Here is a 115,343-nt window from a genome sequence, read left to right as displayed (position 1 = left end):
CTGTTCGATTTGGGTGAGCAGGAGAAGGTGGTGGTCATCTCGGTGACCGAGGGGACCGACAAGCCACTGAAGTATCCGCATATGTTCCAGGCCGCCGGGCTGGTGCTGATCAACAAGATGGATCTGCTGCCCTACGTCGATTTCGATCTCGGCCGATGCCGGGAATATCTTGCCGCGATCCACCCCGGTATCGAGGTGCTCCCCCTGTCGGTGACCAGTGGCGATGGCCTGTCCCGCTGGTACGACTGGCTGGCCGCGCGGTGCGGGACCGGTGCTGCAGCAACTCTTGAGCAAGCTGATAAGCGAGCTTAAGGTGTAGTGACAAGGATCATAGTCTCGGATGCCCCCTTCTTCGCGGAAGGTGAGATCGGCTCCGGTGGTCCGCTGCGGAAGGTGGCGGGACATGCCCACACGAGAAGCAGTACAAGCCGAAGAAACGCTGATCCATGTGCTGTGGATCAATGCGGGACTCAGTTGTGACGGTGATTCGGTCGCCTTGACCGCGGCCACACAACCGAGTGTGGAAGAGATCGCTCTCGGCGCGCTGCCCGGTCTGCCGAGGGTCGCGGTGCACTGGCCGCTCATCGATTACGAATGCGGACCGACCGGTGGCGCCGATGATTTCCTGGCCTGGTTCTTCAAGGCCGACCGTGGCGAACTCGAGCCGTTCGTTCTGGTCGTGGAGGGGTCGATTCCGAACGAACAACTCCATGCGGAGGGGTACTGGTGCGGATTCGGTAACAATCCCGGTACCGATCAGCCCATGACGACCAGCGAATGGCTGGACCGTCTCACGCCCAAGGCGACCGCTGTGGTCGCGGTGGGCACCTGCGCGACCTACGGTGGTATCCACGCGATGGCGGGTAACCCGACCGGTGCGATGGGGGTGCCCGACTATCTGGGCTGGAACTGGAAGAGCAAGGCGGGTATTCCGATCGTCTGTGTGCCCGGCTGCCCCATCCACCCGGACAACTTGTCGGAGACGCTCACCTACCTGCTCTATCTGGCGACCGGGCAGGCGCCGATGATTCCGCTCGACGAAGCCCTGCGGCCTACGTGGCTGTTCGGCGCTACCGTGCACGAGGGGTGTGATCGTGCGGGTTATTACGAGCAGGGTGAATTCGCCACCGAGTACGGTTCGCCGAAATGCATTGTGAAACTGGGCTGCTGGGGCCCCGTGGTCAAGTGCAATGTCCCCAAACGCGGCTGGATCAATGGTGTCGGTGGTTGCCCGAATGTGGGCGGTATCTGCATCGGCTGCACCATGCCCGGCTTCCCTGACAAGTTCATGCCGTTCATGGACCAGCCGCCAGGCGGAAAGTTCTCCGCCGCCGCATCAGGACTTTATGGATCGGTGATCCGCAGCCTGCGTCAGCTCACCGAACGCACGGTCGACAAGGAGCCGCAGTGGCGGCATCGGGGGGAGAAGCTGGAGACCGGAGCGACTCGCACCTGGTAGGAGGATCGCTGATGACACAGATCATCCCGGAGCCCTCGCACCGCACGATCGAGCCGGACCATCTCGTCGAGATGGCCTGGGACCCGATTACTCGTATCGTCGGCAGCCTCGGCATCTATACCAAGATCGATTTCGAGAATCGGGAAGTGGCCGAGTGTCACAGCACCTCGTCCATCTTCCGTGGCTACTCGATTTTCCTGCGGGGCAAGGATCCCCGTGACGCGCACTTCATCACCAGTCGGATCTGCGGTATCTGTGGCGACAACCACGCGACCTGCTCCTGCTACTGCCAGAACATGGCTTATGGTGTGCGCCCGCCACCTCTGGGGGAGTGGGTGGTCAACCTGGGGGAGGCCGCCGAGTATATGTTCGACCACAACATCTTCCAGGAGAATCTGGTCGGGGTGGACTTCTGCGAGAAGATGGTCGCTGAGACCAATCCCGGGGTGCTGACCAGAGCCGAGCACACCCAGGCGCCGCACGCCGCCGAGCACGGCTACCGCACGATCGCCGACATCATGCGTGCGCTCAACCCGTTCAGTGGCGATTTCTACCGGGAGGCATTGCAGGTCAGCCGTTACACCCGGGAAATGTTCTGTCTGATGGAAGGCAGGCATGTCCACCCATCGACGCTGTATCCAGGGGGAACCGGCACGGTCGCGACCATTCAGCTGATGACCGATTACATGACCCGGTTGATGCGCTATGTGGAGTTCATGAAGAAGGTCGTGCCGATGCACGACGACCTGTTCGACTTCTTCTATGAGGCCCTGCCCGGTTACGAGAAGGTCGGTCTGCGGCGCACGCTGCTTGGTTGCTGGGGCTCGTTCCAGGATCCCGAGGTCTGTAACTTCGAGTACAAGGACATGGAGAACTGGGGCCGCAAGATGTTCGTGACCCCTGGCGTCGTGGTCGACGGCGCCTTGGTGACCACCTCTCTGCTCGATATCAATCTGGGACTGCGGATCCTGCTCGGCAGTTCGTACTACGAGGACTGGACCGAGCAGGACATGTTCGTCACGACCGATCCGCTCGGCAATCCGGTGGACCGGCGCCATCCGTGGAATCAGCACACCAACCCCAAGCCGCAGAAGCGCGATCTGGAGGACAAGTACAGCTGGGTGATGTCACCGCGGTGGTTCGACGGCACCGACCACCTCGCCCTCGATACCGGTGGCGGGCCACTGGCGCGGCTGTGGTCGACGGCGCTGGCCGGTCTGGTCGATATCGGCTACGTACAAGCGACCGGGCACAGTGTGCAGATCAATCTGCCCAAGACCGCGCTGCGGGGTCCGGTCACGCTGGAATGGAAGATCCCGGCGCACGGCAGCAACACTATCGAGCGCAACCGCGCGCGCACCTATTTCCAGGCCTACGCGGCGGCGTGCGCACTGCACTTCGCGGAGCAGGCGATGGCAGAGATCCGAGCGGGACGCACCAAGACCTGGGAGAAGTTCGAGGTCCCTGCCGAGGGCATCGGCTGCGGCTTCACCGAGGCGGTACGCGGGGTGTTATCGCACCATATGGTGATCCGGGACGGGAAGATCGCGAACTACCACCCGTATCCGCCGACCCCGTGGAATGCCAGCCCGCGCGACAGCTTCGGTACGCCGGGTCCCTACGAAGACGCGGTACAAGGCCAGCCGATCTTCGAGGAGAACAACCGCGAGAACTTCAAGGGCATCGACATCATGCGTACCGTGCGCAGTTTCGATCCGTGTCTGCCCTGTGGTGTGCACATGTACCTCGGCAAAGGACAGACACTGGCGACACTGCACTCACCGGCACAGACACTCGCTCCGGAGTGAGGGCCAGCGCCGGGCGGAGCAACTGGAGGTGATGGTGGCCGACCACTTGGCAGATCAAGCCGACCAAGCCGCCGCGACGCCAGGCGAATCCTGGTGGCGCGAAGCAGGCGATCGCATCGAGACCTTGCTGGAAGCCAGTTCGGCGGGTGGCCCGCTCGCTCGGGAACGGGCCGAACAACTCGTCCGCGAGGTGGTCGAGCTCTATGGGGCCGGACTGACCCGCATACTGCGGTTGCTCGACACCGAGACGATCGAGCGGCTGGCCGATGACGATCTGGTCGCGAGCCTGCTGCTCGTGCACGGGCTGCATCCGCACGACGTACGGGCCAGAGTGCGGTCGGCCCTGGAGCGGGTGCGCCCCTACCTCGGTTCACACGGTGGAGACGTGCACCTGGTCGACATCGCGGGCGGAGTGGTCCGCATGGAGTTGACGGGCAGTTGTCGTAGCTGCCCGTCTTCGTCGGTGACGCTGGAACTGGCTGTCGAGGATGCGGTGCGCGCGGCCGCACCGGAGATCGATTCCATCGAAGTCGTCACCGCGCCACCGTCCTCGTCCGGGGTGATCTCCGCCGATTCGCTGCTGGCCCGGGTACATTCGGCCGAGCGGAGGTCGAGCAGCTGGGTCGAGGTTCCCGCGCTGGCCGAGCTGGGGGCGGGTGAGGTGGGCGGGTTCGCCGTCGCCGGGCTTGCGGTGTTGGCCTGCCGGATCGGTGAACATGTGTACGTCTATCGGGACCACTGTCCTGGTTGCGATAACTCGCTCGCGGGCGCCGTGCTGGAGCATGACGCCGAATCCCCAGCGGGTGAGGTGGTGCTGCGGTGCCCGAGCTGCCGGGCTCGGTTCGATGTCGTTCACGGTGGCGCCCGCGTGGACGGGGCGGGCCATCTCGACCCGCTCCCGGTGTTGGAGCGTGCCGCCGCACCGACAGTGGCGGTGCCGGTGGGGGTGCCCGGGTGAACGCCTCGTTGCGGGTGTTGCGGCGGATCGTCACCGACCGAAGCGGTGGGCTCGGGGCAGGCGAACGGTGTGAGATGTGCGCCGTGCCGCTCGCCGAGCCGCACCAGCATGTGGTGAACACCGAACAACGGCAGCTGATGTGCGTATGTCGCAGCTGCTATCTGCTGTTCGCCGACCAGAATGCCGCGCTGCGCTATCGGGCGGTACCGGATCGGTACCTCGTATTCCCGGAGTTCACGATCAGCCAGGCGGAGTGGGACGCCATGGAGATTCCGGTGGGTCTGGCGTTCTTCTTCCGCAACTCGGCACTCGGCCGGACCGTGGCCTTCTATCCCGGTCCGGCGGGAGCTACCGAATCCGAATTGCCTATACCGCAGTGGAACTCGGTGCTACTGCGGCATCCCGAGCTGGATGTGCTCGTCCCCGATGTGGAGGCGCTGCTGATCCGGGTGCCCGAGCGTGGGACACCGCGGGCCACATGCCTGCTGCTGCCGATCGATGCCTGTTATGAGTTCGTCGGTCGAATGCGGCTGTTGTGGCGCGGCTTCGACGGTGGTCAGCAGGTGCGCCGCTATCTGGAGGAGTTCTTCGCCGCCGCCGCGGCGCGTGCGCAACCCGGTGGTGCGCCATGAGCCCGGTCTATTCCATGACGTTCGCTGTGCTCGGGATGAAGCCGGAGCCGTACGCCGCCACGCCGATCCTATCCGCCCGAGTCGGTATCGCCGCGCCGGCGGCCGAACCGGTGCACGCGATCGCCCTGCGCGCACAGGTCCGTATCGAGCCGTTCCGTCGGGATTATTCGGATGCGGAGAGTGCGGGGCTGGTCGACCTGTTCGGTCCGCGCGAGCGGTGGCGCGATACCCAGCGCTCTTTCCTCTGGATGCACTGCGTCACCATGGTGCCTGGGTTCGCGGGTGGCGCCGAGGTGGATCTGCCGATGCCGTGCACCTACGACTTCGAAGTGGCCGGATCGAAGTATCTGCACGCTTTGCGTGATGGTGTGGTTCCGCTGCTGTTCCTGTTCAGCGGGACGGTTTTCCTCGAGGGCGGCGGTGGATTCACCGTTCAGCAGATTCCCTGGGACCGGGAGGACTCGTTCGATATGCCGATTTCCGTCTGGCGCGATGTGATAGCCGCGCATTTCCCCGGCTCGGGGTGGTTGCGCTTGCCCGAAGACACCTTGGCGGCACTCGCCGCCTATAAATCCGCCCACGGTTTACTCGGTTTCGACGCCGCGGTGTCCAGGCTGCTGACGCATTCGGGGGAGCTGCCATGACCACTGCCGAATCCCGTGCCCGCGCCCGCGCGGTGGCCGACGCCGTACTCTACGAAGGGTATTTGCTCTACCCGTATCGGGCCGATGCGCAGAAGAACCGGTCGCGATGGCAATTCGGGGTATTGGGACCACCGGGAGCGGCGGAATCGGGGCTCGGCGAGGAGCAGTCGCTGTGGGCACAGTGCCTGATCGCTCCTGGCGAGCACCCGGAACTCACCCTCACAGTTCGTTTTCTCCAGCTGCAGCGCCGTCACATGGTGAACAGTGCTGGAGTGCCGGTCACCGGGCTGAGCACAGGTGAGCGATCGTTGTTGTCCTGGGACGAAGCTGTCGAGCAGGAAGTGGTCGACGGCCCAGCCGAGCCTGCGAGTCGCGTTCGGCCGCTGTGTGTCCCTGGTGGAACCGAAACCGAGGAGATCGGCGCGGCAGCCGATGGCGGTGTGCTCATGCGGACCCGGTTGCCGCTCGCGGCCGAACTGACACTCGTGGCCGACCGGGACGACGGCTACCTACGCCTGACCATCGTGCTGCGCAATGTGGGCCCACCCGCGACCGACCAGCACGACGCCATCGCGCGTTCGCTGATCGGCGCGCATCTCCTCGCGGAAATCACCGATGGTGAGTTCGTGTCGTTGTTGGAGCCACCGTCTGCGGCTATGGCCGCGGTAGGCCGCTGCGGACGGCATCGCTGTTTTCCCGTGCTCGCGGGCAGTCCAGGTGAGCACAGCATCCTGCTCATCTCACCGATCATCCTCTACGACTATCCGGAGATCGCCGAGCAGAGCCAGGGCGAGATGTTCGATTCCTGCGAGATCGACGAGATTCTCACGTTGCGCGTGCTGACGATGACCGATGCGGAGAAGGCGCGGGCCCGTGCTACCGATCCGCGCGCCGCCGAGCTCATCGATCGCTGTGCGGGTATGACGCCAGAGGCGATGCGGCAGTTGCACGGTGTTCTGCGCGATCCGCACTCGGAGAGTCCGAGGATGATTCCGGAGGTTCCCCCTGGAATCGAGTGGTGGGATCCGCTGGCCGATAGCGCCGTCCGCCCGGAGTCGGACGCGGTGCCGGTGGCGGGGGTATCGGTGCGCAAGGACAGCAGGGTCAGATTGCGTCCGTCCCGGCGAGCCGATGCGCAGGATCTGTTCTTCGACGGTCGGTCCGCCCGCGTCGTCTCGGTGCATCAGGACGTGGACGGGCAGACGCACATCGGGGTCGTCCTGGACGACGACCCGGCCGCCGACCTACACGAATGGTACGGGCGCTATCTGTATTTCGCGCCCGAAGAACTGGAGCCGCTGGAAGGTTCCGAACAGGGAAAGGAAGCCCGCTGTGGAAATCGTGGGAGTGATCGCGACAACCTTCGTGGTGGTGCTGGTGGCGATGGGACTGTACCTGGGCCTGCGGTCGGTACCGGATCTGCGGCGGTATCTGCGGATCCGGCGCATGTAGCTCTCGATCGGGAAGACCATATGACCGAATGTCCTGCGGTGTCGCCCGATCCCGCCGACGACGCGAGGACTGCCGGTTACCCAGGGCGCGGGCAACTCCCGGAGTGGGGGTGAGCCGACGGACACAGTGCTGGTCGCCGGAATCGGCAATATCTTTCTCGGCGACGACGGATTCGGGCCAGAGGTGGTGCGCAGGTTGCCACACCACCCCGATCCCGCTGTGCGCGTGGTGGATTACGGCATCCGCGGTATGCATCTCGCCTACGACCTGCTCGAACCGTGGACCGCACTGGTATTGATCGATGCGGTACCCGACCGCGGAGCGCCGGGTCGGCTGGAGATGTTCCGGGCAGTTCCGGAGGATATGGGCGCTGGGACGCTCGATGCGCACACGATGGACCCGGCCGCGGTCTTCGCCGGGGTGCGCGCATTGGGCGGCACCCCACCGAGGGCTTTTGTGGTCGGCTGCCAGGTGGCCTGTGTGGACCAGGGGATCGGCCTGTCCGAGCCGGTCGCTGCCGCGGTGGACCCGGCTGTCGCCGCCGTCGCCGGTGTACTCGCCGAACTGCTCACGCCGCACCGGCGGTGCGATAGGAGGGTCGACTGATGTGTCTCGGCATCCCGGGTCGAGTACTGGAGATTCTCGACGGTTACCACGACCAGATCGCACTGGTCGACGTGTCCGGTGCGCGGCGGAAGGTCAATGTCGGCCTGTTCGAGGAGGATCCGGTGCGGCCGGGGGACTGGGTGATCATCCATATGGGCTTCGCCGTGGAGAAGACCGATGAGAGTGCCGCCGCGGCGGCACTGGACGGATTGCGCCTCCTGCAACGTGGGGAGCGGTCGTGACCGCAACGCGGAAGCGGCGCCGCCTGCTCGTCCGCGGTGTGGTCCAGGGCGTCGGGTTTCGTCCCTTCGTCTACATCACCGCCGCGGAATTGGCCCTGTCCGGCAGCGTGCGCAATGACAGCGGCGGGGTTGTCATCGAAGTCGAGGGTGCGCAGGCAGAGCTGGAGGAGTTCATCGAGCGGCTGCGCCTTCGGCCCCCACCGCTGGCGGTGATCGAATCGGTCGAGCAGGCCGATATCCCGGCGTGTGGTGGCACCGGATTCCGCATCGCCGATACCGGTCGCGCCGCCCGCGCTCGCACATTGGTCTCGCCGGATATCGCGATCTGCGCCGACTGCGAATACGAATTGCGCGATCCTGCCGATCGTCGCTACCGCCACCCTTTCGTCAATTGCACCAACTGCGGTCCGCGGTTCACCATCATCGAGAGCTTGCCCTATGACCGGGTGCGGACCACGATGGCCGATTTCCCGCTCTGCGACCGATGCGCGCGGGAGTATGCCGACCCTGGTGATCGGCGCTTCCACGCCCAGCCGATCGCCTGTCATGACTGCGGTCCCACGCTGGCGTACTCCGGGCAGGAAGCAGGGGAACCACTGGCCGCCGCGCGGGAGCTGCTGCGCATGGGTGGCATTCTGGCGGTCAAGGGCATCGGCGGATATCACCTCGCCTGCGACGCGGGAAACGAATCCGCCGTCGCCGAGCTGCGCAGGCGTAAGCGCCGCGGCGACAAGCCCTTCGCCGTGATGGTTCCGGATCTCGACACCGCTCGTGCTCTCGTGATGGCCGATGATGCTGCCGCGGCGCTGCTGACCGGCCCGGCTCGGCCTATCGTGTTGCTCGCCCGCCGGTCGTCGCCCGCCGGATCCCGCATTCCGGTCTGCGCCCCCTCGGTGGCACCAGGTCTTCCTGACCTGGGGGTCATGCTCGCCTATACCCCGTTGCACGTGCTGTTGTTCGGTCTGCCCGGTGATCCGCCCGGCCCGCAGGTGCTGGTGATGACCTCGGGTAACCGGGGCGGTGAGCCGATCTGCTACACCGACGATGAGGCCCTTATCCGTCTTGCCGGGCTGGCCGACGGCCTGCTGTCGCATAACCGCCGGATCCTGATGCCCTGTGACGACTCGGTGATACGGATGGTCGGCGGTGACGAGTTACCCGTGCGGCGCTCTCGGGGTTTCGCGCCGCTGCCGCTGGTATTGCCGGTGCCGGTACCGCCGACTCTCGCGGTCGGCGGCGATCTGAAGAACACCTGCGCGGTGGCCGAGGGCCGCTATGCCTGGCTGAGCCAGCATATCGGCGATATGGACGATGTGGCGACGCTGCGCTCGTTCGACGACCTACAGCGGCACCTCGGCGAACTCACCGGGGTACGCCCGGTGCGGCTGGTCGCCGACGCGCATCCCGGCTACCGCTCCACTGCGTGGGCACGCGGGCATGCCTGCGAACGTGCCGTGTACACCGTGCAGCACCATCACGCGCATATCGCCGCCGTGCTGGGTGAGCATGGGATCGGTCCCGCTGAACAGATACTCGGTATTGCTTTCGACGGCACCGGGTTCGGTCCGGATGGTGCGATATGGGGCGGTGAAGTCCTGCTGGCGGGATACACAAGCTACCGGCGCCTGGCTCATCTGAAGTATGTGCCGCTCGCAGGCGCCGATCTCGCGGTGCGCAGGCCCTACCGGATGGCACTGACGCATCTGTGGGCGGCCGGGATCGCTTGGGCCGAGGAGATTCCCGCGGTGGCGGCCTGCCCGACCGATGAGCGATCGGTACTGGCTCACCAGCTCAGGACCGGGCTGGGCTGTGTACCCACGTCCAGTATGGGCCGGCTGTTCGACGCGGTGTCCGCGCTGTGTGGTGTGCGGTACGTGGTCGACTACGAGGCCCAGGCTGCGATCGAGCTGGAAGGGATGTCCCGTGGTGTGGAGGATGCTGTCGAATACCCGTTCCCGCTGGACGAGGGCGATCCCGCGGTGATCGACCCCGGGCAGGCCCTCGCGGCCGTCGTGGCCGATCTCCGCGCGGGCGTGCCTGCCGCTGTGGTCGGCGCGCGGTGGCACAACAGCCTCGCCCGGCTGGTACTGGCGTTGGCGACCCGCTACGCCACCGCAGTGCCGATCGTCGCACTGTCCGGTGGTGTCTTCCAGAACACGCTGCTGCACACGCGAGTACGCGCACTGTTGCGGGACCACGGATTCACCGTCCTCACCCACCACAGGGTGCCCCCCAATGATGGTGGTCTCGCGTTCGGGCAGCTCCTCGCGTGCGGCGAGGGATGAGCGAAGGAGAACAGCGATGTGTCTTGCGGTACCAGGCAGAGTGCTCAGCATGCACGAGCGGGACGGGACGCTGATGTCGATCGTCGACTTCGGCGGTGTGCGCAAAGATGTGTGTCTGCAATACACCCCGGACGTGGCGGTCGGCGACTACGTCGTAGTCCACGTCGGCTTCGCCATCCAGCGGCTGGACGAGGAGTCCGCGCTACGGACGCTGGCCGAGTTCGAGCATCTCGGGGTACTGAACGAGGAATTCGGCGACAGCTTCGCCAATGCCGCCGAACAGGCCGGTGTACGCAATCCCGCCACCGAACAGGCCGGCGAGGAACCGGAGGTGAGCTCATGAAATACCTGGACGAATTCAGCGATCCGGAGTTGGCGCAAGGCTTGCTCGAGCGGATCCGAGCTACGACCAGCCGCCGCTGGGCGATCATGGAAGTGTGCGGAGGGCAGACTCATTCGATCATCCGGCATGGTATCGACCAGTTGCTGCCCGACCAGATCGAGATGATCCACGGTCCTGGCTGCCCAGTTTGCGTCACCCCGCTCGAGGTGATCGACAAGGCGCTGGAGATCGCCGCGCAGCCGGAGGTGATCTTCTGTTCATTCGGTGACATGCTGCGCGTGCCAGGCAGTGCGAAGGACCTGTTCCGGATCAAAAGTGAGGGCGGCGATGTCCGGGTGGTCTATTCACCGCTGGACGCGCTCACTCTGGCTCGTGAGAATCCTGATCGCCAAGTCGTCTTCTTCGGTATCGGCTTCGAGACCACCGCCCCGGCGAACGCCATGACGGTGTACCAGGCCGAGCGGCTCGGGATCAAGAATTTCTCGTTGCTGGTGTCCCATGTGCTCGTTCCGCCTGCCATCGCCGCGATCATGGAGTCGCCGTCCTGCCGGGTACAGGGGTTCCTCGCGGCCGGGCACGTCTGCACGGTGATGGGCACCGAGGAATACCCACCGCTGGCCGAGAAGTACCGGGTTCCGATGGTGGTCACCGGATTCGAGCCGTTGGACATTCTGGAAGGCATTCGCCGCACCGTGCTGCAGCTGGAGTCGGGCAGGCACGAATTGGAGAATGCCTATCCACGCGCGGTGTCCGCCACGGGTAACCCAACGGCGAAAGCCATGCTGCGGGATGTCTTCGAGGTCACCGACCGGGCCTGGCGAGGGATCGGCGTCATCCCGCGCAGCGGCTGGCGGCTGGCGCGGCGCTACCGCGATTTCGACGCTGAGCACCGGTTCGCGGTGGGCGATATGCGGACCGCCGAATCGACGATCTGCCGCTCCGGTGAAGTGTTACAGGGGTTGATCAAACCTTATGAGTGCGCGGCATTCGGCAAACAGTGCACGCCGCGTAATCCTCTTGGCGCCACCATGGTTTCCGCCGAAGGCGCATGCGCCGCCTACTACTTGTACCGGCGCCTCGACCTGCCGGCGGAGGTGGCGCATGCCTGAGGAGGATACCGTCCCGGTGCCGATCGATATGGCGGGCTGGGTCTGCCCGATGCCGCTGCGGAACGCGCCGAATATCGTGATGGGGCACGGTGGTGGCGGTGCGATGTCCGGTGAGCTGATCGAGCATCTGTTCCTGCCCGCGTTCGGCCAGGCCGCGCATACCGACCTCGGCGATGCGGCGGTGGTCACCTTAGGTGGTGCGCGGCTGGCGTTCTCCACGGATTCGTTCGTGGTACAGCCGACCGTCTTTCCCGGTGGCACGATCGGTGAGCTCGCGGTCAACGGCACGGTGAACGATCTGGCCATGTCCGGGGCGCGGCCGATGGTGTTGTCGACTGCTTTCATCCTGGAGGAAGGCACCGCGCTGGCCGATATCGCGCATATCGCTCGAGCGCTCGGCACGGCTGCGCTGGCCGCGGAGGTCCAGCTGGTCACCGGCGATACCAAGGTGGTCGATGCCGGGCACGGCGACGGGATCTACCTCAATACCGCTGGAATCGGTGTGGTCGCCCCCGAGGTCGATATCCGGCCGCAGCGTGCGACCCCTGGTGATGTCGTGTTGATCAGTGGTGATATCGGCGTACACGGTATCGCGGTGCTCAGCTGCCGCGAAGGACTGGAATTCGGCACCACCGTACTCAGCGATACCGCGCCGCTGCACGGATTGGTCGCCACCATGCTCGACACCGGCGCCGATGTGCACGTACTGCGCGATCCCACCCGTGGCGGTGTCGCGGCATCGCTCAACGAGATCGCGCGCGCCGCGAAGGTCGGCGTGATGCTGGACGAGCGGTGCCTTCCGGTGCCCGCCGCGGTGCGCGACGCGTGTGGACTGCTCGGGCTGGATCCGTTGTATGTGGCCAATGAGGGCAAGTTGTTGGCGTTCGTCGCTGCAGAGGACGCCGAGCGGGTGCTCGCGGCGATGCGGGAACATCCGCTCGGCGGTCAGGCCGCGGCCATCGGCCGGTGTGTCGGTGAGCATCCCGGAATGGTGGTGGCCCGCACGGCTCTCGGCGGAACGCGGGTGGTCGACCTGCCCGCGGGGGAACAACTACCGCGGATCTGCTGATGTCTAGTGGGGCGGAGATGTTCGCGCGGTATGCCTATGCTCCCAATCAGCTCGGCTACTGCGGCCCAGCCGATGCGGCCGTATTGCGGGGCGGATCGGATGAGCAGGTGCGGGCGGTGGCACGCCGGTTCACCGGAGCATGGCCCTATCTGCGCGTAATGGCCGCGCTCACCGGCATCGCCGATCCGTTGGACCGCAGCCTCGTCGAGTCCTATTGGTTGGGCGGCGGGGTCGGCGCGGACCTGGACCCCGGTGAGTTCACCGCCGCGCTGCTGGCGCTGCTCGGTCCGCTCGCAGGCGGGTACTGGACGCATCTGACCCCGCGGTTGGCCGCGGAGGCCGCGGCCAACCATTGCTTCCATGTCTTCGGCGTGTACCCGTGGTCCCGGCTGCTTCGGTGCGGCAGCGGACACCCCGTGCGGGTGCTCGACAGCTGCCGGATCACCTGGGGGACAGTGCTCGAGCGCGCCGATACCGAGATCACGCTGCGGTGCAGTGGGCTCGACTGGGATGGCAGGCGGCTGTCGCTGTCCGCGGAAACGGTACGGTCCGTGCCGATCCGGGTGGCCGGCTACGCCGCGGTGCCCGATGTGGCGCCGGGGGAGCGGGTCGCGGTGCACTGGGGGCGGCTGTGCGGTCGCTTGGACGATCTCCAGGTGGATGCGCTGGAAGCGGGGACGATGCGCCAGTTGGAGGTCACCAACCGGCGGCTCGCCATACGTGGATGAGGCAGGCGTCGTCAGATCTTGCGGATGACCGTGACGACTTTGCCGAGGATCTGGGCGTCGTTGCCGGGGATCGGCTCGAAGACCGGATTGTGCGGCAGCAACCAGATGTCCTTGCCGGTGCGTTTGAAGGTCTTCACCGTGGCCTCGCCTTCGATCATCGCCGCGACGATATCGCCGTTGTCGGCGACGTTCTGTTGCCGCACGACTACCCAGTCGCCATCGCAGATCGCGGCGTCGACCATGGACTGGCCGACGACTTTCAGCAGGAACAGTGAACCGTCACCGACCAGTTCGCGCGGCAGCGGGAAGACGTCTTCGACGGCCTGTTCGGCCAGGATCGGGCCACCGGCGGCGATCCGTCCGAGGACCGGGACGAACGCGGGTATCGGCTGTTCGGCCTCGCCGGTGTCCTCGGCGCGAGCAGCCGTGACGACCGGCAGGTTGGTCACCGAACGCACCACCTCGTCCAAGCCTCGGACATCCACCGCGCGTGGCCGGTTCGGATCACGCCGCAGATAGCCCTTGCGCTCCAGGGCGCGCAGCTGATGGGCGACCGAGGAGGTGGAGGTGAGTCCCACGGCATCACCGATCTCGCGGATGCTCGGGGGATAACCGCGCTCGCTGACCGACGTGCGGATCACCTCCAGTACTTTGCGCTGGCGTACGGTGAGTTCCGCTCCGGTACCCGCCGAGTCGACGCCGTCGCCGGTCTCGTCGCTGGTATCGCCCGTGTGCCTCACCACAACCGCCTCTCCTGCTGTATCCGGCCGATCCGTGCCCGGCGCGTGTCCCATGACCTTCGTGTCCGGGTTCTTCGAATCTAGTCCGGCCGGGTCGATGTATCAAACATCTGTTCGACGTATGTCGGGCGTTTCTACTGACTTCGTCGGCCGGGCGTGGTAGAAATCGAACACCAGTTTTTCGAACATATGATCGAACATCTATGTGATCGAACATCGGCTGGATGCGAGTTCGAACGAACGGCATCGGCTCGAACGGCATCGGCTCGAACGGTAACGGAGCGCCTACCACGGAGGTTTGTCCGATGAGCACTGCGATCAGCAACATCACCCCGATCGGTGGTATCACCGTGCCGACCGGCGATACCACTCTGCCGACCGGCAGCGGTACCCCACCGACCGGTGACATCATCCCATCGGCAGGCACGGTGCGCGCGGAGTTCGCTCCTCGTGTCGCGGGCCGGTATCCGGGGGAGGAGGCGTCAAGAGGTGATACCGATCAGTGGATACCGCGTGCCGGGGTTCGTTCGCGGACAGTGGTCTCCGCGCATCGATCTGTTGTCGATCGGCGACCGCGCGATATGCGTCCGGGTAGTGGATTCGCGGTATACGACAGTGATGCGAAGACTTTCGTCGCCCGGCGTGCCTGCGTGGTGGATCCGATGCGTCGTGTCGAGCGCGCGCAGATCGGTTTCGCCGCGCTCGCCATCGCCGCGTTACTCACTGCCTTGGTGGTAGTGGGACTGATCGTGGTGGCACATATGCGGGCGGGGGATTGGGGTAGCGCTCCCGGCGGATCCACCCCAACGGTGGTTGACGGCACCGGAGGGGCTGGGGCTGTGCGGGTGGGCTGACCGGCGGTGTGGATATCGAATTCGGCCGGAATTGCCAAGCGCCGCATAGCAACCTGTTGTTACGGTACCGGCGATACGACCTGGGAGTCATCGTCCGAACGATGGCCGCCATCACGATGTCGAGGATCGGCAGCATATGACCTGCTTCGCCACCGGCCGCTCGGCCGGCATCTTCGTCCGAGCCGCCGTACTGTCGCTGTGTCTGGTATTCGGATCGGGCACCTTGCCTGCCGCGCAAGCACAACCCACGTACCTGGCCTATCTCGATCTGCCCGAGGTCAACGGGGACGGGACCGGTGCGGGCGGCCTCAATCCGCTGCTACCGCTGGAGGAATCGGCTCTCGCGCAGGCAGTGCGGCAGGCGCGGGCCGCAGGCGTTGCGCCGCGCCGATACGCGACACTGCTGCAGCAGTACTGGTTGGTGGTCGCCACCCGCAACGCTGATATCGACTTGGCCGCATGGGATCCGGGCCGCGGCGCACAGGCCAATGAACGCACCTTCGTTCAGGTGTACGTCAATTATCTGCGGTTGACCACTGAGCATCCGGGGTTCTACTGGGCAGGCCTGGCCGGGATCGCGGGCGGATCGTTCGCCTCCGGATTCTTCGATATGGACGATGTGGGCGCGGTGCTGGACGTACCTGGTATCCATCGGCTCGGTAACGCGGTGGCCGATGTGATCCGTGCGACCCCGCCGGATCCGGTGCGCGCCCTACCGGAGGACATCCGGCTACTGGCTACCGAGGGTGCGCGCCTGAGTGCTGAGGATATCGCTTGGTACCAGCACCGGTTGATGATCATGCAGAAGCACATCTTCACCGATCTGGTTCCGATGCACGAGGCGTACCTCGCGCTCGGTATGCCGGGGATCGAGGAGATGTACGAGGCGGGGGTGCTCGACGACGATCTGCGCACCGGTTGGCACTCCCTCGCCGCGGGTACTGAGGACGGCTATATCGATGCCCTGATCCGGATGACCGATCGGGAGCAGAACCGCGTTATCGCGGACCAATGGGACGAGACCGCGGCAGGCCGCGCACCCATCGGCCGGGTTCTCACCTATGTCAGCACTGTCGCAGGCAAACCCGCGGTCCCCGGCGTCCGCGCACCCGGTGTATTCGCGCCTACGGTGGTGCGTGCCGAGGTCGCGGGGCACAGTCTGCTCCTTCGTACCCCGCTGCCCGCCTTCAACTGGGCCGATCGCGTCGACCGATGGGATTACATCACCGCCGATCTGGTGCCGCGCCACATCGACATGGTGACCGATCCGGTCCTGGCGAGCGCAGTGCTCGGCGAGTCGTTCCAGAGCATGCTCGCCCGTGGCCGCCTCGCCGCACGGCTACCGGACCTGCTCGCAGATCTGACCGCGCAGTGGCAGATTGTCGGATGACCCCGTCTGCCGGACGGTAGCCGGGGTGAGTGAGATAATCCGGGTACTCGGACGGGTATCCTCGAAGTGTTATGCGGATATTCCGCGTGTCCTACACGGAATGTCCAGTGCCAGGGTATAGACCTCGATACATGTGCTCGCCGGACCGATCACCGCGATCGGTGGGAGGTCCGGACGCGAGTACGCGCATCGACGAAGGATTTTTCGGATGCATTGCCCGTACTGCCGACACCCGGACTCCCGGGTCGTGGACTCACGCGAGGCCGACGAAGGCGCGGCCATTCGCCGTCGTCGCGCGTGCCCGCAGTGTGGGCGACGGTTCACCACGGTGGAAACCGCGATCCTGTCCGTGGTCAAGCGGAGCGGGGTTACCGAGCCGTTCAGTCGCGAGAAGGTCATTCGTGGCGTGCGACGAGCGTGCCAAGGCCGGGAAGTCGACGATGACGCGCTGAACCTGCTGGCACAGCAGGTGGAAGACACCGTGCGTGCCACAGGTGCTCCTGAGGTGCCGAGCCATGAGGTGGGCCTGGCCATCCTCGGGCCGCTGCGTGATCTGGACGAGGTGGCTTACCTGCGGTTCGCCTCGGTTTATCGGTCGTTCACCTCCGCCGAGGATTTCGAACAGGAGATCCAACAGATGCGTCAGGCGCGTGCCGAGGCGTTGTCGGCCGCCGACTGACTCAGCGCCGCACTCCCGCGATCGCCTTCTCGATCCGCTTGGCCGATACGGGGAAGGACGTGCCGACCTGTTGTGCGAACAGACTGATGCGCAGTTCCTCGAGCATCCACCAGATATCGGTGATCGCTCGGGTGTGCCTTCGGTGCTCCGGTAGCGAATCGACCAGGCGGTTGTAGGAGGCCAGTGCCCGGTCGAGTTCGGTCATCCCCTGACGATCGCGCGCTGCCGAGCCGGGCAATGCCTGTAGGCGCAGCAGCGCCGCCCGCAGATAGCGGGGCAGCTCGCGCAACCTGATAGCACCCCATTCGGAGATGAAACCACGGAACACCAGGTTGTCGAGTTGATCACGCACATCCTCGGCGATATCGCGCTCGCGGACCTGTGCCAGTGTGGCCGAAACCTGGTTGGCGGTAGCGAGAACCGGAACCACCGAACGAAGAACACTGGTGACGGTGGCGGTGAAATCAGGGCGGATCCGGGCGAGGAGCGCGTCGAACTCCGCCGGGTCACGCACCGGACCACCCGCGGCGGCGAGGAGTTCGTCAGCGGCAGCCGCGCGGCAATCGTCCAGTAGTGCCTCCAAGGAACCATAAGGATTCTGGCTCAGTGCAAGCCGATCCGCGGGCGACAGGCCTGCGGTGACGGCACGGGCCGATACCGGCAAGGCGTGTAGCAACAGCGCTCTGGTGCCAGAACGCATCGCGGTGGCCTGCTCGGCGGGGGAGCTGAGCACCCGGACCGCCACCCCTTCGCCCTCGGCGACCAGCGCGGGATATCCGGTAACGGTCTGCCCGGCCACTGTCCGGCGCACCGTCGGCGCGACGGTGCCGAGTGATTCGGTGGTCCACACAGTGGCAGGCGGGCGTTCCACCCCGGCGGCAGCCTTGGCGACCGATGCGGATACTTGCTCGGCCAGACCGTTTTTGAGCGCGGCGAGGCTTTTGCCGCGAGCCAGCGTGGCACCGTCGTCGCCGATGACCGCGAAGGTCATCCGCAGGTGATCTGGTAGTAGGGCAGGATCGAAGTCGCTCGCAGCGATCGGAACCGAACCGAGGCGGGACAGCTCGCGCGCCAGTCCGGTGCGCAGCGGCTCCGCGCGCGGGGTCACCGCGGCCAACGCGGCGGCCGCGAAATCGGGCGCCGGAACGACGCTGCGGCGCAGTGTTTTCGGCAATGTCTTGATCAGCGCGGTGGCCAGCTCGGCGCGCATGCCCGGCACCAGCCAGTCGAAGCCGACGGCACGGACATGGGCGAGCTGCTCCACCGGGATCCGCACGGTGACGCCGTCATCGTCATTGCCCGGTTCGAACTGGTAGGTGAGCGGGAAGCTGAGCTCGCCTTGCCGCCAGGAGTCGGGAAAGTCCGATGGGTCGAGCGTGGCGGTGCCCTCGTTGATCACGGTGGCAGTCGAGAAGTCGAGCAGCGCGGGATCAGCACGGCGTGCGGTGCGCCACCAGCTGTCGAAATGCCGTACCGAGACGATATCGGCGGGCAGGCGTTTATCGTAGAACTCGTATAGTGCCTCGTCGTCGACCAGAATGTCCCTGCGACGGGCCCGGTGCTCCAGATCGGCGACATCGTCGAGTAGCGCGCGATTGCGGTGGAAGAATTGGTGTCGGGTTTGCCATTCGCCCTGTACCAGGGCATGTCTGATGAACAGTTCGCGAGAGAGCTCGGGATCGATCCGGCTGTAATCCACCGGTCTGCCGGTGACCAGCGGGATGCCGTAGAGAGTGACGCGCTCGTAGGCGCGCGCCGTGCCGCGCCGTGCCGACCAGTGCGGTTCGGCGTAGGTGCGTTTTACCAGGTCGCCTGCCAGTCGTTCGGCCCATTCTGGCTCGATCTTCGCGGCGATCCGGCCCCATAGGCGTGAGGTCTCGACCAGTTCGGCCGCCATGACCCAGCGCGGTGGTTTCTTCGCCAGCGAGGAACCAGGGAAGATCATGAACTTGGCGTTGCGCGCGCCGAGGAACTCCTTGGTTTCCGCCTCCCTGACCCCGATATGCGACAGCATGCCCGCCAATAGCGCCTGATGGATCGCGGTGGCGTCCCAGGCAACGCTGTCGTCCGTTACCGCGACGGTGCCGGGCGGGTCGCTTTTCCCGCTGCGCTGTCCGTTATCTCGGGGCTGTCTGTTATCTCTGGTGCGCGCAGGCTTGCCCCGGTGTTTTCTGCCCGCTGCCCCGCGCTCCGGTCCGGAGACATCGGACGGGTCCCGTGCGGTATCTGTTTCCCGCGGCCGCGTCGACCAGCCGAGCCCCTTGGTGATCGTGCGCAGTTGCCCGTGCAGATCCTGCCACTCCCGGATTCTCAGATAGTGCAGGAACTCCTCCCGGCACAGGCGCCGGAACTGATTGGACGATAACGTCGCGCGCTGACCGCCGAGGTAGTCCCACAGGCGCAGGTAGGTCAGGAAGTCCGAGCCCTCGACGGTGAACCGGGCGTGTGCGGTATCGGCGGCCTGCTGCTGTTCGGCGGGCCGCTCCCGGACATCTTGGATCGATAGCGCCGCGACGATGACAAGCAGGTCGGCCAGGCAGCCGTTGCGCTGTGCCTCCACCAGCATTCGAGCCATCCTCGGATCGACCGGCAGCTGGGCCATCTCCCGCCCGATCGGCGTCAGTGTCAGACCGGCTTCGTCGCCGGGATGCGACAGGGAAGCGGATTTACCGCTGCCGCGTGCCTGCGCGCTGTGTTCTCCGGGGTGTGCCAGCGCGCCGAGTTCTTCGAGCAAGGCGATGCCGTCGCGGATAGCGCGCCGTTCCGGCGGCTCGACGAAGGGAAATTTCTCGATGTCACCGAGTCCGAGCGCGGTCATCTGCAGAATGACCGCGGCAAGATTGGTGCGCAGAATCTCGGGTTCGGTGAAGGCGGGCCGGGATTCGAAGTCCTCCTCGGAGTACAACCGGATGCAGATACCGTCGGCGACCCGGCCGCAGCGGCCGGAGCGTTGCCGCGCCGAGGCCTGGGACACCGGTTCGATGGGCAGTCGCTGTACCTTGGTCCGCATCGAATACCGCGAGATTCGCGCGGTTCCCGGGTCGACGACATACCGGATGCCCGGCACCGTCAGTGAGGTCTCCGCCACATTGGTCGCCAGCACTACTCGTCGCCCGGTATGCGGAGCGAATACCCGGTGCTGTTCGGCCACGGATAGCCGGGCGTAGAGCGGGAGGATTTCGGTGCGCGGCAGCCGCAGATCACGTAGCGCGTCGGCAGTGTCGCGGATCTCACGTTCGCCGGACAGGAACACCAGTACATCGCCGTCACCCGCGGCGAACAATTCGGTCACCGCGTCGCAGATCGCGTCTATCGGATCACGGTCGATGATCCGGGTGTCCGGATCATCCTGGTCGGTCTCGCCTGCTGGAAGCTCCAGCGTGAGTGGCCGATAGCGGATCTCTACCGGGTAGGAGCGGCCGGAGACTTCGACAATCGGTGCCGGAGTCCCCTTCTCATCCGCGAAATGCCGGGCGAACCGCTCCGGATCGATGGTCGCCGAGGTGATGATCACCTTGAGATCGGGTCGACGGGGGAGCAATTGCGCCAGGTAACCGAGCAGGAAATCGATGGTGAGGCTGCGTTCGTGTGCCTCATCGATGATGATCGTGTCGTAACGACGCAGCAGCCGATCACGCTGGATCTCGGCGAGCAGGATGCCATCGGTCATCAGTTTGATCAGCGTGCGTTCGGAGGCCTGGTCGGTGAATCGCACCGTGTAACCGACGACATCGCCGAGTTCGGTGTCGAGTTCCTCCGCGATGCGTTCGGCTACGGTGCGCGCGGCGAGCCTGCGTGGCTGGGTGTGCCCGATAGTGCCGCGGATACCCCGGCCCAGTTCGAGGCAGATCTTCGGAATCTGGGTGGTCTTGCCCGAGCCGGTCTCGCCCGCGACGATCACCACCTGATGCTCGGCGATAGCCGCGGCGATATCCTCGCGGCGGGCGGTGACCGGCAATTGTTCCGGATAGCGGACCTGCGGTAATGCGGCGCGGCGCGCCTCGACCTTACGCTCGGCCGCCGAGATCGCGGCCTCGACTTCACTCAGATCGCCCCCGCGTACCCGGTCCAGTCGCCGACGGAGCCGGTGTTCGTCACGAAGCGAAAGATTCGCCAGGCGGGCCCGGAGGGTGCGGAAATCGGTGGCGGCTGGCGTGATCATTGCATCGATCAGAGTACCGAAACCCGCTATCGAATATTCCGCCAGGAGGTGCGCCGGGGCGCGGGCAGACCCGGCCATTCGGTAAATAACCCGGTTTCCGGTAAAGATGGGGGCATGAATGCGCTATGGCATGGTTTTGCCGACATGGGCGCCGTCGAGCGAGACGGCGCGTTCGCGGTCGCCCGTGGTGACGGCGCTTATATCTTCGACAAGGCAGGTAAGCGGTACCTGGACGCGACAGCGGGTCTGTGGTTCGCCAATGTCGGGCACGGGCGCGGCGAGATCGCCGATGCGGTCGCCGCCCAGCTGCGTACGATCGCGCACTACTCCAATTTCGGTGATCTCGCCGCGCCGGTCACTCAGGAACTGGCCGAGCGACTCGCGGATCTGGCCCCGGTGCCCAACAGCAAGATCTTTTTCACCTCCGGTGGCTCAGACTCCGTCGAGACCGCGGCCAAGCTGGCGCGACGGTACTGGCACGAACTCGGAAAGCCGGATAAGACGATCGTGGTCGGCCGGCGGATGGCCTACCACGGTATGCACGTCGCGGGCACGGCGCTGGCGGGCATACCGGGCAACCGCGAGGGCTACGGGGAACTGATGCCCGCGGCCAGAACTGTCGAATGGGACGAGGCGAAAGCCTTGCTCGCCCTGATCGATGAGGTCGGTGCCGAACGTATCGCCGCGTTCTTCTGCGAACCGATCATCGGCGCAGGCGGTATCTATTTGCCACCGCAGGGCTATCTCACCGAGGTGCGCCGGATCTGCCGTGACCATGACATCCTGTTCGTCGCCGATGAGGTGGTCACCGGTTTCGGCCGGATCGGCGGAGCGTGGTTCGCTTCCTCCAGGTTCGCGCTCGAACCCGACATCATGACCACCGCGAAGGGGTTGACCTCCGGTTATCTCCCGATGGGTGCGGTATTCATCGCCCCGCGTGTGGCGGAGCCCTTCTTCGCGGGCGGTGTGTGGTGGCGGCACGGTTACACCTACGGCGGCCACGCGGGCGCCGCCGCGGCGGCCATGGCCAACCTCGACATCATCGAGCGCGAGGGTTTGCTCGATGCCGCTCTACGTCTGGAAAACAGCCTGCACAAGCAGCTTTCGGTACTCGCGGACCATCCACGGGTGGCCGAGGTGCGCAGTGGGCTAGGGGCGGTCGCCGCGATCCAGCTGGCCGACCCCGCCGAAGGCTTGCCGCTGGTCAAAACACTGCGCGCGCACGGTATCTCCGGCCGTGCCGCGGGCCAGGGCGCGATGCAGATCTCTCCGTCGTTCGTCATGACCGACGACCAGGTGGCCGAACTCGTCGACGGATTCCATCGCGCACTGGGCTGACGGCGCGGCCGGGCGGCTCTGTTGTCCTACCGCTCGGCCGTATCCCTGGCTGTTCACATATCGTCGCGGGGCAGGGCACGGGTCATGAACACGCTGTAGGGGTCTGGACGATAGTCGCCGAACGGGGCGCAGTAATCGAAGCCGTGCGCGGCATAGAGCCGCCGAGCGGGCTCGAAGAAGTCCGGTGATCCGGTTTCCAGGCTGAGTCTGCGATAGCCGCGGGCAGCGGCTTCGGTGAGGAGATGGCGCAGTAACAGTGTGGCGATCCCACGGCGCCGGTGCGTCGCGGCGGTGCGCATGGACTTGATCTCGGCGTGTTCACGGGTGTGGTGTTGGAGGGCAATGCAGCCGGCCAGAGTGTGTTGTTCGTCCCACCCGGTCCATACCGTGATGGCGGGGTCGCGCAGTGCCGAAAGCGGCCGGGCGTGCACGCTCTCCTGCGGCGAGTGTGCGGCCATATCGGCGAGGTGCTCGGTGAGCAGGGCAGCGATCTCGGGTCCGGTGAGATCGTCGACGATGATGCGCAGACCACCGTTTTCTACGGTGGCAGTGGATTGCTCGTTCTTGCGGGCCATATGCCCATCATCGCGGGTTGTCCGGCGGTCTGCCCGTTCGTCCGCCATCGAATGGCTCTGGTATCGGGTGCGGTGTCACCGGAAAAGAGCACTCCGACCACAACGAGATGCGAGCATGGTGAGGTAACGGTTGCCGGCTGCCGTGGCGAGAGGCGGTGGGGCGTGGCGCAATTCGTACAGGAATACGCCGCACTGCGGTGGGCGATGGTAGCGGCGTTCCTGGTCGCTTCGGCAATTGTCGTGGCACGGGTGACGGCGTTCGCGGTGTCACTACCGGGTCCGTTCGATCATCCGGCCGAAGCGGGAACCCACTCGTCGCGGCCACATGCGGCCGGGCATTCCGAATCCGATGCGGCGCATTTGGTGATGTGCTCGGTGATGCTCGGCATGCTGTTGTTTCCCTCCGGTGCGAACCCGCACATGCTGCACGGTGTGCTGATAGCGATGGTCGTGGTCTTCTCCGGGCTGCTCGTAGCTCGTGCGGCAGAGCACGTCGCGCAGGGCAGGTCATTGCCCATCGGCCAGGTGGTTCCGCTCGGATATCACACCGTGGCCGCCGCTGCGATGCTCTACGCGATGTCCGGTCATGCCGGCGGCCACGCAGGCGGTCCTGCTGCTGGTCCAGCACTCGGTCTCACGGCGTTTTTTCTGCTCGATGCGGTATTCGTCGCTATCGCTGCCCGCTTCGCGGCTACCCGCGGGTCCGCGCGGGGAGCACTCGGATCGCTGATTCGTTGCGGTGGATACGTCGCAGCGTGTACCGGACCCGTCCGGACCCGGGAGGTATTGCCCCACCTGGTGATGGACATGGGTAGCGCCTACATGTTGGTTGCCGCGGTTTTCGGTTGACCGGGGACCAATCCGGTTCCCTTTGTATACCGAACCCCTGTTTATGCAGGCACGGGATTCGGCCACCGGCGACGAACACGGCTCTGCTCCAGTAGATCGGCCCGATGCTCCGTCACCGGAGCCGGGGGAACCGGATGGGGTCGGGTTCGCGTGTCCGCTACCTGTCGAGTACAACCCGACACCGGCCCGGCTCATGACCCGCAAACTGATGGCATTGCTCGTGGCGACCGGTGCGGGTGATCGTGTCGCTTTCACCGAGTTCTACCGCCTCACCAGCTCGCGGGTATTCGGGTTGACGGTACGCATCCTGCGCAGTTACGCCGCCGCGGAAGAGGTGACCCAGGAGGTCTATCTCCAAGTGTGGTCGATGGCCGATCGTTACGACGCCACATTGGCAAGTCCGGTGGGGTGGATCATGATGCTTGCGCACCGGCGTGCGGTGGATCGGGTCCGCGCGGAGAGTTCGGCTGCCAACCGGGATTTGGTCTACGCCTACGAGCAGCTGGGCCGCGATCATGACATCGTCGCCGAATCGGTGACGCAGCGTATCGAAGAGCAGCAGGTGGTGCGCTGTCTGCGGACGCTGACTCCCACCCAGCGCGAAGCCATCGCGCTGGCGTACTACAGCGGGCGAACCTATCGTGAGGTCGCCGACCAGCTCTCGGTGCCGTTGCCGACGATCAAGACCCGTATTCGTGACGGGCTGAAGAGATTGGAGAAGTGCTTGTCCAGAGAAGGCACCGATGGCTGACATCCCACCGCAGTCGGATGCGGACCTCATCGATTTCGCTTATCCATGCGCACTGGACGCGGTCGCCGATATCGAGCGCAGACGGATAGATGCGCGTTTGGCCGGCGCGGACCCTGCCGTGCGGCAGGCATTCTCCGATACCGTCTGGCAGGTGCGCGACATCATGGGGCGGCTGACCGTGCTCGACGAGTGCGTGCCGCCACCCGGTTTGGAAGATCGCATTCTGGCGGCGCTGCCCGACCGGCGGGCCGGGAAGCGGGTCGTGCGGGCTTCATCGTGGCGTGGGCCGCTGTGGTGGGCGGTGCCGATCGCCACGCTCGTGTGTCTGATGTTCGGCGCATGGCGAATGACCAGCCGTGGCACCGGTTCGCCGCCGGATCGGATGGCTCTGCATTAGGTACGCGCCCTGGCTGTCGTTCGTGCCAGAGCTAGATCTCCACCGTATGAGCGGCGGCGACGCGCCCGCCGAGCCGCACCCAGCCATCGGAGTCCCACTGGGTGAACAACTGGGAGCCCTGGCCCTGGGTGATGATCAGTCCTTGCCGCAGCAACGCGGTCAATGCCACAGCCGCGGCGCCGGTGGCCTCGTCTTCGGCGATACCCATGATGGGGGCGAACATGCGTGAGCGCAGCGCACCGCGACGTTCGTCGATCCAGGTCCACAGATAGTGCGGACCGCCGGGAAAGTCGTCCGCTCGGAGCGCGGCCAATTCCTCGGCGTCGGCGAGCTGGTGGAAGGTGAACTCGGGTGCCCAGGCACCGCGCGCGGTGATCCAGGTCAACCCGTTGGTCAGCTCCACCGTCACCGGACCGGCGGGAACGACAAGGGTCCGCACCGGGGTGCCGCGGGAAGCGAACCACCATGCCGTACCTACCGATGGATGCCCGGCGAATGGAAGCTCCAACAGGGGGGTGAAGATACGGACGTCTGCGACGCCTGCCACCGGTTCCTCGACTACTACCGTTTCGCTGTACCCGGCTTTCGCGGCCAATGCCTGTCGATCGGCTTCGGCCACCTCCTCGGCCTTGGCGATACCGAGTTCATTGCCGAACCGCCCGGTGGCGTCGGTGAATACTCGCACCACATCAACCTGTGTGCCCATATGCGCTGAGCCTACTCGGTGCCATGGGTGCGTCGCTGTTCGAATCGGCAGGGAAACCGACGCGGCCCCGTATGCCGGACGGGGCCGCGTCGGAGCTATCAGATCGCGGCCGTGCTGAGCGTTTCGGTCGATTGCACCGCCTGCCCGACCCCGGCCACGATGGCGGCAGCGCGCAGTGATTCGAAGATCACTTCGCGGGAAATGCCTGCCTCACGCAGCGTGTGTTCGTGTGCCTCCAGGCAGTGCGCGCAGCCGTTGATCGAGGAGACCGCGAATGACCAGAGCTCGAAATCGACCTTGTCGACACCGGGAGAACCGATGATCTGCATGCGCAGCCCGGCCCGAAGATCGTCGTAGCGGCCGCCGAGGAACGCCTTGCCTCGATAGAACACGTTGTTCATGCCCATGATCGAGGCCGCGCCGAGCGCGGCGTTGTAAGCCTCGGCCGACAACACGTCGGCGGCTTCTTCGGCGATCTCCCGCAGCGTGGTCGTCGACTTGGTCGCCGCGGCCGATGCCAGCAGGGTGCCCCACAGTTGCTGCTCGTTCAGCACGGTGGTCCGTGCCATCGATGACAAGTTGAGCTTGAGGTCCTTGGCGTACTCGGGAAGGGAGTTCTTCAGGTTCTCAATGCTCATTCGACAGTTCCTCTGTTCATTCTCGATCAGCCCCGTAGGGATATCGTTTCTCGGTGGTTTCCGCGTGGTAGGCGACTATGTGGCGCACCAGGGAAACTCCGGATGCGCCACGATTTTCAGACGCTGGCGGCCAAGAGCTCACCGGCGTCGATGGTCGGGTCGCCCTTCTTCCAGTTGCAGGCGCACAGCTCATCGGACTGCAGTGCGTCCAGTACGCGCAGCACCTCCTCGACATTGCGACCCACCGACCCCGCGGTGACCGATACGAACTGGATTTCGTTGTTCGGGTCGATGATGAAGGTGGCGCGGTCGGCGACGCCGTCGGCGTTCAGCACACCGGTAGCCGTGGCGAGTTCGCGCTTGAGGTCCGAGAGCATAGGGAAGGGAAGCGTCTTGAGGTCCTCGTGCTGAGCGCGCCACTGGAAGTGCACGAACTCGTTGTCGACCGATGCGCCGAGTACTTGTGCGTCACGGTCGGCGAACTCCTCCTCGAGTTTGCCGAACGCGGCGATCTCCGTGGGGCATACGAAGGTGAAGTCCTTCGGCCAGAAGAAGACGATCCGCCATTTGCCCGCATGGTCGTCGCTGGTGATCTGGGTGAAGTAGTCATCTGGCTGCTGAGCGTCGACCTTGGACAGGTCACCGCCGATGACCGCGGTGAGGTTGTATGCCGGGAATTGGTCGCCGATGGTCAGCAGGGCCATGTTCGTCTCCTCGTCATGTCGGATTGGCAGCTCGTGCGGAAAGCTCTCAACAGATCTTGCCGAAAGGGCAGTAAAAGGTAAAGGCGATCAGTCGAACTAGACTGATAGGCGTGACTGATCAGACTTATCAGCCAACCCTGTCACAGCTGCGTGCGTTCGTGGCGATCGCGGAATATCGTCATTTCGGCACTGCGGCAGCCAGACTCGCTGTGAGCCAGCCCACGTTATCGCAGGCACTCGCGGCGCTCGAAAACGGCCTCGGGCTCCAGCTGATCGAACGGAGCACCAGACGAGTGCTGGTGACCGCCGCGGGGATGCGCTTGCTTCCCAACGCGATAGCCACGCTGGAGGCTGCCGACCGTTTCGTCGCCTCAGCGGCTGGTGACGGACTCGGCGGCACGCTTCGGATAGGCATCATTCCGACGGTAGCCCCCTACGTCCTGCCCGGGCTGTTGCCCGATCTGCGGGAACGATTACCCGCGCTACGCCCACAGATCGTCGAGGATCACACCGCACGGTTATTGGACAGCCTGCGCACCGGCGTACTGGATGTCGCGCTACTTGCGGTCCCCAACAATATGCCCGGTCTGGTCGAGCTCCCACTTTTCACCGAAGAATTCGTGCTGGTCACCCCGCACGGCCACGAACTGGCCGGACGCACCGATCTTGCGGTGCAGATACTGGATGCGCAGCCGTTATTGCTGCTGGACGAGGGGCACTGTCTGCGCGACCAAACCCTGGAGCTGTGCCGCTCGGCCGACGCCAACCCCGCCGCTGTCGGCGATACCAGGGCCGCTTCCCTGACGACCATCGTCCAATGCGTCGCCGGTGGACTCGGCGTTACCCTGATTCCGGAGATGGCTGTCGCGGCGGAGACCGCTCGCGGCGCACTGAGTGTCGCGCGTTTCGCTGATCCAGCCCCCGGCCGTACTATCGGCCTGACTTTCCGCGCTTCCAGTGCGCACGCCGAGGACTACGAATATCTGGCCTCCCTCATCGGCGCCGATCGGCCGAGGTAGGGGCGGTCCGGTCCGTGCCGCGCACACTAGGCGTCGATAGCGGTATCCGGGATCTTTTTCGCATACGTCATTGTCTCCGCGAGCAGGTCGGCGGTCGAAACCAGCTGTTCCGGCGTGTGCCGAGGTCAGGAAGAACCGCAGTCGTTCCTGACCCGCGGGGACTGTCGGCGTGATGATGAAAGTGACATAGACGCCGTATCGCAGCAGTGCGGAGGAGGCGAAGGCGGCGCGGAGCTCGCCGGGCATTCCGTAATGTTCGCGGATGCCGTAGCCGTGTGCGCCGAAGACCCCGATCGAGTGGGCTTCGTCGACCATGACCGCGCAGTCGTATTCACGGGCGATGGCCGCCGCCTCGGCTATCGCCTGGCGCTGGATGGCCATCGCCACTTCGGATGGTCGGCGAACTGTTTGCCCGGTCCCCGGCGTCGGCGCGACGACGCTGTCGGCCGCACGGGTGTCACCGGCGTGGTCTTCGGCGCCGAGACTCGCGATGCTGCCGCAGCAGATGCGGTCTCGGTGGCGGTGCCGGAGGTACCGCTCGCCAGTAGCCTGCGTGCCAGATCCTGTGCTGATCAGGTCATACCGGAACCTGCATCGTGGTGTCGGTGTCGGTGTCGGTGTCGGTGTCGGTGTCGGTTCCGGATGGTGCGTCCGGTAGCGCTACCGGACCGGCGCTTCCGAGGACCGCCTCTGCCACCGTGGCACCTGCCTGTTCCAGGCTGAACGACCGCCCGAGCTTCAGCGACATCAGGTCGACGTCGAGGGATTGGCTGACCGTGGTGGCGAATTCGACGGCCATGAGCGAGTCCAGTCCCAGTTCCGGTACGGGTACGGTCAGGTCGATCGACTCCGCCGACACTCCCATCACCGACGCCAGCTGTTCGGCGAGCATCCGCGCGACCACCTCCTTGCGCTTGGCCTCGTCGAGGGCGGTGAGTTCGGCCCGCAACCGGGCAGTGGCCGAATCGTGCTGTGCCGCTGCGGCGACCAAGCCTTCGGTCCGGCCGATCTCCCCCATATGCACTCCAGTATTGTTCGCGACCCGGCTCCAGTTGATCGGGAAGATTTCGCCCCTGGTGGCATTCAGGCGCATCGCCTGCTCCATGTACACCGGCCCCTCGTCCATCTCCATGGTGTCGAATCCGATGGTGACCAGGTAGCGAGAGAAGCTCTCGTCGTCGGCCAGCATGCCCGCGCCGACCATATGACCCCAGCCGAACGCCCGTGCGGGCGCACCTTGCCTGGCCAGCACCTCCGCGTAGGTTTCCACCGCGAGGTTGGCCGCGCTGTAGGCATACTGGCCGACAGCACCGAAGATGACGGAACCGGAGGAGAAAAGGACGAATTCGTCCAGCTGTGCCCCGGCCGCTTGGACGCCCTGCCACAGGGCGTGTGCCCCTGGCAGTTTGGGTTCGAACACTCTGGCTATATTGGCGCGGTCCACACTGCGGATGCGCTTGTCGTCCAGCACACCCGCGGTGTGGAAAACGCCCTTCAGCGGATGCTCGGGGGTGTCGGCGCGCGCGATCACCGCGGCGATCGCCTCGACATCGGTCACATCGGCTGTCTCGGTGGTCACCTCGATACCCTGCTGCGCCCAGGCGGTGAGCTGGTCGCGGGCACCGTCGGTGGTGGGGCCTCGGCGGCCGAGCAGGGTCAGATGCCGAGCGCCCTTGCCGACCAGCCAGCGCCCGACGGCAAGGCCGAAACCACCGAATCCGCCGGTGATCAGGTATTGCGCATCGGCATCGATGACCACTTCCGGAAGTCTCGGCCGCACCAGCGGCGCTTCCTCGGCCATGTTCAGGACCACGCGGCCGACCTTGCTCGAGCGCGCGACTTCCTCGAAGGCACGCCCGACATCAGCGGTGCCGTAGAGCTCATAGGGCAGCGGTCGATAGGTGCCGTTATCGAGGAGACGAATCGCCTCGCGGATGTGCCGAAGAGGCCGCTCTGGCCGCCGCAGCATCAACCGGTCGAGGTCGACCGAGAAGTACGCCACGTTCTTGATGAAGTGTCGCAGCTCGAGTACCCCGCCGAAGTAGGTGTCGGCCTTGCCGAGCTCGAGAATGCGTCCGAATTCGGCGACCGCTTCGAAGTTATGGATCAGGATCTCGCCGGGGGCGGTGCTGACCACCACGTCCGCGCCCTGACCATCGGTGAGTGCGAGCACCTCATCGACGAAGTTCAGTGATCGGGAGTTCACCACATGATCGGCGCCCTGCTCCAGCACGTAGGCGCGGCGCTCGTCGGTGCTCGCGGTGCCGATCACCTGTGCGCCGTAGTGTTTGGCGACCTGCACCGCGGCTGTGCCGAGCCCACCGGCCGCACCGTGCACGAGTACCGTCTCTCCCGGCTGTAGCCGGGCCACCTCGTCCAGCGCATACATCGCGGACAGGAACGAGATGGAGCTACTGACCTCGCCGGGGTCTATATTCTCTTTGGTAACGAACATGTGGAATACTCTGTCCACGCTGAGGGTGTTGTAGCGGCGCATCATGTCCTTGCAGATGATGGAGACCGGGTCGCCGATCTTGAAATCGGTGACACCAGGACCGACGCGGACGATCACGCCCCCGCCCTCCATACCCGGCTCCACGCCGTGGAAAGTCCCGCCGAGTTCCCGATCGCCGAGCACGCCCATGACCTTCATCGCATCCTTGTAGTTGAGGCCGAGCGTGATCATCCGTACCTCGGCCTCGCCGGGGCCGGGCGCACGCCGGTCGCATCGCCGCCACCCCAGTTGCGTAAGGCTCCTTGTCTTGGGCAGCTCCAACCGGAAGTTGACCTCTTGGTCGGTCAGTGGCACCGGTTCTTCGATGGCATCGAGACGATCCTGCAGCGTGCGTTTCACCACTGTGACCCATCGGCCTCCATCGTGCAGGAACACCTCATCGGCATGGTCGAAGGTGAACGCACCGGGGATGGTCAGTTCCGTGGCGAGATCAGTATCGGCGACATGCCCATCGAGATCGATCAACCGCCAGCGTGACCAGGGTTGCTCGTTGAGCATGACGCGACGGGCACCGGCCAGCGCGGTCTGGCTCGGGTTCGGTGCCATGTCGGCTTGCGGATGGGTGAATGCGTTCTGGGTGACCAGCGAGACGTAATAGCTGTCATCGCCATAGCTGGCGACTTCGAATTCGCCCACAACTTCCCGTTCGATCCCGTGCTCGGCCTGCCAGGTCTGGAGGAAGTCGTCGGCGGCCACCGTGATACGGCGCAGGGTCCACAGATTGTCCATATCGTTGTAACTCGCGCCCGAGACCACCACCAGATGCAGCCGTTGGGCACCCGGCTGTGTACGAGCCGCCCGCAGCCGTTCGGTCAGTGCGGTTTCCAGATCCTCGCGGTCCGGATCGCCGACGACGAATAGCTCGGTGCCCGCCGAACCGGGTGTGCTGACCCGCAGGATCTGCTGCGCGCTCGGGGTCGGGACGGTGTCCATCACCACGATCAGGGTGTAGAGATCCTCGGTCGCGGGCAGGGTGGCTGGATCGATGGGATCACGCATCTCCCAGACTTCTTCGTAGAAGAAGTCGGTCATCCGCTGCATCGGGGCGGGCCGCGGTGCGATGGACCCGAATTTCAGCCCGATGACCTGCATGCAGGTGTTGTGGTCGGCATCGAGCAGGTCGATATCCGCGACCGGTTCGTTCGCGGCGCTCGCGTGTTCGTCGGTGGGGCGCAGCCGGGCCACCACGGTGATCTCCTCCGGCAACGGGGCCAGCAACCGCACTTGGCGGACCTCCACCGGGACCAGGGCACCGTCACCGGATGTGGCGCTGGCTGCCAGCAGGGTGGCCACGGTCTGCAACGCGGCGTCGACGACCGCGGGATGTGCGGCGTAGCGACCCTCGTCGGAGAGGGTGCCATCCACCGTGGCCACCACCGTGTCGCCGGAAACCCGCAGCGCGGTGGCGCGTTGGAAGGCGGGCCCGTACTCCAGCCCGCTCGCGGCCAGCATGGCATAGAAACCGGCCGGATCGATGTCGATCATCGACGTGGTGGGCGGGACATCGATCTCGGTTGGTTCGTAGGTGCTTTCGACCAGCCGTCCGGTGGCATGGATCGTCCACACCGTGCCAGCCATGGCACGGGAGCGGATGGTGAAGCGGCGGGTCGATTCCTCCAGATCCAATCGCATGAGCGGTGTTTCACCATCGTTGATGACCAGTGGAGCGACGAACCGCACATCCTCCACCCCTATGCCCATCGACCCGGTGCGTGTCAGCGCGGTGCTCAGGGCCGTGTCCAGATAGCCCGTACCCGGCAGGATACGGGTGCCGCCGACCACATGATCGACCAGCCACGGCAATTCGGTGGTGTTCAACTGCAGTTGCCAGTTCGTGGTCTCGTCGAGAAGTTGATCGCCAAGCATGGCGTATCTGTCGGGGATACCATAGCGGCGAATCTGGTCATGGGGCAGTACGTTGCGCAGGTGGGTGTTCTGCCATGGGTAGACCGGCAGGTCGATATGCGGGGTCGGGGACGGTAGATCGGCGAACAATCCCTCGATATCCAATGCCCCGGCCGCATACAACCCGGCGACGGTTTTCCGGATACTGTCGGCATCGTCCTGTTTGCGGTTGAGCGTCGCGACGGTGGCACCGGTCTCACCGGCCGCACGCAGCACCTCACGAATATTGGCCGCCAGCACCGGATGCGGGCCGATCTCCACGAACACCCGGCTACCGTCGCGGATCAGCTCGCGGGTCGCATCAGCGAAACGCACCGCTTGACGCACATTGCCGCACCAATACTGCGCATCCATCCCCGCCTCGGTCAGACGAGCACCGGTGACGGTGGAATACAACGGGATCCGCGGCTTCCCCGGCCGCAATTCCGCCAGCACGGTGCGTAGCTCATCGAGGATCGGGTCCATCAAATGGCTGTGATAGGGCACCTCCACCTGCAGGCGTTTGGCGAACAACCCCTGCTCGGTGAGGGGTTCGGCGATCTCGTCGAGCCGGGTGATATCGCCGGCCAGGGTCACCGCCGACGGGCTGTTGACCGCCGCGACATCCACCCGGTCGTCGCAGGCGATGAGCTCTTCGACCTCGGCCAGCGGCAGCCCGACTGCGAGCATGCCCCCGGACTCGGCGGTCGTGGCCTGTAACCGCGCCCGGTGATAGCCCACCAACAACGCATCATGCAGCGACAACACTCCGGCCACATAGGCGGCGGCGACCTCACCGACACTGTGGCCGACCACTGCCGCCGGACGGATACCCAACTGGTCCAGTTCGGCGCACAACGCTACCTGTACCAGGAAGTTCCCCGCCTGCGCGACCACAGTGGTCGTCGCCTGCGACTCGTCTTCCGGCCGTAGGAGTTCCTTGATGATCGACCAGCCGGCGATCTGCTGGAATTCCTTATCGATGCGGGCGGCCTCGGCGGCGAACACCCCGTCGGCTTCCAGCAGGCCGCGGGCCATGGCCCACCACTGCGGGCCCATCCCGGTGAACACGAACACCGGCTCGGCCACCTTGCCGGCCACCGCCCGGCTCGCCTGCCCGGTGCCCTCCGCGAACTCGAGCAACCTCTGTACCAGCTCGATGTCGTCGGCGAAGGCGATTCCAGCCCGGAACGGATGATGATTACGCCGCGTCCACGCCGCCTCGGCCAGCAGACCCACTTCGGCACCCTCGGCGATGCGTTCGGCGAATCCGCGGGCGAGATCCCGCACCGCCTGCTCACTGCGCGCCGACAACGGCAACACCCCGTAATGCCGAGGAGTGCGCACCTGCCCGTTGCCGCCGGGATGCTCCGGTGGCCGATACTCCTGCAAGATGGCATGTGCGTTGGTGCCGCCATAGCCGAAACCGTTGACCGCGATGGTCATCCGATCCACCTCAGGCCCCACCGACTCGGCCTCCAACTGCAACCGCAGATTCAGCTCGTCGAACGCGATATCCGGATTGGGGGTGTCGAACCAGTACTGCGGGGCGATGGTGCGATGTGAGATCGCCAACGCCGACTTGATCACACTCGCGATTCCCGACGCGGCCTCGCTATGCCCCAGCTGGGTTTTCACCGACCCCACCCCCAACGGGGACGTGCGTCCGGTTACCGCGCCGTAGGCCCGCCCGATGGCCCGCAGCTCCAACGGGTCTCCCACCGGGGTGCCGGTGCCGTGCGCCTCCACATAGGTGACCTGATCCGGTGTGATCCCCGCACGCCGGGTCACTTCTTCGGCGAGTTGTTCCTGCAGATCGGCGTTCGGCACGGTGATCGCGGTGGTGCGCCCGTCCTGATTGGACCCGGTCGCCTTCACCACCGCGTAGATCCGGTCCCCGTCCCGCTGCGCGGCATCGAGTTTCTTCAACACCACCATCCCAACGCCCTCGCCCCGGCCGTAACCATCCGCGGACGCGTCGAACGCCTTACTGCGCCCATCGGTGGCCAGGAAGCCCCCCTTGCACATCGACACGAAGGTCTCCGGCTGCGCCAGTACGGTCACCCCACCCGCGACGGCCATCTCGCAGTCACCGTTCTCGATGCCCTGGCAGGCCAGATGAAACGCCACCAACGATGACGAACACGCGGTATCCACCGTGATGGCCGGGCCGACCAGATTCAGCACATACGCCAACCGGTTGGAGATCATCGTGTACGACGCACCCGAGGCCGTATGCATATCGGCATACGGAAGTGCGAAGGTATTCAGGATGATACCCATCTGGTCAACGGTGAACGCGCCGACGTACACACCGAGCGAGGAGCCCGAGAGCCTGCCCGCGATCCCGGCGTCGTCGAATGCCTCCCACGCGGTCTCCAGCACCAACCGCTGCTGCGGATCCATCGTGGATGCCTCGCGTGCCGAGATCCCGAAGAAGTCCGGATCGAACGCCCAGGGATCACTGGCCATGAACGCTGCCCGCTTGACATACATATGGCCCGGTGTGCGCCGGTCCTGGTCGTAGAAGCGCCGCCAATCCCAGCGCTCGGACGGAATTTCGCGCACTCCGTCATGCTTGTTGACCACGAAATCCCAGAACGTTTCCGGGGATTCGATACCACCGGCATAATGACAGCCGATACCGACAATGGCAATATCAGACAAAATTCACTCCTGAGTCGACGTCGCCCTCTGCGCCTGCTCATTTCTGCTGTGTGGCAGTTTTATGATGCAGAGATTTCAATATATAGGGATTGTAATGAAATTCCCCAGGTATCTTCCTTGCCCCCGGGTGCTTCAGAAGAATCTATCATCAGATGTGGAAGAAGTGAGATTTCAAAATGGTTACGCGAGAATATGCTCGCGATATTTTTGTTATCTCTGATCTTGCCTTTGTGTTTCGGTTTTCTGCCGCGTTACGCGCGTAGCGTGTGCGGTTCGATCGCATCGTGTACCAGTGCCCGTGCGTCGATTGTCTCGGGCTTGTATGGCAGCAGGGCCAGGTGGTCGGTCATTCCCTCGACCGGGTTGTCGATTGTTTCGATCAGTCCGGACAGGAACGACCATTCGTGTTCGTTGTTGTCGTAGTGCATGATGGTGCCGAGCTGTTCACGGAAACGCTGCCAGGACTGCTTCAGGGTTTCGTTGCGTTACATGGTCGCGCGTCCCCGGCTCGGGCGCTCAGCACGCCGCTTGGTGTGAGCGGTGCACGGCATCGGGAGAGGAACTCCGTTTCGTAGAGCCGGTTGTGCTGGGGCTTCCTCGGCGCGTTCGTCCGGTAGATCGATCACGATGATGTCGTAGCGGGTGTCTGTCTGCTCGGCGGTGGTCAGGAAATCTCAGCTGTCGCAGTAGTGCATCCTGATCGGTCCGTTACCCGCGACCGCGTCGGCCGGCTCGGCGTTGGTGTAGCCGTGGGGGAGGTGCTCGGCGCACAGTTCGACCTCGAGCTGATCGATATCGACGTGGTCGACGTGTGTGGCGCCTGCGGTGATCGTTATCGAAGAACAGGCTGATGCCCTGCGCGGTGCGCGCGATCACCATGTGTGCGAACCGGCCGGGTACCGGAATGCGCAGCGGGCAGGAATCCATATTCGGCAGGGATGGCCGGACCGAGCGATCGCTCGGTCCGGCGTATACAGTCGCCTGTGCTTTTCAGATGTTGAAAGCGCTGTCCGGGATCTGTGCGTGCCGCATTTCGATGGGCTCGGTCACGCCGTTACCTCCGATGTCGTCGGAGTGTCGGCTGGTGCGACCTGCCGACCTGCCGGACCGGTGCCCTGAATGATCGCCTCTGCTGCCGCCGCGCCGGCCTGTTCCAAGCTGAAAGACCGCCCGAGCTGCAGCGACATCAGGTCGACATCCAGGGTTTGGGTTGCCAACGAGCCGAATTCGACCGCCATAAGGGAGTCGAGCCCCAGTTCCGGGACAGGTACCGCCAAGTCGATCGATTCGGCGGTCACGCCCATCACTGTCGCAAGGTTCTCGGCGAGTATGTGTGCGACCACGTCCTTGCGCATGTTCTCGTCGAGGCCGGTGAGTTCGGACCGCAGGCGGGCGGCGGCCGAATCGTGCTGTGCCGCAGCCGCGATCATGGCTTCCAGTCGGCCCGTCGCGGCTACCTGTGGCCCGCCTGCGGCCGCTACCCGTGGCCAGTTGATCGGGAAGACGTTGACCCGGGTAGTGCCGAGCCGCAGTGCTTCTTCCAGATACCGCGGCCCTTCTTCGATGTCGAGGGGTTCGAATCCGGTGTTGATCAGATAGCGAGTGAAATTCTCGTCGTTCGCCAGCATGCCCGCGCCGGACATATGGCCCCAGCCGACCGCAAGTGCGGGGGCGCCCTGCCTGGCCAGTGCGTCGGCGTAGGCGTTGATCGCGATATTGGCCGCGGTGTAGGAGTATTGGCCGATACCGGCGAAGATGGAGCTACCGGAGGAAAACAGGACGAAATGGTCCAGTCGGGCGCCTGCCGCGACTACGCCGTTCCACAGTGCGCGCGCACCGGAGAGCTTGGGCCGGAAGACCTTGGCCAGGCTGGCGCGGTCCATCACGCCGATCCGTTTATCGTCCAGTACGCCCGCGGCGTGAATGACGCCTTTCAATGGGTGCTCGGCGGTGTGTGCGCGCGCGATCACCGCGGCGATCGCCTCCGGATCGGTCACATCGGCCAGTTCGGTGACCACTTCGATGCCTTGATGCTCCCATACGGTGAGTTGTTTGCGGGCTTCGGCGGTGGTGGCGCCGCTGCGTCCGAGCAGGGTCAGGTGGCGGGCGCCTTTGTCGACCAGCCAGCGGCCGAGGGCAAGGCCGAATCCGCCGAATCCGCCGGTGATCAGGTATCGCGCAGCGGAATCGATGACCACCTCTGGCAGCTGGGGGCGCACCAGCGGCGGTGTCTCTTCCAACAACTGCAAGACAACACGGTTGAACCGGGTGGAGCGCGCTACCTCTTCGAAAGCGCGTGTGACATCGGCAGTACCGTACATTTCGAAGGGCAAGGGGCGGTAGGTGCCGTCACTGAACCGGCTGCATACCCTGCCGATGCCGTCGATGATCTTCCTCGGCCGCAGCTTCATCGTCCGATCGAGGTCGACCGAGAAATACGCCACGTTCTTGTCGAAGTGCCGCATCTCCAACGCGCCACCGAAATAGATCTCGGCTTTACCGAGCTCGACAATGCGCCCGAATTCGGCGACCGCGTTGAAGTTCTGAACCAGGATTTCTCCGGGTGCGGTGCTGATCACCACATCCGCTCCCCGGCCGTCGCTGAATGCCAGCACTTCGTCGACGAAATTCAGTGACCGCGAGTTCACGGCATGGTCGGCGCCTTGTTCGAGCACGTAGGCTCGGCGCTCCTCGGTGCTCGCGGTGCCGATCACGCGGGCGCCGTGCAGTTTCGCGATCCGTACCGCCGCCGAGCCCACTCCACCTGCCGCGCCGTGCACCAGCACCGTTTCCCCTGGCTGTAGCCTGGCCAGTTCCAGCAGTGCATGCTCTGCCGCGAGGAATGAGACGAAACTGCCGACCCAACCGATCTCGTTATCGTCTCCGACGCGTAATACCCGGTCCGTACTGAGCGTGTTGTATCGGCGGATCATGCCCTTGCGGAATGTCGTTACCTTGTCACCGACCTCGAATTCGGTGACGCCTGGGCCGACGCGGACGACGAAGCCCGCTGCCTCTGTGCCAGGTTCGAGGCCGTAGAAGGTGGGGGCGAGTTCGCGCTCACCGAGTACCCCGATAGCTTTCATCGCGTCTTTGTATTCGAGGCCTGCCGCGGCCATCCGCACCTCGACTTCGCCGGGGCCGGGGTCGTGCCGGTCGCATTCTCGCCAGCCGATCCGGGAGAAGGTCTTGGTCCGGGACAGTTCCAACCGGAAGTTGGCTTCCGGATCGGTCAATGGCCTCGACTCGTCGAGCCGGTCGAGGTGATCCTGCAGAGTCCGTTGAACTACCGGGACCCACCGTGCTCCGCCGTGCAGAAACACCTCGTCGGCATGGTCATGAGAGAAGGCACCGGGAATCGTCAGCTCGGCGGCGAGGTCGGTGTCGGTGACCGCACCGTCGAGGTCGATCAGCCGCCAACGCAACCATGTCTGCTCGGTGAGCAGCGCGCGCTGAGCGCCGACCAGCGCGGCATGACTCGCGTTCGGGATGGTGCCCGCTCCTGGCGGGACGAAGGCGTTCTCGGTGATCAGCGAGGTGTAATAGTCGTCGTCGCCGAGGAGTTCCCGCTGGATCTCATGTTCTTTATCCCAGGCGTCGAGGAATTCCTCGATGGTTACCGCGATCCGGCGCAGTGCCCAGAGATTGTCCACATCGTCGTAGCCGGTGCCCGCGACCAGTACCACGTGCAATCGGTCGGCGCCTTCGTGGGTGTAGGCGGCTCGAAGCCGCTGGTGCATTTCGGATTCCAGATCCTCGCGACCAGGATCGCCGATAACGAAGAGTTCGGCGCCCGCCGAGCCTGGTGTGGTGATGCGCATGACCTGCTCGGCGACCGGATTCGTCGCGGTGTCCAGTACCACGACCATGGTATACAAATCCTCTGTTGTCCGCAGCGTTTCTCGTTCGATGGGATCGCGCGTCTCCCAGGCCTCTTCGTAGAAGAAATCGATCATGCGCTGCATCGGGGCCGGGCGCGGTGAGATGGACCCGAACTTCAACCCGACGATGCGCAGACAGAGATTGTGATCGGCATCGAGCAGGTCGATATCGGTGATCGGATCGCTGGACGATGTGCTGGACGAAGAAAGCCGCGCCACCACGATGACCTCATCGGGCAACGGCGCCAGTAGGCGCACCCCGTGGACTTCCACCGGGACAAGGGCGCCCTCTTCCTTACTGCGCGTGCCCACGAGCAGCATGGATGTGGTTTGCACTGCGGCATCGACGATCGCTGGATGTGCCGCGTACCGGCCTTCGCCTGCGATGGTGCCGTCCAGGGTGCTCACCACTGTCGTGTCCGAGACCCGGATCGAGGTGGCGCGCTGGAACTGCGGTCCGTAATTCAGCCCGTGCGCGTCCAGGGTGGCGTAGAAATCGGTCGTGTCGACCGTGGCCATTGTGTCGGTGCGCGGAACTTCGACCTCGGTCTCGTCGAAGGTACCTTCGACGAGCCTGCCGGTGGCGTTGACCGTCCAGACCGAGCCACCCACGGTGCGGGAGCGGATGGTGAAGCGGCGGGTCGTTTCCTCCAGATCGAATCGCATGATCGGCGTCTCACCGTTGTCGATGACCAGCGGGGCCACCAAGCGCACGTCCTCTACCCCGGCCTGCGCGGACCCGGTGCGCAGCAGCGCGGCGCTCAGGGCCACATCCAGATAGCCGGTACCCGGCAGCACCCTGGTGCCACCGATCACGTGATCGGCCAGCCACGGCAGCGCCTGAGTGCTCAGCTGTAGCTGCCAGCTAGAGCTGTCGTCCGGGTCCGGATCGCCGAGCAGGTCATAGGTGTCCGGGGTGCCGAACCGATGGGTCAAGTCGATCGGATACTCGTTGCGGAGGTGGATGTTCTGCCACGGGTAGACCGGCAGATCGATATGCGGGGTCGGGGACGGTAGATCCGTGAACAACGTCTGGATGTCCAGTGCCCCGGCAGCGTACAGGCCTGCGATGATCTTGCGGATGCTGTCGGCGTCGTCTTGTTTGCGGTTGAGCGTGGTGACAGTGGTACCGGTCTCGTTGGCCGCGCGCAGAATCTCGCGGATGTTGGCGCCCAACACCGGATGCGGGCCGACCTCGAGGAACACCCGGCTGCCCGTGGCGACGAGTTCGGTGACCGTATCGGCGAACCGTACACTTCGGCGTACGTTGGCGCACCAGTAGTCGGCGTCCAAGTCGGCCTCGGTGACGCGGGTACCTGTGACGGTGGAATACAACGGAATCCGCGGTGTCGTTGGCTGTAGATCTGCGAGTACGGTGCGGAACTCGTCGAGGATCGGATCCATCAAATGGCTGTGGTAGGGCACTTCCACTTGCAGACGTTTGGCGAAGACGCCGTCTTCGGTGAGTGATTCGGCGATCTCGTCGAGGCGGGTCACCTCCCCGGACAGGGTTACTGCCGATGGGCTGTTGATCGCGGCGATATCCACCCGGCTGTCGCCGGCGGTGAGGTCTTGCGCCTCGGCCAAGGGCAGCCCGATCGCGAGCATGCCACCGGATCCGGCGGTGGTGGCCTGTAACCGGGCGCGGTGATAGCCGACCAGCAGCGCGTCGTGCAGCGACAGTACTCCGGATACATACGCCGCGGCCACCTCGCCGACACTGTGGCCGACCATCGCGGCGGGCCGGATACCGAACTCCTCCAGTGCCGCACACAACGCCACCTGCACCAGGAAATTGCCCGCCTGTGCGACCACCGTACTGGTCGCCCGCGATTGCTCCTCAGGGCGCAGTAGCTCTTCGATGATCGACCAGCCGGCAATCTTCTGGAACTCCCCATCTACCCGAGTGGCTTCGGCGGCGAAGGTGCCACCGGCCTCCAACAGCCCGCGGGCCATCGCCCACCACTGCGGGCCCATCCCGGTGAACACGAATACCGGTTCGGGAACCTTACTTGTCACCGTCCGCTTCACCAGCCCGGCGCCCTCGGCGAATTCTGCCAAGCCGCTGATCAATTCGGCATCGTCGCCGAAGGTGATACCGATCCGGAACGGATGATGGTTGCGGCGGGTCCAGGCCGCCTCGGCCAACCGGCCCGGTTCGGCGCCCTCGGCGACCCGTTTGACGAAACCGCGTGCCAGCTCCCGTACGGCCTGTTCATTGCGTGCCGAGAGCGGAAGTACCCCATAGTGTTTCGGTTCCCGGGTTGCACCGTCTCGGCCGTTGCGCTCGGGCGCGCGGTATTCCTGCAGGATGGCGTGCGCATTGGTGCCGCCGTACCCGAACCCGTTGACCGCGATGGTAACCCGGTCGATCTCGGGTCCGGCTTCCTCGGCCTCCAGTTGCAGCCGGATGTTCCACTCATCGAACGGGATATCCGGGTTCGGGGTGTCCAGCCAGCCTTGGGGGGCGATCGTCCGTTTGGACACCGCCAACGCGGATTTGATCACACTCGCGATCCCTGACGCGGCTTCGGTATGTCCCAGTTGCGCTTTTACCGAGCCGACACCCAGTGGTGTGGTGCGCCCCTCGACCGCACCGTAGACGTGGCCGATGGCCCTGAGTTCCAATGGATCGCCGACCGGGGTCCCGGTACCGTGGGCCTCGACATAGGTCACCTCGTGCGGCGCGATCCCCGCGCGCTGAGTGACCTCTTCGGCCAGTTCTTTCTGCATGTCGGCGTTCGGCACGGTGATCGCGGTGGTGCGCCCGTCCTGATTGGACCCGGTCGCCTTGATCACCGCATAGATCCGGTCCCCGTCACGTTCGGCGGCCGCCAGCTTCTTCAACACCACCATCCCAACGCCCTCACCACGGCCATAGCCATCGGCGGCGGCGTCGAACGATTTGCTGCGACCGTCGGCGGCGAGGAAGCCACCCTTACACATGGAGATGAACGGTTCCGGCCGCGCCAACACACTCACACCACCGGCCACGGCCATCTCGCAGTCGCCGTTGTCGATGCCCTGGCAGGCCAGATGCAGCGCGACCAGCGATGAGGAACATGCGGTATCGACAGTGAGGGCAGGTCCGACCAGATTCAGCGCATATGCCAGCCGGTTGGACAGCATCGTGTACGACGCGCTGCTGGCCGAGTGCATATCGATGAACGGCAGTGCCTGAGGGGTGGCCAGAACAGCCAACTGATCCAGGGTGAATGCGCCGACGTACACACCGAGCGAGGAGCCAGCGAGCCTGCCCGCGATACCGGCGTCGTCGAACGCCTCCCACGCCACTTCGAGTACCTGTCGCTGCGAGGGATCCATCGCAGCCGCCTCACGCTGTGAGATACCGAAGAAGTCCGGGTCGAACTCCCACGGATCACTGTTCAGGAATGCCGCGCGTTTGGTGTAGGCCCGTGCGGGTGTGCGTTTGTCGGGGTCGTAGAAGCGTCGCCAATCCCAGCGTTCGGGCGGGATCTCTCGCACCCCATCACGCTTATTTACTACGAGATCCCAGAATGTCTCCGGGGATTCGATATTGCCGGCATAACGGCAGCCGATGCCGATGATGGCGATATCAGGCATATTTACTCCTGTGCTGAAAGATATTCTGTGCCCATGTACCCGGGTGTACCCATATGCCCGGGTTACGGTGGCTTAATTTTTGGACCGAGGTGATTCGAACTGTGCTCCGCGAGTTATTTCAGCGGTGTATGCCGAGGAGGTTTACTCACTCTTCGTCGTTGCGTAAGAACCTACCATTGACTTCGAGTCCTGGAGGTATGGAAATAGTTAAAATGTGCCATGAGCTGTAGGTATTCTGGTGTGCGTGATTTCAGTAGCGTGCGTCGAGAAGGCTCACCCAGCGTCCGCCGCCGAGTAAGAACCTACCGTTTAGTGTAGGTACTGGTGAGTATGGGAATAGTTAAAATGTACCGTCTGTTTACGAATTCTTTCCGTGTTTCTCACATGTTGTCATCCTTATATTTATATGAACGGTACGAGATTCTGTCCGATAGGATTTCCGGGGTGCTGCGTGTCAGGTGAGGCAGGGCTCTGCTGTGGCAGCCATGAAGGGGTATCGAATCGTGCTCAGTTGCTGAATGTGGTGCTGTCGCAGCGGGGGATGTTCAGCGCGCCGGCTCCGGTCAGGCCCTCCGCTACGAATATCCGGCCCCGTATCCGTGCCGAGCGGCCGAATCAGGCGCGTTCGGCCTGCCCTCCGATAAGGTCGGCGATGAGGCGATCCGCGCTATCGGTGTATGCGGCGAATCGCCGAGGAGCGCGCCGGGTCGGATGATCCGGCGCGCTCCTCGGGTAACGCTCGTCAGGTGCTGAAAGCGATATCAGGGATCTGTTTCGCCTGCGGTATTGCCTCAGCGAGCAGATCGGCGGTCGAAACCAGCTGCTCCGGTGTGTGTTCTGCGGTTACGAAGAAGCGCAGCCGCTCCTGACCTGTGGGGACGGTCGGCGCGATGATGAAGGTGACATAGACGCCCTGGCGTAGCAGTGTGGAGGAGACGAAGGCGGCGCGGAGCTCGCCAGGCACGATGACCGGGCAGATCGGGGTGCCCTCGGAGATCCCGAGATTCAGGCCACGCTCGTGCAGCAGACTGTGGAATTGCGCGGCATTGGCCCATAGCCGGGTCAGTCGTTGCGGCTCGTCTTCTATGACGTCGAGTGCCGCCTGCGCGGCGCCGAGGGTGGCCGGGGCAGGGCCGCCGGTGAAGGTGAAGGCAGGCGCGCTGAACTTGATCGCCCCGATCAGCTCGGTATCGCCTGCGATGTAGCCACCGCAGCTGGCCAATCCCTTCGACAGGGTGCCCATCCAGATATCCACCGCGTCGCCGGGCATCCCGTAATGCTCGCGGATACCGCGGCCGTGCGCGCCGAAGACGCCGATCGAATGCGCTTCGTCGACCATGACCGCGCAGTCGTACTCGCGGGCGACGGCTGCCGCCTCGGCGACTCGGCCGATGGTGCCGTCCATGCTGTAGTGCCCTTCCAGCACCAGCAATGCCCGATCGAAGGTATTGCGTGAGGTCCGCAGGACCGCGCGCAGCGAGTCCGGGTCGTTGTGCCGGAAGGTGAGCCGCCGGGCCCCGGACAACTGCACACCGGAGATTACGCTGGCATGGATGAGCTCATCGCAGATCGCGACATCGTTGGGCCCGAGCAAGTATCCGATGACGCCGGTATTGGTCAGGTAGCCGCTCGGTGTCACCATCGCGTCGCCGACATCGTAGATACCGGCCAACCGCTGTTCCAGATCCAGCTGGAGCTGATATTGACCGCCGACGGCGCGGCTGGCCGCGGCCGAGGCACTGTACTGATCGATTGCCTGTCTGGCACCCTCCAGTACCCGGGGATGATTACTCAGGGCCAAGTAGTCATAGGTAGAGAAGTTCACCAGGTCGATACCTGCGAGTTTCGGGTCCGAGACCCTGACCACAGTATTGTTCGGCCCCGGTCGAGTCAGGAACAACACGTTGGGCAGCTCGCTGCTTTCCTGCGCTGCGGCGACCAGCGCTTTCCTCTGGTTGCTCCTGATGACGTCCGGAAGGTCGGCGAATTGTTTTCCGGGACCCCGGCGTTTGCGTGTGGTCGCCGACGGCTGCGTGAGTTTCGATACCGCGGTCTTCGGGGCTTTCTTAGTCGGTGTGGCTCCTGTATCTGCACTGGAGCTGCTGTTCGCCAGCAGCCTGCGGGCCAGATCTTGTGCGGACTCGGTCATGCCGGAACCTCCGTGGTTGTGAGGGTGGCGGGCGGTGCGACCGGCGGAGCTGTCGAACCGGCGTCCCCGATGAGCACCTCGGCTACTGTGCTGCCTGCCTGTTCCAGGCTGAACGACCGTCCGAGTTTCAGCGAGGTCACGTCGACGTCCATGGACTGACTGACCAAAGTGCCGAATTCGACAGCCATGAGCGAGTCCAGACCCAGTTCAGGGACGGGCACGGTCAGGTCGATCGTTTCGGCCGACACCCCCATCACCGTCGCCAGCTGCTCGGCGAGCATGTACGCGACCACGTCCTTGCGCTTGGCTTCGTCGAGCATGATGAGCTCGGCCCGCAGCCGGGCCGCGGCCGAATCGTGCTGTGCCGCGGCCGCGACCAAGCTCTGGGTGCGGCCGGTCTCGCCCATATGTACTCCGGAGTTGAGCGCGACCCGACTCCAGTTGATCGGGAAGATTTCGGTCCTGGAGACGCCGAGCCGCAGCGCCTGTTCCAGATACAGTGGACCCTCTTCCATATCCATGGGGTCGAATCCGATAGTGGTCAGATAGCGCGTGAAATTCTCGTCGCCAGCCAGCATACCCGCTCCGACCATATGTCCCCAGCCGACTGCCAGCGCAGGCACGCCCTGCCGGGCCAGCATCTCCGCATAGGCTTCCACCGCGAGATTGGCCGCGGTATAGGCGTATTGGCCGATCGCGCCGAAGATGACGCTACCGGAAGAGAACAGGACGAAATGATCCAGTTGCGCATCGGATTTCTCGACACCCTGCCATAGCGCGCGAGCCCCGGCGAGTTTGGGCTGGAACACCAGAGCCAAGTCGGTGCGGTCCATATCACCGATGCGTTTGTCGTTCAGCACGCCCGCGGTATGGAAGACACCTTTCAGCGGATGCTCGGGGGTATGTGCGCGGGTGATCGTTGCGGCGATCGCCTCAGGGTCGGCCACATCGGCCAGCTCGGTAGTCACTCTGATGCCGTGGCGCTCCCATGCGGTGAGCTGGCTGCGCGCATCGTCGGTGGTGGCGCCCTTGCGGCCGAGCAGGGTCAGATGGCGCGCGCCCTTGGCGACCAGCCAGCGGCCGACCGCCAGGCCGAATCCACCGAACCCTCCGGTGATCAGATACTGCGCGTCGGCATCGATGACCACGTCGGGGAGTTGTGGACGCACCTGGGGTGTCTCCTCGGCCATATCCAGAACCACACGGCCGATTCGAGAGGAGCGCGCGACTTCCTCGAACGCCCGTGAGACATCGGCAGTGCCGTACATTTCGTAAGGCAGCGGCTGGTAGGTGCCGTTACCGAACTGCTTGTTTGCCTCGCTGATGTACTGGAAGGTCTGGGCGGTCCGTTGCTTCAGCATCCGGTCGAGATCGATCGAGAAGTAGGCTAGGTTCTTGGTGAAGCGGCGCAGCTCGAGTACTCCGCCGAAATAGGTATCGGCTTTGCCGAGCTCGAGAATGCGCCCGAACTCCGCGATCGCGTCGAAGTTATGGATCAGGATCTCGCCTGGCGCGGTGCTGAGTATCACGTCCGCTCCCCGGCCGTCGGTGAGCGCCCGCACGTCGTCGACGAAGTTCAGCGACCGGGAGTTCACCGCGTGGTCGGCGCCTTGCTCGAGCACATAGGCACGCCGTTCTTCGGTGCTCGCGGTGCCGATCACGTATGCCCCGTGCTTTTTGGCGACTTGCACCGCGGCTGCGCCCACTCCGCCTGCCGCACCGTGCACCAGCACCGTCTCACCCGGCTGTAGGTGGGCCACCCCGTCCAGCGCGTACATCGCGGACAGGAACGCGGTGGAACTGCTGACCACACCGGGGTCTATATCGCCTTCGATCGGGAACACCTGTTCCGCGCTGAGGGTGTTGTAGCGGTGGATCATGCCTCTGTAGATCACCCAGACCTTGTCGCCGGGCTCTAGCCCTGCGACGCCGGGGCCGACGCGGACGACCACCCCTCCGCCTTCCATCCCCGGTTCGACACCGTAGAAGGTGCCTGTGAGTTCGCGTTCCCCGAGCACGCCCATGACCTTCATCGAATCCTTGTAGGTGAGGCCGATCGCGGTCATCTGCACCTCGACTTCACCGGGGCCGGGCTCACGCCGGTCGCACTGCCGCCATCCCAGCTGAGCGAAACTCCTGTTCTTGGGCAGCTCCAACTGGAAGTTGGCGTCCGGGTCGGCCAGTGGTTTCGGCTTGTCGAATGTGTCGAGGCGATCCTGCAGGGTGCGGCTGACCACTATGCTCCACCGGCCTCCGTCGTGTAGGAACACCTCATCGGCATGATCGAAGGTGAACGCACCGGGGATCGTCAGCTCGGCAGCGAGGTCGGTGTCGGTGGTATAGCTGTCGAGATCGATCAACCTCCAGCGTGACCACGGCTGCTCGTTGAGCAGTACTCGTCGGGCGCCTGCCAGTGTGGTGTGGCTCGGGTTCGGCGCGGTGTCGGCCTCCGGGTGGGTGAACGCGTTCTGGGCGACCAGCGAGATGTAGTAGCTGTCGTCGCCGTAGCTGCTGACTGCGAGTTCGCCGATGACTTCCCGCTCGATTCCGTGTTCGGTCTGCCAAGCGCGAAGGAAGTCGTCGGCGGCCATCGCAATGCGGCGCAAGGTCCACAGCTGGTCCAGCTCGTCGTAGCCGGTGCCTGCGACCACGACCAGATGTAGCCGCTCAGTACCCACACTGGTGCGCGCCGTGCGAAGTCGTTCCTCCAGTGCGGTTTCCAGGTCCTCGCGGCCGGGATCGCCGACCACGAACATATCGGCACCCGCCGAATCCGGTGTTGTGACGCGCAGGACCTGTTGTGCGGCCGGGTTCGGCGCGGAGTCCAGTACCACGATCAAGGTGAACAGGTCCTGGGTCGAGGGCAGGGTGGCGGGATCGATGGGATCGCGCAGCTGCCAGACTTCTTGGTAGAAGAAATCGACCATGCGCTGCATCGGGGCTGGTCGTGGCGCGATGGCCCCGAACTTCAACCCGGCGACCTGCACGCAGGTGTTGTGCTCGGTATCAAGCAGGTCGACATTCGCGACCGGCGTGCTGGAGGAGCCCGGTTGCTCGTCGACCGTGGCCAGCCGCGCGACCACGGTGATCTCCTGCGGCAGCGGCGCCAGCAGCCGCACTTCACCGACTTCCACAGGAACCAGTGCGCCGTCGGTATGCCCCATCGTGCTTGCCAGCAGTGTGGCCACGACTTGCAGAGCGGCATCGACGACCGCGGGATGCGCGGCATAACGACCTGAATCAGTGACTGTGCCGTCCAGGGTGGCCACTACCTCGGTGTCCGAAGTGCGGAGCGAGGTGATGCGCTGGAATGCAGGCCCGTACTCCAGCCCGCCCGCAGCCAGCATGGCGTAGAAACCGGCTGGGTCGATCTCGGTCATCGAATCGGTGGGCGGGACCTCGACCTCGGTCTGTTCGTAAGTGCCTTCGACCAGCCGTCCGGTGGCATTGGTCGTCCATACCGTGCCGGTCGCGCTGCGGGAGAGGATGGTGAAGCGGCGAGTCGATTCCTCCAGGTCCAGTCGCATGGACGGCAATTCGCCATCGTTGACTACGAGCGGGGTCACGAACCGCACGTCCTCTACTCCTACCCCCAGTGACCCGGTGCGTGTCATCGCGGTACTCAGGGCAGCGTCCAGATAGCCGGTACCCGGTAACAGCCGGGTACCGCCGACCACGTGGTCTGCCAGCCACGGCAGTGCGACGCTGTTCAATTGCAGCTGCCAGCTCGTGGTGTTGTCGGGGGGCTGGTCACCCAACATGGCATAGCTGTCGGGGGTCCCGTAGCGGCGGATCTGGTCATAGGACAGTTCAGTGCGTAGGTGGGTGTTCTGCCAGGGGTAGGTCGGTAGATCGATCTGCGGGGTCGGGGTCGGCAGGTCGGCGAACAGTGTCTCGATATCCGATACCCCGGCCGCATACAGGTCGGCGAGGGTTTTGCGGATGCTGTCAGCGTCGTCCTGTTTGCGGTGCAGGGTCGCGATGGTGGTGCCGGTCTCGCCTGCCGCGCGGAGGATCTCGCGGATATTGGCGCCGAGTACCGGGTGTGGGCCGATCTCGACGAATACGCGGCTGCCCGCGCGGACGAGTTCGCGGGTGGCGTCGGCGAAGCGCACGCTTCGCCGGACGTTATCGCACCAGTAGTCGGCGTCGAGTGCGGTGTCGGTGAGGTGGGTGCCGGTGACGGTGGAGTACAACGGGATCCGCGGGGTAGTCGGTTGTAGTTCGGCCAGTACGTTGCGCAGTTCGTCGAGGATGGGGTCCATCAGATAGCTGTGGTAGGGCACCTCGACCTGCAGTCGTTTGGCGAACACCCCGTCTTCGATGAGGGGCTCGGCGATTTCATCGAGGCGGGTGAGGTCGCCTGCCAGGGTCACTGCCGAAGGGCTGTTGACCGCCGCGATATCCACCCTGTTGTCATCGGTGATGAGTTCGCGGGCGGTTTCCACCGGCAGCCCGAGCGCGAGCATGCCACCGGAGCCTGCGGTGGTAGCTTGTAGGCGGGCCCGGTGATAGCTCACCAGCAATGCATCGTGTAGCGACAGGGCGCCGGCGACATACGCGGCGGCGACTTCACCGACACTGTGGCCGATCACTGTGGCCGGGCGGATGCCCAGTTCGGCCAGCTCGGCGCACAACGCGACCTGGATCAGGAAGTTCGCTGCCTGGGCGACTACGGTGGTCGTCGCCCGCGACTGTTCTTGCGGACGCAGGAGTTCCTCGATGATCGACCAGCCGGAGATCTGCTGGAATTCTTTATCCACCCGAGCAGCCTCGGCCGCGAAGGTGCCACCGGCTTCGAGCAGTCCGCGGGCCATGGCCCACCATTGCGGGCCCATCCCGGTGCATACGAACACCGGCTCGGGCACCTTGCTGGTGATCGTCCGGCCCACCCGCCCTGCACCCTCGGCGAACTCGGCCAAGCCCTGCACTAGCTCGATATCATCGGCGAACGGGATACCGGCTCGGAACGGGTGGTGGTTGCGCCGGGTCCACGCTGCCTCGGCCAGCCAGTCGGCATCCGTGCCAGTGGCGAGTTGTTCGACGAACCCGCGGGCCAGATCCCGCACCGCCTGTTCGCTGCGTGCCGAGAGTGGCAGTACCCCGTAATGCCGGGGTCGCCGTACTTGCCCATTTCCGCCGGGATGCTCAGGAACCCGGTATTCCTGCAGGATGGCGTGGGCATTGGTGCCGCCATAGCCGAACCCGTTGACCGCGATGGTGACCCGATCGACTTCCGGGCCCACTGGTTCGGCGTCCAGCTGCAACCGCAGATTCAACTCGTCGAACGGGATGTCCGGATTCGGTGAGTCGAACCAATACTGCGGGGGAAGGGTGCGATGGGAGATCGCCAGCGCGGATTTGATCACGCTGGCGATTCCTGCCGCGGCCTCGGTATGCCCCAGCTGGGTTTTCACCGATCCCACCCCCAGTGGCTCGGTGCGCCCCTCTACCGCCCCGTAGGCGTGCCCGATGGCTTTCAGTTCCAGCGGATCCCCTACCGGGGTGCCGGTGCCGTGCGCCTCGACATAGGTGATTTCTTCCGGGGAGACCCCCGCCCGCTGGGTGACTTCTCGGGCGAGTCGCTCCTGCAGATCGGCGTTCGGCACCGTGATCGCGGTAGTGCGGCCGTCTTGATTCGACCCGGTCGCCTTGACCACCGCGTAGATCCGGTCTCCGTCCCGTTGCGCGGCGGCGAGTTTCTTCAAGACCACCATGCCCACTCCCTCACCGCGGCCGTACCCGTCGGCGGTGGCGTCGAACGCCTTACTGCGCCCATCCGAGGCCAGGAAACCTCCCTTGCACATCGAAATGAACATTTCCGGCTCTACGAGCACGGTCACCCCGCCGGCCACGGCCATCTCGCAGTCGCCGTTATCGATACCCTGGCAGGCCAGATGGAATGCCACCAGCGACGACGAACACGCGGTATCCACCGTCAACGCTGGTCCCACCAGATTCAGTACATATGCCAGCCGGTTGGAGATCATGGTGTACGACGCCCCCGAGGCCGTATGCATGTCGGTATGTGCCAGCGCCGATGGGTTCAACATGACACCCATCTGGTCGAGGGTGAACGCGCCCACGTATACCCCCAGTGAGGAGCCCGTGATCCGGCCTGCGATCCCGGCGTCGTCGAACGCCTCCCAGGCTGTCCGGAGTACCAGCCGTTGCTGCGGATCCATGGACGACGCCTCCCGAGGCGAGATTCCGAAGAAGTCTGGATCGAATGCCCACGGATCGCTGTTCAGGAAAGCTGCCCGCTTGACGTATGCCCGGGCGGGTGTGCGTTTGTTCGGATCGTAGAAGCGCCGCCAATCCCAACGTTCCGGCGGGATCTCCCGCACCCCGTCACGCTTGTTGACCACGAAATCCCAGAAGGTTTCCGGGGATTCGATGCCGCCGGCATAGTGGCAGCCGATGCCGACAATAGCAATATCAGACACAATAAAACTCCTGGCCGATGTATCTTCCGTCGCCATGCATCCCGGCTGTGGTGGCGGATATTCCAGACATTTTGCATTGCAGAATTACGCGCCAGGAAGGTCTCGTCACTTCCCGGCTCCGAATATAAATCTACCACCAGCTGTGCGCATTGTGCGATATCGGAATAGCTGATGCGGAGTATGTCGCTGTATTTATGCCATTACTGGAATCATACATATTGTTTTATGCTGATATTTTTAGTATGAGACTACTTCCGACCAGCCTCGATGGATGGCCTCTTGTCTGTGGGTCGGAATCCCTCCGTGGTGAGACGCTGGTACCAGGATTTGGTGCCAGGGTATCCGGAATCCAGGTATCTATGACTAGGAGGATTGCATAGAATTATTGCGTTCGAGTCTGTCCCGGTGGATCGTGTGCGGTTGCGCCAGTGGATTCCGATCGAAATATGCTACATATGGAAAGCAGTGCGGCATAGAGTTCGGGACCGGCGGCGTTCGGGGTCGTCTCGGCGAGTTTCCGACCGGGAGCCGGATTTCCTATGAGTGGCTGTCGAGTATCGAGGTTCGCATCACGGATTTATATTAGATGTGGTGAATTCAGGACCAGTGTACCGGAGGAGTTGTTTTTCTGCCGCGTTACGCGCGTAGCGTGTGCGGTTCGATCGCATCGTGTACCAGTGCCCGTGCGTCGATTGTCTCGGGCTTGTATGGCAGCAGGGCCAGGTGGTCGGTCATTCCCTCGACCGGGTTGTCGATTGTTTCGATCAGTCCGGACAGGAACGACCATTCGTGTTCGTTGTTGTCGTAGTGCATGATGGTGCCGAGCTGTTCACGGAAACGCTGCCAGGACTGCTTCAGGGTTTCGTTGCGTTACATGGTCGCGCGTCCCCGGCTCGGGCGCTCAGCACGCCGCTTGGTGTGAGCGGTGCACGGCATCGGGAGAGGAACTCCGTTTCGTAGAGCCGGTTGTGCTGGGGCTTCCTCGGCGCGTTCGTCCGGTAGATCGATCACGATGATGTCGTAGCGGGTGTCTGTCTGCTCGGCGGTGGTCAGGAAATCTCAGCTGTCGCAGTAGTGCATCCTGATCGGTCCGTTACCCGCGACCGCGTCGGCCGGCTCGGCGTTGGTGTAGCCGTGGGGGAGGTGCTCGGCGCACAGTTCGACCTCGAGCTGATCGATATCGACGTGGTCGACGTGTGTGGCGCCTGCGGTGATCGTTATCGAAGAACAGGCTGATGCCCTGCGCGGTGCGCGCGATCACCATGTGCTGGAAGGGGGTGTGGGTATCGACGATCACCTCGCGCAGATCCCGGATACGGGTCAGGCCCGCGCCCGCCGGCTCCTCGATTCGCTGTCCACCGTTCCCCCTGCGGATAACGTGTATGCGGACATCGCCGGGAGATAAAGCATCTCGGAGATGCTCGACCGCTGTCGACGATACTGCCGCAGGTGAAGACATCGACGAAGATATCGCCGGACTCCGGATAGGTGTGCATCGAGGCGTGGGACTCCGATAACAGCGCGAGGGTGGTCACCCCCTGCGGTTCGAACTTCTTGTGCACGATATCGCAGATGGTGACGCCCGCCGCGATCAGAGATTCACGCAACACCGATTCGAGTTGTTCGAGATCATCGCAGAGGTCTGTGTCGATACCACCGAACTCGGCCAGCCCATGCCAACCGGTGGATTCCGCTGTCATGGGCACACTCATTCTCGCTCAGCGTCCGAGACATAAACGGTCAAGGGCGGAAAACCATTGAAGGACACCGACGAATAACTCGCAGTATAGGCGCCGGTATCGAAGATTCGGATGCGATCACCGGCTCGCAACGTGGTCGGTAGGAGGACTCGCGTGCGCTGATACAGTACATCGTCACCATCGCAGGTCGGACCGGCTACCACCGCCTCGTCGGCGGGATCGCCGTCGCGGTCGGTGACAAAACGGTAGGCGATGTATTCGGTCTCGGCCATTCCGTTGTAGCGGCCGATATCGAGATACACCCAGCGTCGTCCGTCCGGCGCGGTGCGCACCCCGACGACCTCGGCGTGAATGGTGCCCGCCGAACCGACCAGGGCACGGCCGGGTTCGACGATCAACCCGGTATCCGGGGGAAGGAATTCCGCTGCGGCGTGCCCGATCACCGCGGCGATCTCACCGAGTTCAGGTGCCGGATCTGCATAAGGAATAGGCAGTCCGCCGCCGATATTTATCGTGCAGGCCGAAATATCTTTCCGTGCCAACGCTTCGGTGATCTGGCCGGCCTGTTGGATACCGATTCGCCAGGCGTCGGGATCGAGTTGCTGCGAGCCGACGTGGAAGTAGGGTCCTGCCACAACGAGACCGAGATTCCTGGCTCTGATCAGTAACCGAACCGCCTCGCCAGGAGTGCAACCGAACTTCGTGCCGAATGGAGTGCACGACTGTGGAGCCGAAGCGAGGAAGCGGCACTCCACTTCGGAGCCGGGCGCGTGCTCGGCGATGCGCAGGAGATCGTCCTCGGTATCGAAGGCGAAGCGGCGCACCCCCACGGCATAAGCCCGAGCGATATGGGCGGTCTTTTTGACCGGATTTCCGTAGCACAGACGGTGTGGTGCTATCCCGAGCCGTAGACAGAGATCGATTTCACCGATGCTGGCGACGTCGAATTCCGCGCCCTCCTCGTCGAGCAGGCTCAGCAGTTCCGGAACCGGACTCGCTTTGACGGCGAAGCGAATCGTCGTCGTGGTATCGACATGCGCGGCCAGCGCGGCATCGAGCGTGTGGAAGTTCTCGCGCACACGTTCTGACTGGATGACTAGGTACGGTGATTCGGGCACAGCTGACCTTTCGCTCGGGCAGCGGGAGAGAGAGTATCAGCGGCCCCTATCCGGTATCGAATCCGTCGAGTATCGGTTCGCCGCACGGTCGCCGAAGCTGTCTTGATCTCAGAACAGGTTGTTGAACTGCGAGGATGACAAATCGGAAGGTGGTGCCGCTCAGCCGGCGGACACGGTGACATCGTCGAAGACGACCTCACCGGCGGCATCGGATTCGGTGAGATCGACCACCGCGTCGATCGACCAACCATGGTCGCCCGCCGGATCGTCGAGCACCTGCCGCACCTGCCAGAATCCTGGCCTTCGTTCCACTTGGAACAACTGCGGGCCTCTGGCGTCGGGCCCGATCCCGATCCGTTCGTACTCCGTGAAATAGTCCGCGAGCGCTTCGGCCCAGTCCGGGCCAGGACTCAGCTCGGCCAGCGCATCCCAGTGCCGCAGCGCGGCCAGCTCGACGCGGCGGAACATAGCGTTGCGGACCATGACGCGGAAGGCGCGCTCGTTCGCGGTGATCGGGCGCACCGACTCCGCGCCGAAAGCGACTTGCCCGGCATCTATCTCCGCACCTGGATTGGTCAATTGCTCCCATTCGTCCAGCAGGCTCGAATCCACCTGCCGGACGAGTTCGCCGAGCCACTCGATGATGTCGTCGAGCTCCTCGGTACGTGCGGACTCGGGCACCGTACGCCGCAGCGCGCGATAAGCATCCGCCAGATAGCGCAGTACCACGCCTTCGGAGCGGGCCAGTTCGTAATAGGAGATCAGCTCCGCGAAGGTCATAGCGCGTTCGATCATGTCGCGTACCACCGACTTCGGCGCAGGCGCGAACTCCGACACCCACGGGTGCCCGGCTCGGTAGGTCTCGTAAGCCGGTTCTATCAGTTCAGCCAGCGGCTTGGGCCAGGTCACCTCTTCGAGCAGTTCCATCCGCTCGTCGTAGTCGATGCCATCGGCTTTCATCTCGGCGATCGCTTCGCCGCGTGCCTTGTGCTGCTGGGCCATCAGCAGCTGACGCGGATCCTCCAAAGTGGATTCGATAAGCGACACCACATCGAGGGGATAACTCGCTGAGTCTTTGTCCAGAAGTTCCAGTGCTGCCAGGGCGAACGGTGACAGTGGTTGGTCGAGGGCGAAATCGCGTTGCAGGTCGACGGTCAGGCGGGCCCGGCGACCCAGCTCATCCGGTTCCGACAACTGCTGCACCACCCCTGCATCGCGCAATGCCCGATAGAGCCGGATAGCGCGCAGGATATGCCTGCGTTGGGCGGGACGGGGCTCGTGATTGTCTTCGAGCAGATGGCGCATGGCGGTGAAACAGTCGCCCGGCCTGGCGATCACATTCAGCAACATGGCGTTGGTAACGGTGAAGCGTGACACCATCGGCTCCGGTTGCGCCGCGACCAGGCGGTCGAAGGTCTCTTCACTCCAGGAGACGAAACCTTCCGGGGGCTTGCGCCGCTGCACCTTGCGCTGTTTCTTGGGGTCGTCACCCGCTTTGGCAAGCAGTCGGGTGTTCTCCACCTCGTGGTCGGGTGCTTGGACGACGACGGTGCCCATGGTGTCGTAGCCTGCTCGGCCCGCGCGGCCGGCGATCTGGTGGAACTCGCGGGCTTTCAATCTCCTGGTGCGTACACCGTCGAACTTGGTCAGCCCGGTCAGCAGAACTGTGCGGATGGGCACGTTGATACCGACGCCGAGGGTGTCGGTGCCGCACACCACCTTGAGCAGGCCCTCTTGGGCCAATCGCTCCACCAGGCGCCGGTACTTGGGCAGCATGCCCGCGTGATGCACCCCGATACCGTGCCGGATCAATCGCGACAAGGTCTTGCCGAAGCCCGCGGCGAACCGGAATTCACCCAGCGCCTCGGCGATCGCGTCCTTTTCGGCGCGGGTGGCGAAATTGACACTGGTCAGTGCCTGTGCTCGTTCGAGTGCGGCGGCCTGGGTGAAGTGCACCACGTATACCGGGGCCTGGTTGGTGGTGACCAGTTCTTCGATGGTCTCGGTGATGGGAGTGCGGGCGTAGGAGAAGCTCAATGGCACCGGACGTTCGGTGCCTGCGACGATCGCGGTGGAGCGGCCGGTGCGGCGCTGCAGATCGCGAGCGAAGAAATCGACCTCGCCGAGTGTCGCCGACATGAGCAGGAATTGGGCGCGCGGCAATTCCACCAGCGGAACCTGCCAAGCCCAGCCACGGTCGGGTTCGGCATAGAAGTGGAATTCGTCCATCACGACTTGGCCGACATCGGCGTCCGCGCCCTCGCGCAACGCCAGATTGGCCAGGATTTCCGCGGTAGCGCAGATGATCGGCGCCTCCGGATTCACCGCGGCGTCGCCGGTGACCATACCGACGCGGTCGGCGCCGAACACTTCGCAGAGCGCGAAGAACTTCTCACTCACCAGCGCCTTGATCGGAGCGGTGTAGTAGGTGCGCAGGCCTTGGGTACAGGCGAACAGATGCGCGCCGAGTGCGACCAGCGACTTCCCGGAACCGGTCGGCGTGGCGAGGATGACGTTGGCCCCGGAGGCCAACTCCAGCAACGCTTCATCTTGCGCCGGATACAGTGGGGTGCCCTGCTCGGCAGCCCACATCCCGAACGACTCGTAGAGAGCATCGGCGTCGGTCCCCGGGATGTCGAGCAGTTCGGTCAAATCCACTCCGACCACCCTACGGCCTCACGACTGGGTGTCCGCGTAGGGGCGATCGGATCGCCGGATCGCCCCTATGTCAGTCTTGTTCGTCTTTGCCTTCACTGTTGTGGTCACCGCTGTTATTGCCACGGCTGTTGTTGTCACCGCCGTTGTAGCCGCCCTGTTCGGCGAGGAATCGCTCGAATTCGGCACCCAGTTCATCACCGCTCGGCAGTGCGCCGTCACCGACCAACAGACTCGACTGCTGCTCTTGTGCGGTGACGAAGCTGTCGTACTGTCGTTCCAGGGCCTGTACGACGGTCTCCACTTCAGCATTGCCCGCGATATGCTCATTGACCTGCTCCCGTACCCTGGCGGCGGCCTCACCGAGCGCGGCCAGCGGAATCGACAGGCCTGCGTTGTCCGCGACCTGCTCCAGCAGTGTCTGCGCAGCCTCGGGGTAGGCGGTCTGCGCCAAGTAATGCGGGACGTGCACCGAGAAGCCGACCGATTCGTGCCCGTGCTGAGCCATCCGGAACTCGAGCAGAGCCGATACACTTGCCGGCACCTGGAGCTCACCCGGCCAGCGCTGATTCTCCGGGATCAGGTCACGATCGGAGGAATGCGCGGTGACTCCGAGCGGGCGGGTATGTGGGATCGCCATGGGGATCGCGCTCAGGCCGATGCTGCGGCGTACGCCGAGCTGTTCGGAGAGCAGGCGCACCGCGGTGGTGAATTTCTCCCACCGCAGGTCCGGCTCCAGACCCGCGAGCAACAGGAACGGGACGCCCGCGGTATCGCGCACTGCCCAGAGGTTGAGTTCCGGCTCGGCGTAATCCGAGAAATGGTCGGACTTGAACGTCATGAGCGGGCGACGTGACCGGTAGTCCAGTAGCTCGTCCACATCGAACGAGGCGACCAATTCGCTTTCGAGGCTCTCGCGCAGGTGCGTGGTGGCCAGCCGTACCGCGTGGCCTGCGTCGGTGAAGCCTTCCAGTCCGTGTACCAGGACCGGGCCGGAGCCGTCGGCAGACGACAATTGCGGAGCGGGGAACTCCAGTTCGTACATTCGCGACTCGTAGTCCATCGCGTACTCCTTCCTGCGCGGTTCCTGCGGCCCGGACACGCACCCCATGCGCAAGCGCCACCGCATGCCCGATTCTCGCCACCGGCGGTGGCGAGCGTCGAGCAGCCATCCGGGACGGGACCACCATCTATTGTCCCCTATACCGGTGACAGTCATTGCACATGGCCGGGCACCGGCCTCTATCCGCCCCAACAGCGGCACCGGCCTGCGCATTCCCGATCCAGCGGCGTGGCATCGCCGCCGGGGGTCTGGATTTTGACACAGTGGGTGAGTGACCGTGGCGGATTCCACACGCAGACAATTCGGCCGCGTCGTGTTGTGCGTGTGCGCGGTGTTGCTCGCCGGATGTGGGCCGACAGTGTCCGGGCACCCGGTCACAGTGCCGCCTACTGCCGTGACCAGGCATGTGAGCGCAGAGCTACCTGCTTTGCTCCCGGATCCGGCGCAGTTCCCCGCGCCGTATGTGGCGGTGGTGCTGCCGCAGCCCGCGGTCTCCGGGGCGGCAGCGGATCTGGACGGTATGGGTCGTGGCGCGCGGGTGCGGCCGAGCCGGTGTGCACCCGCGGAACAGGGTTTCCAGCCGGACAGTGTGGCGATGGCGGTCGGTTCGGACGAGGTTACGCGTGCCACGCTGACCGTCGAATTGCTGCGTACCGATGAGCCGTTGGCCGCATTGCGCGCCAGACTGACCGAGTGTGGATCGGTGCGCGTCAGCCGTGCGGGCGCGGCGACCACCGTGACGACCGAGCTGGATTCGCCACCGCGGGTCGCTGCTGATGACGTCCTGGCGTTTCGCAGGACCGTACGGTCCGGGTCGGTCGGTGCCGGGCTGACCAGATCCATGTGGACGCGCATAGGTCAAATCGGGGATGTGCGGGTTTCGGTGACGTACATGTCGTTCGCCGAGGGAGAACCGGATTCGGCGGCATTGGAGGCGTTGTTCGTCACGGCCGTGCGGAAAGTGCGGGAGGAGTAACAGGAACGCACCTGGCCGACGCCCCGGGCCAGCACCCTAGCAGGTGCCACCGACAGTGTTCGGTTGTGTGGTCGTCCTGTGGGGGAGCGGTACACAGGGCTGAAGTACATTCCCCAGGTCGGCCGAATCACCAGGCCGGTGCCCGAGGGCCGGGGACGAGGACGGGCAGGCTGGCGGCATGACCATTTCCGCGACGCCCTTTCCCGTCCCCGAACCAGTCGATGCCGAGCGCACTGTCCACGACAACGCGCCGTGCCCCCGTTCACCCAGCCGACGTGTGGCGGCGCGCCCCGTATCAGGCTGCCCAGTTCCCGACAGCGCCGCTTCCGGCAGTACTACACCCCCGCGCGCTCCCGCTGATGCGGGTGTACGGGGGGTCTCATGCGCGATGGGCGCCATACCTCGTATGAGGACGAATGGACACGCATACGCGAGCCGGACTCGAAAAGTCCAGTGCGGTGACAATCCGGCGCCTTTCACCCGGGATACGCCGGGGCGAACTGTGCGCGTGGATGATCCAGGGGATCTGATCGCCGCTGTTCCCGCGATGCTCGGGTTCACCCCGGAGCGGTCGTTGGTCGTCTTCGTCTTGCGGCACGAAGTCGCAGGCCCGGCAGTGGTCGAGGCGGTAGTGCGGTTCGATCTGGACGCGCACGATACGCCTGCCACCACCGTGGCGCGGATCTGCGCACAGGATGGAGCTACGGAGGTGCTGGCGGTTGTCGTCGATGATCGTGTACCGGAAACCGATTCGGATCGGCGGCACTGCGCCGCACGGCATCCGGCCGATGGGCATCGTGGCGACGTATCGGCCGATACGCTCGGTCGGCAGTTGGCCGCGTACGGCATCTCACTGGGCGGGGTATGGGCGGTGCGCGCGATCGAGGCCGGGCAGCGGTGGTGGGCGCTGGCCGGTCCGGACCGTCATGGCATGCTCCGGGATCCGGCCGCTTCGTTGGTGGCGGTATCGCATGTGCTGGACGGCAGGCCGATTCGAGGTTTTCGCTCCGAGCTCGTCGAATTGGTTGCTGTCGATCCGCAGGCACATACCGAGGTGGCGGTATACCTGGAGAACGAGCTCGCCCTGGCCCGTGAGCGGTACGCGCCCGCCGCGCGTCGCGGCGATCCGAACAGATACAGCAGGCAGGCGCTGGAGGATGTGCTGTGGCAGATCGCCAATATCGAGTCCGGTGCTGTGCTGATGGCAGCAGAAATCGCGAAACTGGCGGTTGCCCTTCGTGATCGAACTGTTCGGGACATCATGTTCGCCCTAGCCGTCGGTGATCATGCCGTCGCTGCCGAGACATTGTGGGGCATACTTACCCGCGCGCTCTCCGGCCGGGATCGCGCCGAGGCCGCCACCTTGCTCGGCTTCAGCGCCTATGTTCGCGGTGACGGTCCGCTCGCGGGGATCGCGCTGGATGCCGCTCTGGACGCGGATCCGGAGCATCCGATGGCGGTACTGCTCGATACCGCGCTGCGTCTAGGCATGCGTCCGGATCAGATGCGCCGACTCGCCCGCAGTGGCTACCGCATCGCCGCAGGTCTCGGTGTCGACCTCGGTATGCCCGCACTATAGGAAGGTGGGTGCGGGCACGCCGTACCGAGCCGACGGCATGTGGTGGCGGTCGCCGGGCTCCGATCGTTGTGCCGGTGGTTCCGCCGATCCGCGCAGCCGCTTATTTCGCGCTGTGCGCGCGGGAGCCTAGCGACTGAAGGAATATCCAGGCGTCGGCGACGATCTCATCGAGATCGTTGTGCTGCGGACGCCAGCCGAGCTCGTTGACGGCGCGCTCGCTGGAGGCGATCAGTACCGCGGGATCACCGGGGCGGCGTGAGGCATCCCGCACTGCGATCGGCAGTCCGGTGACGCGTTCGCAGGCCGAGATCACTTCGCGCACGGAGAATCCGGCGCCGCTACCGAGGTTGTAGATACGGTGGGTACCTGCTTCCGAGGTGGTGAGTGCCAGCAGATGGGCTTGGGCCAGGTCGCGGATGTGGATGTAGTCCCGGATCGCTGTGCCGTCCGGTGTGGGCCAGTCGGTGCCGAAGACCGAGATCGCCTCGCGGTGCCCCGCCGCGACCTGCAGCACCAGCGGGATGAGATGCGTTTCCACCAGCCGGTTCTCACCGAGAGCGCCATACGCGCCCGCGACATTGAAATACCGCAGGCTGGTCGCTGCCAAGCCGTATGCGCTCGCGTAGGAGGTGATGGCGTGGTCGATGGCCAGCTTCGACGCACCGTAGGGATTGGTCGGCGCGGCCGGGGCGTCCTCGGTGATCGGTACCTGTTCGGGTTCCCCGTAGACGGCCGCTGTGGAGGAGAAGACCAGGCGCGGTGTGCCTGTGCGTCGCATCGCCTCCAGCAGTTCGAAGGTCTTCACCACATTGCCGTGCCAGTATTTCTCCGGTCGCTGCATCGATTCACCGACCAGTGACTGAGCCGCGAAATGCAAGACACCGTCGATGGATTCGGCGTTCAGCAGTGCGGGGACGGTCACCGCTATATCGCCTTCGACGAACCGGGCGCCGGAGGGAACGCCCTCCGCGTTGCCGGTGGACAGATCGTCGACCACGATCACCTCGTGCCCGGCCTCACACAGAACCTGGGCGCAGACCCCCCCTACGTATCCGGCGCCACCCGTGACCAGAAGTTTCACGGGTCAGACCAGCCTTACCCGCACGGCGTGCGCCATTTCATCCGGAAGTTCGAAACCGCTGTGGCCGGGTACGGTGATGACGACCGCGTTGGGCTTGGTCTCGACCGTGACGCGTGCGTCGGGCACCACACCTGCTTCCCGTAACCGGCCGATGACCTCCGGGTCTGCCTGGATATGTTCGGCGAGTCTGCGCACGACGACGGCGTGCACTCGGCCGTGCGGCAGATCCGACAGCCGCACCAGATTCTCCTCGGAAGTGGTCTTCGGCACGACACCGAGTTCGTCCAGGCCGGGGATGGGGTTGCCGTAGGGGGAGGTGGTCGGATGGTTGAGCACTTCGACCAGACGGCGCTCGACGTCCTCACTCATCACGTGCTCCCAGCGGCAAGCCTCCGCATGGACGTTCTGCCAGTCGAGCCCGATGACATCGACGAGCAATCGCTCGGCCAGCCGATGCTTGCGCATCACCGCGATCGCCATGCTGCGCCCTTTCTCGGTCAGCTCGAGATGACGGTCTCCGGCGACCAGCAGCAGACCGTCGCGTTCCATCCGCGCTACAGTCTGGCTCACCGTCGGGCCACTCTGTTCGAGGCGCTCGGCGATACGGGCGCGCAGGGGCACCACGCCCTCCTCCTCGAGATCGTAGATGGTACGGAGATACATCTCCGTGGTATCGACCAGATCCTTCACCTGTTACCCCTTCGTCGGCACGGATTCTACCTACGAACGACGGCACTTCCGTGTGCCGGATCGTGTCGCTCCGTACTGTGCGCGTCCGCTCCGCTTGCACTCGATACCCGGCAAGCGGCCGTGATCGCCCTCGTTTTGTATTTGTACTGCATACGAACGCTGCACGGGGTCCAGTGCTTCCCGCTAGCGTTGCGAGCATGGACACTGCACCGCGCGGCGAATCCCCGGCGGCGGCTTCACCCGGTAGGAGCGGACCGGGAACCGTTGTCTGGACCGAGCGGTTTCTGGACTACACCTGGACCCCGGAGCATCCTATGCAGCCGGCGCGCCTGAAGTTCACCATGGCGCTCGCGGACGGTCTCGGTGTGCTCGATGGGGTGGAACTGCTCGAACCCGCTACCGTGGATCGGCCGGACCTGTTGCGCATCCACACACCCGATTATCTCGACGCGGTCGAACACGCCGTGCGACCCGTCGGTTCGCATGTGGCACCGCCGTATGGCCTGGGGTCTGCGGACAATCCGGTGTTTCCGCGTATGCATCAGGCGGCGTCAACCATCGTCGGCGGTACCTTGGCCGCGGCGAGGGAGATCGCGGAGGGCCGTACCGCCCGCGCGGTGAGTATCGGCGGTGGCATGCATCACGCACAGGCCGATTCGGCTGCCGGATTCTGCATCTACAACGACGTTGCCGTGGCCATCTCCTGGTTGCTCGACCACGGTTTCGACCGGATCGTCTATATCGATATCGATGTCCATCACGGCGACGGGGTGCAGCGGGCCTTCTACCGCGATCCGCGAGTGCTGACCATCTCGGTGCACCAGCATCCAGCGACCTTGTGGCCCAATACCGGATGGCCGGAGGAGACCGGTGCTGGAGTGGCTGAGGGGACATCGATCAATCTGGGGTTGGTGCCCGGTATCCGGGATGCGCAGTGGTTACGCGGTTTCCATGCGGTGGTCCCCGGTGCGGTGGCGGCGTTCCGGCCGCAGATCGTGGTCAGCCAGTGCGGTGTGGATACGCATCGGGAGGACCCGCTGGCGGACTTGGAACTCACCGTGGATGGGCAGCGCGCGGCCTTCCGTACCATGCGGGATCTCGCCGACCGGTATGCCGAAGGGCGCTGGTTGGCCGTAGGGGGCGGCGGATACGGCTTGGTCCGAGTGGTGCCACGGGCCTGGACCCATTTACTGGCCATCGTATTGGATCGCGATATCGACCCGGCGACATCGATACCGGAGAGCTGGATCGAGGCAATCCGGGTGGCGGCGCCGCGGGTGGATCCGCCACGCACCATGAGCGACGGCGGTGATATCGCCTATCGTCCCTGGGACGGCCCAGGCGGGTCGATCGGCGATGCGCAGATCGACCGCGCCCAGCGCGCCGTCGATCTGGCGGTGCTTGCCACCCGCCGGGCTACCTTCGGACTGCTGGGTCTGGATCCGGAGGATCCTCGTGACTGACTTCCCCGATCCGCTGGATACCCCGGTGCGCCCGCCTGCTCCGCCGCAGCATTGGTTTGCCGACGTACTGGCCTCCGATGGCGGCGTCGTGCGGTTGCGGCCGATTACCCAGGATGATGCCGGACGGCTGCAGGAATTCCATCACGCGCTGTCCACCCGCACCAGATATCTACGGTATTTCGGTCCGTACCCGCGGATCTCCGCCAAGGAGCTCTACCGGACCACACATCTGGACTACCACGATCGGGTCGGTCTGGTGCTGGAACTGGGCGAGGCGATCGTGGCGGTAGGTCGTTACGAGCTGCTGAATCGCCGCGGGCCGCGGGCCGCTGAGGTCGCGTTCGTGGTAGCCGATGGGCACCAGGGCCGCGGGTTGGGCTCGATTCTGCTGGAACATCTGGCAGGCGCCGCGGCCGAGAACAAGATCGAAACCTTTGTCGCCGATGTGCTCGCGGAGAACAGCGTGATGGTGACGGTTTTCCGGGACGCGGGATATCAGGTCCAGCGCAGCAGAGATGGCTCGGTCCTGCATCTGGAGTTCGATATCGACCCGACCGAAGCGCTGCTGTCGGTGCGTGATTCGCGTGAGCGTGCTTCCGAAGCGCGCAGTGTGGGCAATCTGCTTGCCCCGCGATCGATCGCGGTCATCGGCGCCACCCCTGCCACAGGGCGGATCGGCAGAGTGGTACTGGCCAACCTGCTGTCTGGCGCTTTCCAGGGACCGATATTCCCGGTGAACCCGCATCACAAGTCCGTATGCGGGGTGCGCGCGTATGCCACCGTACGGGAGATCCCGGACGAGATCGATCTCGCGGTGGTCGCGGTACCCTCCGCGGCGATCGCGTCGGTACTCGACGACTGCATGGCCAAAGGTGTCAAAGGGCTCGTGGTGTTGACCGCTGGATTCGCCGAGACCGGCCAAGGTGGTGCCGCGGCCGAACGTGAGCTGATCACTGCCGCGCGCGGTCATGGGATGCGGGTGGTCGGACCGAGTGCGCTCGGCATCGCGAACACCGACCCGGCGGTGGCCATGAACGCGACGTTGGCCCCGGTGCTGCCAGCGCGGGGGCGAATCGGATTCTTCTGCCAGTCCGGGCCATTGGGTTCGGCCATTCTCGTCGCGGCCGCGGCGCGCAATCTCGGCCTTTCGACATTCGTGTCGGCGGGCAGCCGCACCGATCTCTCCGATAACGATCTGCTTCAGTACTGGGATAGTGACCCGAATACCGACATGGTGCTGTTGTATCTGGAAAGTTTCGGCAATCCACGCAAGTTCTCCCGGATCGCGCGCCGGATGGCCAGGAGCAAGCCGATCGTCGCGGTGAGCAGTGGCCGCTTGACGGCCCAATCGGCCGGTGACATGGACCGCTCGATCGTCCGGGATTTGTTCGCGCAGGCGGGCGTGGTCCAAGTCGATTCGATCGCGCAACTCTTGGACTGTGCCGCCCTGCTCGGTTATCAACCCCTCCCTGGTGGGGCGCGGCTGGCAGTGGTCGGCAACAGCGTGGCGCTCAGCTGGTTGGCTATCGGCGCGGCTCAGGCCGAAGGGCTGCGGATCGCCGAGCCGGTGAATCTGGGGCCACAGGCGACACCGGGAGCCTATCTGGACGCGCTGGTCGCGGCGCTACGCTCCGATGAGGTCGATGCCATCATCGTTATCTTCGCGCCCCCGGTACCGCTGCCGACCGCCGGATTCGCCGATGCGATCCGCACGGCGGCTGCCGCCGTCCCCGGTGCCGAGAAACCGATTCTCACCACCTTCGTCGCCGAGCACAGGATCCCGAATCTGCTCGCGGTACGTGGTCCTGGTGCCGATGCGGTCCGTGGATCGATTCCGTCGTACCCCGATCCCGAACGGGCCGTACGGGCATTGGCCCGGGTATGGCGGTATGCCGAATGGCGGGCCAGACCCGTATCTCCGGTGGTGCGACCGCATGGAATGCATACCGACCGTGCCCGTCGGTTGGTCTCGGGCTGGATGGCCGGATCGGGCGGTCGCTGGCTCAACGATCTGGAGACCGCGGAGTTGCTTGCCTGCTACGGCATTTCCGTGGTGGAGTTCCGTGAAGTGCACACTGCTGACGAGGCGGTCGCGGCCGCGGACGAGCTCGGCTATCCGGTGGCAGCCAAGGCGACCGGTGAATTGTGGCGGATCAGACCGGATCTCAACGGCGTTCGGCTCGATCTCTGGAGACCGGAAGCAGTGCGGCAGGGGTACGCCGATCTGGTCGCTCTGTGTGGTGATCCGGTCCTGCATATCCAGAAGATGGCGACTAAAGGGGTCGGCTGCATCTTGCGCGTGCAGGACGATCCGTCTTTCGGCTCGGTGATCGAATTCGGCCTCTCCGGCCTGATCATCGAACTGCTCGGCGATCGTGCTTATCGGGCATTGCCGCTGACCGCCGATGAGGCGGCCGCGCTGATCGACGCCCCGCGTGCCGCACCCTTACTGTCAGGAACGCCGGCGAGCCCGCGCGTCGACAAAGCTGCTCTCGCCGAGCTGGCTCAGCGTATCTCGGCCCTCTTCGACGACCTGCCGGAGATGCGGGATCTGTACTTCGACCCCGTGCTGGCCTCGCCGAACTCGGCCGAGATCATCTATGCGCGCGGGCGCATCGGCCCGGAACCGAGCCGGTTCGATACCGGTCCGCGGCGACTGGGGTGAGAACGTGGGGTGAGAACGCCGATCGGGGTGCGGATCGGCGGTACGACACCACCGACCGGCTCGCGGTGCGCCCGGAGGGGGACGGGCGCACCGCGAGCCGGTCGGTGAGGGAGGGCGGACACTACGGCAGGGGTGCCGAGCCGGCCATCCGCGCTGTCGACGAAGGTGCTGGAGCGATGATCAGCTGGCGTAGGCCCGCAGCCGGTCGGCCCGCTCACCCTTGCGCAGTTTGGACATGACTTCCCGCTCGATCTGGCGCACCCGCTCCCTGGAGAGCCCGAAGAGCTTGCCGATCTGGTCAAGGGTGCGTGGCTGGCCGTCGTCCAGGCCGAAACGCAGCCGGATGACCTGCTGTTCGCGTTCGTCGAGGGTGGCGAGCACACTACGCACATCGTGATGCAGCAGACCGGCGATAACCGTGGACTCGGCCGAGGTGGCCTCGGAATCCTCGATGAAATCGCCCAGCGGGGCTTCTTCGTCGTTGCCTACCGGCATATCCAGGCTCACCGGGTCGCGGCTGTGGTCGAGCAGATCGGAGATCTTGTCCACGGGAATGCCCGATTCGGTGGCCAGTTCCTCGTCGGTGGCTTCCCGGCCCAGCTGCTGGTGCAGTTCGCGTTTGATTCTGGCCAGCTTGTTCACCTGCTCGACGAGGTGGACAGGCAGGCGGATGGTGCGGCTCTGGTCGGCCATACCACGGGTGATGGCCTGCCTGATCCACCAGGTGGCGTAGGTGGAGAATTTGAAGCCTTTGGCGTAGTCGAACTTCTCCATGGCCCGGATCAGCCCGAGGTTGCCCTCTTGGATGAGGTCGAGTAACGGCATGCCGCGGCCGGTGTAGCGCTTGGCGAGTGAGACGACAAGACGCAAGTTGGCCTCGAGCAGATGCGACCGGGCGGCCTGACCTTCGCGCACGATCATGGCCAGATCCCGCTTGCGGCCTGCCGACAGCCGCTTCCCGGTCTCCAACAGATGCTTCGCGTAGAGGCCCGCCTCGATGCGCTTGGCCAGCTCGACCTCGTCAGCAGCCGTGAGCAGGGCCGTACGACCGATCCCATTCAGGTACACACGTACCAGATCGGCGGCGGGGCTCTGGGCGTCGAGGTCCGAATCGCTGGCGCGCACACGAGTTGTGGCGGGGCTTGTCATGACTTGCCTCCTGTCGGTGGTGTCTCACTCCGATCAACGGACCCGACAAGAAGAAAGTTCCCCGTCTCCACTGGCGTAAACCGCTCTGAGCTGCGGATTTACCCACTATCATCTGAGAAGTTCCTGAGAAGCAGTTCGGGTGCGGAACAACCTGTGGCCGGGATTTCGTGCGTGTCCTGCGACTACACCGGCCGGATCAATCCGTGCCGCACCAGCCCGAGGACCACGGCCAGCGCATCAGCCGCGAACTCGGTGGTCACTTCGGTGAATCCATGGGCAAGCGCCAGTAGTTCGACCAGTTCCCGCAAAGGCATACCATCGGCGCGCATTCCCGCCAGTAGCGTGGCGATGGGCTCGTCCACCTCGTGCTGCCAGCGCGGGCCGTCACCGCGATGCAGGCGCACCACCTCGGGTGTCCAGCCGTCCAGGCCCGGCAGATACACCCGCTGCAGAGCGGTCGCCTTATCGACCACGAAACGTGCGGACCAGGCGAGATCAGGGTTCCCGGCCACGGCTCGCAGCCAGGCCGAGCGCTCGAAATACCTGATGGCTTCCTGACCGAGCGGGTCATCGAAACTGTGGGTGAGGTCCTCGGCGAGCAATTCGGTGGGCTCGTCGGTGGCGCGCAAGTAGACGAAGCCGAAGCCGATCCCTTCGACGCCGGCGGCCTCGAAGGCGTCCAGCCAGTGCTCCGCGCGGGCGCCGGCGGCCGGATCACGTGGATCCGAGCCCGCGTCGCGTAACCACGTGCCGACGTAGAGGGCGGGATCGGCGATATCGCGCTGTAGCACCCAGGCGTCGACACCGTGCGCGGGTAACCACGAGGAGACTCGCTCGCGCCAGTCCTCGCCATCGATATGCGCCCATGCGGCCAGCATCGCGCCGGTGCCGCCAGGAGCGAGCAGGTCGGCGGCCTGTGCGATCACCAACTCGCTCGCGCCGTCGAGCGCGAGTCCCGAATCCCGATAGGTGTGCTCGATCCGGGCCGGACCCACCACGAACGGCGGATTGGCCACCACTTGGTCGAAGCGCCTGCCCCGGACCGGTTCGAACCAGGAGCCTTCGACCAGTTCGATGTCCAGTTCGTTGAGTGCGGCAGTGGCTTCGGCCAGCCAGAGCGCGCGGGCGTTGACATCCGTCGCGGTCACGTGTTCTGCGTAGCAGGTGGCGTGCACCGCCTGCACTCCACAGCCGGTACCGAGGTCGAGCACGGTGCCGACCGGGCGGGTTGGCGTGGCACGCAATAGCGAGAGCGAGGCATGGCCGACGCCGAGCACATGGTCTTCGGTCAGTGTGCGCCTGCGCATCGAGTCGTCCAGGTCGGACAGAATCCACCGTGTGCCCGCGCCCGCGTCCAACGGCCGGAGGTCGAGTGCCGCCCGCACCTCGGAGCCTGCGCGGTCCAGCAGCCCCGCGGCCACCGCGCGGTCGAGATCTACCGGTGCGAGCGCGGCGGCCACCTCCGATTCGGGCAGTGCGTCACCGAGCAGCAGCAGGCGGATGAGCGTACCCAGTTCTCCTGCCTTGCGTGCCGCGCGGCGTACGGGAACCGGCTCACCGCGCCCAAGTGCCGCATGCGCGTCCCCGAGTGCCACGAACAGAGTGTCGGCGTCGTAGCCGACCCTGGTCAGGGCGATCCGCAGGTCTGGGCACAGCGCGGTGAGCAGCGATCCGGTGGTGGTCGATCGGTTCGTCGTAGGCACACCGCTACTGTGCCACTGCAGTACACCGGCATGGTCCGGCTGCCTGCCGCGATACCACACCTCGTGGCCGGGGCCGGATCGTCATATGCGGCGGTGTCTGCTGCCGGAGAGGGCGATGCTACGCACCAGGCGTACGCACCACGGTCAGGAAAGCGATTCAGCGATCGTTCGGGTCTCGGTCGGTGACACAGTACGGCGTGCCGCTCGGGTCGCTCAGGACGATCCAGTGCTCATGGCGTTGGAGCACGGTCGCGCCGAGCTTCTCATGCCAGAGGGCGGTGGCCTCGATATCGTTCGTGGCCAGGTCGACATGGGCGCTCGCGGGCCGGTTCTCGTCGAGGCGCTGCAACAGCAGCTGTGCTGGCAGCTGCTTTCCGGCGCGCAGCCGGGCGAATTCGGGGCGCTCGCCGGGCAGGCAGGTCCAGCCGGTCAGCGAGGTCCAGAAACGGGTTTCGATCTCGTGATCGGCGGGGCCGACATCGAGACAGACCTGGTCCAGGCGCGACAGTGTGCCGTCGGGAGTGCGTACGGCGGGCGCGGGGGTGCGCGCGGTCCGGCCGCAGGGGGTGAAACAGAAGTTCTGGCCGCAGGGGGAACGCAGTACGGCATAGTCGGGGTGGTTGGCGACCAGCTGGGCGCCCAGATCGAGCCCGGTACGGACGGCAGCCGGAATGTCATCGACATCGATGTCGATGTGCACGCCGCCGAGGCCGGTCACCGCCTGCATCTTGACACTCGCCGCGGCGAACAGCGCAGGATCGGGCAAGAGGGTGCGGAACTCGTCGTTCGCGCCACGTGGGGGCGAAAGCCGAGTATCGGTGACCGCAGACCAGAACCTCGCGCAATCATCGAAGTGTTGCGCCGGACGATCCAGGAAGACCCAGATCCACCGAATCATGTTCGCTCCTGTCCAGTGCCCCGCAATACCCTAGGTCTGCCCACTGGGCTTGTCGAGCAGGTAGCGGTGCTCGGGCGGGTGGCGTGTCGGCGAACTCGATCCGCGAGGCAACCCCACGAGGGAACTTCAGCCTTCGATAGCGCCGTGTGAGCCGGATTCGAGAGCTGGGCGATGCCGATCCCACCGGCTGGGTTCGTCTTTACGGCGGGGCGGGCGGTCGTTGGCGATCAGCACCGCGATCCATGGCAGCGGGATGGACGCGGCGATGATCAGGATGGACAGCAGTGGACTGCCGAACGTGCTGTAGGCGATCGCGGCGAGGACCAAGCACGGAATGCGGAACGCCATGATGAGCGTGTACCGACGTACTCTGGCGCGTTGCTGATCCTCCAGGGAGGGCGCCGCCGCGGTGATCAGCGCCGGGTGTTTGTCGTCGCTTCCTGGGAAGTATCCGGAGGAACGGCGGGCCTGCGTCGGCATCGTCACCTCGGGGTGCCCTGCGCGGTCGCGGTCGTCGGCGGATGCGGAGTCGCCGTGCTGTTGCATACCCCTGAGTCTTCCACTAGCGGGGTATCTATGCATATACCGCGGTCGGCTCCTCGATCCTGTGATGCGGCATCATGGAGTGCGTGAGCACCGACACCATGGTTCGCCCTGATACGACGACCGACGAGACGACGGGCGACGACACCCCGAAGTTCTTCCACTATGTGAAGAAGGACAAGATCGCCGAGAGCGCCGTGATGGGCACTCATGTGGTCGCGCTGTGCGGAGAGGTTTTCCCGGTGACCCGCTCGGCCAAGCCTGGCTCTCCGGTATGCCCGGACTGCAAGAAGATCTACGAGGGCCTGCGTAAGGGCGACTGAGGCCGGGATCTCGGCACCGCGCTCTCGGGTCCTGTGATGCCTATCGCGCGGGCTGTGCCGGTTTGGCGACACGCCGTACCGGCCCGCTAGGGTCTTCTGCGTGACTGGGTCGAGTGGCGCTGCTGCGGCGGGAGAAGCAGAAACGCTGGGCGATTCGACAACCGCAGGCGATGCCGCAACTGCGGGTAAGGCCACCGCGGCTCCACTTCGTGCCTGGCAACGGCGGGCTTTGACGAAGTACCTCGCGACAAAGCCACGGGATTTCCTCGCGGTGGCCACACCAGGAGCGGGAAAGACCACGTTCGCGCTGCGCGTGGCCGCGGAACTGCTTGCCGACCGCACGGTGGACCAGATCACGGTGGTCGCGCCGACCGAACACCTCAAGCATCAGTGGGCCCACGCCGCTGCCAGGAGCGGAATCGCGCTGGACTCGCGGTTTTCCAATGCGACAGGTGGTACATCGGGTGACTACCACGGGGTGGTCGTCACCTATGCGCAGGTCGCCGCGCATCCCTTCCGGCACCGGGTACGCACCGAAAACCGTCGGACGCTGGTCGTTCTCGACGAGATCCACCATGCGGGCGATGCCAAGAGCTGGGGTGAGGCGACGGCGGAGGCATTCGGCGATGCCACCCGACGCCTCGCGTTGACCGGAACCCCGTTCCGCAGCGACGACAGCCGGATTCCGTTCATCGTCTACGAGCCCGACGAATCCGGTTTTCCGAAATCACGCGCCGATCATTCCTATGGCTACGCCGAGGCACTCGCCGACGGCGTGGTGCGGCCGGTAGTCTTCCTGGCCTATTCCGGTGAGGCGCATTGGCGCGACAGCGCGGGGGAGGAGTACTCCGCGCGTCTCGGCGAGCCGCTGGCCGCCGATCAGACCGCCAGGGCCTGGCGCACCGCACTGGACCCGGCAGGCGACTGGATCGCCGCTGTGCTGCGTGCCGCCGACATCCGGTTGCGTCAGAAACGCGCCTCCGGTATGTCCGATGCCGGTGGATTGGTGATCGCCACCGATCAGGAGCGTGCTCGTGACTACGCCGAGCTGCTGGAGCACATCTCGGGGGAGCGGCCCGCGCTGGTGCTCTCCGACGACCCTTCCTCCTCGAATCGGATCGCGGAGTTCAGTAACAGCACACAGCCGTGGATGGTCGCGGTGCGCATGGTCTCGGAGGGGGTGGACGTGCCGCGCCTTGCTGTCGGCGTGTACGCGACCAGCGCCTCGACCCCGCTGTACTTCGCTCAGGCGATCGGTCGTTTCGTGCGTGCCCGTAGGCCGGGCGAGACCGCGAGTGTGTTCCTGCCCTCGGTGCCGGTACTGCTCGATCTGGCGGCGCAGCTGGAGGTGCAGCGCGATCACGTCATCGGCAAGCCGCACCGGGAGAAGAACGGCTTCGCCGACGAACTGCTGACCGAGGCGAACAAACAGAAAGACGAGCCGGGCGAAACGGAGAAGTCCTTCGTCGCCTTGGCCGCGGATGCCGAACTCGATCGGGTGATCTACGACGGCTCCTCCTTCGGTACGGCTACCTTTGCCGGAAGCGATGAGGAGGCCGACTACCTGGGCATACCGGGATTACTCGATGCCGAGCAGATGCGCGCTCTGCTCCGGGACCGGCAGGCCAAGCAGGTAGCCGACCGTAGTGTGGTGGTGGCCGTGCCCGATCCGGGTTCTGCGGTGGCCGCGGCCTCGGAACGTGCCGCCACCGCCGATCGGCTGGGTGAACTGCGCCGTGAGCTCAACAGTCTGGTGGCGATGCACCATCACCGCACCGGTAGACCACACGGTGTGATCCACGGTGAGCTGCGTCGCGAATGCGGCGGTCCACCGACCGCGCTGGCCACCGCCGAACAGCTCAGCGAACGTATCGCCGCATTGCGCCGGAAGTAGCCCGGTAGCGCTTCCTCGGCGGCGAAAGCGGACCGTGCGTTCCCGAACACCCGACCCCGGATACCCGAGCAGCGGACGACCTGTGGGTCGCCCGCTGCCGGAGGAAACGGTGTTCTGTTGTCCGATGCTGTTATCTCAGGACGCGAGGAGCGGGATCAGAGTTCGGGAGCCGACTCCGTGTCGATCACGGCGTCCAGCTCACGCAACCGATCCATGTGTTCATTCGCGTGGTGCTGGCAGAAGAGCAACTCTCCACCCGCGGGCAGTACGGCGCGCACCCGGGCGGCCGCCCCGCAACGGTCGCAACGATCGACCGCGGTCAGTGGGGTGCTTGTCAGGGTTCCTGGCATGACTCCTCCGTCCTGGCTCCCGGCCGAACTGACCGTTTGCCTGGTGTGGGGCCCGTGGTCACTCACCACGAGCTCGCTACCGCTACTTCCCAGCAGGGGTAGGACTACTCTGTCAGACGTTCGGGACGGGGGACTTTGTTCCCGCGAGTGATGCAGTGTGTTTTCGATAACATGACCAGGTATATCGCTACGGGTGAGCACCACAGGCCAAGCTCTCGAAGAGCACTCGATCACATCTCGATCGGCCGATCCAGTTGTCTACCCGGAGATTACCCGTGATCTACAACACTCACACGCTTGTTCACCTATGTACTTCTGGCGAATGGTTTTCCGCTCGGCAAACAGATGGATATTGTCCGCCTTCGCTCGATGTGGCGGGGTTCATCCATCTCTCGGCGGCGCACCAGGTGCACGTGCCCGCCAATCTGCTGTTCGCGGGTAGGCACGATCTGGTGCTGTTGTGTATCGACCCGGATCGTGTGGAGTCGCCGATCAGGTGGGAGCCTGGTGAACCAGATGATCCGGAGTCCATGCTCTTCCCACATCTGTACGGTCCGCTGCCGCTGGAGGCGGTCGTCGCGGTCGAGCGCTACCTGCCCGGCACGGACGGAACCTTCGCGCCACTGCTCGCATGACCACCGGTCGCGGCACTCGCGCCCCACGATGGCGGCTTGAACCTGTGACCGCACGCCGAGTTTCAGCAGTACGCGCGAAACGCGCGTTTCGACCGTTGTCTCGCCGATGAACAGCCTGCGTGCGATCTGCGCGGTGGTCGGACCATCACCGAGGCAGTCGAGCACTTCGCGTTCCCGGTCGGTGAGATCGGCCGATCCAGCCGGACCCGGATGCACCGCAGCGTGTTTCGATATGGCGAACGCCGTGATCACCGCCTTGGTCTGTGCCACAGCGATCTTGTCGTCGGGGGCCTCGCCCACCACGTCGATATCGGCCTCCGTCGCGAGGGCCATCCGCGGGACCGCACGGGTTGCCGCGTGATCATCGGCGATCACCACCCGAATCCTCAGAACGCGCTCACGGAGTCGAGCGGCAGCTGGACAGGCACTTTCCGGGTGTCGGAATCCCTTCCGGCACAGACACTTCCGCCGAGTGCTGCGGCACGCTCGCGTATGTTCGCCAGACCGTTGTGCCCGGTAGGCGCCGATAGCACGTATGGCTGTATCGCTGTGGTGTGCCGCCCCATCGGGCGAAGTAATGACCGAACCGTTTACCGATCCGCATATCCGGTTAATCTGGAGAGCGTGAACGTCGATGTCACCGCATTACCCGGGATTGGTGTCCGCAAGGACTTCGAAGTCCGCTCCGGTCGCCGAATCGGCGTGGTCGCCCACCGTGATGGTGATATCGATCTGATCGTCTCCAAGCTCGACGATCCCGATGCCTGCGCCGCGCAGATTCCCTTGACCACCGATGAGGCGGCGGTACTCGCCAACCTGCTCGGTGCGCCACAGCTGGTCGCCAAGCTCAACGACGATCATCGGGACCTGCCCGGAATCACCACCCGTCAGCTGCCCATCGGCGAGGACTCTCCCTACGACGGTCGTGCCTTGGGGGAGACCGAGATGCGTACCCGCACGAAGGTCTCCATCGTCGCGGTGATGCGGGCAGGGCAACTGCACCCCTCACCCGACCCCGACTTCATTTTCACCACGGGCGATCTGCTCGTTGTTGTCGGCACCCCGGAGGGGTTGGAGGCCGCCGCGAAGATATTGACGCACGGCTGAGCCGTGACGGACACCGCGCTCGCCCTGATCGAGCTCGGAGCGGTTTTTCTCGCCCTCGGCATGATGGGCCGTATCGCGGCCAGGGTGGGTATGTCGCCGATTCCGCTGTATCTGCTCGGCGGAGTCGCCTTCGGACAAGGGGGGGTCCTCGAGCTCAGAGCGTCCTATGACTTCGGTCATGTGGCCGGCGAGATCGGCGTGGTGCTGCTGTTGTTGCTGCTCGGCCTGGAGTACACAGCGACAGAGCTGATGACCGGGTTGCGGCGTTCGTGGCCTGCCGGATTGCTCGATATCGCGCTCAACGCGACACCGGGCGCGGTAGCGGCACTCCTGCTCGGCTGGGGTATCGAAGGTGCCATCACCATGGCGGGCATCACCTATATCTCCTCGTCGGGCATTGTGGCGAAGATGCTCGACGACCTCGGGCGCCTTGGTAACCGTGAGACACCGGTGGTCCTGTCTATCCTGGTGTTCGAGGATCTGGCGATGGCGGTGTACCTGCCGATCCTCACCACAGTCCTGGCCGGGCTGAGCTGGGCCAGCGGAATGCGTGCGCTGGGGGTGGCGCTGTTGACGGTCACGCTGGTGTTGGTGGTCGCACTGCGTTACGGCCGCCATGTCTCGGCAGTCGTGGTCAGCACCGATCGTGAGGTGTTCCTGCTCACGTTGCTCGGCGCGGCGCTGTTGGTGGCCGGCATCGCCTCGGTGCTGAGTGTGTCGGCGGCGGTCGGGGCGTTTCTCTTGGGTATCGCGATCTCGGGATCGACCGCGCATGCCGCGGCGAAACTGCTCGAGCCGCTGCGCGATCTGTTCGCGGCGATCTTTTTCGTGGCTTTCGGACTGAGCACCGAGCTGAAGTCGATTCCGCCGGTGCTGAGCTGGGCTATCGCCTTGGCAGTGATCACCTTGGTGACCAAGGTAGCTACCGGATGGTGGGCCGCCGCGCGGCAAGGTGTCCGCCGGATGGGCCGGGCCAGGGCAGGTGCGGCGCTGGTCGCGCGTGGTGAGTTCTCCATCGTCATCGCGGGACTGGCGGTGAGCACGGGTGCGATCGATGGGCAGCTCACCGCGCTCACTTCGACGTATGTGCTGCTGATGGCAGTGCTCGGTCCGATAGCGGCGCGGGTGGTCGAGCCGGTGGCCGGGTTGTTGCCCCGCGCGCGTCCTGAGCCTGTGGTGCCCTGATCAGTCTTATGTGGTCTCGCCACGTTGGGCGGTAGTGCGCTCGACCCGGTGCCAGAACCGGGTCGCGAGCGCACCGTACGCCAAGCCGATCGCGGCGGCGCACAGATGGCCGTAGTCGGTGAATGTGGGATCGAGGTACAGCGTGATCCCGAGTGCGAGGAGGATCGTCACCGCCCATACCAGCCGTGCCACGCCGTGGAGCCGAAACGCCAGTGCCGCGAGGACGGCGGAGAAGCCGTAGCTGGTACCGACATCCGCCGCGACAGCTACCCGTAGTGGTATCAGGTCGTGGTCGATGGCATGGGCGATGGTGGTGACCGTCAGCAGCGTCGCTCCGATATGCCCGGTCGCGAACAGCAGGATCCAGCGCGTGGTGCCCAGCCAGCGCTCCGCGTACGCCATGATGATCAGCAAGCTCGCGATGGTTGCCCAGGGGAAGCCACCTTCGATCCAGAATGCCGAGGCCACCAGCACTTGTACCGGGTTGTGCCGCATATTGTGGAGATTGGTCGAAGCGGAGAGGATCAGCCTGCGCTCCACCGATTCCCCTACCCCGCGCAGCGTCCACCAGGTGACGAAGACGGTGAACGCGTATGCGGTACTGGCGGGGGCCGCCCCCAGATGTGCTCGCAGCGCGGGCAGGATTCGCCGCGGCAGTCCGGGTCGACGCAGCCATGCCCGCACCCCGCGCAGTTCGGTACGTAGTTCGATGGTCTGCGTCCAGGGCGACCGCAGCCCATGCGATGCCGAGGAAGCCATTCCGCAAGTCTGCCGCGTGAACGTGATGGAGTGCTGAAGCACCATCCGGTGTGCGCTGCACCATGGCCATGAGCGGTGACCGTAACGCCGCCCGCATACCTGGGCAACGTTTCTTCCCGATAAGGCGCCATGCTGCTGAACATGCCCGTATTCGGCGCCGCGGTAGTCGCCACGTTCTCGGTCGATCCGGTGGTCGCGGGCTGTGCCTTCGTGGTTTTCTGTGGCTTCATGGCTTACTTTGGCCTCTATAGCCGCCATCGTTTGGTGGCGAGCTCGCCGGATGAGGAGTTCGCGGTGCTCGCCCGCGCCGAGGAGGATCTGGAATGAGTCGCTACGTCCAGCAGGTGCGCGGGACCACCTACCGTTTCGGCGGTCTGGTCGAACTTTTGGCCAAGGCGACCCCACTACGCAGTGGCGACCAGCTCGCCGGTTGCGCCGCGGAATCCGACGCCGAGCGTGCCGCCGCCCAGTGGGCGCTGGCCGAGGTGGCGCTGACCGAGTTCCTGCTGGACCCCGTGGTGCCGTACGAGACCGATGAGGTCACTCGGCTGATCCTGGATACTCACGATCGCAGTGCGTTCGCACCGATCGCGCATCTGACGGTGGGTGGTCTGCGGGACTGGTTGCTGGCCGTCGCCGCGGGCCGGGACGCCGCAGTCCGATTGCGCGCGGTCGCGCCAGGGCTCACGCCCGAGATGGTCGCCGCGGTCAGCAAGATCATGCGCAATCAGGACCTCATCGCTGTCGCTCGCGCCGCCGAGGTGACCACCGGTTTCCGCACCACCATCGGCCTGCCGGGAACCATGGCCACCCGCTTACAGCCCAACCACCCCACCGACGATCCACGTGGTATCGCCGCCGCGGTACTCGACGGATTACTGCTCGGCTGTGGCGACGCGGTGATCGGCATCAACCCCGCCGGTGATTCACCGCAGGCCACTGCCGATCTGCTGCGCTTACTCGATGAGGTGCGCACACGCTTCGGCATCCCCACTCAATCGTGTGTGCTTTCACATGTCACCACCACGATCGGATTGATCGAGACGGGTGCTCCGGTGGACTTGGTGTTCCAATCCGTTGCCGGTACCGAAGGCGCGAACACGGGTTTCGGGGTGAACCTCGCTCTGTTGCGTGAGGCGAACGAGGCAGGCCGTGCCCTTGAGCGCGGTACGGTCGGCGATAACGTGATGTATCTGGAGACCGGACAGGGCTCGGCATTGTCGGCCGACGCGCACCATGGGACCGGCGGCTTACCCGTCGACCAGCAGACACTGGAGGCCCGAACCTACGCGGTGGCACGCGAGCTGGACCCGCTGTTGGTCAATACCGTGGTCGGTTTCATCGGCCCGGAGTATTTGTACGACGGCAAGCAGATTATCCGCGCCGGCCTGGAAGACCATTTCTGCGGCAAACTGCTCGGCCTGCCGATGGGGGTGGATGTCTGCTACACCAATCATGCCGAAGCCGATCAGGATGACATGGACACGCTGCTGACCCTGCTCGGCACGGCACGATGCGCTTTTGTCATCACTGTTCCCGGTGCCGACGACATCATGCTCGGCTATCAGAGCCTCAGTTTTCACGACGCGCTGTATGCCCGCCAGGTATTGGACCTGCGGCCTGCCCCGGAATTCGAGGCGTGGCTGGCCGGTTTGGGCATGATCGACGCGAGCGGGCGGGTTCTCCCGGTGGAACCGCTCACCTCGCCGTTGCGTGCCGTGGCGGCCGCCCGATGAGCTCGTCGGATCAGCGGCCGAGGCCGGATATCGTTCCACCGAATACCGCGGTGACCGAACCCGAGGGCGAGTTCGCGGAAAGTGCTGCTACACAGGAATTTTGGCAGGATCTTCGGCGAACGACCCAGGCAAGGATCGGTCTCGGCCGCACCGGTACCGCCTTGCCGACCACGCGACTGCTGGAATTCGGTGCCGCGCACGCGGCCGCGCGCGACGCTGTCCATCAACCGTTGGATCTGGCGGCGCTGGCCGAACGGGTAGACACGATTGGTCTCGGCGCCGCCCGGCATGTCCCCAGCCGAGCCCGCGACCGCGCCGAATATTTGCGCAGACCGGATCTGGGCAGGTTGCCGGCCGAGGGCGCGCTCGAGTCCCTTCCTGGTTCCGGCGCCGATATCGGATTCGTGCTCGCGGACGGTCTCTCGCCGCGCGCTCTCGCCGACCACGGCCGAGCCACAGTTGTCGCGCTCGTCGAGGAACTCGCGCCACGTTATCGTCTTGCCCCGCCGGTGATCGCCACCCAGTCGCGAGTGGCACTCGGTGATCACATTGCCGCGGCCATGGGGGTGGCAACGGTTGTTGTGCTGATCGGGGAACGTCCCGGTCTGTCGGTCGCGGACAGTCTGGGGATCTACTTGACCCATCTGCCTCGGCCCGGTCGCACCGACGCCGACCGCAATTGTGTCTCCAATATCCACCCGCCGGAGGGAATGAGTTACCGACAGGCCGCGCGCATCGTCGGGGGCTTGGTGGCGGGTGCCCGGGTGCTCGGCCGCTCGGGCGTTGACCTGAAGGATACGTCGAGGGCCGCCGCGATCGACTCCGGTGTGGTCATTTCGGTCGAGCCCTGACAATCTGGTGTGGGCCACCGAATGCTTGTTCGGTGGCCCACACCAGGGGCGTCAGTCCAGGTAGTCGCGCAGCACCTGGGAGCGGCTCGGATGGCGCAGCTTGCTCATCGTCTTCGACTCGATCTGGCGGATGCGCTCACGGGTGACCCCGTACACCTGGCCGATCTCGTCGAGGGTGCGCGGCTGGCCGTCGGTGAGGCCGAAGCGCAGCCGAACCACACCCGCTTCACGCTCCGACAGCGTCTCCAGTACCGACTGGAGTTGATCCTGGAGCAGTGTGAAGCTGACCGCGTCGACCGCGACCACGGCCTCGGAGTCCTCGATGAAGTCGCCCAGCTGGCTGTCGCCCTCGTCGCCGATGGTCTGATCCAGTGAGATGGGTTCCCGCGCGTACTGCTGGATCTCGAGCACTTTCTCCGGCGTGATATCCATCTCTTTGGCCAGCTCTTCCGGCGTCGGCTCACGGCCGAGGTCCTGGAGCAACTCGCGTTGGATGCGACCGAGCTTGTTGATGACCTCCACCATGTGCACCGGAATGCGGATGGTGCGGGCCTGGTCGGCCATAGCGCGGGTGATGGCCTGCCGGATCCACCAAGTGGCGTAGGTGGAGAACTTGTAGCCCTTGGTGTAGTCGAACTTCTCCACCGCGCGGATCAGACCGAGGTTGCCCTCTTGGATCAGGTCGAGGAATGCCATACCGCGGCCGGTGTACCGCTTGGCCAGCGAGACCACCAGGCGCAGGTTGGCCTCGAGCAGGTGGTTCTTGGCGCGGTTGCCGTCGCGGACGATCCAGTTGTAGTCCCGGCGCATCGCCACCGGCAGCTTCTCGCCCTGTTCGGCGAACTCACGCACCTTTTCCGCCGCGTAGAGGCCTGCCTCGATCCGTTTGGCGAGTTCGACCTCCTCTTCGGCGTTGAGCAGCGCGACCTTGCCGATCTGCTTGAGGTAGGCGCGGACGGAGTCGGCCGAGGCGGTGAGTTCGGCGTCTTTGCGGGCCTGGCGCAGCGCCTCCGACTCTTCTTCGTCCCAGACGAAGTCACCGGAGGCCTTGTCCGCGGCGGTGGGTTCTTCGGCTTCCTCGCTATCGCCTTCATCGCTCTCGGCGACATCGGCCAACTCCTCGCCGTCAGCGAGGTCTGCTTCGGAAACCTCCAGGTCACCGAGGTCCTCGAGGGCGAGCGAGTCGTCGTCGAGAGTCTCGTCGGTACCGGGCTCGCCGTTGGGGGACGCCTTCTTGGCCGCAGCTTTCTTCGCAGGCGCTTTGGCTGCTTTCTTGGCTGCCGCCTTTTTGGCAGGCGCTTTCTTGGCGGCGGTCTTTTTCGCCGGAGTCTTCTTCGCGGCAGCCTTACGGACCGGCCGTGCTGCGGTGATGTCGGTGGAGTCGGCGTCGGCCGATTCGGCGGTCTGACGGGTATTCGTGGCTACCACGTACGCCCTTTCGTGACGGTCTCGTGCGGCGTCACGCCAGAGTGGTGTTCCGGCGGAGCGATCTGTCGGGTTTCACCGGCGGAAGGCCGGTCGGGTTTCACCGGCTCAGCCGGGCACGTTCCATTGTAACGATCTAACCAGGGTACCTACGGCGCGATGTCGAGAACCGCATATCGGCACCGCCCGCGCGCCTCCTCGGATGACACCTCATGGGGTGATGCCGCCCTCGACCGCCATAGCGGCGCCGACGATACCCGCGGTGTTCCGCAGATGTGCGGGAATGACCGGGGTTCGGTTGGTGAGCAAGGGAATCCATTGGTCGGCTTCTCGGCTGATACCGCCACCGGCGACGAATACAGTGGGAAAGAAGAGGTCTTCCAGTGCGGTCAGTGCGATGCCGACCTCGGTGGCCCACTGCGCGTAGGACAGATCGTCGCGTTCTTTCACCGAGGCCGCCGCGCGGTGTTCGCAGCTCATCCCGCCGATCTCTATATGACCCAGTTCGGTGTTGGGCACCAACATGCCGTGGTAGAGCAGCGCGGAACCGATACCGGTGCCGAAGGTAAGTAGTATCACCGGCCCTGCGAAATCCTTTGCCGCGCCGTAGCGGTCCTCGGCCAAGCCAGCCGCATCCGCGTCGTTGAGCACGGTGACCGGTCTACCGCCGAGCGCATCGGAGAACAGCGCTCTCGCATCGGTACCGATCCAGGCTTTGTCGATATTGGCCGCGGTGCGTGCGGTGCCGTCGATCACCACCGCGGGCAGGGTGAGGCCGACCGGGCCGTCCCACCCGGCTTCGGTGACCAGGTCGGCTACGGTTCCCGCTATGGCCTGCGGTGTCGCGGGCTGCGGTGTCGGAATCTTGATCCGTTCATGGACCAGCTCACCGGTGGACAGATCCACCGCGGCGCCCTTGACGCCGCTGCCGCCGATATCGATACCGAATGCATGTCCCCGAGCGGACATGGCCACCCCTTCGCTTCTCGTGCCGGCCGACCGTGCGGACAGCATCGTTGTACCTGGCCGAACCACGCCGTGGCCGGGTGCTGCGATGGGATGCCCGACGACGGCGCTGTGTCGTGCAGGACAAGAGTAATGCGACACCAGGGTTGGGCGTTCGGTGAGGATCTGTGATGCGATGGAAGGCGTGCCGGAAACCCCATCGCCAGTGCCAGAAGTGCCAGCCAGCCCCTTCGACTCCACCCCGATCGTCGCGCGTGGGGACGAGGCCGATCTGCGTCGTATCGCGGTCGATCTCGCCGAGAGCGCTGCCGCCCATATCCGTGCCCGTCGTCCCGAGGTGTTCGGGTCCGCCGGCGGACACGCCGAAGGCGCCGTTCGGGCCAAGAGCCATGCGACCGACCCGGTCACCATCGTGGACACCGAGGCAGAAGAGCTGATCCGGAGAATGCTCGCCGAGCAGCGCCCCGGTGATCCGATCGTCGGTGAAGAAGGTGGCGGCAGCATCGACGACACGAGCGCGGACACGGTCTACTGGGTGGTGGATCCGATCGATGGCACGGTCAACTTTCTCTACGGCATTCCCGGTTACGCGGTCTCGGTAGCCGCGATGCGGGGTGGGCGAACGGTCGCGGGCGCTGTGGTGGATGTCGCACGGGCGGAGACCTACAGCGCGGCGCTCGGCCTCGGTGCGCTGTGTGTCGGTCATGAGGGGACGGTGGAACATCTGACGTGCGGATCCATCGAATCGCTCTCGATGGCATTAGTGGCCACGGGGTTCGCCTATGGCATATATCGCAGAACCGAGCAGGCCGAGCTGGTCGCGCGGGTGCTGCCGCACGTACGTGATATCCGGCGCTTCGGTGCGGGGGCGCTGGATCTGTGCCATGTCGCGGCGGGCCGGGTGGACGCCTATTACGAGCACGGTCTCAATGTCTGGGACTGGGGAGCGGGCGCGTTGATCGCCACGGAGGCAGGCGCGCGGCTCACGGTGCCCGCCGCGACAGCGACGGGCGACGACGGCGATCTGGTGGTGGCTGCGGCGCCGGGCATCGCCGACGAACTGGCAGCGCTGCTGGACCGGGTCGGCGCTGCCGAGCCGATTCCCGATCGTTGATCAGCAGCGCGCCTGCCTGGCGGCGCTGAGCAGCATGGGGTCGATCGACACGGAATTGCCCGGCGCGGGGTTCTTCAGCGAACGCAGCACCTCCGCCGCGTCGGTACTCGGCCGGATGTCCTGCTGGAACAGGGAACCGAGTACCAGATCGACCGTATCGTCCTCGCGTTGATCCTCGATCAGTTCGGCGCATGGTGCGACCAGCTGCACCGCGGCGGCGGCTGGGCGGCCGTTCACGCCGAAGCGAATCTGCCCGGTGCATTCCAGATCACCGTTGACGTAGACCGAATCGTTACCGTATTGCGTACCGGGGGCACTGGCGAAGCCGAGATCGCCGAGCTGGGCTGCGACGTGCGCGGCTTGGCCACGCTGGTTGTTCGCGTTCAACACGCGTACTTTGCTTGCCCCGAGGGGAGCAGGGTCCACATCTTGTAGCCTGCTCACTCCGACCCGTCTGCCGAGCGGTTCCGGTGGTTCCTCGGAATCGGTGGCGGAACTCGGAGAGTTGCAGCTCATCGCGGTGCGGTCGGTGTCGTGTGTCCGCAGCGCGGCCCCCCAGACGATCCCGGAGAGCACGATGAGAACACCGAGCATGATGAGCCAGGGGAGCGGGCGGCGCCGGAGAAAGGGGTTGCCCTGCGCGTCTGTCGCGCTGCCTTCGGTGATCAGTGAAACCACCCGTGCACTCTACGAAAATGTATCCGGGTCCGCGCGCAAGGTCTCGGTATGTTCCGCGGACGGTGTCGATTGCCCTTCAGTTTCGACTCTCCTGTGTTTTGATTGCGCCTTTTCTGCCACAGTCCGCTATTGTCTGGCGGCCCAGATCGAATCACCGGTGGTGCATCGGTGGTCGGTAGCGGGAACAAGAAGGGCACGTCCTGCGTTTACCCAGCGCTATCGGGAGTGAGTCGAGGTGATCCACCCTGATAGGCGACCGGGGCGTTTGTGACGTGCACCACCGGCGGGGCGGTGCTGGTCGCGTCGATTTCGGAGAGAAATCGAGTGTGAGCGGACCGGTCCGGGATATACGGAGTGAGGACGAGGGGAAGACGACATGGCAACCGACTATGACGCACCGAGGCGCACCGAATCCGACGATGTGTCGGAGGATTCGCTGGAGGAGTTGAAGGCTCGTCGTAACGAGGCACAGTCCGCCGTCGTGGATATCGACGAATCCGATACCGCGGAGTCGTTCGAGCTTCCTGGCGCGGACCTGTCCGAGGAAGTGCTGACGGTTCGGGTGATCCCGAAACAGGCCGACGAGTTCACCTGTTCCAGCTGTTTCCTGGTTCATCACCGGAGCAGGTTGGCCAGTGAGAAGAACGGTCAGATGATCTGCATGGATTGCGCCGCGTGATCGCGAGGAGAGCCGACGTCGTTCGATCGTAAGGAGATCGAACGCCGCTCGATTCTAGGGAGGCCGAACGCCGAGGGGGTCGATGCCCGAGGCGACAGAGACCTGAGGGATCGGACACCCGAGGAATCGAACATTGTGTCAGTCCGCGCTCGGAAGGCCGAGCGCGGCAAGGACCTGTTCCGGTCGCCGCGTGCTGACCAGCCAATACGGGGTGGGATCGTCCGGATCGTCGAGTACGAGCAGGATCATCGATCCGACCCAGGGACGATGGTCCAGGTAGGCGGCAGGGTCGAGCTGGCGCCCCAGTGCCGCACTCTTCGCCGCTGGGCCGACTACGGCTGCGCGGGCAACGAAATTCACCGGAAGATGCGCACGGCCTGCGTGTAGCTCAGGTGTACCGGTCGCATCCGGTGCCACTTCGATACGGTGGCGGCTCAGCCACAGCAGTACCCAGACCGGGATCGGGAACAACAGCACATAGGGAAGCCATGCGCGCACTCCGGGGGCTCCCATGTGGATCTCCATAGCGAGCAGGCCGGTGACGGCGAAAGCCGCGGGCCACCACCAGAGCGGTACCCATAGCCGCTCGCGGTATACGGGTGAGCGCTGCTTCTGGTCCATGGCTGTGGGAGTAGGCTGGTCCGACACGAGTCAACACTAAGTCACGAGGGAAAATAGCCTACGCGTAGGCTCGTCCACCGTGAGCGCACTTTCACCCATACCGATGCTGCGGCTGGATCCAGGTATTCCGGTGCCGACACGTGCCCACCCGGGTGACGCGGGCGTGGATCTGTGCACTACCCACGATGTGATCCTGCAGCCGGGGGAGCGGGCATTGGTCGGTACCGGTGTCGCTGTGGCATTACCGGTCGGCACCGTAGGCCTGATCCACCCGCGTTCGGGGCTGGCGGCGAAGACCGGGCTGTCAGTGGTGAACACTCCTGGCACCATCGATGCCGGATACCGTGGCGAGATCAAGGTGTGTCTGATAAATCACGATCCGCATACTCCGATCCGGCTTCGCCGCGGTGACCGGATCGCGCAACTTCTGGTGCAGCGGGTGGAACTGGTGGATTTCACCGAGGTCGACACGCTCGACGAAACCACACGCGGGGCGGGTGGCTACGGATCCAGCGGTGGTCATGCGAGCCTGACCACACAGACAACAGGGGCGGGCCTGGCACCCGGCAAGGAGGCATGATGGGCATCTTCGGGAAGAGGAACAAGTCGTCGGACCGGCACCCGCGGGATCGGTACGACGAGGCGGACGATTACGCGGATACCGAGTACGAATCCGCTGATAACGCGTCCGAGGAGTACACAGGTGCCGAGGACTACGACGAGGCGGTCACCGATGAGCGTTCGTACGCCGGAGTGGACTTCGATGCCGATACATCGCTCCCTGGGACGTCGCAGCCAGGACCGGGACCGTACGACTACGAGGATGTCGCCGAACTGTTCGCCGCGGTGGCCGAGCAGCGGCTCGACCTCGGGTCGGTGCTGTTGCCGGTCCCTCCGGGTGGTCAGTTGCAGGTCGAGATGAATCAGGAGGGGCTGCCGCAGGCAGTTCATCTGGCGATCGAGCAGGGCCGGATCACCGTCGCGGCGTATGCCGCGCCCAAGTCTCCTGGCCAATGGCGTCAGGTCGCCTCGGATCTCGCCGAATCGCTGCGCAAGGACGGGGCCGAGGTCTCGGTGGAGAACGGGCCGTGGGGCCGGGAATTGCTCGCTGTCACCGAAGGCGCGGATCTTCGTTTCATCGGTGTGGACGGGTACCGGTGGATGGTGCGTTTGGTCGCCGCGGGTCCTTCCGGCGCGACGGCTGACGGAAGCCCGTTGACCAAGGCGGCGCGCGCCGTTCTCAGTGAGACGGTGGTGCGCCGCGGCGATGATCCGTTGCCGGTGCGTGAGCCATTGCCGGTAGTGCTGCCGCAGCAGTTGTCCGAACAGCTGGTCGCTGCCCACCAGCAGCAGCTGGAGGCCCAGCGGCAGGCGATGGCGGCGGCGCAGTCCGAGCCGCAAGCCGCGCCGTCGCCGCGTATGCCGGAGGGGCCACGCCAGGGTACTGACGGATCGGCCATGCAGCAGCTCGGCCGGAACTGAGCGCGCGGTTGCGACCGAGTGCGCGGCGGTGCCGGGTGCTCAGGCGAACTCACGAACCCAATCGAAGGAGCCGAGCCCCGCGTGTCCGAGTATCGCGGGGTCGGCACCCAGTTCGTCCAGTGTGATCCGGTGCAGGTGCGCGTGCGGGATCAGCGCGGCCCACTGCTCGGCTACGGTCACCGGATGCACCGGATCGTCGATCGCGGTGATGACCGCGACCGGCCGTTCGAAGCCGGCCAGCAGCTCGGTGCTCGGCCAGAGGTAGTTCGCGGCCTCTTCCAGTGCTTCGGGCAGATATGGCCATTGCGCTCGCCACGATCGGGTCAGTGTGTCCGCAAGCCATCGCGGGCTGTCGGCGCGCATCCGGTCGAGCACTGCTGTCAGGCCATCGGCGCGCAGCTGCGCCGCGGTAGTCGAAGCACTGAGCGCGGCGGGACATGCTGCGGTATCCGGTCCGGTCCAGGCGGGCAGCGCCGTGATGACCCCGGCGACCCGATCCGGGTGTTCAGCGGCCCACTCCAGAGCGATCGCGGCGCCGAGCGAGATCCCCGCCGCGATCACCGGCCCCTGTTGTGCCGCCGCGTCGAGGCAGGCCCGATAACTCGCGACCACCCTGCGTGGATCCGGTTCCACTGCGATCAGTTCGAGGTCACGTGCCGCACACGCGGGCCGGAAAGCGCTCCTTACGAAATGGGCATCGGATCCGGTGCCTGGTAGCGCTACGACGCGGAAGGGGGATGCGGAGTCGAACACCGGACCGAGCGTAGCGAGGGTGAGCCGGCCCATCTACAGTGGCGGTGTACGGCCTCAGTAGGCTGTGCGGTTGAAATCCTCACGATGGCGTGCGACCCATGCCATCTGCTTTATGCAGGAGAGCGTGCACAATGTCATCCGCAGCCTCAGGGTATTTCCGACGTCTCGGCCGCAGGCTGACCCAAGACATCGATCAGCTGGATGCCGAAGAACTGGCCGAGACATCCGAAGCCTCTGGAGCCTGCCCGGCATCGGAATGCAGGCGAGGTGTCGAGGCCACGATGGTCGGTAGGCTGCGTAGTGTCGAAGCGTGTCCCAAGTCCGTCGGTGCCAGCGTGCAGGCGGAGTTCTTCGACGGTACCGACGCCATCACCCTGATCTGGATCGGGCGCAGACGTATTCCCGGCATCGAGCCAGGACGACGCATTCTGGTCCGTGGTCGTGTGGGTGACCGCGACGGCTGCAAAGTGATCTTCAACCCCTACTACGAATTGCGCGGGAACAGCTGACGTATGCCATCGAGCGACGACTTCTCAGGCCCAGGTGATCAGACCGGGCTCGCCGTACCCGGCGACCAGATCGAGGAACGTGCCCAGCGGACCCTTCTGGAACAGTTGGGTGGGTTCAGTGGCCTGATCTACTCGACACTCCCTGTGGTCGTTTTCGTTCCCGTGAACAGTGTCGCCGGGCTCACCGCGGCCGTCTGGGCGGCCCTCGGTGTGGCCGCCGCGATCCTGATCTGGCGTCTGGCGCAGCGCAATCCGGTCCAGCCCGCCATCTCCGGTTTCTTCGGTGTCGGCATCTGCGCCCTCATCGCCTATCGGATGGGCGAGGCCAAGGGGTTCTTTCTCTTCGGTATCTACACCAGCCTCGTATACGCCGGAGTGTTCTTCGCTTCCATCCTGATCCGCCGCCCGCTGGTCGGTGTGCTCTGGGGTGTGCTGAACGGCCACGGTGCGGTATGGCGGTCCGATCAGCGGTTGGTGCGCCTCTACGATCTGGCCACCGCCGTCTGGGTCGTGGTATTCGCCGCCCGCTACCTGGTGCAGTGGCAGCTCTACGATATCGACCGGACCGGATGGCTGGCGTTCGCGCGGATCACGATGGGCTGGCCGCTGACCGCCATCGCGCTGGGTATCACCATTTGGGCAGTGCGCCGTGCGGGACATCTGCCGACCAAGACAGCACCCTCGGCCGACCCGGCTTAGTCGCACGCAGACCATCGGTCACTGCCCGGTGCGTTCACCGGCGCAGGGTAAGGAAGATCCACCGTAGAGGTGGGGGTTTACCCACCCTGGGGTGCCTGGCCGCCGCCCGGCGTTCATCAGACGATCAATACGTACTACATACGTATTGATTCGGTCAGGAGGACTCGGATATGACTACCGAGCACAATGCCGCAGCGCAGCCAGAGAAACGCAGTCCGGCTCTCTCGGAAAGTCGCCGGGTATCAGCGGAGCTGGAGCAGCTGATCGGTCCTGCGGCAGCCGGGGATCGTCAGGCAGTCACCGAGATCATCCGGGTTGTGCATCCGTTGGTGCGGCGCTACTGTGCGCTGCGTCTGGGGAATACGGCGTACCTCCAGGTCACCGTGGATGATGTGGTGCAGGAGATCCTCTTGGCTACCACCAACGCCATCCCGCGCTACCGTGATCAAGGCAAGTCGTTCCTGGCCTTTGTGTACGGCATCGCGGGCAATAAGGTCGCCGACGCATTCCGCCGTTCGCGGCAGCATCCCACTTATCCGATGGCCGATGTCCCGGATTGCGTATCCGGTGCTGCCGGACCGGAGGAGTGGGCGCTGGCCTCCGAACGACGTGCCGCCACACAGGAGCTCATGAAAGTACTGGCACCATCGCATCGCAGAGTCTTGTTGATGCGTATCGTGCTCGGCTGGTCGGCGGCGCAGACCGCGGAGGCCATCGGAACCAGCCCCGGCGTGGTCCGGGTGATCCAACACCGCGCACTGAACAAGCTGCGCGCCGAGCTGAAGCCGGTCGCGTAGTCCTTTCCACCGGAACCCGGCGCAGACCGCGTGACCCGCACAGCTCGGGTAACGGCCGTATCGGAGGGTTACGGCCTGATGCCGTGGTTGGCGAGTTCCACCCGGAGGTCTTCTTCGGCCTCCACCGAAGTCACGAACAGCAGTTCGTCGTCGCCTTCGAACGGGTCGTCGGGCTGCGGGACGATCACTCGCCCACCGCGCAGGATGGTCACCAGGGCGGCATCGCGCGGGAGAGTGAGCGTGCGTACCGGTTTGCCCGCCAGGACAGTGTCCGCGGGCAGGGTCATCTCTACCAGGTTCGCCTGACCTTGACGCAAGGTCATCAGGCGTACCAGATCGCCGACGGATACCGCCTCCTCGACCAGTGAGGCGAGCAACCGCGGGGTGGAGACCGCGATGTCAACGCCCCAGGATCCGTCGAAGAGCCATTCGTTGCGCGGGTCGTTCACCCGCGCGACCACTCGGCGTACCCCGAATTCGGTCTTGGCCAGCAGGCTGTGCACCAGGTTGGTCTTGTCGTCGCCGGTGGCCGCGATGACCACCTCGTAGGTCTCCAGCCCGGCGTGCTCGAGCAGCGCCAGCTCGCATGCGTCGGCGTGTACCCAGACCGCGTCCGGGATCGCGGTCGTATCGATATGCTCGAGCTGTCGCTCCAGCAGCATGACCCGGTGCCCGGCACGCAGGAGCTCCCTGGCGATCGATCGGCCGACCGCTCCCGCTCCGGCGATGGCCACTTTCATGTTCAGTCCTCGCTCGCTGGGGGTTTCGTGGCCAAGGCGACGGCCTCGCCCACGCTGCCGGATGCCACGGCCACATAGACGATGTCATCGGCTTGGACGATGGTTTTGCTCTCGGGAAGCAATCCCTGGCCGAATCGGATGATGAATGCCACTTTGACTCGGATAGCCCGCTCCAGATCGCGTACCGAGTGGCCGTACCACTCCTCATGGAGGGTCAGTTGTGTCACAGCGACCGTTCCGGTGGGATCGCGCCATGTGGTGGTGCTGGGATCGCCGATAAGTGTGCGCAGGAATCGATTGGTCGTCCACGGAACCGTGGCGATAGTAGGGATTCCGAGACGCTCGTAGACGGCCGCTCGTTTGGGATCGTAGATCCGGGCCACCACCCGCTCCACCCCGAACATCTCCCTGGCGACTCGTGCGGAGATGATGTTGGAGTTGTCTCCGGAGGAGACGGCCGCGAACGCATCGGCCCGCTCGATTCCCGCGCGGGTCAGCACATCTCGATCGAATCCGACCCCGGTGACCCGTTCGCCGGGGAAGTCGGATCCGAGCCGGAGAAAGGAACTGGGGTCCCGGTCGATCACGGTGACTTCATGACCTATGCGGATCAGGGCATGGGCCAGCGAAGAGCCGACGCGTCCGCACCCCATGATCACTACATACACCGTGTAACCTCGATCCCGGAACCCTGGTGTTCGGTTTACTTCGCTTTTGGTTTGCCGCGGGGGAGAACCCTACCTCGTCGAAATAATCTCACCGGCCACGTTCCCTTTCCGGCTGCCGGGCAAACCTACGGTCCAGGCGCGCGACCCCCCACATGGGGGCCTATGCTCGCTCCAGTGTCCAAGTTGACGACAGCGGCGAAGCGAGCGCTGCTGGGCAGGCCTTTCCGCAGTGACTCGCTCGGTCACACTTTGTTGCCGAAGCGAATCGCGCTCCCGGTGTTCGCCTCCGATGCCATGTCATCGGTGGCCTACGCACCCGAAGAGATCTTCCTCATGCTCTCGGTCGCGGGTATCTCGGCGTATCTGTACGCTCCTTGGGTCGGTCTCGCTGTCGCCTTCGTGATGGCGGTTGTGGTGGCCAGTTACCGGCAGAACGTGCACGCGTACCCCTCCGGGGGCGGTGACTACGAGGTGGCTACGACCAATCTCGGACCCGACGCAGGTCTGACTGTCGGTAGTGCGTTGCTGGTCGATTATGTGCTCACCGTCGCGGTCTCGACCGCTGCCGCCGCCTCCAATGTCGGTTCGGCTATTCCTTTCGTCGCTACGCACAAGGTGCTGTTCGCTGTTGTGGCCATTGCCACGCTCACCGCGATAAACCTGCGCGGTGTGCGTGAATCCGGCACCGCGTTCGCTTTTCCGACCTACGCGTTTCTCATCGGTATGTTCGGGATGCTCGGCTGGGGCCTGTTCCGGATCTTCGTGCTCGGTGACGAGTTGCGGGCCGAGTCGGCCGACTTCGGGCTGATCCCGGAGGGAGAGCATCTGTACGGCCTCGCATTCGTCTTCTTGATCGCACGCTCGTTCTCTTCCGGGTGCGCCGCGCTGACCGGTGTGGAGGCGATCAGCAACGGTGTGCCTGCCTTCCGCAAGCCAAAGTCGCGTAACGCGGCGACCACCCTGCTGATGCTGGGGACTCTCGCGATCGTATTGCTGATGGGCATCATCATCCTGGCGCAGAAGATCGGAGTTGTTTACGCGAACGACACCGCCAATCTGACCGGAGCACCGGACGACTATCACCAGAAGACTCTCATCGCCCAGCTCGCCGAAACCGTGTTCCACGGATTCCCGCTCGGATTCTTCTACATCACCGCGGTGACCGCGTTGATCCTCGTGCTCGCCGCCAATACCGCGTTCAACGGATTCCCCGTGCTCGGCTCGATCTTGGCGCAGGACCGCTATCTGCCCCGGCAGCTACATACCAGGGGTGATCGGCTGGCCTTCAGCAACGGCATCCTGTTCCTGTCCGGCGCGGCCATCGCGTTCGTGGTGCTCTTCGGCGCCGAGGTCACCAAGCTGATCCAGCTCTACATCGTCGGTGTGTTCGTCTCGTTCGTGTTGAGCCAAACCGGCATGTTGCGGCACTGGACCCGGCTGCTGCGCACCGAGACCGAGCCGCGGCAGCGAGCGAGGATGAAGCGGTCCCGAATGATCAACACGATCGGTCTCAGCGCGACAGGGACGGTGTTGGTGATCGTGCTGATCACCAAATTCTTCGCAGGCGCCTATATCGCGATCTGCACCATGATCGCGATCTTCATCGTGATGAAGCTGATTCGCAGGCACTACGATTCGGTCGCGCGCGAGCTGGACGAACATGAGTGGGACGGGGTGCTGCCGAGCCGCTCGCACTCCATCGTGCTGGTCTCTCGGTTGCATCTGCCGACTCGGCGGGCACTGGCCTACGCCCGCGCTACTCGCCCCGACACCCTGGAAGCGATCACGGTGAATGTCGACGAGGACGACACCAGGGCGCTGGTGCGGGAATGGGAGAACAGCGATATCACAGTGCCGCTGAAGGTGATCGAATCACCGTACCGAGAGATCACCAAGCCGGTCCTCGATTATGTGAAGCGGGTGCGCAAGAACGCCCCGCGCGATGTGGTGACCGTGTTCATCCCCGAATATGTGGTCGGTCACTGGTGGGAGCAGGTGCTGCACAATCAGAGTGCGTTGCGGCTGAAGGGCAGGCTGTTGTTCGAACCAGGCGTGATGGTCACCAGCGTGCCATGGCAGCTGAGCTCCTCCGCGCGGGCCAAGGCGCCCGGTGTAGTGAACGCTCCCGGTGCGGTCCGGCGCGGCTACGGTGATCGGACATGACGTCGGTGGAGCAGGCACGATGAGCGATTGGCTGAACCGCACGTTCGAGGTGCGGCTCGGACCACCTGGGCACGGTGGTTTCTGCGTCGCACGGTATGAGGGTCGGGTGCTGTTCGTCCGGCACGGGCTGCCCGGCGAGCTGGTCCGAGTCCTGGTCACCGAGGATCGGGGTGGGTCGTTCTGCCGTGCCGAGACCATCGAAGTGCTGGAGGCCTCATCGGATCGGGTGCAGGCCACCTGTCCGGTTTCCGGCCCCGGTGGTGCCGGGTGCTGCGATTTCTCCTTCGCGACGCCTGCGGCGCAGCGCGCGCTGAAGGCCACCGTGGTGGCCGAACAGCTGCGCAGGCTGGCCGGGATCACCCGCGACGTTCTGGTGGAGCCGATCGGTCCTGGCGAACCGATCGGTGGGTGGCGTACCAGGGTGCGGCTCGCGGTCGACGCACAGGGGCGCGCCGGTGTGCATCGATATCGCAGTACCGAGGTGATCCCGGATCTACGGTGCCCGCAGCCGGTCGCCGGGGCGCTGGCAGGTCTGGCGGAGCAGCGGTGGACACCGGGAGCCGATCTGGTGATCGCGGTGGACGGCGCGGGCATCCGGCATATTGTCGAGCTGCCACCAGTTCCGGAGGTCGAATCGCGTGGGGGCGGCGCCCGGCGTGGCCGGGGCGGCGGGCGATCGAATATCGGTGGGCGTGCCCGGCGGACACGTTCTGGTGGGCATGGTGACCGGCGTGTGGGCGGAAGCGAGGACAGCGGTGTTCGGCCTGGCGGCACTGGGACCGCGGCGGAATCTCCCCGACGCGAGGAACGCCGTGCCGCGTCCGCCCGGCGGGCCGCGGCGCACGCGGACCGTGACGAGTGGGTGCGCACGGGCAGCGGACGTGCGGTCGAGTATGTGGCAGGACGCCGGTGGGAGGTCGCGGCGACAGGTTTCTGGCAGGCGCATCGGGGTGCGGCGCAGCGCTATTCGGATCTGGTCGCGGAATGGTCTGAGCTCGGGCCTGGCGGGCGGGCCTGGGATCTCTACAGTGGCGCGGGTGTTTTCGCCGCCCGCCTGGCCGAACAGACAGGCAGCTCCGGTGTGGTGCTCGCGGTGGAGTCCGCCCGGTCCGCGGTCGCCGACGGTGCCGCGGCGCTGCGTGATCTGCCCTGGGTGCGGCTACGGGCCGAGCGGGTGGAACGCTGGGTGCAGGAGCACAGCGGTTCGGAGGCGCCCGATGTCGTAGTGCTCGATCCGCCACGCGCGGGCGCGGGCAAGGAAGTGGTCGGCGCGGTCACCGCGAACGGCCCGGCGCGGATCATCCATATCGGGTGCGATCCCGCCGCGTTCGCCCGCGATCTCGGTCTGTATCTGGCAGCGGGCTATCGGCTCGCCGACCTGCGCGCTTTCGACGCGTTTCCGGCCACCCACCACGTCGAATGCCTGGCGTTGTTACAGCGGTGAGCGATCGGATCCTCGTAGCAGGGAGGCGGCGTTCACGGCGCGCGTGGACGGCTTCGTCACCTATGGTGCGGCTCACATTTAGGCACGCTATCGGTAGGTTCGATCGTTCTCGTGTGGGAGCGCCTGCCGCGGCTCCGTAGACTGAATCGGATCAGATGTGCTGTCCGGAGGGAGCTTGTTCAGGTGGGAGTGCTTTCCCGGGTCGATACACCCGAAGATCTGCGTCGGCTGACCGCGCCACAGTTATGTGAGCTGGCTGCGGAGATCCGCGAGTTCTTGGTGCGTAAGGTCGCCGCGACCGGGGGGCATCTCGGCCCCAACCTCGGCGTGGTCGAGCTCACCATCGCGCTGCATCGGGTCTTCGACTCACCGGCCGACCCGTTGATCTTCGATACCGGGCACCAGGCCTATGTGCACAAGATTCTGACCGGTCGTAAGGACCAGTTCGATTCGTTGCGCAAACAGGGTGGTCTGTCCGGTTATCCGAGCCGGGCCGAAAGCGCCCACGATTGGGTGGAGTCCTCGCACGCGTCGGCGTCGTTGTCCTACGCGGATGGCCTGGCGAAGGCATTCGCGTTGAGCGGGCAGGACCGGCATGTGGTCGCGGTGGTCGGCGACGGCGCGCTCACCGGAGGTATGTGCTGGGAGGCGCTGAACAATATCGCCGCTGCTCCGGATCGTCCGGTGGTCATCGTGGTCAACGACAACGGCCGTTCCTATGCGCCGACCATCGGGGGCCTGGCCGAGCGATTGACCGCACTGCGCACCCAACCCGTCTACGAGCATGCGCTCGACGCCGGTAAGCGCATCCTGAAGAGCATCCCGCGGGTCGGTGAATCGGCGTACTCGATGGTGCACGCGGTGAAAGCCGGGATCAAGGACGCGGTCAGCCCCCAGGAACTGTTCAGCGACCTCGGGCTGAAGTACGTCGGGCCGGTGGATGGACACGACCTCGGCGCGCTGGAGGCGGCATTGCGTCATGCCAAGGATTTCGGTGGACCGGTCGTTGTGCACGCCGTGACCCAGAAGGGCCGCGGTTACGCGCCTGCCGAGAACCATGTGGCCGACCAGATGCACGCGTGTGATCCGATCGATCCGCTGACCGGGGTTCCTGTCGGCGGCCCCAAGGCACTCGGCTGGACTGCGGTGTTCTCCGAAGAGTTGATCGCGCAGGCGGAGCGGCGTGCCGATATCGTCGCGATCACCGCGGCTATGCCGGGCCCGACCGGGCTCGCGGCGTTCGGGGAGCGGTTCCCGGACCGGATGTTCGATGTCGGCATCGCCGAACAGCACGCGATGGCCTCGGCGGCGGGGCTTGCGCTCGGTGGTATGCATCCGGTGGTCGCGATCTACTCGACATTCCTCAATCGCGCCTTCGATCAGTTGCTGATGGACGTGGCGCTGTTGCGGCAGCCGGTCACCGTGGTACTCGACCGTGCTGGTATCACCGGCTCCGACGGCGCCAGCCACAATGGCATGTGGGATCTGTCGGTGCTCGGCATCATTCCGGGAATCCGGGTCGCCGCACCGCGCGACGCCGCGACCTTGCGTGAGGAGCTGGCCGAGGCACTGGCTGTCGGTGACGGTCCCACCGCGCTGCGCTTCCCGAAGGGCAGCGTCGCCGAGGATATCGCGGCTCTGGAACGGCTGGACGGCATCGACGTGTTGCGGATGGCCGAACCGGAGGGTGGTTCGGTGCAGGCTGTGCGCGGCGATGTCCTGTTGATCGCGGTGGGCTCGTTCGCGAAGGTCGCGTTGGATGCGGCGGATCGCCTGGTGGAGGAGGGGGCTTCGGTCACCGTGATCGACCCGCGCTGGGTGCTGCCGGTGTCGGATACCCTGCTGAAGCTCGCCGAGAACTATCGGCTCGTGGTCACCCTGGAGGACGGCGGGCTGCACGGCGGCATCGGCGCGACGGTGTCGGCCCGCTTACGCGATTCCGGGTTGGATATTCCCACCCGTGAGCTCGGCGTGCCACAACAGTTCCTGGATCACGCGGCACGGGGCGAGGTGCACGCCGAGCTCGGGCTGACCGCCCCCGATATCGCCCGCCGGATCGGCAGGTGGCTGGCCGCTCGTTGATGCGGCGGGCCCGCGGGCCGGAGTCAGTCCGGTGCGGCGGGTAATGCGGGGGCGAGCCGTGGTACCGCCAGCTCCCGCTGCCATGGGCGGGCGCCGCCGGATTCGAGGAAATCGTCGATGGCTGTGGCGAGGTCGGCGATCGCGTAGTCGGGTAGCCCGTCCCAGCACAGGCGGCGGACCAGATCCGGGGTGAGCAGATTCTCCACCGGAATCGAGAGTTCGGCCGATAGGTCACCCATCGCCGCCCTGGCCCTGGTCAGACGAGCGGCCGCGGCCGGGTCACGCCGTTCCCAGCGGTTGACCGGTGGCGGCCCGTCGTAGGGCTGAGTCATCGGCGGCAACTCGTTGTCCGGCAGCACGCGACCACGTTCGACAGCAGCGAGCCAGTCACGGGAGTACCTGCGTTGCCGTGGCCCGCCGAACACCGGCAATGCACGCAGCTGGGCGAGTGATCCGGGTTCGGCGGCCGCTGCGGCGATAATCGCGGAATCCGGAAGAATGCGCGCGGGCGCGACATCGCGGGCACGCGCCAACGCGTCCCTCGCGTTCCACAGTTCGCGCACTATCGCGAGCTTCCTGGTCCGGCGCAGGGTATGAATTCCGGAGGTGCGCCGCCAGCGTTCTGCCTTCGGTGCGGGCGGATCCAGCGTGCGAATATGCTCGAATTCCTGTGCCGCCCACTCGGTCTTCCCTTGTTCCATCAGGACATCGGCTACCGCGTCGCGTAGTTCGAGCAGCAGTTCGACGTCGAGAGCGGCATAATTCAGCCAGTCGTCGGGCAGCGGCCTGCTCGACCAGTCCGCCGCGCCGTGCCCTTTACGTAGTGCCCGGCCGAGTAGCCGCTCCACCATCGCGGCGAGCCCGACCCGCTCCAAGCCTGCCAGTCGTCCGCCCAATTCGGTGTCGAACAGCCTGGCCGGCCGTAAGCCGAGTTCGGCGAGGCCGGGCAGGTCTTGATCCGCTGAGTGCAGTACCCACTCCAGATCGTTGATCGCTGTTGCCAGCGGGGTGAGGTTACGGGTGAGCGGAATCGGATCGATGAGGAATGTGCCCGCGCCTGCCCGGCGCAACTGGATCAGATACGCGCGTGCCGAATACCGGAATCCGGAGGCACGCTCGGCGTCGACGGCCAGCGGGCCGGTGCCCATGCTGAGCTGGGTGGCTGCTGCGCTGATCCCGGCGGCGGTGTCCAGTACCGGTGGCACGCCCTCGGCAGGCGCGAGCAGTGGCGTCGCGGCCGAAAGTTCGGATTCGTCTGGTACGGACATGGTGTTGAACTCTACGTGCCGATGTGAGGGAACTCCCGCCCTATCGGCTCATTCGGGTGTCTGCCCCGGTGCCGCACGCTCGGTTGCCGCACTCGTGGATCGGTCGGATATCGCTGGTCAGACTATATGACGCACCATGGTCATTCCTGGTCGTCGGCCACGCCGGGCCGTAGTTGCAGCTGGGTGACCCCGGCGGGTGGTAGCCCGGCGGCGTAGGCCAGCACCTCACAAAAAGATTCCAGATGCAGGCGCAGGCCGGTGGTGATCGGAGTCCATGAGGCACGTAATTCCAGCTGGTGCGCGCGTGGTGGGCCGGCGATATCGCCGTAGCGCACCGAACTGGTCGAGGTCACGGTGCCGCCGAGTGCGGTGAACGGTTCGGTGCGCGATTCCAGCGCGTCCAGTAGCCAGCTCCACGCCACCTCTGGGAGGAGTGGATCGGTGGCCAGCGCGGCATCGATATCGGCCTGGATATAGGCCACCAGACGTAAGGTGCCGTGCCAGGTGTCGTTGCCGTTCGGGTCGTGCAGCAGGATCAGCCTGCCGAAGGCATCGCCTTCGGAATCAACCGGAATCGCGGCGGCTTCCGGGGGTTTGACCTCCGCGCCGATAGCGTAGGAATACGGTGCGAGTCGTTGCGGTGGCCGGATGGGCGCGAGCTCGATCCGAGGATGCACGGTAGCAGTGCCCATCGCCTCGACCGCGGCGCGAAACTGGGCCGGCTCGCCATGGGGTCCCTCAGTCGGTGCGGCGCCGTCGCGGAAGTCGAGCGGTGTCACGGATGCTGACGGTAGACCCTGTATGCCCGGAGCGGTCGGAGGCGCGCCGCGATAGATGAGGCGACGTCCGGGTGACCCGGTGTCGGGCGCTCAGCGGCCTCCGGATCCAGCGCTCATGCCGATTCCGCTTACGATAGCCGGGATGAGCACTTACACTCGCCGCCGGTTGACCGATGCCCCATTCCTGGCCGCTGCTACCGGGGGGCGGCCGAGCAGGCGTCCGGTGTGGTTCATGCGCCAGGCCGGACGCTCCCTGCCCGAGTACCGCGAAGTCCGCGCGGGCATCGGGATGCTCGAGTCGTGTTTCGATCCTGAGCTGGTGTGCGAGATCACGATGCAGCCGATCCGCAGGCACAAGGTCGACGCGGCGATCTTGTTCTCCGATATCGTCGTTCCGCTCAAAGCGGCGGGGATCGATCTGGATATCGTGCCCGGCGTCGGCCCGGTGGTCGCTGCCCCGGTGCGAACGGCGAGCGATGTGCGCACGCTGCCCCGGTTGCGTCCCGAGGAGGTCGGCGCGGTCACCGATGGGGTGCGCCTGTTGGTCGACGCACTGGGCGAGACACCGCTGATCGGGTTCGCGGGCGCGCCGTTCACGCTCGCCTCCTATCTGGTCGAGGGTGGACCGAGTAAGAACCATGAGCGCACCAAGGCGATGATGTACGCCGAGCCACAGACCTGGCATGAACTGCTCGGCGTGCTCACCGACATCACTATCGAGTTCTTGCGGGCTCAGCTGACGGCGGGGGTGGACGCGGTGCAGCTGTTCGACTCCTGGGCCGGTGCGCTCACCCTGGCCGATTACCGCAGCTTCGTGCTCCCGCACTCGGAACGGGTGTTCGCCGAGCTCGCCGACGCGGGGGTACCGCGCATCCACTTCGGTGTCGGCACCGGTGAGTTGCTCGGTGCTATGGGAGAGGCGGGTGCCGATGTGGTCGGTGTCGACTGGCGGGTGCCGCTGACCGAGGCCATCCGCCGGATCGGACCGGGGAAAGCGCTGCAGGGCAACCTCGATCCCGCTGTGCTGTTCGCGGGACCGACGGCACTGGAGTCGCAGGTCCGGCGGATCGTGCGCGAAGCGGACGAGGCGATCACCCTCGGTGCTGCCGGGCATATCTTCAACCTGGGTCACGGAGTGCTCCCGGAAACCGATCCCGGCGCGCTGACCGCCCTGGTGGAGCTGGTCCACGAACTGTGAGGTGAGGATCGGCAGTACGTGGCCGTGCGGCCGCGCCCGCTCATGACTGTGCCCGAGCGCCGGTGTGCGATGAAGCACAGGGTGCGGGGTGATCGCTAGGCACGGCCGTGCGGCGCGATACGGTCGAGATATGCGTATCGCGGTGGTCGGCGGCGGAATCAGTGGCCTGGTGGCCGCGTATCGGCTGCGGATGTTGCTCGGCTCGCACGCTGATCTGGTGGTGCTGGATCGGGCCGAACGGCTCGGCGGCATTCTCTATACCGGTGAATTAGCCGGGGAGCCGGTAGATCTCGGGGCCGAAGCGTTCGTCGGACGCAGGCCGGAGGTGCCCGCGCTGCTGCGTGAGCTCGGGCTGGAATCACAGCTGGTCACACCAGCGGGCCTGCGGCCGTTGGTGTGGTCGGGTGGTGTGGCGCATCCCTTGCCGGAGGGCACGTTGATGGGTATTCCGTCGAATGCGGAATCGATGCGCGGGTTGGTCGATGCCGCGACGCTGGCTCGGATAGCTACTGAACCGGACCGGCCGTTGTCCTGGACGCCTGGCTCCGATATCGATGTCCATCATCTGGTCGCCGATCGATTCGGTACACAGGTCGCCGAGCGCAGCGTTGATCCGCTGCTCGGTGGTGTCTACGCGGGTAGTTCGCGTTCTATCGGCGTGCGCGCCGCGCTTCCCCCTTTGGCCGCCGCCCTGGACAACGGTGCCGCCAGTCTCACCGAGGCCGTCGGCGCGGCGCTGCCACCGCCATCGGATACGCCGGTCTTCGGCGGAATCCGTGCGGGCTACCAAGCGCTGCTCGATGCGCTCGCCGAACGTTCCGGCGCCGGATTCGTTACAGCGACTCCAGGAACGCGCTTGTCCAGAGGGATACGTGGTTGGGTGGTCGACCCGATCGGCGCCGTCGACGCGGTAGTGCTCGCTACCCCGGCGCCGGTGACCGCGCGGCTGCTCACCGCTGTGGCCCCGGTCGCCGCGGCGGAACTGGCCGGTATCGAGGTGGCCTCGTCGGTGGTGGTCGCTCTGGCGCTGCCGAGCGATACCGCGTTGCCGCAGCACTCGGGGATTCTGGTAGCGACAGGAGAACCTTTGCGCGCCAAGGCTTTCACACTGTCCAGTCGTAAATGGCCCCATCTCGCGCAGCGTGGGACCGCTCTGGTTCGAGCATCTTTCGGAAAATTCGGCGACGATTCCGTCCTGTCATGGCCGGATACCGAACTCGTCGCCGCGGCTGTGGCGGACCTGGCCACAGTCACCGGTATCGCCATCGAGCCGACCACGGCGGTGGTTCAGCGCTGGCATGGTGGCCTCGCCCAGTACGCGACAGGTCACTGCGCTCGTATCGCCGCCGCCGAAGCCGAGATCGCGACGCTGGATGGGCTCGCGGTAGCCGGTGCGTATCTGCACGGTGTCGGAGTACCAGCCTGTGTCGCCTCCGGCACCGCCGCCGCGTCCAGGATCGCCGCGGGAGCGGGCGTGCCTACCGCTGGGTGATCGGGAGTTCCCAGCTCATCGGCAGGACATCGCGGTTGTGCGGCCGCGGTGCGCACCGTGCGTCGAGGTGAGGTTACTGCCATATCGGTTGTCATCCGATGACAACGCACCCTGGTGTGCCATCGCGTGCTGTTCACCGGGAGCGCATTTGTTGTATCACAAGGGATGTGCCGTCGTATCGATACCCGGCGCCATATCGATATGCGCTGTCGAATTGCGCGGCGAGTGCTGTCGGAAATTTCAGCGGAAGCGAAAAAGTGCACAGATCGGAGTAATTAAGCACACGCGCTCCGGATAGCGGAATCGGCGAAATACACCGGTAGCGTGAGCGCCATGCAACTTTCGTCTTTCACCGACATCGGCTTGCGCACCATCATGCGTCTCGCGGTGGACGACGAGGCGGATTCTCGGGTGACCACCAAACTGATCGCCCGCCAGGTCGGTGCGTCGGAACGTCATGTCGCCAAAGCGGTATCGCAGCTGGTCGAACTGGGATTGGTACGAGCCTATCGGGGACGGACCGGCGGACTGTTCATCACTGAGGCCGGGCGTACCGCTTCGGTGGGCGAGCTGATCCGGGCGCTGGAGGGTGATCGGGATGTGGTGTCGTGCGTGGAACCGCATCCGTGTCCTATGGTCGGCGCCTGCCGGCTGCGCCGAATCCTCGCCGATGCGAAGAAAGCGTTCTATGCCGAACTCGATCGGTATTCGGTAGAGGAATTGGTCACTTCTCCGACCGCACAGTTGCTGAACTTGTTCGCCTTTTCTCCGATGAGTGTTTCCCCTGAGATGGAGGATGTTTCATGAACACCGATACTGTGATGCGTGCCGAACCCGAGCTGGAACCGCACCATGCCGAAGTGATCCGTGCCACACTCCCGCTGGTGTCCGCGAATATCGATCGCATCGCAGAGCTGTTCTACAAGACCATGTTCGCCGCGCACCCAGAGTTGCTCACCGATCTGTTCAACCGGGGCAATCAGGCACAGGGCGCGCAGCAGCGGGCGCAGGCCGCCGCGGTCGCCACGTTCGCGACGCATCTGGTCGACCCGGAACTGCCGCACCCGGCGATCATGATGTCGCGGATCGCGCATAAGCACGCCTCGCTCGGGGTGACTCCCGCGCAGTATCAGATCGTGCACGACAACCTTTTCGCCGCCATCATCGAGGTGCTCGGTGGCGATGTCGTCGAGCCGCCGATCGCCGCGGCCTGGGACCGGGTCTACTGGTTGATGGCGGAAGCCTTGATCACCGAGGAGAAGGAGCTGTACGACGCGGCGAATGTGGCTTCCGGCGACGTGTTCCGCGATGCGCGCGTCCTGGCGCGTACCGAAGATCCCGCCGGCGCGGCGATCTTCACCGTCGAGTCCGCAGATCCGACCGTAAAGTTCCCGGGATTCATTCCAGGGCAATATATTTCGGTCGGAGTTCGGCTGCCCGACGGTGCCCGCCAATTGCGCCAGTACAGCATGATCGGTCTGCCGGGCGACGGCACCTTGTCGTTCGCGGTCAAGCGGATCGATGCGGCCGAGGGCTGCCCGGCCGGTGAGGTCTCCAACTGGCTGCATCAGAATCTGCGCCCTGGCGATACGGTGCAGATCACGCTGCCGTTCGGTGATGTCGCCATCGATCCGACGGCGACGACGCCACTGATGCTGATCTCCGGTGGTATCGGTGTGACCCCGACGATCGGCATGTTGGAATACCTTGCCGCCCATGCCCCTGGCCGCGAGGTGCTGATCGTGCACGCGGATCGTGGCACGCAGACCCACCCGCTGCTCGATCGGATGCACGAACTCGCTGCCAGGTTGGAGCGGGCCACCGTCGAAATCTGGTACGAGGAACCGGCTCTCGGTGCTCGGTCCGGCCGGGTCGACCTTTCGGAGCTGACCCTGCCCGCCGACGCCGATGCCTACGTCTGTGGTCCGCCCGCGTTCATGCACGCTGTCCAGAGTCAGCTCCGCGACGCGGGTGTCCCGGACGACCGGGTGCATATCGAGCTGTTCACGCCCACCGATGTGCGCGTCGACGAGGGAATGGCACGATAGGACTATGGCGCGACTCGATTACCAGGCCCTCAACTCCACCATTCGCTACCTGATGTTCTCGGTATTCCAGGTGCAGCCGGGGGCACTGGGCGAGGATCGAGACGCCGCGATCAAGGAGGCCACCGCGTTCTTCGACGGACTCGCCGAGCGTGATGTCGTGGTGCGTGGCCTCTACGATGTCGCCGGGATGCGTGCCGATGCCGACTTCATGGTCTGGACGCATGCCGAACGTATCGAGGATCTGCAGGCCGCGTACGCGGATTTCCGCCGTACCACCGAGCTGGGCCGGGCAAGCGCTCCGGTATGGAGCGTGGCGGCCCTGCACCGTCCCGCCGAGTTCAACAAGAGCCACATCCCGGCATTTCTGGCGGGTGAGGAGCCGGGCGACTACATCTGCGTGTACCCGTTCGTCCGCTCCTACGAGTGGTATCTGCTCTCCGATGACGAGCGGCGCGGTATGTTGGCCGAACACGGTAAGGCCGCACGTGGCTACGCGGATGTGCGGGCGAACACGGTCAGTTCGTTCGCGCTCGGTGACTATGAGTGGATCCTTGCCTTCGAGGCACCGCAACTGCATCGTATCGTCGATCTGATGCGCGATCTGCGGGCCACTGATGCCAGGCGGCATGTGCGTGAAGAAATCCCGTTCTTCACCGGTCCCCGGGTGGATATCGGGAAACTGATCGCCAGTCTGCCCTGATCCGGCTCCGCCTCGACTCGGCCTGCGCGCTGTGGGATAACCGATCGGTTACCCCACAGCGCGCAGGCCTTTGTCGTTGCGCGCTGTTCCAGGCGAGCTGATCGGCTGCCGCCCTGGAGCCGGGGAGCTATCGCGCCGCGCTGTTCGAGGGGTGCAGTCGCAGGGCGATGGAGTTGATGCAGTAGCGCTTGTCGGTGGGAGTGCGGTAGCCCTCGCCTTCGAATACATGGCCGAGATGGCTGTGGCAGTTCGCGCACAGTACTTCGACTCGGCGCATACCGAGCGATTCATCCGGCCGGAGCAGCACCGCATCGGAAGTGGCTGGATCGAAGAAGGACGGCCAGCCACAATGCGAGTCGAACTTCTCGCTACTGCGGAACAGCTCGGCACCGCAGGCCCGGCACATATACCTGCCTTCGGTGGTGGTATCGGTGTACTCGCCGGTGAACGGACGTTCGGTGGCGGCCTCCCGCAGCACCGCGTACTCCTCGGCGCTCAGCTTCAGCCGCCACTCTTGTGGGGAGAGCTGGATCCGTGGCGCGGAGGGAGGTGTATCGGCTTCGGAGCTCATGGCTCCACGCTAATACGGTCCTCCCGCACCGGCTCCGAAGAACTCTGCTCGGGTCGGCCTGCTTCGGTCGTGCCGGGGGGAGCGGGAGTTGCGACGGGTGGCTGTGGCTTCTCGCCGCGCGGGTCAGGAGCAGAATTCATCCATGCCGGATCGATCCCGAACAGCAGCCGGTTCTCCCGCCGCGCGGCCAGATAGCGGTCGCCGAGCACACAGAATACGACGATCAGCAGCAGACCCCAGCCGAAGGTGATGCGCAGGTACTCGAGATTGCGCCCGATATGCTGCCAATCGTCCAGCAGCCACTTGTCGTAGCTCATGAACCCGAAAATCGCCAGCCAGGCCGGCCAGTTGCGCAGTACCGAGTTACGCAGCATCACCGTCATCAGGAACGGGAACAGCATCATCGAGTAGTACATCTGCCCCAGCCCGTTGAGCAGGAACGAGCCGGTCAGTAGTACCCCGGAGGAGGTGCAGACGAAGAACAGTTCGTCATCGCGATAGTAGCGGTAGAGCAGCCACAGCGACAGCAGCACCAGCACGACGAACAGCACCCGCATGCCCCAGGACAGCCACAGCGGCAGGCCGTAGTACGCGCTGTTGCCGACAATCGAGCTGTTGAAGTAGTCGCGGGTTTCGAGCAGATAGGGGCCGGTGCGGGTGAAGAACTTCTCCGGGTCCTGCGACAGCGGCCAAGCGATCGCGGTCAATGCCACCGGAACGCCGAGCGCGGTGATGAGCACCTTCCACTGCCTGCGTGCCAGCGCCACCAACAGCAGCGGTGCCAGTGTCGGTTTCACCGCGATACTCAACCCGAGTACGGCACCTGCCCAGAGATCTCGTCGTTTCAGCAGCAGATGGATGAAGATCAATTCGGCCAGCAGCACGCATCCGTTGACATTGGTGAACACCAAGGTGTTGATGACGGTCTCGGACAGGAACATCGCCAGCAGCAGCGCGGGCGCGGCGACCGAGTTCAGCGTGTACCGGAACAATCGCAGCAACAGATACCACGCGATGAGGATCGCGATGGCGTTCAGTGCGATGAACAGCAAGCGAGATTTCTCGTAGTCGATCGCCGCTATCGGCGCGATGATCAGGGTTCCGCTGGGTGGATACAAATAGTGCGGGTCCACCGAGTCGAAGTTCGCGGTGTAGACCGGCCTGCCGTTCAGGAAGTCGAGCGATGCCTGATAGACAGGTCTGTAGTCATCGGTGATGAAACCGTTGACAGCTTTGATGAAGACCCGGTTCAGCACGGTCATGACCGCCAAGGGCCAGAGTGCGAACTTGATCACTTCGGCGGTGGTGCGAGCGGTTCGGGGCTCGAGCTGTCGAAGGAGCACTTGGGCACGGTACACCGAATCGGTTACAGGTAGTTGTCGGGACCTGCCGAATGCGCCGCAGGCCCCTGGTTCAGGCCGGGCAGGCGGTGCCGTCGGCGGGGAGTGTGCCATCACTCAGATAGCCGAGCACCGCTCGCTGCGCGCAGTCGGAGTGCGTGACCACAGGATGACCGAAGCCCTGCCAGGTGAGCGCCGCGTATCGGGCGCCCGCGGCACCGAGTGCGCCGGTCACCGACGATTGACCGGTGTTGCCGACCACCGGATCAGCGACCCCGCCGAGCACGAGCACCGGGATGTCCAGCTGCTCGGGCAGCTGCGGTGCGGCCGATACCGGCCAGGCGGCACATTTCATCAGTGCGATGGCCGCCGCCTCGCCGAATACCGGATATTCGGCCGCCCAGGTATCCATGAGTTCGGTGACTTTGCCCGGAGTCGGTGGCAGGGAGGAGTCGGTGCACCGGTTGACGAACTGGCCGTCGTTCTCGGTCGCGGCGGAGGCACGCGCGATCGAGTCGCGCAACGGCCCCTGCTCGCCGCGCCCGGCCGCGGCGAGCACGTCGGACAGCTCACCGATCCGGTCGGCTTGGTCGCCGCGCGGGTTACCAAGGAAACCCGACAGCGCGGTGAGTACTGCGTTCGCCGAGATATCACCCAGCTCGCCTGCCGCGGCCCGGCGCACCAAGTCGGTGATCGCCGCGCGCGGGTCGGTACCGAGTGAACAATCGATGCCGACACAGCGCTGTGCGAACGCGGTCAGCGCGGCCTCGGCGCCACGGACGGTGTGTTCGGTGCTGGTGACGGCGTCGGTGTCGACCGGCTCGGGGGAGTCGAGGATCAGACGGGCGAGGTGGTCGCCGTATTTGCGCGCATAGCTGAGTGCGACTTTCGCGCCGTTGCCGGTGCCGAGCAGTGTGATGTGCTCGACCTGCCACTGCCTGCGCAACTGTTCGATGTCATCGGCGGCGTGCGGTGTGTCGAAGGTGCCTTCATAGGGTTGCAGGAAGTCACGGCAGGCGATGGTGCCGTCCTGGCTGAGTTCGGCCATCCGGGCCACCGGGTCGCCACCAGAGACGAATTGGGCGTTATCGGCCAAGCCACGGCGGAGTTCGGTCGGCAGACAGTCGATCGGCTGCGAGGTGCCGATACCGCGCCGGTCCACCGCGACGATCGGGCGGGCGGCCAGCAGCGCGCCTGCGGCTCCTATGGCCAGGCCTGCCAAGGTGGCGGTCGACGATCGGTCCGCACCGGAGGTGAGTACCACCGGCGGCACATCGGTCGGAGTCTGTGCCAGCCGCGCCCGCAGCGCGCCGGTGCGGAAGGTGCCGAGCACTGTCCCCGCGGCGTCGATCTGGGTCGAGTACTCCGCACAGTCGAGCACCAGCCCGGTCGGGGCAGGGCCGAGCCCGAGTAGGTCAAGGGTCGGCTGAGTGCACTCGCGCCAGCTGAGATCGGTTTCGGGCAGCTGGGCGTCCGGTAGCGAGGCCGGGGCGGCCGAGGTCGTCGCCGTGCCGGTGACCGGCGGGCGCTGCACCGCGACATCGGGACGGTCCGAGGGTCCGACACCGCAGCCTGCGGTCGCGATCGAGAGGGTGGCGGCAAGCACGGCGGCCCGAGTCAAGCGCATTGCTACAGACTGCCAGGTTTCGGTAGCCGGTTCAGCGACGGGTCCACCGGGTGAGTATGGTGCCGTCGTCGTCCAGCAGGATATGCGCGCGGATCATCCGGGTACCGAACTCGTGCCTGGACAGGGAGATTCGCTGTGCGGTGCCGCCGACCAACACCGGTGCGGTGGTCATACAGAATTCGTCGACCACATCGGCTTCCAGCAGTTCTCCCAGCAGCCGTGGCCCGCCCTCGACCAGCACTCGCCGCAGGCCGCGTGTGGCCAGTGCGTCCAACAGGCCGCGGGGCGTCACCGTGGAGTCACCCGCCTCGACCACCTCGGCACCCGCGTCGATCAACCGCTGGGTGCGTTCGGCCGGGGCGGCGGCTGTCGTGATGATCAGCGGCGGTACCCGGGTATCGGTGAACAAGCGCGTATCCGGCTCCAGCGACGCGCTCGCCGTGACCACCGCGATCGGCGGCGGTGTGCCATCCGGATGACCGCCGATACCGCGCTCATGGAATGTGCGCCGCCGGAGCGGGTCGGTATGCGCCCCGCCGTAGTCTTCCGCCCGCGCGGTGCCCGCACCGACCACGATGACGTCCGCGAGTTCGCGCAAGAGGTCGAACACCGTCTTATCGGCGGGGGTGCCGAGGCCACCGGATAGGTTTTCGCTGGTAGCCGCGCCGTCGATACTGGAGACGACATTGGCGCGGACCCACGGTGCGTCCAGTTCCTCGGGGAAGGCGTACAACTGTGGAAGGTGGTCCTGGTTGAGCTCTGTGAGCTGGATCGCATTGTGACTACGCTGCATGACACCAGATCACATCACGTCTTTAGGCTTCGTCCATGCAAGAACGCCTCGTCGATCGTCACCCGGAGGTTCCGGCCGATCAGCTCGTCGCCCAGATGGTGCCCCCGCCCATGTTCGACGAGGTGAGTTTCGCCTCCTACCTCCCCGATCCGGGGGAGCCGAGCCAAGCCGCCGCGGTCAGGAAAGCCGAGGAATTCGCCGGACGTGTCCTCGCGATCGGTAAGGCCGCGCGACGCAAGAGCCTGTTCGGTAAGAAGAAGCAGGTCAATGGGGCCGGTCTCTATTTGGACGGTGGTTTCGGTGTCGGCAAGACCCATTTGCTGGCCTCGATTTTCCACAGTGCTCCCGCACCCAAGTCTTTCGGCACCTTCGGTGAGCTGACCAATCTGGTCGGCGCCCTCGGCTTCGGTAACGCGGTCGAACGGCTCTCGGATAACAGCGTGCTGTGCATCGACGAGTTCGAACTCGACGATCCGGGCGACACCATGTTGGTCTCTCGGTTGCTGACCGAACTGTCCGCGTGTGGGGTCTCGATCGCGGCCACGTCCAACACCCTGCCGGGGCAGCTGGGCGAAGGGCGTTTCGCCGCTCAGGATTTCCTGCGTGAGATCAAGAAGCTCGGCGCCATCTTCGAGGCGGTGCGCGTCGATGGGCCGGATTACCGCCACCGCGATCTGCCGCCTGCGCCGGAGCCGACTTCGCCGGAGGTACTGACCGAACGGGCGATGGGAACGGCGGGTTCCACGCTCGACGAGTTCGATGCCCTGCTGCAGCACTTGAGCACATTGCACCCGTCGAAATACGGCGCGTTGATCTCCGAGGTGTCGTCGGTTTTCATCGCGAATGTGCATCCGGTCACCGATCAGGCGGTGGCGCTGCGCATCGTGGTACTGGCCGACCGGCTCTACGACGCGAGCATTCCGGTAACGGTATCGGGTGCGAAGCTCGACGAGATCTTCTCGGCCGAGATGCTCGAAGGTGGCTACCGCAAGAAGTACCTGCGTGCCATCTCGCGACTGCTCGCGCTGTCGCGATTCGAAGTCGCCGCCTAGCCCGGTGCGGTGTGGTTTCCGGTCGGCCGGTCCGGAAAGATCAGCCGCATCACGTAGTCGTGGTGCAGCTGGTTGCCGACGGTGAACGTCTTCGTTCCGGCCACGGTGAAACCGTGCTTGGTGTAGAAGCGTCGGGCACGGGTGTTCTCCTGGTTGACCCCGAGCCATACTCCCGGATAGCCCTCCGACCGCGCCCAGTCCAGAGCGGCCCGCATGAGCGCGGTGGACACCCCGGTGCCGTGGTGGCCGGGGAGTACGTACATCTTGCTGATCTCGGCCACCGGGCGCGGACCGACCACCTCGGCCACCGCGGGATCCGTGGGCTCGCCCCCGATCAGCATCGCGTAACCGACGATGTCACCGCGGGTAAGGGCTTTGAATACGACCCGAGCCGGGTCGCTCAGGTACTCACCGAAGCGTTCGCTCGACAGGACGTCGGTGATGAAGGTCTCGATATCGGCGGGCGTCGCGTCCGGAGGGCAGGCGAGCGGGAAGGTGGCCGCCGCGATATCGCTGAGCGCCTCCGCGTCCCACAGCCCGGCCCGATCGACGATAACCGGCGGGTCACTTATTCCTTCGTCCGCACGCATGTCCGGCAGCGTACCCGGCTGGTCGGCCGACTTTGCCGCGTGCCGTCGGCGACGTAGTCTCCTGCGCATGACGAGCGAACGCCGCATCGGGATCATCGGTGCGGGTATCGCGGGTCTCGCCTACGCGAAAGTCCTGAAACAAGCGGGTTTTCCGGTCGAGGTATTCGATCGGGCACCTGATGTCGGTGGCGTGTGGAGTGTGACCCGGCGATACCCAGGACTACGCGCGCAGAACACCAAGGACACCTACCACTTCTCCGACTTCCCGATGCCCTCGGACTACCCGCGTGTCCTCGACGGACACCATATGCAGGCTTATCTGGCCGCCTACGCCGAGCATTTCGGGCTGACCGAGCAGCTACGGCTGCAGACCGAGGTGCTCGCCGCGGATCCGGTGGACAGCGGGTGGCTGCTGGAAGTACGTGATCGAAGTGGAAATCCCGGCGGAAATCGTGGAATCAGCCGGGTCGCCTGCGACCATCTGGTGATCGCCAATGGCGCGTTCAGCGATCCGGTGCTGCCGGAGTACCGCGGTACCGATCGGTTCCGTGTGGCGGGTGGGCGGATATGCCACTCGTCGGAGTTCCTGGATCTGGAATCCGTGCGCGGCAAGTCGGTTGTCGTGGTCGGCTACGGCACATCCGCCTGCGAGCTGGCTACCGCGGTGAGTGAGGTCGCGGCATCCACCTCGGTGGTGGCCAGGCGGCTGTTGTGGAAGATGCCACGCACGCTGTCGCGGACGATCGACTACGAGCGGTTGTTGCTGACACGATTCGGCGAGGCGCATTTGCGCTCCCCTCGGCCGAGCCTGCCGGATCGGTTCCTGGACAGCCTCGGGGAATCCGTGCGGATGAGCAATATCGACCTGCTGCAGGAGCTGATCGTCAAACGCCTGAGGCTACGAGAACTCGGGCTGGTCCCGAGCGGTCGATTCGAGGAGATCGCCGGGAGCGCCGGCGGCCTCGTACCGGAGGGTTTCTTCGAGCAGATCGAAGGTGGGCGCATCACGGTACACCGGGATACGACGGTCACCGAGCTGGACGGTGGTCCACACGCAGCGCCTGCGGTGCGGCTGTCCACCGGACAAGTGCTCCAGGCCGATATCGTGGTGTGCGCGACCGGTTTCCAGCAACGTGTGCCTTTCCTCACCCCGCATGTGCAGCACAGGTTGACCGATGCGCAGGGTAATTTTCGGCTGTACCGCCAGATCTTGCCGGTGGATGTTCCGAATGTGTCCTTCGCGGGCTACAACTCGTCGGCGATCAGTACGCTCAGTGCCGAAGTCGCCGCGCATTGGACAGCGGCACTGCTCACCGGCGGGCTTCGGCTACCCTCCGCCGCGACGCGCGACGAGCAGATCGATGCCTGGCTGCGCCGGATCGAGGAACATACTCGTGGCAGGCACGCGCACGGTACTGCGGTCATTCCGTTCGCTCTCCGCAATATCGATGAGATGCTCGCCGACCTGGAGTTCCGCTTACCGCTGCGCACTCGCCTCGCCCAGTGGTTCCGTCGGATCCGGCCGGATTCCTACCGTGGACTGGCCACCCGGCACACATCCGGTACCGATCGGACAGCACAAGCAGCCTCGGTCGAGGCGGAATTGCTTTCGTAACGGCCTGCGGCGAGACGCGCGGCGGATTATCACTCATGCAATACCGGGATCAAGTCATTGCTTTGGTGATAATTCAGGGATGGAAGCGCTGGATATGAACCTGCTCGTGGCTCTGGACGCGTTGCTGGATACCAACAGCGTGACTTTGGCCGCGCAGCGCCTCGACACTTCACCGCCCGCGATGAGCCGGACGCTGGCTCGTTTGCGCCGGGTACTCGGTGATCCACTGTTCGTTCGCGCGGGCCGCGCCCTGGTGCCGACACCACGCGCGTTGGAGCTACGTTCCGAGGTCAGTGCACTGGTCGCGCGGGGCCGTGCGCTGTTGGCCCCGTACGGTGCCCCCGATCCCACGGCACTGCGCCGAGCCTTCACAGTACAGGTGGGCGATATGGTGCTCGCCGAACTGGCCGCGCCGCTGCTGGCCGCTGTGCGGGCCAAGGCGCCCGGCGTAACGCTACGCTTTGTGCCGGACGTCTTCGAAGGCGCCGCCGCACTGCGAGATGGACGCATCGATCTCGAGGTCGGCGTGATCGACCACAGCAACCCGGAGACCATGGTGCGCCGAGTGCTCGCCGACCGGGTGATCGGGGTGGCCGCCACCGACCATCCGTTGGTCACCGATCGGGTCACCGTGGCGGCCTACGCCTCGGCGCGACATCTGAGCATTTCACGCAACGGACGCGCACATGGTCCGATCGACGACCGCCTCGCGTTGCACGGCCGGACCCGGCAGGTAGTGGCCACCGTGCCTACCCTGACCAGCGCGCTGTTCGCGGTGCGCGGCAGTGATCTGGTCTGCCCGGCGCCCGCCATGCTGAGCGCCGCTACGTTGCCCTCGATCGGGTTGGGCGCCTTCGAGATCCCGCTGCCATTGCCGGATATCGCCATCGGGGTAGCGTGGCATCCGCGTAACACCGCCGACCGCGACCACCGCTGGTTACGCGATCTGGTCCAAGAGACCTTGCTGAATTCGGCAGCCGCGGCGCGTCCATCGAAACGTCAGCACGGCGCGTCCGCTCAGGAACTCGGCGGGGAGCTGGAGAGCCGGTAGCCCACCGGCCCGTGCTGCGCGTCGACGTGTTCTGTTCGATGTCCGTTCAGGGGGGTGTCGCCAGTGGGAGGCCCGAAGATATCCGAGCGGTCGAGCGGAGCCGCCGCCGTCCGCTTCAGCTCATCGAGCATGGCCTGCAGTTTGTCGACGTGGGCATTCTCGGCCGGTGCGCGGTCTTCCTCGGTGGCACGATGCGCACCGGCGAGCTCGGAATCGTGGTCGCCGGGTGCGGTCCCGTTCCCGATCGGACCGTGGCCCCGGTCCGATTCGGCGTCGGCAACGGTGTCCTTGTGCGTGGCGGTTTCGGGCGAGGAGTGTGCGGCAGTCGCCGCGCCGGGTTCGCGCACCCCTGCGGATGTCTGCTGTGGTTCGTTCCTCGGCTCGGACTGAGCCGTCGCGGCGGGTTCATGTAATGGCCGGATGGCGAAGCCTCGCCCCGGTTTGCGTGCCGCAAGGTCAGGGCGATGCGGTGCCGCTTCATGTGATACCGACGCGGCGAAGTGATTGCGGGCAGCGGCGCCCGGTTCGGGTGCGGCCGTGGCGGGTTCGCTGAGTGCAGCAGATTCCTTGTGCGCAGCGGAATCGGCGTGTGCGGTGGAATCGGGTTCGGGTGCCGCGTGTACCGACTCCTGCGGTGTGTTATGCGGGCGCACGCCGTATCGGGAACCGACAGGTGCGTGGTCGACGACAGGCAATGCGGCCGGTGCCGTTTCAGTGGCGTCCCGGGCATCCGGACCCGGATACTGCGTGGCCGGAGACTCCGCAACCCCATTCGAAGGCAGGACCGGCGGGTGCGCACTGCTGGATTCCAAACGTTCGACCCTGGTGTCGAGGCCCGAGATATCTTGTCCGGTACGGAACGCCCACGCCTCCAGCGCGGCCAACCGGTCTTCTATCGACTGTTCCTTCGGCACGAGGGGCGTGCCGTCCATCCGGGTCGCTACCGCGTCCAGCTTCTCGCTGACCTCTCGGAGAGCTGATGCGACACTCGCCAACAGTGTGCCGATCGACTCGCCGGTGTGCTGTCCGTGCTCCATCCCGTACCCACTTCCCCGTATCGGACCAGCCCGTATTCGGCCGGACAGATTCTATCCGCCCGGTTGGACATTCGTGGCTTGCGAAGAATCGGTGTGCACCGATCCATCTGATCGAAGCAGCGTAGGCGCACAGACTTTTGCGCGCACACCCGGACTGCGTGGTGATCCGGTTTGTCCGTAACCCTGCGCCATCACAGCGATCGGTTGTTTTCCCGCCGAAATACGTTGTGGCCCCCGACGTGTACCGGTGCCACAACGTATTTCGCCGCCGATCCCGGAGCGGGGGGCAACGGTTCCGGTACGGCGGAGCGTGGCACAGCATGGCGGTAATCGCCGATCCGCCGACCTGGCATCGGGTAGTAGAGGCATGATGGACGTCCTTGTACCGCAGAGTGCGGCGGAAATGCCGATAGTCACAGTGCACCCGGATGTGAGTGGATGGGGCTGGCGAGGGGAACGAACCTGACGCACTCTTGATCTAGGGTGTGGGTCGCGGGCCCACAGTGTCTGTGCGGGAGTGGTCGCGTGAGAACGAAGCAGCGAGCGGAGATCTGCGGGCGCCGAGCGATGCTCGCCGAACTGGGTCTCGGGGATAGCTCCAGCCGGATACGTGGTACGTCGAACAGCTATGCCTGCGCGTGTCCGGAATGTTCCGCCACACAGTGGGATGTGCGGCGGCTCGAGTACTGGTTGTGCGGCAGGCTGCTCGCCTACGGGGCCGATGAAGCCGAAGTGGGTCGGCGGATCGGGACGCGACGGGTAGACGTCTACTGGCGCAAGGGCGATCGCAGGTACGCGATCGAGATCCGCCGGGGGCCGTTGGAACGTGGGCTGGCTCAGGAACATACTGCTCAGCTACGCGCCGCGGGCTGCACGGACGTGTTGTGGCTGTGTCCGCCGGGCCCCTGGGTGCCGTATCTGCACGCGCTCGGTATCGCGGACTTCGCGCCCGCCGCGTGTGATTACCGCGCGATCACCGGGATGCTGGACACCGAGCATGCGATGGCGGCGCCGCGGCGCGAGCCGGTAGAACTGCGTAAGTTCATTGCCGGATGGGTACGCGGTGAGGTCGTCTGGGGCTATCGGGATGAGCGCACAGGAGGCTGGGCCACGGTGACCGATTGGGAACACCACACGAGGACACAAGCCACTGTTATCGCCAGACAGCGCCAAGAGCTGGTCAATCAGCGCACCGCGCTGGCATTGACCCGGACGTCGCTGCGGCATAAGCAGAAGCAGGTGGTGAAACTCGCCGCTCGGTTGGAACGCGCGGAGTCGGCCGCACAGGATCAGGCTGCCGCTTTGGCCGCCGCGCAGCGGACGATCGCCGATCACCACCGGCTGGACAAAGCCCTGCGCGGCACTATCGCCAGGCTGGATCGGACCATCGGGCACTGGCAGTTGACCACTGTCTGTGCGATGTTGCTGCTCAGCCTGTTTCTCGCGGCGGCGATAGTGGTGCGCTGAGCCGGAACGGGGCTCGTTCCCACCGCCATTCGTTACGAAGTACCAGCGTGAGGAAATCCAGTATGTCCAGACCGGTCTGCGCACGTATCACGCCCAGCTCGGCCCAGCGCACCGGACCTCGTTCGACCAGCTCGCCCAATTTCTGTGCGCGTGCCGGGCCGACCGGTCGCTTGACCAAGTCGGGGATGCCGATGCTACTACCGGTCCAGGTCAGCCAGCCCCAGCCATTGGCATGTGCGTACGCGCGGCTCGCAGTCGCCTTCACACGGTTGACATGGAAACCGACATGACCGAGCGGCTCGACGTCGATCAGCACCACCCGGCCATCGGTGAGCCGGACGACAGCATTCGGATAGTGCACCCGCTCGACATCATCGAGGTTGTAGTGGACCGCCACCGGCTGTTCGCGGAACGACTCGACCAGACCGCTCACATTGAGGATCCATAGCAGCCTGGCTTCCAGGCCGGAGTCGAACGATACGTCGCGGCCGACTTTGTCCAGGTAGAA

General features: G+C 65.1%; 92 protein-coding genes and 3 pseudogenes (2 of these 95 running past the window's edge). 54 read left to right on the top strand and 41 right to left on the bottom strand.

The annotated features are described in order from the left end of the window. The 14 genes from hypB to ACL02S_RS04910 form a co-directional block, all read left to right on the top strand. Positions 1–312: the 3' portion of a hydrogenase nickel incorporation protein HypB gene (gene hypB, locus ACL02S_RS04975; protein WP_412801051.1), read on the top strand. It extends 543 nt beyond the left edge of the window; only the last 312 of its 855 coding nucleotides appear in the window; its start codon lies off the left edge, out of view; its stop codon occupies positions 310–312. Between the two features lie 91 nt (positions 313–403). Next, complete coding sequence (locus tag ACL02S_RS04970) at positions 404–1,459, top strand: NADH-quinone oxidoreductase subunit B family protein (protein ID WP_412801050.1); 1,056 nt, start codon at positions 404–406, stop codon at positions 1,457–1,459. Between the two features lie 11 nt (positions 1,460–1,470). Continuing rightward, on the top strand, positions 1,471–3,267 hold the full coding sequence (locus tag ACL02S_RS04965; protein ID WP_412801049.1) for a nickel-dependent hydrogenase large subunit: 1,797 nt from the start codon (positions 1,471–1,473) through the stop codon (positions 3,265–3,267). Between the two features lie 34 nt (positions 3,268–3,301). Beyond that, the gene (locus ACL02S_RS04960; RefSeq protein WP_412801048.1) at positions 3,302–4,225 is read left to right on the top strand and encodes a NifU-related iron-sulfur-binding protein; all 924 of its coding nucleotides are present in this window, start codon (positions 3,302–3,304) and stop codon (positions 4,223–4,225) included. Then, positions 4,222–4,857 (top strand): DUF5947 family protein, encoded by a 636-nt coding sequence (locus ACL02S_RS04955; RefSeq protein WP_412801047.1) that lies wholly within the window; start codon positions 4,222–4,224, stop codon positions 4,855–4,857. Before ACL02S_RS04960 ends, ACL02S_RS04955 begins: the two co-directional genes overlap by 4 nt. Continuing rightward, positions 4,854–5,501 carry a DUF6084 family protein gene (locus tag ACL02S_RS04950; protein ID WP_412801046.1) on the top strand — a complete coding sequence of 216 codons (648 nt, stop codon included), beginning with the start codon at positions 4,854–4,856 and terminating at the stop codon, positions 5,499–5,501. The genes ACL02S_RS04955 and ACL02S_RS04950 overlap by 4 nt, the downstream gene beginning before the upstream one ends. Positions 5,502–6,632: 1,131 nt before the next feature. After that, complete coding sequence (locus tag ACL02S_RS04945) at positions 6,633–6,953, top strand: DUF6893 family small protein (RefSeq protein WP_412801109.1); 321 nt, start codon at positions 6,633–6,635, stop codon at positions 6,951–6,953. Between the two features lie 126 nt (positions 6,954–7,079). Continuing rightward, on the top strand, positions 7,080–7,559 hold the full coding sequence (locus ACL02S_RS04940; protein ID WP_412801045.1) for a hydrogenase maturation protease: 480 nt from the start codon (positions 7,080–7,082) through the stop codon (positions 7,557–7,559). Further along, the gene (locus ACL02S_RS04935) at positions 7,559–7,801 is read left to right on the top strand and encodes a HypC/HybG/HupF family hydrogenase formation chaperone (RefSeq protein WP_412801044.1); all 243 of its coding nucleotides are present in this window, start codon (positions 7,559–7,561) and stop codon (positions 7,799–7,801) included. Before ACL02S_RS04940 ends, ACL02S_RS04935 begins: the two co-directional genes overlap by 1 nt. Further along, entirely contained in the window at positions 7,798–10,086 is a 2,289-nt protein-coding gene (hypF, locus tag ACL02S_RS04930; RefSeq protein ID WP_412801043.1) for a carbamoyltransferase HypF, read from the top strand. The genes ACL02S_RS04935 and hypF overlap by 4 nt, the downstream gene beginning before the upstream one ends. A gap of 16 nt (positions 10,087–10,102) precedes the next feature. After that, entirely contained in the window at positions 10,103–10,429 is a 327-nt protein-coding gene (locus tag ACL02S_RS04925) for a HypC/HybG/HupF family hydrogenase formation chaperone (protein WP_412801042.1), read from the top strand. Further along, positions 10,426–11,538, top strand: coding sequence for a hydrogenase formation protein HypD (hypD, locus tag ACL02S_RS04920; protein WP_412801041.1), 1,113 nt, complete (start codon positions 10,426–10,428; stop codon positions 11,536–11,538). Before ACL02S_RS04925 ends, hypD begins: the two co-directional genes overlap by 4 nt. Further along, positions 11,531–12,607: a hydrogenase expression/formation protein HypE gene (gene hypE / locus ACL02S_RS04915; protein WP_412801040.1), complete on the top strand. Its 1,077-nt coding sequence runs from the start codon at positions 11,531–11,533 to the stop codon at positions 12,605–12,607. The genes hypD and hypE overlap by 8 nt, the downstream gene beginning before the upstream one ends. After that, the gene (locus ACL02S_RS04910) at positions 12,607–13,335 is read left to right on the top strand and encodes a DUF6390 family protein (RefSeq protein ID WP_412801039.1); all 729 of its coding nucleotides are present in this window, start codon (positions 12,607–12,609) and stop codon (positions 13,333–13,335) included. Before hypE ends, ACL02S_RS04910 begins: the two co-directional genes overlap by 1 nt. A gap of 11 nt (positions 13,336–13,346) precedes the next feature. Here ACL02S_RS04910 and lexA read toward each other — a convergent pair whose 3' ends face one another. Next, positions 13,347–14,075 (bottom strand): transcriptional repressor LexA, encoded by a 729-nt coding sequence (gene lexA, locus ACL02S_RS04905; RefSeq protein ID WP_412801108.1) that lies wholly within the window; start codon positions 14,073–14,075, stop codon positions 13,347–13,349. 305 nt (positions 14,076–14,380) lie between these two features. On the opposite strand from lexA, the gene ACL02S_RS04900 reads away from it, so the two are divergent. The 3 genes from ACL02S_RS04900 to nrdR all read left to right on the top strand — a co-directional run bounded on the left by ACL02S_RS04900 (position 14,381) and on the right by nrdR (position 16,998). Further along, positions 14,381–14,929 (top strand): hypothetical protein, encoded by a 549-nt coding sequence (locus ACL02S_RS04900; RefSeq protein WP_412801038.1) that lies wholly within the window; start codon positions 14,381–14,383, stop codon positions 14,927–14,929. A gap of 136 nt (positions 14,930–15,065) precedes the next feature. After that, positions 15,066–16,319, top strand: coding sequence for a hypothetical protein (locus tag ACL02S_RS04895; protein WP_412801037.1), 1,254 nt, complete (start codon positions 15,066–15,068; stop codon positions 16,317–16,319). 208 nt (positions 16,320–16,527) lie between these two features. Next, entirely contained in the window at positions 16,528–16,998 is a 471-nt protein-coding gene (gene nrdR / locus ACL02S_RS04890) for a transcriptional regulator NrdR (RefSeq protein ID WP_412801036.1), read from the top strand. A 1-nt stretch (position 16,999) separates the two neighbouring features. Here nrdR and hrpA read toward each other — a convergent pair whose 3' ends face one another. Further along, positions 17,000–21,160, bottom strand: a complete 4,161-nt coding sequence (gene hrpA / locus ACL02S_RS04885) for an ATP-dependent RNA helicase HrpA (protein WP_412801035.1) — start codon at positions 21,158–21,160, stop codon at positions 17,000–17,002. 114 nt (positions 21,161–21,274) lie between these two features. Here hrpA and ACL02S_RS04880 point away from each other — a divergent pair, with 114 nt between their 5' ends. After that, positions 21,275–22,498: an aminotransferase family protein gene (locus ACL02S_RS04880; RefSeq protein WP_412801034.1), complete on the top strand. Its 1,224-nt coding sequence runs from the start codon at positions 21,275–21,277 to the stop codon at positions 22,496–22,498. A 53-nt stretch (positions 22,499–22,551) separates the two neighbouring features. Here the strand turns inward: ACL02S_RS04880 and ACL02S_RS04875 are convergent, their stop codons facing one another. After that, complete coding sequence (locus tag ACL02S_RS04875) at positions 22,552–23,121, bottom strand: GNAT family N-acetyltransferase (RefSeq protein WP_412801033.1); 570 nt, start codon at positions 23,119–23,121, stop codon at positions 22,552–22,554. A 114-nt stretch (positions 23,122–23,235) separates the two neighbouring features. Between ACL02S_RS04875 and ACL02S_RS04870 the strand changes: the two genes are divergently transcribed. Genes ACL02S_RS04870 through ACL02S_RS04860 form a run of 3 tightly spaced genes read left to right on the top strand, consistent with a single transcriptional unit; the run spans position 23,236 to position 25,070 of the window. Beyond that, positions 23,236–23,922: a DUF5134 domain-containing protein gene (locus tag ACL02S_RS04870; RefSeq protein ID WP_412801032.1), complete on the top strand. Its 687-nt coding sequence runs from the start codon at positions 23,236–23,238 to the stop codon at positions 23,920–23,922. A 43-nt stretch (positions 23,923–23,965) separates the two neighbouring features. Beyond that, complete coding sequence (gene sigK, locus ACL02S_RS04865; RefSeq protein ID WP_412801031.1) at positions 23,966–24,673, top strand: ECF RNA polymerase sigma factor SigK; 708 nt, start codon at positions 23,966–23,968, stop codon at positions 24,671–24,673. Further along, positions 24,666–25,070 carry an RskA family anti-sigma factor gene (locus ACL02S_RS04860; protein ID WP_412801030.1) on the top strand — a complete coding sequence of 135 codons (405 nt, stop codon included), beginning with the start codon at positions 24,666–24,668 and terminating at the stop codon, positions 25,068–25,070. The genes sigK and ACL02S_RS04860 overlap by 8 nt, the downstream gene beginning before the upstream one ends. 31 nt (positions 25,071–25,101) lie before the next feature. On the opposite strand, the gene ACL02S_RS04855 is transcribed toward ACL02S_RS04860, so the two are convergent. The 3 genes from ACL02S_RS04855 to ACL02S_RS04845 form a co-directional block, all read right to left on the bottom strand. After that, positions 25,102–25,776, bottom strand: a complete 675-nt coding sequence (locus ACL02S_RS04855) for a PhzF family phenazine biosynthesis protein (RefSeq protein WP_412801029.1) — start codon at positions 25,774–25,776, stop codon at positions 25,102–25,104. Positions 25,777–25,874: 98 nt separating this feature from the next. Then, on the bottom strand, positions 25,875–26,414 hold the full coding sequence (gene ahpD / locus ACL02S_RS04850) for an alkylhydroperoxidase, AhpD family (protein ID WP_412801028.1): 540 nt from the start codon (positions 26,412–26,414) through the stop codon (positions 25,875–25,877). Between the two features lie 116 nt (positions 26,415–26,530). Then, a complete protein-coding gene (locus ACL02S_RS04845) occupies positions 26,531–27,118 on the bottom strand; it encodes a peroxiredoxin (protein WP_412801027.1) in 588 nt (195 codons plus the stop codon). A 110-nt stretch (positions 27,119–27,228) separates the two neighbouring features. Here ACL02S_RS04845 and ACL02S_RS04840 point away from each other — a divergent pair, with 110 nt between their 5' ends. Then, positions 27,229–28,137, top strand: coding sequence for a hydrogen peroxide-inducible genes activator (locus ACL02S_RS04840; protein WP_412801026.1), 909 nt, complete (start codon positions 27,229–27,231; stop codon positions 28,135–28,137). 577 nt (positions 28,138–28,714) lie between these two features. Here the strand turns inward: ACL02S_RS04840 and ACL02S_RS04835 are convergent. The 6 genes from ACL02S_RS04835 to ACL02S_RS04810 form a co-directional block, all read right to left on the bottom strand. Continuing rightward, complete coding sequence (locus ACL02S_RS04835; protein ID WP_412801025.1) at positions 28,715–35,203, bottom strand: type I polyketide synthase; 6,489 nt, start codon at positions 35,201–35,203, stop codon at positions 28,715–28,717. A 251-nt stretch (positions 35,204–35,454) separates the two neighbouring features. Beyond that, the gene (locus tag ACL02S_RS04830) at positions 35,455–35,631 is read right to left on the bottom strand and encodes a hypothetical protein (protein WP_412801021.1); all 177 of its coding nucleotides are present in this window, start codon (positions 35,629–35,631) and stop codon (positions 35,455–35,457) included. A 618-nt stretch (positions 35,632–36,249) separates the two neighbouring features. Next, on the bottom strand, positions 36,250–42,669 hold the full coding sequence (locus ACL02S_RS04825) for a type I polyketide synthase (RefSeq protein ID WP_412801024.1): 6,420 nt from the start codon (positions 42,667–42,669) through the stop codon (positions 36,250–36,252). Between the two features lie 742 nt (positions 42,670–43,411). Next, a complete protein-coding gene (locus ACL02S_RS04820; RefSeq protein WP_412801023.1) occupies positions 43,412–44,818 on the bottom strand; it encodes an aminotransferase class I/II-fold pyridoxal phosphate-dependent enzyme in 1,407 nt (468 codons plus the stop codon). Then, positions 44,815–51,264, bottom strand: a complete 6,450-nt coding sequence (locus ACL02S_RS04815) for a type I polyketide synthase (RefSeq protein ID WP_412801022.1) — start codon at positions 51,262–51,264, stop codon at positions 44,815–44,817. Before ACL02S_RS04815 ends, ACL02S_RS04820 begins: the two co-directional genes overlap by 4 nt. A gap of 636 nt (positions 51,265–51,900) precedes the next feature. Further along, entirely contained in the window at positions 51,901–52,077 is a 177-nt protein-coding gene (locus ACL02S_RS04810) for a hypothetical protein (RefSeq protein ID WP_412801021.1), read from the bottom strand. A gap of 385 nt (positions 52,078–52,462) precedes the next feature. Between ACL02S_RS04810 and ACL02S_RS04805 the strand changes: the two genes are divergently transcribed. After that, the gene (locus ACL02S_RS04805) at positions 52,463–52,669 is read left to right on the top strand and encodes a hypothetical protein (RefSeq protein WP_412801113.1); all 207 of its coding nucleotides are present in this window, start codon (positions 52,463–52,465) and stop codon (positions 52,667–52,669) included. Positions 52,670–52,742: 73 nt separating this feature from the next. Here the strand turns inward: ACL02S_RS04805 and ACL02S_RS04800 are convergent. From ACL02S_RS04800 to ACL02S_RS04785, 4 genes and pseudogenes are all read right to left on the bottom strand, one after another. Further along, positions 52,743–52,964: pseudogene (locus tag ACL02S_RS04800) on the bottom strand (S-adenosylmethionine decarboxylase family protein); the annotation flags it as partial. An 8-nt stretch (positions 52,965–52,972) separates the two neighbouring features. After that, on the bottom strand, positions 52,973–54,082 hold the full coding sequence (locus ACL02S_RS04795; RefSeq protein ID WP_412801020.1) for a type III PLP-dependent enzyme: 1,110 nt from the start codon (positions 54,080–54,082) through the stop codon (positions 52,973–52,975). Between the two features lie 159 nt (positions 54,083–54,241). Continuing rightward, positions 54,242–56,740, bottom strand: a complete 2,499-nt coding sequence (locus ACL02S_RS04790) for a DEAD/DEAH box helicase (RefSeq protein WP_412801019.1) — start codon at positions 56,738–56,740, stop codon at positions 54,242–54,244. Between the two features lie 70 nt (positions 56,741–56,810). Further along, positions 56,811–57,800: a proteasome assembly chaperone family protein gene (locus tag ACL02S_RS04785; protein ID WP_412801018.1), complete on the bottom strand. Its 990-nt coding sequence runs from the start codon at positions 57,798–57,800 to the stop codon at positions 56,811–56,813. 271 nt (positions 57,801–58,071) lie between these two features. Between ACL02S_RS04785 and ACL02S_RS04780 the strand changes: the two genes are divergently transcribed. Together ACL02S_RS04780 and ACL02S_RS04775 are read left to right on the top strand one after the other, a co-directional pair. Further along, positions 58,072–58,776: a sensor domain-containing protein gene (locus ACL02S_RS04780; protein ID WP_412801017.1), complete on the top strand. Its 705-nt coding sequence runs from the start codon at positions 58,072–58,074 to the stop codon at positions 58,774–58,776. A gap of 508 nt (positions 58,777–59,284) precedes the next feature. Continuing rightward, a complete protein-coding gene (locus ACL02S_RS04775) occupies positions 59,285–60,355 on the top strand; it encodes a DUF4192 domain-containing protein (RefSeq protein ID WP_412801016.1) in 1,071 nt (356 codons plus the stop codon). A gap of 100 nt (positions 60,356–60,455) precedes the next feature. Here ACL02S_RS04775 and galE read toward each other — a convergent pair whose 3' ends face one another. Both galE and ACL02S_RS04765 read right to left on the bottom strand, forming a co-directional pair. Continuing rightward, on the bottom strand, positions 60,456–61,436 hold the full coding sequence (galE, locus tag ACL02S_RS04770; protein WP_412801015.1) for a UDP-glucose 4-epimerase GalE: 981 nt from the start codon (positions 61,434–61,436) through the stop codon (positions 60,456–60,458). 3 nt (positions 61,437–61,439) lie between these two features. Beyond that, positions 61,440–62,126, bottom strand: coding sequence for an iron-dependent transcriptional repressor DtxR (locus ACL02S_RS04765; RefSeq protein WP_412801014.1), 687 nt, complete (start codon positions 62,124–62,126; stop codon positions 61,440–61,442). A 197-nt stretch (positions 62,127–62,323) separates the two neighbouring features. Here ACL02S_RS04765 and ACL02S_RS04760 point away from each other — a divergent pair, with 197 nt between their 5' ends. Both ACL02S_RS04760 and ACL02S_RS04755 read left to right on the top strand, forming a co-directional pair. Then, a complete protein-coding gene (locus ACL02S_RS04760) occupies positions 62,324–63,589 on the top strand; it encodes an acetoin utilization protein AcuC (protein ID WP_412801013.1) in 1,266 nt (421 codons plus the stop codon). Then, positions 63,582–66,254, top strand: a complete 2,673-nt coding sequence (locus tag ACL02S_RS04755; protein WP_412801012.1) for a bifunctional acetate--CoA ligase family protein/GNAT family N-acetyltransferase — start codon at positions 63,582–63,584, stop codon at positions 66,252–66,254. The genes ACL02S_RS04760 and ACL02S_RS04755 overlap by 8 nt, the downstream gene beginning before the upstream one ends. A 180-nt stretch (positions 66,255–66,434) precedes the next feature. On the opposite strand, the gene ACL02S_RS04750 is transcribed toward ACL02S_RS04755, so the two are convergent. The 4 genes from ACL02S_RS04750 to ACL02S_RS04735 all read right to left on the bottom strand — a co-directional run bounded on the left by ACL02S_RS04750 (position 66,435) and on the right by ACL02S_RS04735 (position 70,484). Further along, a complete protein-coding gene (locus tag ACL02S_RS04750; protein ID WP_412801011.1) occupies positions 66,435–67,403 on the bottom strand; it encodes a sigma-70 family RNA polymerase sigma factor in 969 nt (322 codons plus the stop codon). Between the two features lie 182 nt (positions 67,404–67,585). After that, the gene (locus ACL02S_RS04745) at positions 67,586–69,106 is read right to left on the bottom strand and encodes a DUF7782 domain-containing protein (RefSeq protein ID WP_412801010.1); all 1,521 of its coding nucleotides are present in this window, start codon (positions 69,104–69,106) and stop codon (positions 67,586–67,588) included. Positions 69,107–69,263: 157 nt separating this feature from the next. Beyond that, positions 69,264–70,004, bottom strand: coding sequence for a VOC family protein (locus ACL02S_RS04740; RefSeq protein ID WP_412801009.1), 741 nt, complete (start codon positions 70,002–70,004; stop codon positions 69,264–69,266). A gap of 126 nt (positions 70,005–70,130) precedes the next feature. Then, on the bottom strand, positions 70,131–70,484 hold the full coding sequence (locus tag ACL02S_RS04735) for a DUF3099 domain-containing protein (RefSeq protein ID WP_503129045.1): 354 nt from the start codon (positions 70,482–70,484) through the stop codon (positions 70,131–70,133). A gap of 140 nt (positions 70,485–70,624) precedes the next feature. Here ACL02S_RS04735 and ACL02S_RS04730 point away from each other — a divergent pair, with 140 nt between their 5' ends. Together ACL02S_RS04730 and ACL02S_RS04725 are read left to right on the top strand one after the other, a co-directional pair. Beyond that, the gene (locus ACL02S_RS04730) at positions 70,625–70,870 is read left to right on the top strand and encodes a DUF3039 domain-containing protein (RefSeq protein WP_412801007.1); all 246 of its coding nucleotides are present in this window, start codon (positions 70,625–70,627) and stop codon (positions 70,868–70,870) included. 145 nt (positions 70,871–71,015) lie between these two features. Next, positions 71,016–72,764 carry a DEAD/DEAH box helicase gene (locus ACL02S_RS04725; protein WP_412801107.1) on the top strand — a complete coding sequence of 583 codons (1,749 nt, stop codon included), beginning with the start codon at positions 71,016–71,018 and terminating at the stop codon, positions 72,762–72,764. A 155-nt stretch (positions 72,765–72,919) separates the two neighbouring features. Here ACL02S_RS04725 and ACL02S_RS04720 read toward each other — a convergent pair whose 3' ends face one another. Then, entirely contained in the window at positions 72,920–73,114 is a 195-nt protein-coding gene (locus ACL02S_RS04720; RefSeq protein WP_412801006.1) for a DUF7455 domain-containing protein, read from the bottom strand. 275 nt (positions 73,115–73,389) lie between these two features. Here ACL02S_RS04720 and ACL02S_RS04715 point away from each other — a divergent pair, with 275 nt between their 5' ends. Beyond that, positions 73,390–73,749, top strand: coding sequence for a DUF952 domain-containing protein (locus ACL02S_RS04715; protein WP_412801106.1), 360 nt, complete (start codon positions 73,390–73,392; stop codon positions 73,747–73,749). A 39-nt stretch (positions 73,750–73,788) separates the two neighbouring features. On the opposite strand, the pseudogene ACL02S_RS04710 reads toward ACL02S_RS04715, so the two are convergent. Further along, positions 73,789–74,082 (bottom strand): annotated as a pseudogene (locus ACL02S_RS04710) (response regulator transcription factor); the annotation flags it as partial. Positions 74,083–74,373: 291 nt separating this feature from the next. Here ACL02S_RS04710 and ACL02S_RS04705 point away from each other — a divergent pair. Together ACL02S_RS04705 and ACL02S_RS04700 are read left to right on the top strand one after the other, a co-directional pair. Next, positions 74,374–74,856, top strand: coding sequence for a cation:proton antiporter regulatory subunit (locus ACL02S_RS04705; protein WP_412801005.1), 483 nt, complete (start codon positions 74,374–74,376; stop codon positions 74,854–74,856). Positions 74,857–74,859: 3 nt separating this feature from the next. Further along, the gene (locus ACL02S_RS04700; protein ID WP_412801004.1) at positions 74,860–76,041 is read left to right on the top strand and encodes a cation:proton antiporter; all 1,182 of its coding nucleotides are present in this window, start codon (positions 74,860–74,862) and stop codon (positions 76,039–76,041) included. A gap of 6 nt (positions 76,042–76,047) precedes the next feature. Here ACL02S_RS04700 and ACL02S_RS04695 read toward each other — a convergent pair whose 3' ends face one another. Next, on the bottom strand, positions 76,048–76,800 hold the full coding sequence (locus tag ACL02S_RS04695; protein WP_412801003.1) for a rhomboid-like protein: 753 nt from the start codon (positions 76,798–76,800) through the stop codon (positions 76,048–76,050). A gap of 147 nt (positions 76,801–76,947) precedes the next feature. On the opposite strand from ACL02S_RS04695, the pseudogene ACL02S_RS04690 reads away from it, so the two are divergent. From ACL02S_RS04690 to eutC, 3 genes and pseudogenes are all read left to right on the top strand, one after another. Continuing rightward, positions 76,948–77,127, top strand: a pseudogene (locus tag ACL02S_RS04690) (ethanolamine permease); the annotation flags it as partial. Further along, the gene (locus tag ACL02S_RS04685) at positions 77,124–78,536 is read left to right on the top strand and encodes an ethanolamine ammonia-lyase subunit EutB (RefSeq protein ID WP_412801002.1); all 1,413 of its coding nucleotides are present in this window, start codon (positions 77,124–77,126) and stop codon (positions 78,534–78,536) included. The pseudogene ACL02S_RS04690 and the gene ACL02S_RS04685, both read left to right, overlap by 4 nt. After that, the gene (gene eutC, locus ACL02S_RS04680) at positions 78,533–79,387 is read left to right on the top strand and encodes an ethanolamine ammonia-lyase subunit EutC (RefSeq protein ID WP_412801001.1); all 855 of its coding nucleotides are present in this window, start codon (positions 78,533–78,535) and stop codon (positions 79,385–79,387) included. Before ACL02S_RS04685 ends, eutC begins: the two co-directional genes overlap by 4 nt. Positions 79,388–79,438: 51 nt before the next feature. Here the strand turns inward: eutC and ACL02S_RS04675 are convergent, their stop codons facing one another. Together ACL02S_RS04675 and ppgK are read right to left on the bottom strand one after the other, a co-directional pair. Further along, entirely contained in the window at positions 79,439–80,815 is a 1,377-nt protein-coding gene (locus tag ACL02S_RS04675) for an RNA polymerase sigma factor (RefSeq protein WP_412801000.1), read from the bottom strand. 207 nt (positions 80,816–81,022) lie between these two features. After that, positions 81,023–81,781 (bottom strand): polyphosphate--glucose phosphotransferase, encoded by a 759-nt coding sequence (gene ppgK / locus ACL02S_RS04670; protein ID WP_412800999.1) that lies wholly within the window; start codon positions 81,779–81,781, stop codon positions 81,023–81,025. Between the two features lie 172 nt (positions 81,782–81,953). Between ppgK and ACL02S_RS04665 the strand changes: the two genes are divergently transcribed. After that, positions 81,954–82,892, top strand: a complete 939-nt coding sequence (locus ACL02S_RS04665) for an inositol monophosphatase family protein (protein WP_412800998.1) — start codon at positions 81,954–81,956, stop codon at positions 82,890–82,892. Here the strand turns inward: ACL02S_RS04665 and cei are convergent, their stop codons facing one another. Then, on the bottom strand, positions 82,893–83,570 hold the full coding sequence (gene cei, locus ACL02S_RS04660) for an envelope integrity protein Cei (protein ID WP_412800997.1): 678 nt from the start codon (positions 83,568–83,570) through the stop codon (positions 82,893–82,895). A 376-nt stretch (positions 83,571–83,946) separates the two neighbouring features. On the opposite strand from cei, the gene ACL02S_RS04655 reads away from it, so the two are divergent. Beyond that, positions 83,947–84,249 (top strand): DUF4193 domain-containing protein, encoded by a 303-nt coding sequence (locus tag ACL02S_RS04655; RefSeq protein ID WP_412800996.1) that lies wholly within the window; start codon positions 83,947–83,949, stop codon positions 84,247–84,249. A 138-nt stretch (positions 84,250–84,387) separates the two neighbouring features. On the opposite strand, the gene ACL02S_RS04650 is transcribed toward ACL02S_RS04655, so the two are convergent. After that, positions 84,388–84,870 (bottom strand): DUF3093 domain-containing protein, encoded by a 483-nt coding sequence (locus ACL02S_RS04650; RefSeq protein ID WP_412800995.1) that lies wholly within the window; start codon positions 84,868–84,870, stop codon positions 84,388–84,390. A 79-nt stretch (positions 84,871–84,949) separates the two neighbouring features. Between ACL02S_RS04650 and dut the strand changes: the two genes are divergently transcribed. Continuing rightward, positions 84,950–85,450: a dUTP diphosphatase gene (gene dut / locus ACL02S_RS04645; RefSeq protein WP_412800994.1), complete on the top strand. Its 501-nt coding sequence runs from the start codon at positions 84,950–84,952 to the stop codon at positions 85,448–85,450. A gap of 5 nt (positions 85,451–85,455) precedes the next feature. Further along, positions 85,456–86,352, top strand: a complete 897-nt coding sequence (locus tag ACL02S_RS04640; protein WP_412801105.1) for a DUF3710 domain-containing protein — start codon at positions 85,456–85,458, stop codon at positions 86,350–86,352. 39 nt (positions 86,353–86,391) lie between these two features. Here the strand turns inward: ACL02S_RS04640 and ACL02S_RS04635 are convergent, their stop codons facing one another. Then, entirely contained in the window at positions 86,392–87,105 is a 714-nt protein-coding gene (locus ACL02S_RS04635) for an alpha/beta fold hydrolase (RefSeq protein ID WP_412800993.1), read from the bottom strand. A gap of 131 nt (positions 87,106–87,236) precedes the next feature. Here ACL02S_RS04635 and ACL02S_RS04630 point away from each other — a divergent pair, with 131 nt between their 5' ends. The 3 genes from ACL02S_RS04630 (at position 87,237) to ACL02S_RS04620 (ending at position 89,110) form a co-directional block, all read left to right on the top strand. Continuing rightward, positions 87,237–87,614: an OB-fold nucleic acid binding domain-containing protein gene (locus ACL02S_RS04630; RefSeq protein ID WP_412800992.1), complete on the top strand. Its 378-nt coding sequence runs from the start codon at positions 87,237–87,239 to the stop codon at positions 87,612–87,614. A 3-nt stretch (positions 87,615–87,617) separates the two neighbouring features. Continuing rightward, positions 87,618–88,313 (top strand): DUF3159 domain-containing protein, encoded by a 696-nt coding sequence (locus tag ACL02S_RS04625; protein WP_412800991.1) that lies wholly within the window; start codon positions 87,618–87,620, stop codon positions 88,311–88,313. A gap of 170 nt (positions 88,314–88,483) precedes the next feature. Beyond that, positions 88,484–89,110 (top strand): sigma-70 family RNA polymerase sigma factor, encoded by a 627-nt coding sequence (locus tag ACL02S_RS04620; protein ID WP_412800990.1) that lies wholly within the window; start codon positions 88,484–88,486, stop codon positions 89,108–89,110. A 68-nt stretch (positions 89,111–89,178) separates the two neighbouring features. Here ACL02S_RS04620 and ACL02S_RS04615 read toward each other — a convergent pair whose 3' ends face one another. Both ACL02S_RS04615 and ACL02S_RS04610 read right to left on the bottom strand, forming a co-directional pair. Then, positions 89,179–89,850, bottom strand: a complete 672-nt coding sequence (locus ACL02S_RS04615) for a potassium channel family protein (protein ID WP_412800989.1) — start codon at positions 89,848–89,850, stop codon at positions 89,179–89,181. A gap of 2 nt (positions 89,851–89,852) precedes the next feature. After that, a complete protein-coding gene (locus ACL02S_RS04610) occupies positions 89,853–90,518 on the bottom strand; it encodes a potassium channel family protein (protein WP_412800988.1) in 666 nt (221 codons plus the stop codon). A 174-nt stretch (positions 90,519–90,692) separates the two neighbouring features. On the opposite strand from ACL02S_RS04610, the gene ACL02S_RS04605 reads away from it, so the two are divergent. The 3 genes from ACL02S_RS04605 (at position 90,693) to dxs (ending at position 96,207) form a co-directional block, all read left to right on the top strand. Continuing rightward, positions 90,693–92,681: an APC family permease gene (locus ACL02S_RS04605; protein WP_412800987.1), complete on the top strand. Its 1,989-nt coding sequence runs from the start codon at positions 90,693–90,695 to the stop codon at positions 92,679–92,681. Positions 92,682–92,700: 19 nt separating this feature from the next. Beyond that, positions 92,701–94,125 (top strand): class I SAM-dependent RNA methyltransferase, encoded by a 1,425-nt coding sequence (locus tag ACL02S_RS04600; RefSeq protein ID WP_412800986.1) that lies wholly within the window; start codon positions 92,701–92,703, stop codon positions 94,123–94,125. Positions 94,126–94,308: 183 nt separating this feature from the next. After that, positions 94,309–96,207 (top strand): 1-deoxy-D-xylulose-5-phosphate synthase, encoded by a 1,899-nt coding sequence (dxs, locus tag ACL02S_RS04595; RefSeq protein WP_412800985.1) that lies wholly within the window; start codon positions 94,309–94,311, stop codon positions 96,205–96,207. Positions 96,208–96,230: 23 nt separating this feature from the next. Here the strand turns inward: dxs and ACL02S_RS04590 are convergent, their stop codons facing one another. Continuing rightward, positions 96,231–97,475, bottom strand: a complete 1,245-nt coding sequence (locus ACL02S_RS04590) for an HRDC domain-containing protein (protein ID WP_412800984.1) — start codon at positions 97,473–97,475, stop codon at positions 96,231–96,233. Positions 97,476–97,615: 140 nt separating this feature from the next. After that, on the bottom strand, positions 97,616–98,254 hold the full coding sequence (locus ACL02S_RS04585; RefSeq protein ID WP_412800983.1) for a DUF3000 domain-containing protein: 639 nt from the start codon (positions 98,252–98,254) through the stop codon (positions 97,616–97,618). Between the two features lie 142 nt (positions 98,255–98,396). On the opposite strand from ACL02S_RS04585, the gene hemE reads away from it, so the two are divergent. From hemE to hemQ, 5 genes are all read left to right on the top strand, one after another. After that, the gene (gene hemE, locus ACL02S_RS04580; protein ID WP_412800982.1) at positions 98,397–99,452 is read left to right on the top strand and encodes a uroporphyrinogen decarboxylase; all 1,056 of its coding nucleotides are present in this window, start codon (positions 98,397–98,399) and stop codon (positions 99,450–99,452) included. Positions 99,453–99,582: 130 nt separating this feature from the next. Beyond that, positions 99,583–100,944, top strand: coding sequence for a protoporphyrinogen oxidase (locus ACL02S_RS04575; RefSeq protein WP_412800981.1), 1,362 nt, complete (start codon positions 99,583–99,585; stop codon positions 100,942–100,944). A 333-nt stretch (positions 100,945–101,277) separates the two neighbouring features. After that, positions 101,278–101,751, top strand: a complete 474-nt coding sequence (locus tag ACL02S_RS04570) for an RrF2 family transcriptional regulator (RefSeq protein ID WP_412800980.1) — start codon at positions 101,278–101,280, stop codon at positions 101,749–101,751. After that, positions 101,748–102,992 (top strand): globin domain-containing protein, encoded by a 1,245-nt coding sequence (locus tag ACL02S_RS04565; RefSeq protein WP_412800979.1) that lies wholly within the window; start codon positions 101,748–101,750, stop codon positions 102,990–102,992. The genes ACL02S_RS04570 and ACL02S_RS04565 overlap by 4 nt, the downstream gene beginning before the upstream one ends. Positions 102,993–102,996: 4 nt before the next feature. Beyond that, the gene (hemQ, locus tag ACL02S_RS04560) at positions 102,997–103,692 is read left to right on the top strand and encodes a hydrogen peroxide-dependent heme synthase (RefSeq protein WP_412800978.1); all 696 of its coding nucleotides are present in this window, start codon (positions 102,997–102,999) and stop codon (positions 103,690–103,692) included. A 127-nt stretch (positions 103,693–103,819) separates the two neighbouring features. On the opposite strand, the gene msrB is transcribed toward hemQ, so the two are convergent. From msrB to ACL02S_RS04540, 4 genes are all read right to left on the bottom strand, one after another. Then, positions 103,820–104,263 (bottom strand): peptide-methionine (R)-S-oxide reductase MsrB, encoded by a 444-nt coding sequence (gene msrB, locus ACL02S_RS04555; RefSeq protein ID WP_412800977.1) that lies wholly within the window; start codon positions 104,261–104,263, stop codon positions 103,820–103,822. Next, positions 104,260–105,606 carry a glycosyltransferase family 87 protein gene (locus ACL02S_RS04550; protein ID WP_412800976.1) on the bottom strand — a complete coding sequence of 449 codons (1,347 nt, stop codon included), beginning with the start codon at positions 105,604–105,606 and terminating at the stop codon, positions 104,260–104,262. The genes msrB and ACL02S_RS04550 overlap by 4 nt, the downstream gene beginning before the upstream one ends. Before the next feature lie 70 nt (positions 105,607–105,676). Continuing rightward, positions 105,677–107,230: an alpha/beta hydrolase gene (locus ACL02S_RS04545; RefSeq protein WP_412800975.1), complete on the bottom strand. Its 1,554-nt coding sequence runs from the start codon at positions 107,228–107,230 to the stop codon at positions 105,677–105,679. A 31-nt stretch (positions 107,231–107,261) separates the two neighbouring features. After that, positions 107,262–108,023 carry a pyrimidine reductase family protein gene (locus tag ACL02S_RS04540; RefSeq protein ID WP_412800974.1) on the bottom strand — a complete coding sequence of 254 codons (762 nt, stop codon included), beginning with the start codon at positions 108,021–108,023 and terminating at the stop codon, positions 107,262–107,264. A gap of 35 nt (positions 108,024–108,058) precedes the next feature. Here ACL02S_RS04540 and zapE point away from each other — a divergent pair, with 35 nt between their 5' ends. Beyond that, the gene (gene zapE, locus ACL02S_RS04535; RefSeq protein ID WP_412800973.1) at positions 108,059–109,075 is read left to right on the top strand and encodes a cell division protein ZapE; all 1,017 of its coding nucleotides are present in this window, start codon (positions 108,059–108,061) and stop codon (positions 109,073–109,075) included. Here the strand turns inward: zapE and ACL02S_RS04530 are convergent. Then, the gene (locus ACL02S_RS04530) at positions 109,072–109,665 is read right to left on the bottom strand and encodes a GNAT family N-acetyltransferase (protein WP_412800972.1); all 594 of its coding nucleotides are present in this window, start codon (positions 109,663–109,665) and stop codon (positions 109,072–109,074) included. The genes zapE and ACL02S_RS04530 overlap by 4 nt on opposite strands. 67 nt (positions 109,666–109,732) lie before the next feature. On the opposite strand from ACL02S_RS04530, the gene ACL02S_RS04525 reads away from it, so the two are divergent. Continuing rightward, complete coding sequence (locus tag ACL02S_RS04525; RefSeq protein ID WP_412800971.1) at positions 109,733–111,280, top strand: flavin-containing monooxygenase; 1,548 nt, start codon at positions 109,733–109,735, stop codon at positions 111,278–111,280. Between the two features lie 79 nt (positions 111,281–111,359). Continuing rightward, positions 111,360–112,331 (top strand): LysR family transcriptional regulator, encoded by a 972-nt coding sequence (locus ACL02S_RS04520; RefSeq protein ID WP_412800970.1) that lies wholly within the window; start codon positions 111,360–111,362, stop codon positions 112,329–112,331. On the opposite strand, the gene ACL02S_RS04515 is transcribed toward ACL02S_RS04520, so the two are convergent. Beyond that, the gene (locus ACL02S_RS04515) at positions 112,298–113,368 is read right to left on the bottom strand and encodes a hypothetical protein (protein ID WP_412800969.1); all 1,071 of its coding nucleotides are present in this window, start codon (positions 113,366–113,368) and stop codon (positions 112,298–112,300) included. The two genes, ACL02S_RS04520 and ACL02S_RS04515, sit on opposite strands and share 34 nt — an antisense overlap. Positions 113,369–113,893: 525 nt before the next feature. On the opposite strand from ACL02S_RS04515, the gene ACL02S_RS04510 reads away from it, so the two are divergent. Next, entirely contained in the window at positions 113,894–114,835 is a 942-nt protein-coding gene (locus tag ACL02S_RS04510) for a hypothetical protein (RefSeq protein ID WP_412800968.1), read from the top strand. On the opposite strand, the gene ACL02S_RS04505 is transcribed toward ACL02S_RS04510, so the two are convergent. Next, positions 114,798–115,343, bottom strand: partial view of a sigma factor-like helix-turn-helix DNA-binding protein gene (locus ACL02S_RS04505; protein ID WP_412800967.1) — the final stretch only. Its footprint extends 702 nt past the window's final position; the window shows 546 of its 1,248 coding nt (coding positions 703–1,248); the start codon falls outside the window, past its right edge; it ends in the stop codon at positions 114,798–114,800. The genes ACL02S_RS04510 and ACL02S_RS04505 overlap by 38 nt on opposite strands.

It is taken from the genome of Nocardia spongicola (assembly GCF_047200775.1).
Classification (GTDB): Bacteria; Actinomycetota; Actinomycetes; order Mycobacteriales; family Mycobacteriaceae; genus Nocardia.
Note: the sequence above shows the minus strand (reverse complement) of the source record. Positions and strands in the feature narration are given on the sequence as shown.

Bases quoted from the DNA above. Each gene is read 5' to 3' on its own strand.
- ACL02S_RS04950 (WP_412801046.1), top strand. From the start codon at position 4,854: ATGAGCCCGGTCTATTCCATGACGTTCGCTGTGCTCGGGATGAAGCCG.
- ACL02S_RS04945 (WP_412801109.1), top strand. From the start codon at position 6,633: ATGCGCAGGATCTGTTCTTCGACGGTCGGTCCGCCCGCGTCGTCTCGG.
- ACL02S_RS04525 (WP_412800971.1), top strand. From the start codon at position 109,733: ATGACGAGCGAACGCCGCATCGGGATCATCGGTGCGGGTATCGCGGGT.
- ACL02S_RS04630 (WP_412800992.1), top strand. From the start codon at position 87,237: ATGTCATCCGCAGCCTCAGGGTATTTCCGACGTCTCGGCCGCAGGCTG.
- ACL02S_RS04590 (WP_412800984.1), bottom strand. From the start codon at position 97,475: ATGTCCGTACCAGACGAATCCGAACTTTCGGCCGCGACGCCACTGCTC.
- ACL02S_RS04615 (WP_412800989.1), bottom strand. From the start codon at position 89,850: ATGAAAGTGGCCATCGCCGGAGCGGGAGCGGTCGGCCGATCGATCGCC.
- ACL02S_RS04520 (WP_412800970.1), top strand. From the start codon at position 111,360: ATGGAAGCGCTGGATATGAACCTGCTCGTGGCTCTGGACGCGTTGCTG.
- ACL02S_RS04575 (WP_412800981.1), top strand. From the start codon at position 99,583: ATGCGTATCGCGGTGGTCGGCGGCGGAATCAGTGGCCTGGTGGCCGCG.
- sigK (WP_412801031.1), top strand. From the start codon at position 23,966: ATGCAGGCACGGGATTCGGCCACCGGCGACGAACACGGCTCTGCTCCA.
- ACL02S_RS04970 (WP_412801050.1), top strand. From the start codon at position 404: ATGCCCACACGAGAAGCAGTACAAGCCGAAGAAACGCTGATCCATGTG.
- hypE (WP_412801040.1), top strand. From the start codon at position 11,531: ATGCCTGAGGAGGATACCGTCCCGGTGCCGATCGATATGGCGGGCTGG.
- ACL02S_RS04540 (WP_412800974.1), bottom strand. From the start codon at position 108,023: ATGCAGCGTAGTCACAATGCGATCCAGCTCACAGAGCTCAACCAGGAC.
- ACL02S_RS04685 (WP_412801002.1), top strand. From the start codon at position 77,124: ATGAGTCGCTACGTCCAGCAGGTGCGCGGGACCACCTACCGTTTCGGC.
- ACL02S_RS04880 (WP_412801034.1), top strand. From the start codon at position 21,275: ATGAATGCGCTATGGCATGGTTTTGCCGACATGGGCGCCGTCGAGCGA.
- hemQ (WP_412800978.1), top strand. From the start codon at position 102,997: ATGGCGCGACTCGATTACCAGGCCCTCAACTCCACCATTCGCTACCTG.
- ACL02S_RS04925 (WP_412801042.1), top strand. From the start codon at position 10,103: ATGTGTCTTGCGGTACCAGGCAGAGTGCTCAGCATGCACGAGCGGGAC.
- ACL02S_RS04830 (WP_412801021.1), bottom strand. From the start codon at position 35,631: ATGCACTACGACAACAACGAACACGAATGGTCGTTCCTGTCCGGACTG.
- hrpA (WP_412801035.1), bottom strand. From the start codon at position 21,160: ATGATCACGCCAGCCGCCACCGATTTCCGCACCCTCCGGGCCCGCCTG.
- ACL02S_RS04655 (WP_412800996.1), top strand. From the start codon at position 83,947: ATGGCAACCGACTATGACGCACCGAGGCGCACCGAATCCGACGATGTG.
- eutC (WP_412801001.1), top strand. From the start codon at position 78,533: ATGAGCTCGTCGGATCAGCGGCCGAGGCCGGATATCGTTCCACCGAAT.
- ACL02S_RS04900 (WP_412801038.1), top strand. From the start codon at position 14,381: ATGAGCACTGCGATCAGCAACATCACCCCGATCGGTGGTATCACCGTG.
- ACL02S_RS04845 (WP_412801027.1), bottom strand. From the start codon at position 27,118: ATGGCCCTGCTGACCATCGGCGACCAATTCCCGGCATACAACCTCACC.
- ACL02S_RS04735 (WP_503129045.1), bottom strand. From the start codon at position 70,484: ATGCCGACGCAGGCCCGCCGTTCCTCCGGATACTTCCCAGGAAGCGAC.
- hemE (WP_412800982.1), top strand. From the start codon at position 98,397: ATGAGCACTTACACTCGCCGCCGGTTGACCGATGCCCCATTCCTGGCC.
- ACL02S_RS04600 (WP_412800986.1), top strand. From the start codon at position 92,701: ATGAGCGATTGGCTGAACCGCACGTTCGAGGTGCGGCTCGGACCACCT.
- ACL02S_RS04545 (WP_412800975.1), bottom strand. From the start codon at position 107,230: ATGCGCTTGACTCGGGCCGCCGTGCTTGCCGCCACCCTCTCGATCGCG.
- ACL02S_RS04750 (WP_412801011.1), bottom strand. From the start codon at position 67,403: ATGACAAGCCCCGCCACAACTCGTGTGCGCGCCAGCGATTCGGACCTC.
- ACL02S_RS04965 (WP_412801049.1), top strand. From the start codon at position 1,471: ATGACACAGATCATCCCGGAGCCCTCGCACCGCACGATCGAGCCGGAC.
- ACL02S_RS04860 (WP_412801030.1), top strand. From the start codon at position 24,666: ATGGCTGACATCCCACCGCAGTCGGATGCGGACCTCATCGATTTCGCT.
- ACL02S_RS04625 (WP_412800991.1), top strand. From the start codon at position 87,618: ATGCCATCGAGCGACGACTTCTCAGGCCCAGGTGATCAGACCGGGCTC.
- ACL02S_RS04530 (WP_412800972.1), bottom strand. From the start codon at position 109,665: ATGCGTGCGGACGAAGGAATAAGTGACCCGCCGGTTATCGTCGATCGG.
- ACL02S_RS04825 (WP_412801024.1), bottom strand. From the start codon at position 42,669: ATGCCTGATATCGCCATCATCGGCATCGGCTGCCGTTATGCCGGCAAT.
- ACL02S_RS04665 (WP_412800998.1), top strand. From the start codon at position 81,954: ATGGAAGGCGTGCCGGAAACCCCATCGCCAGTGCCAGAAGTGCCAGCC.
- zapE (WP_412800973.1), top strand. From the start codon at position 108,059: ATGCAAGAACGCCTCGTCGATCGTCACCCGGAGGTTCCGGCCGATCAG.
- ACL02S_RS04515 (WP_412800969.1), bottom strand. From the start codon at position 113,368: ATGGAGCACGGACAGCACACCGGCGAGTCGATCGGCACACTGTTGGCG.
- ACL02S_RS04875 (WP_412801033.1), bottom strand. From the start codon at position 23,121: ATGGCGGACGAACGGGCAGACCGCCGGACAACCCGCGATGATGGGCAT.
- ACL02S_RS04810 (WP_412801021.1), bottom strand. From the start codon at position 52,077: ATGCACTACGACAACAACGAACACGAATGGTCGTTCCTGTCCGGACTG.
- ppgK (WP_412800999.1), bottom strand. From the start codon at position 81,781: ATGTCCGCTCGGGGACATGCATTCGGTATCGATATCGGCGGCAGCGGC.
- ACL02S_RS04720 (WP_412801006.1), bottom strand. From the start codon at position 73,114: ATGCCAGGAACCCTGACAAGCACCCCACTGACCGCGGTCGATCGTTGC.
- ACL02S_RS04820 (WP_412801023.1), bottom strand. From the start codon at position 44,818: ATGACCGAGTCCGCACAAGATCTGGCCCGCAGGCTGCTGGCGAACAGC.
- ACL02S_RS04760 (WP_412801013.1), top strand. From the start codon at position 62,324: ATGGACACTGCACCGCGCGGCGAATCCCCGGCGGCGGCTTCACCCGGT.
- ACL02S_RS04730 (WP_412801007.1), top strand. From the start codon at position 70,625: ATGGAGTGCGTGAGCACCGACACCATGGTTCGCCCTGATACGACGACC.
- ACL02S_RS04620 (WP_412800990.1), top strand. From the start codon at position 88,484: ATGACTACCGAGCACAATGCCGCAGCGCAGCCAGAGAAACGCAGTCCG.
- ahpD (WP_412801028.1), bottom strand. From the start codon at position 26,414: ATGAGCATTGAGAACCTGAAGAACTCCCTTCCCGAGTACGCCAAGGAC.
- ACL02S_RS04895 (WP_412801037.1), top strand. From the start codon at position 15,066: ATGACCTGCTTCGCCACCGGCCGCTCGGCCGGCATCTTCGTCCGAGCC.
- ACL02S_RS04565 (WP_412800979.1), top strand. From the start codon at position 101,748: ATGAACACCGATACTGTGATGCGTGCCGAACCCGAGCTGGAACCGCAC.
- ACL02S_RS04740 (WP_412801009.1), bottom strand. From the start codon at position 70,004: ATGATTCGGTGGATCTGGGTCTTCCTGGATCGTCCGGCGCAACACTTC.
- ACL02S_RS04650 (WP_412800995.1), bottom strand. From the start codon at position 84,870: ATGGACCAGAAGCAGCGCTCACCCGTATACCGCGAGCGGCTATGGGTA.
- ACL02S_RS04855 (WP_412801029.1), bottom strand. From the start codon at position 25,776: ATGGGCACACAGGTTGATGTGGTGCGAGTATTCACCGACGCCACCGGG.
- msrB (WP_412800977.1), bottom strand. From the start codon at position 104,263: ATGAGCTCCGAAGCCGATACACCTCCCTCCGCGCCACGGATCCAGCTC.
- ACL02S_RS04695 (WP_412801003.1), bottom strand. From the start codon at position 76,800: ATGGCTTCCTCGGCATCGCATGGGCTGCGGTCGCCCTGGACGCAGACC.
- ACL02S_RS04785 (WP_412801018.1), bottom strand. From the start codon at position 57,800: ATGGACTACGAGTCGCGAATGTACGAACTGGAGTTCCCCGCTCCGCAA.
- ACL02S_RS04935 (WP_412801044.1), top strand. From the start codon at position 7,559: ATGTGTCTCGGCATCCCGGGTCGAGTACTGGAGATTCTCGACGGTTAC.
- ACL02S_RS04910 (WP_412801039.1), top strand. From the start codon at position 12,607: ATGTCTAGTGGGGCGGAGATGTTCGCGCGGTATGCCTATGCTCCCAAT.
- ACL02S_RS04570 (WP_412800980.1), top strand. From the start codon at position 101,278: ATGCAACTTTCGTCTTTCACCGACATCGGCTTGCGCACCATCATGCGT.
- hypD (WP_412801041.1), top strand. From the start codon at position 10,426: ATGAAATACCTGGACGAATTCAGCGATCCGGAGTTGGCGCAAGGCTTG.
- nrdR (WP_412801036.1), top strand. From the start codon at position 16,528: ATGCATTGCCCGTACTGCCGACACCCGGACTCCCGGGTCGTGGACTCA.